At 71.8% G+C, this 114,373-nt stretch carries 100 protein-coding genes, 3 tRNA genes and 1 pseudogene (2 of these 104 cut by a window edge); 60 read left to right on the top strand and 44 right to left on the bottom strand.

Annotated features, from left to right (window positions below):
- The 3 genes from Q2K20_RS14785 to Q2K20_RS14775 form a co-directional block, all read left to right on the top strand.
- Window positions 1–74, top strand: partial view of an RNA-binding S4 domain-containing protein gene (locus Q2K20_RS14785; RefSeq protein ID WP_235027950.1) — the 3' end only. Its footprint begins 226 nt before the window's first position; the window shows 74 of its 300 coding nt (coding positions 227–300); its start codon lies off the left edge, out of view; its stop codon occupies window positions 72–74.
- On the top strand, window positions 74–628 hold the full coding sequence (locus Q2K20_RS14780; protein ID WP_067714925.1) for a hypothetical protein: 555 nt from the start codon (window positions 74–76) through the stop codon (window positions 626–628). Before Q2K20_RS14785 ends, Q2K20_RS14780 begins: the two co-directional genes overlap by 1 nt.
- A 111-nt stretch (window positions 629–739) precedes the next feature.
- Window positions 740–1,102: a hypothetical protein gene (locus tag Q2K20_RS14775; protein ID WP_317176894.1), complete on the top strand. Its 363-nt coding sequence runs from the start codon at window positions 740–742 to the stop codon at window positions 1,100–1,102.
- A 64-nt stretch (window positions 1,103–1,166) separates the two neighbouring features.
- Here the strand turns inward: Q2K20_RS14775 and rraA are convergent, their stop codons facing one another.
- On the bottom strand, window positions 1,167–1,649 hold the full coding sequence (gene rraA / locus Q2K20_RS14770) for a ribonuclease E activity regulator RraA (RefSeq protein ID WP_067714919.1): 483 nt from the start codon (window positions 1,647–1,649) through the stop codon (window positions 1,167–1,169).
- Between the two features lie 133 nt (window positions 1,650–1,782).
- Between rraA and Q2K20_RS14765 the strand changes: the two genes are divergently transcribed.
- The 3 genes from Q2K20_RS14765 (at window position 1,783) to Q2K20_RS14755 (ending at window position 5,650) form a co-directional block, all read left to right on the top strand.
- Window positions 1,783–2,949, top strand: a complete 1,167-nt coding sequence (locus Q2K20_RS14765; protein ID WP_067714917.1) for an amidohydrolase family protein — start codon at window positions 1,783–1,785, stop codon at window positions 2,947–2,949.
- Window positions 2,946–4,463, top strand: coding sequence for a phospholipase D-like domain-containing protein (locus Q2K20_RS14760; protein ID WP_317176893.1), 1,518 nt, complete (start codon window positions 2,946–2,948; stop codon window positions 4,461–4,463). The genes Q2K20_RS14765 and Q2K20_RS14760 overlap by 4 nt, the downstream gene beginning before the upstream one ends.
- Before the next feature lie 122 nt (window positions 4,464–4,585).
- Window positions 4,586–5,650 (top strand): hypothetical protein, encoded by a 1,065-nt coding sequence (locus Q2K20_RS14755; RefSeq protein ID WP_317176892.1) that lies wholly within the window; start codon window positions 4,586–4,588, stop codon window positions 5,648–5,650.
- 133 nt (window positions 5,651–5,783) lie between these two features.
- Here the strand turns inward: Q2K20_RS14755 and Q2K20_RS14750 are convergent, their stop codons facing one another.
- Together Q2K20_RS14750 and Q2K20_RS14745 are read right to left on the bottom strand one after the other, a co-directional pair.
- A complete protein-coding gene (locus Q2K20_RS14750) occupies window positions 5,784–6,671 on the bottom strand; it encodes an oxidoreductase (protein WP_317176891.1) in 888 nt (295 codons plus the stop codon).
- Between the two features lie 55 nt (window positions 6,672–6,726).
- Window positions 6,727–7,521 carry a MerR family transcriptional regulator gene (locus Q2K20_RS14745; RefSeq protein ID WP_069389402.1) on the bottom strand — a complete coding sequence of 265 codons (795 nt, stop codon included), beginning with the start codon at window positions 7,519–7,521 and terminating at the stop codon, window positions 6,727–6,729.
- A gap of 136 nt (window positions 7,522–7,657) precedes the next feature.
- Here Q2K20_RS14745 and Q2K20_RS14740 point away from each other — a divergent pair, with 136 nt between their 5' ends.
- Window positions 7,658–9,223 (top strand): succinic semialdehyde dehydrogenase, encoded by a 1,566-nt coding sequence (locus tag Q2K20_RS14740; RefSeq protein ID WP_069389401.1) that lies wholly within the window; start codon window positions 7,658–7,660, stop codon window positions 9,221–9,223.
- A gap of 268 nt (window positions 9,224–9,491) precedes the next feature.
- On the opposite strand, the gene Q2K20_RS14735 is transcribed toward Q2K20_RS14740, so the two are convergent.
- Complete coding sequence (locus tag Q2K20_RS14735; RefSeq protein ID WP_317176890.1) at window positions 9,492–10,136, bottom strand: copper resistance protein CopC; 645 nt, start codon at window positions 10,134–10,136, stop codon at window positions 9,492–9,494.
- A complete protein-coding gene (locus Q2K20_RS14730) occupies window positions 10,133–10,978 on the bottom strand; it encodes a DUF6474 family protein (protein WP_067714904.1) in 846 nt (281 codons plus the stop codon). Before Q2K20_RS14730 ends, Q2K20_RS14735 begins: the two co-directional genes overlap by 4 nt.
- A 111-nt stretch (window positions 10,979–11,089) precedes the next feature.
- On the opposite strand from Q2K20_RS14730, the gene Q2K20_RS14725 reads away from it, so the two are divergent.
- The 3 genes from Q2K20_RS14725 to Q2K20_RS14715 all read left to right on the top strand — a co-directional run bounded on the left by Q2K20_RS14725 (window position 11,090) and on the right by Q2K20_RS14715 (window position 14,484).
- Window positions 11,090–12,787 (top strand): TM0106 family RecB-like putative nuclease, encoded by a 1,698-nt coding sequence (locus Q2K20_RS14725; RefSeq protein ID WP_269502955.1) that lies wholly within the window; start codon window positions 11,090–11,092, stop codon window positions 12,785–12,787.
- Between the two features lie 138 nt (window positions 12,788–12,925).
- Window positions 12,926–13,477 carry a hypothetical protein gene (locus Q2K20_RS14720; RefSeq protein WP_067714898.1) on the top strand — a complete coding sequence of 184 codons (552 nt, stop codon included), beginning with the start codon at window positions 12,926–12,928 and terminating at the stop codon, window positions 13,475–13,477.
- A 287-nt stretch (window positions 13,478–13,764) separates the two neighbouring features.
- Complete coding sequence (locus Q2K20_RS14715; protein WP_269502952.1) at window positions 13,765–14,484, top strand: hypothetical protein; 720 nt, start codon at window positions 13,765–13,767, stop codon at window positions 14,482–14,484.
- A gap of 120 nt (window positions 14,485–14,604) precedes the next feature.
- Here the strand turns inward: Q2K20_RS14715 and Q2K20_RS14710 are convergent, their stop codons facing one another.
- The 3 genes from Q2K20_RS14710 to Q2K20_RS14700 form a co-directional block, all read right to left on the bottom strand.
- Complete coding sequence (locus tag Q2K20_RS14710; protein WP_067714893.1) at window positions 14,605–15,372, bottom strand: SDR family NAD(P)-dependent oxidoreductase; 768 nt, start codon at window positions 15,370–15,372, stop codon at window positions 14,605–14,607.
- A 77-nt stretch (window positions 15,373–15,449) separates the two neighbouring features.
- Complete coding sequence (locus Q2K20_RS14705) at window positions 15,450–17,513, bottom strand: neutral/alkaline non-lysosomal ceramidase N-terminal domain-containing protein (protein WP_067714890.1); 2,064 nt, start codon at window positions 17,511–17,513, stop codon at window positions 15,450–15,452.
- Between the two features lie 202 nt (window positions 17,514–17,715).
- Complete coding sequence (locus Q2K20_RS14700; protein ID WP_067714888.1) at window positions 17,716–18,318, bottom strand: superoxide dismutase; 603 nt, start codon at window positions 18,316–18,318, stop codon at window positions 17,716–17,718.
- Between the two features lie 158 nt (window positions 18,319–18,476).
- Here Q2K20_RS14700 and Q2K20_RS14695 point away from each other — a divergent pair, with 158 nt between their 5' ends.
- Window positions 18,477–18,920, top strand: coding sequence for an NUDIX hydrolase (locus tag Q2K20_RS14695; RefSeq protein WP_227022110.1), 444 nt, complete (start codon window positions 18,477–18,479; stop codon window positions 18,918–18,920).
- A 13-nt stretch (window positions 18,921–18,933) separates the two neighbouring features.
- On the opposite strand, the gene Q2K20_RS14690 is transcribed toward Q2K20_RS14695, so the two are convergent.
- A complete protein-coding gene (locus Q2K20_RS14690) occupies window positions 18,934–19,107 on the bottom strand; it encodes a hypothetical protein (RefSeq protein ID WP_268099086.1) in 174 nt (57 codons plus the stop codon).
- Window positions 19,108–19,211: 104 nt separating this feature from the next.
- On the opposite strand from Q2K20_RS14690, the gene msrA reads away from it, so the two are divergent.
- A complete protein-coding gene (gene msrA / locus Q2K20_RS14685; protein ID WP_069389754.1) occupies window positions 19,212–19,889 on the top strand; it encodes a peptide-methionine (S)-S-oxide reductase MsrA in 678 nt (225 codons plus the stop codon).
- 159 nt (window positions 19,890–20,048) lie between these two features.
- Here msrA and Q2K20_RS14680 read toward each other — a convergent pair whose 3' ends face one another.
- Window positions 20,049–20,252 carry a cold-shock protein gene (locus Q2K20_RS14680; protein WP_007629661.1) on the bottom strand — a complete coding sequence of 68 codons (204 nt, stop codon included), beginning with the start codon at window positions 20,250–20,252 and terminating at the stop codon, window positions 20,049–20,051.
- A 271-nt stretch (window positions 20,253–20,523) separates the two neighbouring features.
- On the opposite strand from Q2K20_RS14680, the gene Q2K20_RS14675 reads away from it, so the two are divergent.
- The 5 genes from Q2K20_RS14675 (at window position 20,524) to Q2K20_RS14655 (ending at window position 26,197) form a co-directional block, all read left to right on the top strand.
- On the top strand, window positions 20,524–22,368 hold the full coding sequence (locus Q2K20_RS14675; protein WP_007629657.1) for a pyruvate kinase: 1,845 nt from the start codon (window positions 20,524–20,526) through the stop codon (window positions 22,366–22,368).
- A gap of 93 nt (window positions 22,369–22,461) precedes the next feature.
- Window positions 22,462–23,304: a DUF4328 domain-containing protein gene (locus tag Q2K20_RS14670; protein WP_268099087.1), complete on the top strand. Its 843-nt coding sequence runs from the start codon at window positions 22,462–22,464 to the stop codon at window positions 23,302–23,304.
- Between the two features lie 3 nt (window positions 23,305–23,307).
- Window positions 23,308–24,138, top strand: coding sequence for a glycerophosphodiester phosphodiesterase family protein (locus Q2K20_RS14665; RefSeq protein WP_069389506.1), 831 nt, complete (start codon window positions 23,308–23,310; stop codon window positions 24,136–24,138).
- 88 nt (window positions 24,139–24,226) lie between these two features.
- Entirely contained in the window at window positions 24,227–25,138 is a 912-nt protein-coding gene (locus Q2K20_RS14660; protein ID WP_410494226.1) for a DUF5926 family protein, read from the top strand.
- A 165-nt stretch (window positions 25,139–25,303) separates the two neighbouring features.
- On the top strand, window positions 25,304–26,197 hold the full coding sequence (locus Q2K20_RS14655; protein WP_317176888.1) for a hypothetical protein: 894 nt from the start codon (window positions 25,304–25,306) through the stop codon (window positions 26,195–26,197).
- Between the two features lie 10 nt (window positions 26,198–26,207).
- Here the strand turns inward: Q2K20_RS14655 and Q2K20_RS14650 are convergent, their stop codons facing one another.
- From Q2K20_RS14650 to Q2K20_RS14640, 3 genes and pseudogenes are all read right to left on the bottom strand, one after another.
- On the bottom strand, window positions 26,208–27,692 hold the full coding sequence (locus Q2K20_RS14650) for an LCP family protein (RefSeq protein ID WP_317176887.1): 1,485 nt from the start codon (window positions 27,690–27,692) through the stop codon (window positions 26,208–26,210).
- Window positions 27,693–27,915: 223 nt separating this feature from the next.
- The gene (locus Q2K20_RS14645; RefSeq protein WP_069389643.1) at window positions 27,916–28,755 is read right to left on the bottom strand and encodes a CPBP family intramembrane glutamic endopeptidase; all 840 of its coding nucleotides are present in this window, start codon (window positions 28,753–28,755) and stop codon (window positions 27,916–27,918) included.
- Window positions 28,756–28,777: 22 nt separating this feature from the next.
- A pseudogene (locus tag Q2K20_RS14640) lies at window positions 28,778–29,482 on the bottom strand (APA family fibronectin-binding glycoprotein); the annotation flags it as partial.
- Window positions 29,483–29,537: 55 nt separating this feature from the next.
- On the opposite strand from Q2K20_RS14640, the gene Q2K20_RS14635 reads away from it, so the two are divergent.
- The 3 genes from Q2K20_RS14635 to Q2K20_RS14625 are packed head-to-tail and all read left to right on the top strand — an operon-like array spanning window position 29,538 to window position 31,659.
- Window positions 29,538–30,077, top strand: a complete 540-nt coding sequence (locus Q2K20_RS14635; RefSeq protein ID WP_096906249.1) for a hypothetical protein — start codon at window positions 29,538–29,540, stop codon at window positions 30,075–30,077.
- Window positions 30,078–30,097: 20 nt separating this feature from the next.
- Entirely contained in the window at window positions 30,098–31,030 is a 933-nt protein-coding gene (gene pheA, locus Q2K20_RS14630; protein WP_132062207.1) for a prephenate dehydratase, read from the top strand.
- Complete coding sequence (locus Q2K20_RS14625; RefSeq protein ID WP_317176886.1) at window positions 31,027–31,659, top strand: histidine phosphatase family protein; 633 nt, start codon at window positions 31,027–31,029, stop codon at window positions 31,657–31,659. Before pheA ends, Q2K20_RS14625 begins: the two co-directional genes overlap by 4 nt.
- A 43-nt stretch (window positions 31,660–31,702) precedes the next feature.
- On the opposite strand, the gene Q2K20_RS14620 is transcribed toward Q2K20_RS14625, so the two are convergent.
- Together Q2K20_RS14620 and Q2K20_RS14615 are read right to left on the bottom strand one after the other, a co-directional pair.
- A complete protein-coding gene (locus Q2K20_RS14620; protein ID WP_069388729.1) occupies window positions 31,703–32,053 on the bottom strand; it encodes a metallopeptidase family protein in 351 nt (116 codons plus the stop codon).
- Window positions 32,050–33,168, bottom strand: a complete 1,119-nt coding sequence (locus tag Q2K20_RS14615) for a septum formation family protein (protein ID WP_227022107.1) — start codon at window positions 33,166–33,168, stop codon at window positions 32,050–32,052. The genes Q2K20_RS14620 and Q2K20_RS14615 overlap by 4 nt, the downstream gene beginning before the upstream one ends.
- A 47-nt stretch (window positions 33,169–33,215) precedes the next feature.
- Here Q2K20_RS14615 and Q2K20_RS14610 point away from each other — a divergent pair, with 47 nt between their 5' ends.
- Window positions 33,216–33,659 carry an ankyrin repeat domain-containing protein gene (locus tag Q2K20_RS14610; RefSeq protein WP_067714851.1) on the top strand — a complete coding sequence of 148 codons (444 nt, stop codon included), beginning with the start codon at window positions 33,216–33,218 and terminating at the stop codon, window positions 33,657–33,659.
- Window positions 33,660–33,719: 60 nt separating this feature from the next.
- Window positions 33,720–34,982 (top strand): serine--tRNA ligase, encoded by a 1,263-nt coding sequence (gene serS, locus Q2K20_RS14605; protein WP_069388727.1) that lies wholly within the window; start codon window positions 33,720–33,722, stop codon window positions 34,980–34,982.
- 78 nt (window positions 34,983–35,060) lie between these two features.
- Here the strand turns inward: serS and Q2K20_RS14600 are convergent, their stop codons facing one another.
- Window positions 35,061–35,576: a PaaI family thioesterase gene (locus Q2K20_RS14600; RefSeq protein ID WP_069388726.1), complete on the bottom strand. Its 516-nt coding sequence runs from the start codon at window positions 35,574–35,576 to the stop codon at window positions 35,061–35,063.
- Between the two features lie 62 nt (window positions 35,577–35,638).
- Between Q2K20_RS14600 and Q2K20_RS14595 the strand changes: the two genes are divergently transcribed.
- The gene (locus tag Q2K20_RS14595; protein ID WP_069388731.1) at window positions 35,639–36,460 is read left to right on the top strand and encodes a lysophospholipid acyltransferase family protein; all 822 of its coding nucleotides are present in this window, start codon (window positions 35,639–35,641) and stop codon (window positions 36,458–36,460) included.
- Window positions 36,457–37,290 carry an HAD family hydrolase gene (locus Q2K20_RS14590; RefSeq protein ID WP_069388725.1) on the top strand — a complete coding sequence of 278 codons (834 nt, stop codon included), beginning with the start codon at window positions 36,457–36,459 and terminating at the stop codon, window positions 37,288–37,290. The genes Q2K20_RS14595 and Q2K20_RS14590 overlap by 4 nt, the downstream gene beginning before the upstream one ends.
- A gap of 180 nt (window positions 37,291–37,470) precedes the next feature.
- Here the strand turns inward: Q2K20_RS14590 and Q2K20_RS14585 are convergent, their stop codons facing one another.
- Entirely contained in the window at window positions 37,471–39,675 is a 2,205-nt protein-coding gene (locus tag Q2K20_RS14585; protein WP_268093031.1) for an N-acetylmuramoyl-L-alanine amidase, read from the bottom strand.
- A gap of 409 nt (window positions 39,676–40,084) precedes the next feature.
- Here Q2K20_RS14585 and glf point away from each other — a divergent pair, with 409 nt between their 5' ends.
- A complete protein-coding gene (gene glf, locus Q2K20_RS14580) occupies window positions 40,085–41,284 on the top strand; it encodes a UDP-galactopyranose mutase (protein ID WP_069389387.1) in 1,200 nt (399 codons plus the stop codon).
- 79 nt (window positions 41,285–41,363) lie between these two features.
- Here glf and Q2K20_RS14575 read toward each other — a convergent pair whose 3' ends face one another.
- On the bottom strand, window positions 41,364–42,767 hold the full coding sequence (locus Q2K20_RS14575; RefSeq protein WP_096907384.1) for a hypothetical protein: 1,404 nt from the start codon (window positions 42,765–42,767) through the stop codon (window positions 41,364–41,366).
- A gap of 64 nt (window positions 42,768–42,831) precedes the next feature.
- Here Q2K20_RS14575 and Q2K20_RS14570 point away from each other — a divergent pair, with 64 nt between their 5' ends.
- Window positions 42,832–44,268, top strand: coding sequence for a DUF5129 domain-containing protein (locus Q2K20_RS14570; protein ID WP_132062199.1), 1,437 nt, complete (start codon window positions 42,832–42,834; stop codon window positions 44,266–44,268).
- A gap of 34 nt (window positions 44,269–44,302) precedes the next feature.
- Here Q2K20_RS14570 and Q2K20_RS14565 read toward each other — a convergent pair whose 3' ends face one another.
- On the bottom strand, window positions 44,303–45,040 hold the full coding sequence (locus Q2K20_RS14565) for a peptidylprolyl isomerase (protein ID WP_096906244.1): 738 nt from the start codon (window positions 45,038–45,040) through the stop codon (window positions 44,303–44,305).
- Window positions 45,041–45,214: 174 nt separating this feature from the next.
- Here Q2K20_RS14565 and Q2K20_RS14560 point away from each other — a divergent pair, with 174 nt between their 5' ends.
- The 11 genes from Q2K20_RS14560 to Q2K20_RS14510 all read left to right on the top strand — a co-directional run bounded on the left by Q2K20_RS14560 (window position 45,215) and on the right by Q2K20_RS14510 (window position 64,958).
- Window positions 45,215–47,215 (top strand): glycosyltransferase, encoded by a 2,001-nt coding sequence (locus Q2K20_RS14560; RefSeq protein WP_069388759.1) that lies wholly within the window; start codon window positions 45,215–45,217, stop codon window positions 47,213–47,215.
- A complete protein-coding gene (locus Q2K20_RS14555; protein WP_069388758.1) occupies window positions 47,199–47,834 on the top strand; it encodes a phosphatase PAP2 family protein in 636 nt (211 codons plus the stop codon). Before Q2K20_RS14560 ends, Q2K20_RS14555 begins: the two co-directional genes overlap by 17 nt.
- Complete coding sequence (locus Q2K20_RS14550) at window positions 47,831–48,868, top strand: decaprenyl-phosphate phosphoribosyltransferase (protein WP_096906243.1); 1,038 nt, start codon at window positions 47,831–47,833, stop codon at window positions 48,866–48,868. Before Q2K20_RS14555 ends, Q2K20_RS14550 begins: the two co-directional genes overlap by 4 nt.
- A 16-nt stretch (window positions 48,869–48,884) precedes the next feature.
- Window positions 48,885–50,975 carry an arabinosyltransferase gene (locus tag Q2K20_RS14545; protein WP_317176885.1) on the top strand — a complete coding sequence of 697 codons (2,091 nt, stop codon included), beginning with the start codon at window positions 48,885–48,887 and terminating at the stop codon, window positions 50,973–50,975.
- A 196-nt stretch (window positions 50,976–51,171) separates the two neighbouring features.
- Entirely contained in the window at window positions 51,172–52,296 is a 1,125-nt protein-coding gene (locus tag Q2K20_RS14540; RefSeq protein WP_096906241.1) for an alpha/beta hydrolase, read from the top strand.
- A gap of 240 nt (window positions 52,297–52,536) precedes the next feature.
- Window positions 52,537–54,495, top strand: coding sequence for an alpha/beta hydrolase-fold protein (locus Q2K20_RS14535; protein ID WP_163375319.1), 1,959 nt, complete (start codon window positions 52,537–52,539; stop codon window positions 54,493–54,495).
- On the top strand, window positions 54,492–54,986 hold the full coding sequence (locus Q2K20_RS14530; protein ID WP_067714813.1) for a DUF732 domain-containing protein: 495 nt from the start codon (window positions 54,492–54,494) through the stop codon (window positions 54,984–54,986). Before Q2K20_RS14535 ends, Q2K20_RS14530 begins: the two co-directional genes overlap by 4 nt.
- Before the next feature lie 177 nt (window positions 54,987–55,163).
- Window positions 55,164–56,129 carry a cutinase family protein gene (locus tag Q2K20_RS14525; protein WP_082923820.1) on the top strand — a complete coding sequence of 322 codons (966 nt, stop codon included), beginning with the start codon at window positions 55,164–55,166 and terminating at the stop codon, window positions 56,127–56,129.
- A gap of 174 nt (window positions 56,130–56,303) precedes the next feature.
- Window positions 56,304–58,250 (top strand): long-chain-fatty-acid--AMP ligase FadD32, encoded by a 1,947-nt coding sequence (fadD32, locus tag Q2K20_RS14520; protein WP_163375321.1) that lies wholly within the window; start codon window positions 56,304–56,306, stop codon window positions 58,248–58,250.
- Window positions 58,251–58,341: 91 nt separating this feature from the next.
- A complete protein-coding gene (pks13, locus tag Q2K20_RS14515) occupies window positions 58,342–63,408 on the top strand; it encodes a polyketide synthase Pks13 (protein ID WP_317176884.1) in 5,067 nt (1,688 codons plus the stop codon).
- Entirely contained in the window at window positions 63,405–64,958 is a 1,554-nt protein-coding gene (locus Q2K20_RS14510; protein WP_069389356.1) for an acyl-CoA carboxylase subunit beta, read from the top strand. Before pks13 ends, Q2K20_RS14510 begins: the two co-directional genes overlap by 4 nt.
- Before the next feature lie 27 nt (window positions 64,959–64,985).
- Here the strand turns inward: Q2K20_RS14510 and Q2K20_RS14505 are convergent, their stop codons facing one another.
- From Q2K20_RS14505 to Q2K20_RS14475, 7 genes are all read right to left on the bottom strand, one after another.
- Complete coding sequence (locus Q2K20_RS14505) at window positions 64,986–65,513, bottom strand: hypothetical protein (protein ID WP_132062190.1); 528 nt, start codon at window positions 65,511–65,513, stop codon at window positions 64,986–64,988.
- Between the two features lie 64 nt (window positions 65,514–65,577).
- A complete protein-coding gene (locus tag Q2K20_RS14500) occupies window positions 65,578–68,943 on the bottom strand; it encodes an arabinosyltransferase domain-containing protein (RefSeq protein ID WP_240341218.1) in 3,366 nt (1,121 codons plus the stop codon).
- A 22-nt stretch (window positions 68,944–68,965) separates the two neighbouring features.
- Window positions 68,966–72,403, bottom strand: a complete 3,438-nt coding sequence (locus Q2K20_RS14495) for an arabinosyltransferase domain-containing protein (protein WP_227022104.1) — start codon at window positions 72,401–72,403, stop codon at window positions 68,966–68,968.
- Between the two features lie 7 nt (window positions 72,404–72,410).
- Window positions 72,411–74,405, bottom strand: coding sequence for a galactan 5-O-arabinofuranosyltransferase (locus tag Q2K20_RS14490; RefSeq protein WP_317176883.1), 1,995 nt, complete (start codon window positions 74,403–74,405; stop codon window positions 72,411–72,413).
- A 2-nt stretch (window positions 74,406–74,407) separates the two neighbouring features.
- Window positions 74,408–75,169 carry a decaprenylphospho-beta-D-erythro-pentofuranosid-2-ulose 2-reductase gene (locus tag Q2K20_RS14485; protein WP_067714791.1) on the bottom strand — a complete coding sequence of 254 codons (762 nt, stop codon included), beginning with the start codon at window positions 75,167–75,169 and terminating at the stop codon, window positions 74,408–74,410.
- Between the two features lie 464 nt (window positions 75,170–75,633).
- Window positions 75,634–77,097, bottom strand: coding sequence for an FAD-binding protein (locus tag Q2K20_RS14480; protein WP_410494211.1), 1,464 nt, complete (start codon window positions 77,095–77,097; stop codon window positions 75,634–75,636).
- A 96-nt stretch (window positions 77,098–77,193) separates the two neighbouring features.
- Window positions 77,194–78,588 (bottom strand): lipase family protein, encoded by a 1,395-nt coding sequence (locus Q2K20_RS14475; RefSeq protein WP_317176882.1) that lies wholly within the window; start codon window positions 78,586–78,588, stop codon window positions 77,194–77,196.
- Window positions 78,589–78,691: 103 nt separating this feature from the next.
- Between Q2K20_RS14475 and Q2K20_RS14470 the strand changes: the two genes are divergently transcribed.
- Window positions 78,692–79,462, top strand: coding sequence for an ABC transporter permease (locus Q2K20_RS14470; RefSeq protein WP_317176881.1), 771 nt, complete (start codon window positions 78,692–78,694; stop codon window positions 79,460–79,462).
- Window positions 79,463–79,553: 91 nt separating this feature from the next.
- On the opposite strand, the gene Q2K20_RS14465 is transcribed toward Q2K20_RS14470, so the two are convergent.
- Window positions 79,554–79,736 (bottom strand): hypothetical protein, encoded by a 183-nt coding sequence (locus Q2K20_RS14465; RefSeq protein ID WP_317176880.1) that lies wholly within the window; start codon window positions 79,734–79,736, stop codon window positions 79,554–79,556.
- A 404-nt stretch (window positions 79,737–80,140) separates the two neighbouring features.
- On the opposite strand from Q2K20_RS14465, the gene Q2K20_RS14460 reads away from it, so the two are divergent.
- Entirely contained in the window at window positions 80,141–80,911 is a 771-nt protein-coding gene (locus tag Q2K20_RS14460) for a DUF2202 domain-containing protein (protein ID WP_317176879.1), read from the top strand.
- Here Q2K20_RS14460 and Q2K20_RS14455 read toward each other — a convergent pair.
- Entirely contained in the window at window positions 80,865–81,977 is a 1,113-nt protein-coding gene (locus tag Q2K20_RS14455; protein ID WP_067714774.1) for a sensor histidine kinase, read from the bottom strand. The genes Q2K20_RS14460 and Q2K20_RS14455 overlap by 47 nt on opposite strands.
- Entirely contained in the window at window positions 81,974–82,702 is a 729-nt protein-coding gene (locus Q2K20_RS14450; RefSeq protein WP_067714771.1) for a response regulator transcription factor, read from the bottom strand. Before Q2K20_RS14450 ends, Q2K20_RS14455 begins: the two co-directional genes overlap by 4 nt.
- A gap of 65 nt (window positions 82,703–82,767) precedes the next feature.
- On the opposite strand from Q2K20_RS14450, the gene Q2K20_RS14445 reads away from it, so the two are divergent.
- From Q2K20_RS14445 to Q2K20_RS14430, 4 genes are read left to right on the top strand one after another with little or no spacing between them, the layout of a single operon-like run.
- Complete coding sequence (locus tag Q2K20_RS14445; protein WP_082923818.1) at window positions 82,768–83,292, top strand: GtrA family protein; 525 nt, start codon at window positions 82,768–82,770, stop codon at window positions 83,290–83,292.
- A 5-nt stretch (window positions 83,293–83,297) separates the two neighbouring features.
- Complete coding sequence (locus Q2K20_RS14440) at window positions 83,298–85,358, top strand: DUF6541 family protein (RefSeq protein WP_283464813.1); 2,061 nt, start codon at window positions 83,298–83,300, stop codon at window positions 85,356–85,358.
- A 25-nt stretch (window positions 85,359–85,383) separates the two neighbouring features.
- Complete coding sequence (locus Q2K20_RS14435) at window positions 85,384–87,255, top strand: glycosyltransferase (protein WP_182635873.1); 1,872 nt, start codon at window positions 85,384–85,386, stop codon at window positions 87,253–87,255.
- A gap of 32 nt (window positions 87,256–87,287) precedes the next feature.
- Window positions 87,288–88,154 carry a potassium channel family protein gene (locus tag Q2K20_RS14430; RefSeq protein ID WP_159148146.1) on the top strand — a complete coding sequence of 289 codons (867 nt, stop codon included), beginning with the start codon at window positions 87,288–87,290 and terminating at the stop codon, window positions 88,152–88,154.
- 15 nt (window positions 88,155–88,169) lie between these two features.
- Here Q2K20_RS14430 and Q2K20_RS14425 read toward each other — a convergent pair whose 3' ends face one another.
- Entirely contained in the window at window positions 88,170–88,538 is a 369-nt protein-coding gene (locus Q2K20_RS14425; protein WP_067714759.1) for a RidA family protein, read from the bottom strand.
- Between the two features lie 227 nt (window positions 88,539–88,765).
- Between Q2K20_RS14425 and Q2K20_RS14420 the strand changes: the two genes are divergently transcribed.
- Both Q2K20_RS14420 and Q2K20_RS14415 read left to right on the top strand, forming a co-directional pair.
- Window positions 88,766–88,906: a hypothetical protein gene (locus tag Q2K20_RS14420; RefSeq protein WP_163375187.1), complete on the top strand. Its 141-nt coding sequence runs from the start codon at window positions 88,766–88,768 to the stop codon at window positions 88,904–88,906.
- Window positions 88,907–89,013: 107 nt separating this feature from the next.
- Window positions 89,014–89,862 (top strand): hypothetical protein, encoded by an 849-nt coding sequence (locus Q2K20_RS14415; RefSeq protein ID WP_227022101.1) that lies wholly within the window; start codon window positions 89,014–89,016, stop codon window positions 89,860–89,862.
- Between the two features lie 61 nt (window positions 89,863–89,923).
- Here Q2K20_RS14415 and Q2K20_RS14410 read toward each other — a convergent pair whose 3' ends face one another.
- Complete coding sequence (locus Q2K20_RS14410) at window positions 89,924–91,123, bottom strand: TerC/Alx family metal homeostasis membrane protein (protein ID WP_069390375.1); 1,200 nt, start codon at window positions 91,121–91,123, stop codon at window positions 89,924–89,926.
- 93 nt (window positions 91,124–91,216) lie between these two features.
- On the bottom strand, window positions 91,217–91,690 hold the full coding sequence (locus tag Q2K20_RS14405; protein WP_067714753.1) for a DUF4442 domain-containing protein: 474 nt from the start codon (window positions 91,688–91,690) through the stop codon (window positions 91,217–91,219).
- 149 nt (window positions 91,691–91,839) lie between these two features.
- On the opposite strand from Q2K20_RS14405, the gene Q2K20_RS14400 reads away from it, so the two are divergent.
- Complete coding sequence (locus Q2K20_RS14400) at window positions 91,840–92,031, top strand: ferredoxin (protein ID WP_007633389.1); 192 nt, start codon at window positions 91,840–91,842, stop codon at window positions 92,029–92,031.
- On the opposite strand, the gene Q2K20_RS14395 is transcribed toward Q2K20_RS14400, so the two are convergent.
- The 4 genes from Q2K20_RS14395 to Q2K20_RS14380 form a co-directional block, all read right to left on the bottom strand.
- On the bottom strand, window positions 92,018–92,623 hold the full coding sequence (locus Q2K20_RS14395; protein WP_067714750.1) for a maleylpyruvate isomerase family mycothiol-dependent enzyme: 606 nt from the start codon (window positions 92,621–92,623) through the stop codon (window positions 92,018–92,020). The two genes, Q2K20_RS14400 and Q2K20_RS14395, sit on opposite strands and share 14 nt — an antisense overlap.
- 93 nt (window positions 92,624–92,716) lie before the next feature.
- Window positions 92,717–93,838 carry a glycosyltransferase gene (locus Q2K20_RS14390; RefSeq protein WP_240341220.1) on the bottom strand — a complete coding sequence of 374 codons (1,122 nt, stop codon included), beginning with the start codon at window positions 93,836–93,838 and terminating at the stop codon, window positions 92,717–92,719.
- On the bottom strand, window positions 93,828–94,646 hold the full coding sequence (locus tag Q2K20_RS14385; protein ID WP_067714748.1) for an ABC transporter ATP-binding protein: 819 nt from the start codon (window positions 94,644–94,646) through the stop codon (window positions 93,828–93,830). Before Q2K20_RS14385 ends, Q2K20_RS14390 begins: the two co-directional genes overlap by 11 nt.
- Before the next feature lie 12 nt (window positions 94,647–94,658).
- Window positions 94,659–95,546 (bottom strand): ABC transporter permease, encoded by an 888-nt coding sequence (locus Q2K20_RS14380; protein WP_067714745.1) that lies wholly within the window; start codon window positions 95,544–95,546, stop codon window positions 94,659–94,661.
- A gap of 66 nt (window positions 95,547–95,612) precedes the next feature.
- Here Q2K20_RS14380 and Q2K20_RS14375 point away from each other — a divergent pair, with 66 nt between their 5' ends.
- From Q2K20_RS14375 to Q2K20_RS14350, 6 genes are all read left to right on the top strand, one after another.
- Window positions 95,613–96,629, top strand: coding sequence for an NADP-dependent oxidoreductase (locus Q2K20_RS14375; protein ID WP_067714742.1), 1,017 nt, complete (start codon window positions 95,613–95,615; stop codon window positions 96,627–96,629).
- A 92-nt stretch (window positions 96,630–96,721) separates the two neighbouring features.
- Complete coding sequence (locus Q2K20_RS14370) at window positions 96,722–98,092, top strand: polysaccharide pyruvyl transferase family protein (protein WP_317176878.1); 1,371 nt, start codon at window positions 96,722–96,724, stop codon at window positions 98,090–98,092.
- Window positions 98,093–98,195: 103 nt separating this feature from the next.
- Window positions 98,196–99,554, top strand: a complete 1,359-nt coding sequence (locus tag Q2K20_RS14365; protein ID WP_256820881.1) for a TrkH family potassium uptake protein — start codon at window positions 98,196–98,198, stop codon at window positions 99,552–99,554.
- A gap of 19 nt (window positions 99,555–99,573) precedes the next feature.
- Window positions 99,574–100,212 (top strand): potassium channel family protein, encoded by a 639-nt coding sequence (locus Q2K20_RS14360; protein WP_256820828.1) that lies wholly within the window; start codon window positions 99,574–99,576, stop codon window positions 100,210–100,212.
- A 141-nt stretch (window positions 100,213–100,353) separates the two neighbouring features.
- Window positions 100,354–101,334: an NAD(P)H-dependent flavin oxidoreductase gene (locus Q2K20_RS14355; RefSeq protein WP_070720092.1), complete on the top strand. Its 981-nt coding sequence runs from the start codon at window positions 100,354–100,356 to the stop codon at window positions 101,332–101,334.
- A gap of 4 nt (window positions 101,335–101,338) precedes the next feature.
- Window positions 101,339–101,890, top strand: coding sequence for a PadR family transcriptional regulator (locus Q2K20_RS14350; protein ID WP_317176877.1), 552 nt, complete (start codon window positions 101,339–101,341; stop codon window positions 101,888–101,890).
- On the opposite strand, the gene Q2K20_RS14345 is transcribed toward Q2K20_RS14350, so the two are convergent.
- A complete protein-coding gene (locus Q2K20_RS14345) occupies window positions 101,877–102,917 on the bottom strand; it encodes an NAD(P)H-quinone oxidoreductase (RefSeq protein ID WP_317176876.1) in 1,041 nt (346 codons plus the stop codon). The genes Q2K20_RS14350 and Q2K20_RS14345 overlap by 14 nt on opposite strands.
- Window positions 102,918–103,056: 139 nt before the next feature.
- Here Q2K20_RS14345 and Q2K20_RS14340 point away from each other — a divergent pair.
- Window positions 103,057–103,142: transfer RNA gene (locus Q2K20_RS14340), tRNA-Ser, on the top strand.
- 43 nt (window positions 103,143–103,185) lie between these two features.
- Here the strand turns inward: Q2K20_RS14340 and Q2K20_RS14335 are convergent.
- The 3 genes from Q2K20_RS14335 to Q2K20_RS14325 form a co-directional block, all read right to left on the bottom strand.
- Entirely contained in the window at window positions 103,186–104,154 is a 969-nt protein-coding gene (locus Q2K20_RS14335; RefSeq protein ID WP_410494210.1) for an alpha/beta hydrolase family protein, read from the bottom strand.
- 214 nt (window positions 104,155–104,368) lie between these two features.
- A complete protein-coding gene (locus Q2K20_RS14330) occupies window positions 104,369–106,105 on the bottom strand; it encodes a bifunctional metallophosphatase/5'-nucleotidase (RefSeq protein WP_317176875.1) in 1,737 nt (578 codons plus the stop codon).
- Window positions 106,106–106,227: 122 nt separating this feature from the next.
- A complete protein-coding gene (locus Q2K20_RS14325; protein ID WP_096906230.1) occupies window positions 106,228–107,286 on the bottom strand; it encodes a pyridoxal phosphate-dependent aminotransferase in 1,059 nt (352 codons plus the stop codon).
- Window positions 107,287–107,391: 105 nt separating this feature from the next.
- Here Q2K20_RS14325 and Q2K20_RS14320 point away from each other — a divergent pair.
- A tRNA-Ser gene (locus Q2K20_RS14320) sits at window positions 107,392–107,483 on the top strand.
- Between the two features lie 47 nt (window positions 107,484–107,530).
- Window positions 107,531–107,603, top strand: a tRNA-Arg gene (locus tag Q2K20_RS14315).
- Window positions 107,604–107,662: 59 nt separating this feature from the next.
- On the opposite strand, the gene Q2K20_RS14310 is transcribed toward Q2K20_RS14315, so the two are convergent.
- The 3 genes from Q2K20_RS14310 to Q2K20_RS14300 all read right to left on the bottom strand — a co-directional run bounded on the left by Q2K20_RS14310 (window position 107,663) and on the right by Q2K20_RS14300 (window position 110,038).
- The gene (locus Q2K20_RS14310; RefSeq protein ID WP_317176874.1) at window positions 107,663–108,667 is read right to left on the bottom strand and encodes an HAAS signaling domain-containing protein; all 1,005 of its coding nucleotides are present in this window, start codon (window positions 108,665–108,667) and stop codon (window positions 107,663–107,665) included.
- Window positions 108,667–109,011, bottom strand: a complete 345-nt coding sequence (locus Q2K20_RS14305) for a PadR family transcriptional regulator (protein ID WP_317176873.1) — start codon at window positions 109,009–109,011, stop codon at window positions 108,667–108,669. Before Q2K20_RS14305 ends, Q2K20_RS14310 begins: the two co-directional genes overlap by 1 nt.
- Before the next feature lie 223 nt (window positions 109,012–109,234).
- Complete coding sequence (locus Q2K20_RS14300; RefSeq protein ID WP_317176872.1) at window positions 109,235–110,038, bottom strand: oxygenase MpaB family protein; 804 nt, start codon at window positions 110,036–110,038, stop codon at window positions 109,235–109,237.
- Window positions 110,039–110,528: 490 nt separating this feature from the next.
- On the opposite strand from Q2K20_RS14300, the gene Q2K20_RS14295 reads away from it, so the two are divergent.
- On the top strand, window positions 110,529–111,473 hold the full coding sequence (locus tag Q2K20_RS14295) for a DMT family transporter (protein ID WP_067714715.1): 945 nt from the start codon (window positions 110,529–110,531) through the stop codon (window positions 111,471–111,473).
- Here the strand turns inward: Q2K20_RS14295 and Q2K20_RS14290 are convergent.
- Window positions 111,432–112,124 (bottom strand): NrtR DNA-binding winged helix domain-containing protein, encoded by a 693-nt coding sequence (locus tag Q2K20_RS14290; protein ID WP_096906225.1) that lies wholly within the window; start codon window positions 112,122–112,124, stop codon window positions 111,432–111,434. The genes Q2K20_RS14295 and Q2K20_RS14290 overlap by 42 nt on opposite strands.
- 70 nt (window positions 112,125–112,194) lie before the next feature.
- Here Q2K20_RS14290 and Q2K20_RS14285 point away from each other — a divergent pair, with 70 nt between their 5' ends.
- The 4 genes in view from Q2K20_RS14285 to Q2K20_RS14270 are tightly spaced (at most 40 nt apart) and all read left to right on the top strand, a layout consistent with a single transcriptional unit that may run on beyond the window.
- A complete protein-coding gene (locus Q2K20_RS14285) occupies window positions 112,195–112,359 on the top strand; it encodes a hypothetical protein (protein WP_269501745.1) in 165 nt (54 codons plus the stop codon).
- 33 nt (window positions 112,360–112,392) lie between these two features.
- Window positions 112,393–113,010 carry a T3SS (YopN, CesT) and YbjN peptide-binding chaperone 1 gene (locus tag Q2K20_RS14280; RefSeq protein WP_317176871.1) on the top strand — a complete coding sequence of 206 codons (618 nt, stop codon included), beginning with the start codon at window positions 112,393–112,395 and terminating at the stop codon, window positions 113,008–113,010.
- Window positions 113,011–113,043: 33 nt separating this feature from the next.
- Window positions 113,044–114,048, top strand: coding sequence for an ADP-ribosylglycohydrolase family protein (locus Q2K20_RS14275; RefSeq protein ID WP_317176870.1), 1,005 nt, complete (start codon window positions 113,044–113,046; stop codon window positions 114,046–114,048).
- 40 nt (window positions 114,049–114,088) lie between these two features.
- Window positions 114,089–114,373 carry the 5' end (the start) of a DUF2339 domain-containing protein gene (locus Q2K20_RS14270; protein WP_317176869.1) on the top strand. Its footprint extends 1,776 nt past the window's final position, so 285 of the gene's 2,061 nt are visible here — the first part of the coding sequence; the start codon lies at window positions 114,089–114,091; the stop codon falls past the right edge of the window.

Here is a 114,373-nt window from a genome sequence, read left to right as displayed (position 1 = left end):
TCGACGGCGACGTGGTGGAGATCGGGGGCCGCGCAGCCCGGGTGGTCGCGCGCGACGGACGGGGAGAGGCCTGATGGCGGACGAGACGCGGCGGACGATCCAGGCTCCGGTGGTGCTGCACGACGATGACCCCGGCGCCAGGCGCTACGCCACCTGGCTCGCCGAGGAATTCGACACCGGGGCCACCCATCACGACGCCGTGGACCCGGCCGAACTCGTCGTCGCCGGGACGGTCGTCCTCGTCACCGGGATGCGGGCGGCCGGCGGGCTGGGTGGTTCGGCGTTCATCCGCGACAACTGGGAGGCGCTCGTCGAGGCCGGGCGCCGGGTCGCCGTCGTCATGGTGGGCCCGACTCCGGTCACCGATGACGCCCGGATCGAGCTCATGTCGAGTGAGTTCTCGGGCGATCAGCTCCGCGATCTCAAGCTCTTCCAGTTGCGGGGCGTGGTCACCCCGGACCAGCTGGGATTCCGGCAGCGGCTGGGCGTGAAGACCGCTCTCGCGGCGCTGCGTCGCAAATCCGAGCGCACCCCGGAGGAGGAGTCCATGCTCGAGTTGGGTGGGCTGGACCTCACCGACCGGGTCTCACTCGGGCCCCTGCTGCGCTGGATCCGCCGCGAGGCCTGATCGGCGGAGCGGGCCGGAAAGCCGCGTCGCGCGCCACACTGGTGTGACCCCCGATACCATCTCCTGGGTGAGACCCCGCCGTGGGGCGGGGCGACGACCCGGAGGATCCCGATGCGCACGACCACCCTCGCCGCGACCGTCTCGGCACTCGCCGCCGCCGCCCTGCTGACCGGAGCCGGAACGGCGGCGGCAGACGAGCCGGACGAGTCCGCGGATATGGGAACGATTCGCAGCGTGCTCCTCGCTCCCAACGTGGGGGAGGCGCTCGGCAGCCTCGGCTACGGGTCGCTCGGGACCGGCTCGTTGACGGACCTGCTCACCGGGCTCATCAACGCCGGTTCGGTCATCCTGTCGGTGGAGCTGCCCAACGCGACGGGCTCCTATGCGCCTGGGTCCCTGGGCAGCTACGGTCCCGAGGCCTCGATCGGCGACGTGCTCACCATCCCGGTCGCGAGCCTCGGGGGAGCCTCCTGAGCGACCCCGCCCGCGGGCACACCCCGCAGGCGCTCGGGCGGGTGCGACGAACGACCCGGTCGGGTCAGCGCACCACGATCCCGTCGGAGTCGGCGTAGAGCGTGTCACCGGGGACGAAGTCGACCCCGCCGAAGCTCACGGTCACGTCGCGTTCGCCGTCGCCGGTCTTGCTGGACTTGCGCGGGTTCGTGCCCAGGGCCTTGCATCCGAAGTCCATGCCGCCCACGACCGCCGAGTCTCGGATGGCGCCGTTGACCACGACCCCGGCCCAGCCGTTGGAACGGCCGAGCTCGGCGATGAGGTCTCCCACCAGCGCGGTGTGGAGGCTGCCACCGCCGTCGATCACCAGGACCCGGCCCTCGCCGGGCTCGCCGAGCACACTCTTGAGCAGCGCGTTGTCCTGGAAGCACCGGACGGTCGAGACGGGGCCGAAGAACTCCGTCCGGCCACCGAGGTCGCGGAACTGGGTGTCACAGCTGCGGACGTCCTCGCCGATCTCGTCGACGAGGTCTGCGGTGTGGACGAATCCGGCGGGGGTGTCGGTCATGCGGGGCCTCCTGGGGCGTGGTCTGGTCATGGCAACGCTATCCGGCCGCGCTCCCGCGGGGGAGCCCGCCGTGGGGGACAATGTCGGGTGAAGGGTGCCCCGCCATCGTCCGAGAACCCGGAAGGAGCCACCCGTGGCCCAGTACGAACTCCTGATCCACGCCCGGCGCGCGGTCATCGACGATCGCATCCAACAGGCGGCGGTCACGGTGGACGGGGGAGTGATCTCGTCGGTGCGGACGGGGTCGGAGGCGCGGGACATCGGTCTGGCGGGCGACCACACGATCGCGCTCGGTGATGACGTGGTCCTCATGCCGGGACTCGTCGACCCGCACGTCAGTACCGAGGACGTCGCGGTGGGCACGCGTTCGGCGGCTCAGGGCGGGATCACCTCGGTGATCGACTACGGAACCGACGGCGACCCGGTCGCGATCACCCCCGAGGACGTGGACCGCTGGAGACAGGACGTGACCGGCGAGTCCACGGTGGACGTCGGCCTGTGGGGCGCGGCGGTTCCGGGGAATCTCGGCGGGCTCGGGACGTTGCTGGATCGTGGCGTGTTCGGGGTGTCGGCGGTGGCCGCCGGCAAGGGCGTCGCCGGCGCGCCGACCCTGGGCTCCGTACAGGTGGTGGCGGCCGCCGAGGAGGTCGCGGAGGCCGGCGGGCTGTTCGCGGTGGACGCCGGGGTGGACGATCTGCCCGGGCTTCTCGAGGTCTGCCGGCGCACGGGTGGCCGGTTGCACGTCCGGGCGGTGTCCGACCACGAGGAACTGCCCCTGCTGCGCGAGGCCAGGGCGGACGGGCTGGCCGTGACCGCCTCCACCAGCCCGCACATGCTGGCGCTGGTCTCCGAGGTCACCCACGGCGGCGCTGCGGTCGCGCGGCTCGACCCGCCGATCCGGGACGCCGCCAACCGCGAGTTGCTGTGGGAGGCGTTGCGCGACGGCACGATCGACGCCGTGGCCTCGGCCCGCCTCGGGCTGTCGGTCGTGTGGACCGAGGCCCGTCGCCGGGGATTCGATCTCGCTGATGTCGCCGGGTGGATGGCCACGCGCACCGCCGGGGTCGTGGGCCTGCGGGACCGCGGTGAGATCCGGGTCGGCCTGCGCGCGGACCTCGCCGCGGTCGCCGACGACGACGCGTTCGTCGTCCTGCCCGGGACCCGTGAGCTGGGCTCTGCGGACTCGGTGTACGCCCAGCGTGCCCTGGCGGGCGTGGTGCGGTGGACGATGCGGGGCGGAACGGTGATCGACCCCCGTGCCCTCGCCCTCGGGACTGTCCTGACCCGACAGACGAAGTGAACCCCACAGTGGTAGGTCTCGACCTGTCCTTCCCGGCAGGGGTCACCTCGGGCCTGCTCATCACCGAGTACGTCATCAAGATCCTCGCGCTGGGGATGGTCCCCGAGAACCGGCAGCCGTCGTCGTCGCAGGCGTGGCTGCTCGCCATCCTCTTCATCCCGGTGGTGGGGGTGCCGTTGTTCCTCCTGCTGGGCAATCCCTACATCACCGGGCGACGGCACCTCATCCAGGCCGAGGCGAACCATCTCTATGCCAGGGCGCTCGAGAAGCGGCCCACCGTTCCCGACGGAGTGCGCGTGGGGCCCGGGGTGCGGACCATCCTGGAGATGAACCGGACCCTCACCGCGATCCCCGCCATGTCCGGGGACTTCATCGGCCTGCATTCGGACTACACGCGGTCGTTGGCGGCGATGACCGAGGCGGTCCGTGCCGCCCGGGACCACGTGCACATCGAGTTCTACGCGCAGTCGTGGGACTCCGAGACCGACGAGTTCTTCACCGCCGCGGTCGAGGCCGCCGATCGGGGGGTCGTGGTCCGGGTGCTGGTCGACCACCTCGGGTCACTGCGCTACCGGGGGTTCACGAAGCTCCGGAAGCGGCTGCGGCGGACCCCGGTGGAGTTCCACCTGATGCTGCCGGTGAACCCGTTCCGTGGCCGGTTCAGGCGGCCGGACCTGCGCAATCACCGCAAGATGCTCATCGTGGACGGGGTGCACGGGTTCATCGGGTCGCAGAACCTCATCGAGCGCCACTACGGCAGTTCACGCAACGCCCGGCTCGGCCGTGAGTGGGTCGATCTGATGATGGAGGTCCGCGGGGAGATCGTCCAGGCGATGGACAGCGTGTTCGCGGTGGACTGGTATTCCGAGTCCGGCGAGGTGATCGGCACGCTGGAGGACGTGGCGCAGGGCGCACCACTGGCGCCCGGACGCAAGGGCGGGGATCCCACGGCGGGCGACCCGGTGAGCGCGTTCCAGCTGGTCCCGTCCGGCCCGGGGTACAGGACGCAGCCCGGGCTTCGGATGTTCACCCAGCTGATCGGCCAGGCACGTGAGCGGGTGCGGATCGTCAGCCCGTACTTCGTGCCGGACGACGCTCTACTGCACGCCATCACGTCGGCGTCGTTCCGCGGGGTGGGGGTGGAGTTGTTCGTCCCCGAGCACGCCGACCAGTTCCTCGTCCACCACGCCCAGCGGTCCTACTACCGCGCGCTGCTCGAGGCCGGGGTGGTGATCCACCGCTTCCGCTCCCCGGCGGTCCTGCACACCAAGACGGTGCTGATCGACGACTACGCCGGGATCGTGGGCTCGAGCAACATGGACCAGCGTTCGTTCAATCTCAACTTCGAGATCAGTCTGCTGGTCCTGGGCGGGGAGGCGGTCGCGGAACTCAACGACGTGGTGGACTCCTACCTCGAGGACTGCACCACGTTGGGGATCGAGACGTGGATGAGCCGGCCGTGGCCGGGGCGGTACGTCGACAACGTCGCGCGTCTCACCTCGGCCCTGCAGTAGGCCGGGTCCGGCGGCGGATCGGGTCCGGTCCGGCAGCGGGCTCTACAGGCGGGCGGCATCGCAGTAGTACGCTCAGCGTGCGCGGGTCGCACAGGCCCGCCTGCGACGAGAGGCTGTTCCCGATGCCCCAGACCCGTGGTTCCGGAGTCCGGACCAGGCGCCTCGGCGCCGCCGTCACGACCGCCGTGGTGGCGGCCGTCGCGGTTCCCGCCGTGGCGTACGCGCAGGGGGACTCGGGCTCGGGTTCAGCGCTGCCAGCGGAGACGAGCAACAGCAGTGTGGACCAACTGATCGGCCAGCTGCCCGAGGAGATCGTCATCGGCGGTGGGGCGCTCGGGTCCGAGGGTCTGCGCGAGACGGGTAGCGCGCCGGTGGCGGACGCCGGACTGTCTCTGGGGCAGACCCTCGGTTCGGTGGCGCCGCTCGAGGCACTGGGGTCGGCCGGCGGGTCCGCGGCGGCGTCCGTGGCGTCCTCGGGGAGCCTGCCGGGCTCCGTCTACGCCAATCCGACCGGGTCGATCGGGTCGGGCACCATCGGGCTGGGATCGATCGCGATCCCCGAGTACATCTTCCCCGTGTTGAGCCTGCAGTTCGCGGGTGGTTTCTTCACGGCGTTGGGGGAGCGGCAGGAGGCCGGCGCGCTCTACCCGCACGAGCTGGACTTCTGGCACGGGCTGGTCGAGGGCTCGGCCGAGGGCGGCGCGCTGCTCACCGACGCCGCGGACGCCGCCGGCACCGAGCTGCCCGGCGCGCTGGCGGGAAGCATCGAGGCGGTCCAGATCGCCGCGCTGCAGGATCCGTTCGAGGACAACGAGCGCCGTCGTGCCGAGGCCGAGGCGGCGGCCGCCGACGGTGGGCAGGACGCGACGAGCGAGGTCGACGACGGTGAGGTCGACGACGACGAGGCCGACATCTCCCCGGTCGGCGCGAACGGTCCCGCCGGGGACACGCAGGGCGGAACCGGCGGTGTGGACGCGACCCTCGGCGCCGCGGCCGCGCCTGCCGCCATCGCCACGACCGCGGGGAACGCCGCCGCAGGACCCGGCGAGCTGTCGGCCCCCGCGGAGCTGTCTGCCCCCGCGGAGCTGGCCGTGACCGGCGTGGCGACCACCGCGCTGGTCGGCGTCGCCGCCGGGACGATTCTGCTGGGCGGGCTGCTGCTGGCCTTCGCCCGCCGGCGCGCGTAGGGGCCCGGCCTCGTCGTCGGCCCCTCCCGCGGGCCCGGGCAGATCGTTGCGGGGCCACTCGGAAGGCCAAGCGGAAGGCCCCTCGGAAGGCCGCGCTGCCCGCGGTTACCCGCGGGCGGTCACCCCTGCCCACTCACCCCTGCGCGCTCATCTCCCGGCAGCGGTCCCACAGCGCGGCCGCGACCTCGCGGTCGTGCGAGGCCTTGGTGGAGTTCACGGTCGTCGGGTACCCGGTGAGCTCGCCGGGGCCGTCGGGGCCGATGTATGCGCCGCCCGCGACGGACTCCACGGTCGCGGCGTAGAGCTGCGGCAGGGCCCCACGCTCGGCCGGCTGCACGAGGAACGGGATCTTCTCCACGCCCTTCATCAGCAGGTCCTGCACGCGACTGCCGCTGCGGTACTGCAGATTGGTCGCCGAGTACCCGGGATGCGCGGCCACCGCCCTCAGCGGTGACCCCGCGGCCTCGAGGCGACGCTGCTGCTCGTAGGCGAGCATGACGCAGGCCAGCTTGGAGGCGGCGTACACCGGCATCGGGGCGTAGCGGCGACGGGTCCAGTCCAGGTCGTCGGGGTCCACCGTGCCGAAGCGGTGCATCATCGAGCCCAGCCACACCACCCGGTCGGTGAGCGCCGGCGCGACGTGCTCGGTGAGCGCGAAGTGGCCGAGGACGTTGACGCCGAACTGCATCTCGTGGCCCTGCGCGGTGCGCGACCGCGGGATGTTCATCAGCCCCGCGTTGTTGAGGAGCACGTCGGGCGAGCGGCCCGCGAGCAGCTCACCCGCCGCGTGCACGGATTCGAGGTCGGCCAGATCCAACTCCACGACCTCGGCGCGCTCCGGGTACGCGAGCCCCGCGCGGGCCGTCTCGGCGCGGCCCGTGTCGCGGCAGGCCATGATCACGCGGGCGCCCGCGTCGGTCAGCGCGCGGGTGGACTGCAGGCCCAGCCCGGAGTTCGCCCCGGTGACCACGAAGGTCCGGCCGGTCTGGTCAGGGATGTCGGCGGTGGTCCATCGGCTCATGCGGGCCAGGGTACGTCCGCCGTCCGACATCGCCCACCGGCTCATGCGGGGCAGTTCACTCCCAGGTGGCGGTGTCCGGGTCGACGCCGTGCGCCCGGGCGTTGGCCTCGACGGCGGCGACCAGCCACTGAGTCAGGCCCGGCTCGTGCACGTCGTACGTCTCGGCGAAGCGTGGGTCCTCGACGTACATCCGCGCCAGGCAGACCTGCATCGCATGCGTGCAGTCGTAGAACCGCCCGATCGATGCGCGGTGGCGCTCGGCCAGCTCCGCGGCCTCCGGCGCCCCCGGGTCCATGCCGGCACGCTTGGCGGCGGCGAGGTCGACGTTGAGCGCGTCGCCCTCGGCCTTGACCTGCTTCCAGTCCTCCCTGGACATGCGCGCCGTGCGTTCCTGCGACTGCGCCCACTGCGGGGTGTCGCCCCAGCGGTGCTCGGCCTCCTCCTGGTACTCCTCCTTCCAGTCCGTGCCGAAGATCTCGGCCCTGTCCTGAGGGGTCAGTGGTGCGTTCATATCGATCGCCTCCTTCATGCGGTCGACTGCGGAGACCATCTCCTGCAGGTGCGAGATGCGTCCGACCAGCAGCTCCCGCTGGCGGGTCAGGTGAGCCAGGGCGTCGGCCTCCGGGTCATCGAGCAGGTCCCCGATCTCCGCGAGCGGGAAGCCCAGCTCGCGGTAGACCAGGATCCGGTGGAGGCGGGCGACGTCGTCGTCGTCATACACCCGGTAGTCCGACCACGTCCTGCCGCTCGCCGGCGCCAACCCGATCCGGTCCCAGTGGTGCAGGGTCCGGACGCTCACCCCGACCAGCGCGGCGACCGCTCCCACGGTGAGCCCGTCTCTCGTCGTCATGTCTCCAGCATCTCTCACATCCACGAGCGTGGGGCCTGACGCGATGTCAGGGTCAAGCCCGGGTTTCCGCGACCGGCGGGCGAAGAACGGTGGCAGGCGGTACCGCTCTTCCTTACCCGCCGGTAGCCTCGGTGCCATGAGCCGACCCGCGCCCCATGTGTACGACCGTCTCCGCGACCTCGTCGCGATCCCCGAATTCCGGGCCGATCCCTCAAGCCGCCCGTCGGCGATGATCACCGAGGTCTTCACCGGTGACCCGCTCGCGGAGATCCCCGCCGGCACCGCCGACGATGTCACCGCCGCCGTCGAGCGGGCCCGGGCCGCGCAGGTCGCGTGGGCCGAACGAGACGTCGCCGACCGGGTCGCCGTCATCACCCGCTTCGCCAAGCAGATCATGCGCAACCGCGGCGAACTCATGGACATCGTGCAGGCAGAGACAGGCAAGAGCCGCGCCTCCGCACAGGAGGAGGTGCTGGACTGCCTCATCACCGCGCGTCACTACGCCCGGACCGCGCCCGGGCTGCTCGCCCCCAAGCGCGTCCAGGGCATGCTGCCGGGACTGACCAAGGCCGTGGTGCGCCGCCAGCCCAAGGGCGTCGTGGGCGTGATCGCGCCGTGGAACTACCCGCTCAACCTCGCCGCCACCGACGCGCTCGCCGCCCTGCTCGCGGGCAACGCCGTGGTGATCAAGCCCGCCTCCATCACGCCGTTCTGTGCCCTCGCCGCCGCCGACATGCTCTACCGGGCGGGCCTGCCGCGCGACCTGTTCCAGGTGGTGCCCGGTTCGGGCGGGACCGTCGGCGGCGCGATCGTGGAGAACGTCGACTACCTCATGTTCACCGGCTCCACCGCGACCGGCCGCACGCTGGGCCGCCAGTGCGGCGAGCGCCTGATCGGGTTCTCGGCCGAACTCGGCGGGAAGAACGCCATGATCGTGACCGAGGGTGCCGACCTCGACGAGGTGGCCGAGGTCGCCACGCGCGCGTTCTTCTCCAACTCGGGTCAGCTGTGCATCTCGGTCGAGCGGGTCTACGTGGAGCGCTCCGTCGCGCCGCAGCTCATCGAGAAGCTCACCGCGCGTGTGCAGTCCATGAGCGTGGGGCCCGGCTACGACTTCGAGGCCGAGATGGGCAGCCTCATCTCCCGTGACCAGCTGGACACCGTCTCCGCACACGTCGACGACGCGGTGGCCAAGGGCGCGCGCGTCCTGGCCGGCGGACGCGCCCGGCCGGACCTGGGCCCGCTGTTCTACGAGCCGACCCTGCTCACCGACGTGCCCTCCGGCGCGACCTGCTACGGCGAGGAGACCTTCGGCCCGGTCGTGTCGATCTACCCGGTCGACTCGGTCGAGGAGGCGATCGCCGAGGCCAACGACACCGAGTACGGGCTCAACTCGTCGGTGTTCGCGGGGTCCGACTCCGAGGGCGAGCAGATCGCGGCGCGCCTGCGGACCGGCACCGTCAACGTCGGCGAGGGCTACGTCGCGGGCTGGGGCTCCGTCGCGGGCCCGATGGGCGGCATGGGCGCCTCCGGTGTGGGCCGACGCCACGGCGACGAGGGACTGCTCAAGTACACCGAGGCGCAGACGATCGCCACTCAGCGCGTCGTGCACATGGGCGGGCCGTCGTTCCTGCCCCGCACGCGGTGGCAGCAGTTGCTCGCGCCCGCCACCGACGCCATGCGCTTCCTGCCGGGGCGGTAGGCGGGAGCTCGCGCGGGTGGCCGGGCCCGCGCGAGTGGCGGGAGCCCGCGGCCGCCCCGGCCCGCCTCGTGCTGCCGCCGCGGCCCGACTCGTGATACGGCCGCTCGATCTCGTGATACAGCCGCGTCCGGGCATGGCGTCTCGCGCGCCCCGAGGGGCAGGCCAGACGCCACGCGCGGACGCGGGTGTGGCTGACGTGTACAGGCGCGGGAGCGAGACGCCGGGCAGGGGAGCGGCTGCACCGCTCGCCGCTCGGCGTGCCCGCCCGTCAGTTACCGCGGCGCAGCAGCACGAACGCGCCACCGATGAGCAGGATCGCCAGTCCGCCGACGACCCAGATCGCGGGGCTGACGCCGGTGTCCTCGCCCGAGGTCTCATCGGCGACGCCCGCCTCGTCGCCGGCCCCGGTGTCGGACCCGCCCGCCGGGGAGGCGTCTCCACCGGCCGCGGGCTGCGAGCCGGGCTCCCCGCCGGCCGCGGGCTGCGAGCCGGACTCTGCGCCGGCCTCCGCGCCGCCGGCCCCGCCCGTCACGGTGAAGACCGACGACCCGCTCACCACGTGCCCGTCGGACGAGGTCACCCGGTAGCCGACGGTGTAGGGGCCGGGCTCGAGTTCATCGACGTCGACAGTGACGGTCTCGCCCGCCACCGAGGGGTCGCCCACGACCCGGTTGGCCCGGTTCTCCCCGGCGGTCACGGCGACGGAGGCGAAGCTCTGGTTGATCTCCTCGTTGAAGGTCAACACGATCTCGTCGGGCGGGGTGTCCAGCTCGGACCCGTCCTCCGGATCGATGGAGACCAATACGGAGTGGGCGACGGCGACCGGGGCGAGCACCACCGCGGGCGCGGCCGCGCCGCCGACCAGGGCGGCAGCGACCGCCACGGACGCCACGCACCCCCGCAGTGCCGTCACGCCTTGACGCCCAGGCGGGCGAAGATGTCCTTGTTGATGCGGTCGAGCTCGCCCGAGATCGACGAGTGGATCTCGCGCCGCTGCGCGGTGGGCGTGGTCTCGGCGGTCTCGACCGCTGTCCGCAGGTCCGTGAGCCTGGCCCGGGTGGAGGAGATGAAGTCCTTGACCTCACGCTCGCTCCCGCGGCTCACGTCGAGCTGGTCGAGGGTCTGCTCGAGGCGGACGATGCGTACACCGAGGGCGGCGCCGGGGCCGGTGGCGTTGATGCCGGCGGCCTCGAGGTCCACGCCTCCGGGGCCGGAGGGCTTGCCGGCCGATCCCTGCACGTTGGAGACGGCCTTGTAGACCATCGGCAGCAGCACCGGGGTGGCGACCTTGGCCATGCTCAGCCACCGCTGCAGGTCATCCTTGTTGAGCTTGGTGCCCTCGAGCTTCTTGAGTTCCATCTCGGCGAGCTGGTACTCGTGCTTGCGGCCGGCGGAGTCGATCTTCTCGGCGAGCTTGCGGTCCTTGGCCAGCAGCTTGGCCTCGCGCTTGATGGTGGCGCGCTCCTGCTTGGCGTGGACCTTCTCGTTCTTGCGGTTCCGCTTGGCGGATCTGCGGTCGAGCTTGTCACGCTTCTCGGCCCGCTTCTCGGCGCGCCTCGCCTTGCGTTCGGCGTTCTTGCGCTCGAGCTTGGCGCGTTCCTTGGCCTCGGCCAGTTCCACGCGGTGCGCCTCCTTGGCCTTCTTCCGCGTCTCCTTGGCCGCGAGCTTGGCCTCCTTCATGGCCGTGGACTTGAGCGCCGAAGCATGGGCGCGGAGTTCGGCACGCTTGTCGCGGTAGGTCGTCAGCTTGCCCATGGGCGTCGATCCTTCTCTCGTCGCGGACATCAGGTCTCCAGCCTAGGCGAATCGGCCCGCACTGAGGACCGGACCGTCGTGTGGGCCGCGGCTGGGCCATGATGGACGGCGATGGAGGACGCCGGCAGCACCACGTACCGCGCCCCCGATGCGGCGGTGGTGGGGCCGGCCTCGGGGGCCAGATGTCTGCACCGCGTGGCCCGGGAACGTGATGCGCGACCGGGGTGGTGGCGGACGGCGCCGCTCGACGAGGGCGTGCGTCTGCGGGCGATGGCGGCGGCCGATCGACGCGCGGGCCTGCGGGAGCGCGCGTTGCGGGACGCGCGCCCCGACACCGTGGTGGTGGACGTGGTGGGGGATCACTGGACCGATCTGCCGGGGGACGTACCGGGCGACGACGACGAGAGCGCGACACTCCGGGCCCTGGCCGACGGGGCGACGCTGGTGTGGGGCGCGGCTCTTCCCGCCGATCCGCACGAGGGCCGGGCGGGCCTCCGGTGCACCCTGGCGGCCGTGCCCGGCGGCGGGTACACGCCGGTGCTGGTGGTCAATCACAAGGTGGTCGATCCGCGGCGGGGGAGGACCGCGTCGACGGCGACGGTGACCCGCTTGCTCGACTGGTCCCCTGCGCCCGACCCCGCTCTCCGGGTGCGGCGTCACCCCGCGGATCTGGACCGGCTCGTCCACGCGTGGCGGCTGCTCGCCGCCGTGGGGCACGCGGCGGAGTCCCCGGTGGGCGCGGTGCTGGGGCTGGGCTCGGCGCGCGCGGTGGTGCACGACCTGGGGCCGGTGCTCGACGCCGCAGACCGCACCCACGCCACGCGGCTGGCGGTGGTGCGCGGTGAGCTCGACACCGAACCCAGCCGGATCGGCGAATGCCGCACCTGCCCCTGGTGGGAGGGCTGGGACGATCGGGACGGGCCCGTCGAGGGCTGCCGTGACCGGCTCGTCGTGGCCGATGACGTCAGTCTCGTCGTCGGCGGCGGACAGGTCGGGTCGCTGAGGGCCCGGGGGATCCGGACGGTCGCGGAGTTGGCGGTGGCCGGACCGGACCGGCCCACGGACTGGAACGGCGAGCCGTTCTCGGACGCGGTCCTGCGGGCGAGGGCACACCGCGACGGTGAGGTGGTGGTTCCCAAGGTGGCGCGGCCGAGCATTCCGCGTGCGGATATCGAGGTGGACGTCGACCTGGAGAGTCACCTCGACGACGGCGCCTATCTGTGGGGGACCCTGCTCACGCTGAGGGACGGGCGGCCCCTGGAGGCCGAGGGCTACAGGCCGTTCGCCACCTGGGCCCGGTTGCCGGATCCGGACGAGGGGCGGTCGTTCGCGGAGTTCTGGCGTTGGCTCACCGGCATCCGCGACAGGGCGGCAGGTCAGGGCCGGTCGTTCCGGGCCTACTGCTATTCACGGTCCGCGGAGAACGGGTGGATGCTCTCGTCGGCCGGCAGGTTCGGGCCGGAGGGCACCCTCGCCGTCGTCAAGGGGGTTCCCTCCGTCGCCGAGGTCCGGCGCTTCATCTCCTCCCCGCTCTGGGTGGACGTCCACGAGGCGGTCACCACCCAGTTCGTCTCCACCTCGGGCCTCGGGCTGAAGGTGGTCGCCCCGGCCGCCGGGTTCGCGTGGCGAGATCCCGAGGCCTGCGGCGAGGCCTCGCTCGGGTGGTACCGCGACGCGCAGGCGGCGAGGGGCGTCGAGCGGGATGCCGGCCGGAACCGCATCCTCACCTACAACGAGGACGACGTCCGGGCCACTCGCGCTGTGCGGGAGTGGATCTCCCGCTCGAGCTGGGGCGGCCACCAGCTCTGAACGTATGTCTACTTCGGCGTTGGACCCCTCATGCGCGGGCATTCTCCCGGTGGTCGCGCGGGGTGTTCACGGCGAAATGATAAGAATTGTTAAGTATCGCCGAAGTGTCGGCGTTTCTCCCGAAAGGAATACTGACTTATGACGAGGCACATCCGCGCCGCCGCGGCCCTTGGCGTCTCCGCGCTCGCCCTGTCCGGTGGAGTGGGGCTGGCGCACGCTCAGTCCTCCGCCCTCGGCTCGGCCGAGGAGGAAACGGGGGTCGTCGACCCCGGACTGATCGACACCTCGGGCTCCGCGCTGCTCGACGAGCCGACTTTCGGCAGCCTCGCCCCGGTCGTGTCGCAGGGCGTGGGCTCGGTCAACGAGGCAACGGGTTCCGACGCAGTGAGTCCCGCGCCGGGTACCGGGTCGGTGGACACCACCGGTTCCGTCTTCGGTGAGCCCACCTCGGGGTCGCTGACGCCGGCCGTGGCGTCGGTGGGCGGCGCACTGGGCTCCGGTGAGGGTCCGGCGATCGTCATCGGCTCCGATGGCGGTACGGATTCGCTCGGAGTATCCGGTTCGCTCGGGCCGGTGCTGCTGATCGGCGGTTCCGCCGCCGTCATCGGGGCGGGCATCTACTTCGCGCCGCAGATCGAGCAGGCGCTGGCGGACGCCGGCATCGTCCTCCCGCCATTGCCGGTTATCTGATCGCAGTCGGCGAGGTCCAGCGGGGGCTCCCCGCGCGGGTGCCCCGGGGCGACGCTGGGGCATGGGTGGCCACACGGCAAGGGGTCGAGCGCCTTTCAGAACCCCTTACTAACTCAGATTTAACTGAGTTCTCACCGTTCATCGCCTGAATTCGTGGCTAGGGTGGGGAACGGACGGATGAACCTCGGTCTCGTAACGCTGTTCTCACGTCTCACAGACCCCAACCCCGGGGTGGGTCGGCCACGAGCCTCTGCGCCTGGGAGCCCCTTTCCACACGAGGAGACGCAATGACGTTCACCACCCGCAAGGCCGCTGCGGTCGCGGCCGCCGCTGCCCTGGCCATCTCGGGCGCCACCGGCGTCGCCAACGCGCAGGGCTCCGAGGAACTCGGAACTCTGTCCTCGGACGTGATCGGCTCCGCCGGATCGTCGGAGCTGAGCTCGGGCGGCGGTTCCGTCCCCGAGAACCTGGGTTCGCTCATCCTGGATGCCAACGCCACCGACGAGGGATCCCTCGACACCTCGGGTTCGGCGCTGCTCGGTGAGCCCTCCACCGGTTCGCTCGCGCCGCTAGCCGGTTCCGTCTCCGAGGCCACCGGTTCGGTCGACATCCTCACCCCGGCCGAGGGCACCGGCTCGGTCGACACCTCGGGCTCGGCGCTGCTAGGTGAGCCGACCACCGGCTCGCTCGCCCCGCTCTACGCCCCCATCGCCGGCTCGCTGGGGATCGGCGAGGGTGCGACCGTCGTCCTCGGCTCCGATGCCGGGTCCCTGCCCGGCACGGGCTCGCTCGTCCCCGCGACCCTGGGTCTCGGCTCGGTCGCCGCCGTCGGTGCGGGCATCTACTTCCTCCCGGAGATCCACGCATCGCTCACCGCCGCCGGTATCGCCCTGCCGCCGCTGCCGCCGCTGCCGTGGGCGCCGGCCGGTGCCGCTCCGGCCCCCGCAGCTCCGGCGCCCGCCCCCGCGCCGGCCCCCGGCCCCGCGATCGACAACGGTCGCGGCTGACCCTGTGCGCACCGCCTGACCCAGGCACAGCACCGAGGCCCGCCCCCTTCGCAGGGGGCGGGCCTCAGTCGTCGTACCGGCGCACGGGACCGGACGCTTTGTCCGGTCCCGGGCGGGCAGTTAGCGCGGCGCCATGCGCAGGGCGCCGTCCATGCGGAAGCTCTCGCCGTTGAGGTAGTCCTGCTCGACGATCGCGTTCGCCAGCTGCGCGTAGTCCGACGGGCGGCCGAGGCGCGACGGGAACGGGATCGCGGCCTCGAGGGACTTCTGGAACTCCTCGGTCAGGCCCTTGAGCATCGGGGTCTCGATGGTGCCCGGGGCGATGGTGTTGACGCGGATACCGAACTGCGCGAGGTCGCGTGCAGCGCAGATGCCCATCGAGTACACGCCACCCTTCGAGGCGGCGTAGGCGATCTGGCCGACCTGGCCCTCGTAGGCGGCGACGGACGCGGTGTTGATGATGACGCCGCGCTGGCCGTCCTCGTCGACCGTGTCCTGGGTGGACATGGCCTCGGCGGCGAGCCGCAGCACGTTGAACGTGCCCACGAGGTTCACCGAGATGGCGGTCTCGAACAGGTCGAGGGCGTGGACGCCCTTCTTGGAGACGATGCGGGCGGCCGGGGCGATGCCGGCGCAGTTGACGACGACGCGCAGTGGCGCGGCCTCGGTGGCCTTGGCGATCGCGGCCTTGACGTCGTCCTCGCTGGTGACGTCAGCGGCGAGGAGGGTGATGCCCTCATCGATGCCCTGCTCGACGGCCTTGTCGATGGACTGCTGGAGGTCGAGGCCGAACACGACCGCGCCCTTCTCGGCGAACGAACGCGCGGTGGCGTTTCCCAGGCCGGAGGCGGCACCGGTGACGATGACGGAAGCACCCTTGATGTCCACGGGCGATGTCCTTTCTGTTGACGACGCAAGCACTAGGAAGTGCAAGCATTAACGCCTCCAGTGTCCCAGACCGGTCGTCAGCGCACGTCGAAGGCCGGGCTCTCCCCCCTAACGGGGAACAGACGCCCGTCGATCCCGCGGCCCGACGCCGTGTACACCACGCGGTAGGCGCCGGCCGGGGTGCCGGGCGGGATGTCCCAGGTGATGAGCGCGTTCGTCACGGTGAGCAGGCCCTCGAACACGATCATCGTGGACCAGTCGCCGTCGTCGTGGACCCGTACCCACCGGTCGCCCTCCCGGCGCTCGATAGCGAGGTAGGTGTCTCCCCGGCGCAGGTCGGAGTTGGGGTGGGTGCCACAGAACCGCACCACGACCCGCTGTCCGATGCGGTACTCCGTGAGCGGCGGGTCCAGGACGTCGCCGAAGTTCCGCAGCGGTGCCGGGGTGTCGACGAGCGGGTTGCCCAGCGGGGATACGGGGATCTGTCCGGTGAGGTCCCGTTCCGAGGTGCCCGGGTCGAGCGGGGTGCCCGCGCGCATCGAGCGGGCGAGCTCCGCGGCCGTCTGCTGGATCGCGGGGAGCGTCCACGGCCCGAAGATCGTCGCGCCGCCCTCGTAGTTCTGGGCCGAGTACTCCTCGGGCGTCGTCACGTAGTGCCCGTAGGCGTTTGAATACCCCTGGACGGTGACGTGGTCCTCGGCCACGCCGAGTTCGGCCGCGAGCGTGCGCCGCAGCCGTAGACCAGCCACCACGGTGGGTTCGAAGCCGAGGGTGAACAGATAGTGCCCGCCCAGGCGTACGAGGTGGAACGGGTACACGCGCTGGACGGCCTGCGGTACGAGGCCCACCGGGAGCAGGACGTCCTTGGCGCCGTGCGCCTCGCGGAGCCAGGCGGGGATCACCACGTCGGTGATCGCGGCGACGACGGGGTTGCCGCCGCGGTCGCCCTCGGCGAACGGCAGCTCGTCCCCGCCGCCGCCGTCCTCCTGGCTGCCCGACGCGAATGACGCGCCGAGGGCCGCCACCGTCGTCCGGTGGGGGCGCCCGTCGCCGGTGAACTCGGGCCGCACCTCGACGGCCGACATGTCCACCCAGCGGTGCCGGACGTCGATCCCGTTGCCGAGCGGCCGGACCCCCTTGTCCACCTGGTCGCGCGCGGCCGCGAACTGTCGCTCGCCGATGATCCGGGTGTTGAGCCACTCGTCGGGCGTCGGTCCCCGGCCGGGGGCCAGGTCGAGGTTGGGGCTCACGTCGCCCGGGTTGGTCTGCGCGAACGCGGTGACCAACTCCGGCGTGCGGCCGTCGAGGTAGTCCTGCCCGGCCACCTCCCGCTCCCAGTGCCATGCGGCGAAGCCCTTGTTGTCGGAGGACGCGATCGTGTTGTGGGAGGTCATCGAGGTGGCGTGGACGCCGAACCAGTTGAGCACGCCCACGAGCCGGCCGTCGCGGGTGATCTGCAACGACTGCGACCGCGGGTCGATCCCCGCCGGGAACTGCGCCCGCTCCTCGGGGGTGTCGCGGTCGAACGACCCGAGGGAACGCTGGACGCCGGCGTCGTGCAGCGCGCCGGTGGTGACCCCGACGCTCGACGGCGCGAGGTCCTGGAGCGCCATCCGTGCGGCGTCGACGATCCCCGCCACGTTGGCCTCGAACGTCACCGGCCGGAAGCCCAGCATCGACAGGTCGACCATCGGATGGCCGGATGTCCCGCCGGGTGCCACGTGGGTGTGCGTGGCGGTGATGACCACGTTGCCCTCGTGGTAGGTGTCGCCGAACTCGGCGGCCAACCGGCGCAGCACCTCCTGCTGGATCGACTGGAAGACGAGACCGATCTCGGCGGTGACGTGGAGGAACCGGGGTGACGACGGCGAGTCGGCAAAGACGAAGGCGCGGGCCCGCTGCCGCAGATGCAGCCCGACGGACTGCTGCTCGGTGTCCGCGTACCCGTTCATGCCCGCGCCCAGCGGCTCTCCGGTCATGTCCCCGATGCCGCGGCCGACGTACATGGCCGTGGACTGGCCCTGTGCCACGGCTGGCAGGAGTGACTGCAGCGCGGCGACCCCGCCGAGTGCGGCGGCCCCGCCCAGGACGGTGCGGCGGTTGACGGCCATTCGGTTGGCGGACGTTCGGTTGGCGGACATCGACTCTCCCCGGGTGCGCGTACCGCGGTGATTCGCATCATCGCATCGCGGCTGACGCTACCCAAGTGGACGCTCGTCCGGGGGGTGTCTCGTGGAGGCGGGCGGGCGATCTGCGCCGACCGACGGGCAGCGGCCCGGGCGGGGAGATCCCCGCCCGGGCCGCTGCGAGCTCTGCTGAGCCGTGTGGCGCGTGACCTGTCGGTCAGCCCTTGGCGGCGGCGTAGCGCTCGGCCACGTCCGCCCAGTTGATGACGTTCCACCAGGCCTTGACGTAGTCCGGCTTGACGTTCTTGTACTGCAGGTAGAAGGCGTGCTCCCACATGTCCAGCATGAGCAGCGGGGTGATGTTGATCGAGATGTTGCCCTGCTGGTCGGTGAGCTGCTGGATGATCAGGCGCTGCCCGATGTGGTCCCAGCCCAGGACGGACCAGCCCGACCCCTGCAGGGTCGTGGCGGCGGCGTTGAAGTGGGCCTGGAACTTGTCGAACGATCCGAACTCGGCGTCGATCGCGGCGGCCAGCTCGCCCTCGGGCTTGTCGCCACCGTTCGGCGACATGTTCTTCCAGAACACGGAGTGGTTGGTGTGGCCACCGAGGTGGAAGGCCAGGTTCTTGCTCAGCAGCGGGGCCTTGGCGGCGATGCTGCCGTCCTCGCGGGCCTCGGCGAGCTGCTCGATGGCGTCGTTCGCGCCCTTGACGTAGGTCGCGTGGTGCTTGGAGTGGTGCAGCTCCATGATCTCGCCGGAGATGTGCGGCTCGAGAGCGCCGTAGTCGTAGTCGAGATCGGGAAGAACGTACTCGGCCATAGTGGAGTGTCCTTTCAGTTGGGTGGCGGGCTGCGCACGGGAGTCCCCGTGGCGCCCGTCACGACGTCCACCTCCACCATAGTGATCCGTCCACCGGTGCGTCGTGCTGCGCGACCGCGGGCTGCCAGCCGAGCCGATGGCCTGCCATGATCGGGGTCGTGGATCACTCTGATACGGCCCCGGCCGGCGGCATCATCTCCGTGTCGGCCGTCGTGCTCACCCGACCCGACGGTGCGGTGGCGACCGTCCGCAAGGCGGGCACCGACCGGTTCATGTTGCCCGGCGGGAAGTGGGAGGCCGGGGAGTCGCCCCGGGCGTGCGCCGCCCGGGAGATCGACGAGGAGCTGGGGGTGGCCATCGCCCCCGATCGGCTCACCCCCCTGGGGCGGTTCGACACCGCGACCGCCAACGAGCCCGGCTTCTCCCTGGTCTCCGAGGTCTTCGCCGCCGAGGTGGACGGCGGGCAGCAGCACCGGGCCGAGATAGCGGAGTTGCGCTGGGTGGCGGCCGCGGAAATGGCCCACATCGCGACGCTGCCGGAGGACGCCTGTGCGCCGTGGGCCCCGCTGCTGGTGCGCGTCGCCCGAGACTGTCTGACGTGATGACCGTCCCTGGTCAGATCACCAGGAGGACGACGAGCACGAGCAGGAGCGCCAGGGCGACGGCGACACTCACGTGGAGGTTGCGGCGACGGACGTGATCGCTGCAGCCGGACCCCTCGAAGGGCTGCGGCGGCTCGCCGTCGAGGATGGCGCGCAGGCGCTGCGCGGCGGGCTGTGTAGCGGTCACGTCGAGCTCCCCCTCGGTCGAACTGGTCACCACCCTAGCGCCGACTATGGCATTGGTCACATCACGTCCGGATCACGAACGGGCCGGAGGGTTACCCTGGCGGCATGGGCTGGCTACAAGACGCGATCAGACACTCCGCCATGCGTACCGCGACCACGGTCGTCGACGCCGAGGCGGCGCTCCCGGGCCGCGCCGACCCGGTGCCGGTGGCGCCGGCGAACATCGTCACCGGAAACCCGATGGTCCCGCCGTTCCCGGAGGGGCACGAGACGATCGTGCTCGGCATGGGTTGTTTCTGGGGTGCGGAGAAGGTGCTCTGGCAGCTCGACGGCGTCTGGACCACCGCCGCCGGGTACGCCGGCGGGTGGACGCCGAACCCCACCTACGAGGAGACCTGCACCGGGGCGAGCGGCCACACCGAGGCCGTGCTGGTGGTCTTCGACCCCGAGGTACTGCCGGTGGAGAAGCTGCTGGCCACGTTCTTCGAGTGGCACGACCCCACGCAGGGGATGCGCCAGGGCAACGACAGGGGAACCCAGTACCGCTCGGCCATCTTCACCACCACGCCGCAGCAGCTGGAGGCGGCCCGCCGCATCGCCGAGGGCTACCAGAAGGAGCTCGACGCCGCCGGTTATGGCCCGCTGACCACCGAGATCGGCGAACTGGGGGAGGTCCGGTCCGGCACTTTCTACTACGCCGAGGACTACCACCAGCAGTACCTGGTCAAGAACCCGGGGGGCTACGACTGCCACGTGCGCAGCGGCGTCGCCTGCCCCATCTGACCCCCATCTGACCGGGGGCTCCCGCGCCTGACCGGGCGCGGGAGCGGAGGGTCGCGCCGAGGGGTCAGGCGCATCGGACATGCGAGAGGGCCCGGCAGGATCTCTCCTGCCGGGCCCTCTCGTTAATTCCGAAGGACGTCAGATCGCTCTGACGTCAGATCACATCGGGGTGATGTTCTCCGCCTGCAGGCCCTTGGCGCCCTGCGCGACGTCGAAGGAGACCTGCTGGTTCTCCTCGAGCGAGCGGTAGCCCGAGCCCTGGATGGCAGAGAAGTGGGCGAAGACGTCGGCCGAGCCGTCGTCGGGGGCGATGAAGCCGAAGCCCTTGTCAGCGTTGAACCACTTAACGGTGCCGGTAGCCATATTGGCGTCCTTTCGAGAGTCGGTGCCCCGCTTGTCGGGGTCCCGGGTGCTGCAGCAGAGAGCGTGCTGTGTGTTTCCCTGCGGTGCCGCACTGCCCTCTCTCGAGGACGGTGGATCTACAGAAATACAACGAACGATTTCAACTACTGAGAAAGACCATACAGGGTCAGGGCCCGTGCGTCACCCCCACCGGGTGACCGCCGGGTGAACACGTGGTGCCGAGTCCGGCCACGGGGTCGATCTCCCGCCGGGTCGCGGTGAGACTGGGCGGGTGTACTCCGACCTCGCCCGTGAACTGGACGCGCTCCTCGACGACATCAGACGCGGCCGCGCCGCGTGCGCGTCCGAGATGGGCTCGGTCTCACCCACCCATCGTGGTGGCGCACTGAACCTCGTCGACTACGCGAGACTGCGCCGCCACGACCTGCGGGACCTGCAGGACCGCCTCCTCGACGTGGGGGTGTCGCCGCTTGTGGGCTGTGAGGACGACGTCGAGAAGTCGCTGGGCGCGGCCCGCGCGGCCATCGCCGCGCTCCGGGGAGAGGATCCGACCGCTTTTGCGGATCGAGAGAGGACGGCCGCCGCCCGGGACACCGGGGACGCGGTGCTGGCGGCCCACGCCGACGAGCTCCTTGGCCGGGCCCGCCACGGGCGGTCGGGGCGCGTGATGGTGACCTTGCCGTCGGGGGCCGCTGACGACCCCGCGTTCGTCCTGGATCTGGCCGAACGCGGGATGGGGCTGGCTCGCATCAACTGCGCGCACGACGGGCCCGAGAAGTGGGAGAAGATGATCGCACACGTCCGCGCCGCGGAACGTGTGGTGGGTCGGCCGATCCCGGTCTCCATGGATCTGGCCGGCCCCAAGCTCCGGACCGGGCCGATCGCCCTCGGTGAGCCCGTCGGAAGGGCTCGGGTCACCAGGCAGAGCGACGGCAGGGTGGTCGAACCCGCCCGGATCTGGTTCACCGGTGAAGCCCCCGGCCCCGCGGTCGCGCCGACGCCCCCGTTGACCCATGGCCACCCGGCTCTGTGCGTGCGCGTTGAACCGGGATGGCTGGCGGGCCGTTCGCCGGGCGACGTGATCGAGGTCCCCGATGCGCGTGGTCGCAGGCGGAGGTTCACCGTCGTCTCGGCGGGGCCGGACGGCGTACTGGCGGAAGGGGACCGCAACGCCTGGGTGCGCGACGGCACGATGATCGACTGCGGCTCCGACCGCACCAGGGTCAGCGGCATCCCCGCGGTGCCGCGTCGTATCCGGGTCCGGACGGGGGACACGATAGTGCTCACCGCGGACACGGACCCGGTGGAACCGCCGGAGCCCGGCGGTGAGATCCGCCTGGGTTGTGCGTTGGCAGAGGTCGTCGAGGCGCTGTCGGTGGGGGATCACGTGCTGTTCGACGACGGTGTGATCGCCGCCGATGTCACCGCCACATCACCGGAAGGGGACCCGGAGGGCCCGTGGACCCGCCTCGAGGTGGTGCGTTGCCGCGAGGGCGGTCGCTGGCTCGGGTCGGAGAAGGGCATCAACGTCCCCGGGGTCGAGGTCCGCACCCCCGCCCTGACGGCGGAGGACCGGGAGTGTCTGCGGTTCGCGGCCCGGAACGCCGACGTGGTGGCACTGTCCTTCGTCCGGGCCCGCGAGGACGTCGCCGAGACGCTGGAAGCCCTGCGTGTGGCCACCGCCGAATCGGGGCGTCCGCTGGGGCTACTGCTCAAGATCGAGACGAGGCAGGCCTACCGCGGACTGCCGGCCCTTCTGCTCGAGGCGATGCGACACGACAGGGTTGGCGTGATGATCGCCCGCGGCGACCTGGCCGTGGAGATGGGCTTCGAGTCGTTATCGGAGATCCCACGCAACATCACACTGATGTGCCAGGCGGCCCGCGTGCCGGTGGTCCTTGCCACCCAGGTGTTGGAATCCCTGGCCAAGACCGGGATGCCGTCGAGGGCCGAGATCTCTGACGCCGGCTCAGCACAACGGTCCGAGTGCGTGATGCTCAACAAGGGCCCATATGTGGCCGAAGCGATCGAGACGCTCGACGCCATCCACTCCCGCATGGGCAGGATCCAGCGCAAGGCGCTGCCGCTGATGCGTCACGTCGACAGCTGGGACTGACGGCCCGGTACGGACACCGGAGATCCACCCACGCGACGCCGCGATTACCCGCGCACCGGCTCGGATCGATGGGGCTGTGCCAGCATGGTCGCCATGACCACACCGCGGCGGCAGGGGCAGTGGCGCTGGGTCGCCCACCCGCCGTGGCGCCCCCCGACACCCGTGCCACGGCCACCCGTGCCGCGGCACCGCACCGGCCCGGCGTGGCGCGACCGCACCCCGGCCTACCCCGGCACCCCGCGGTGGGGACTGCCGCCGGTCGCGATCCCCCGCCACCTCGCGCAGCCGGCCGGACCGGCACCCGCCCGGTTGGCCACCGCCGCCCCGGGGATCATGCGCGCGGCCGGCGCCTGGTTCGTCGCCACCGCGGTGGCGCACGGACTGCGGTACGCCGCCCTGGCCTGGTACGCCGACAGGCTCGCGCCGTGGTGGCTCGAGGCCGTCACCACCGCACTGGTCTGGGTGACGGGGATCGTCGCGATCGCCGTGGGCATCGCCGCAGCCGTCACGGCGACGGCCTGGCTGGTCGAGATGCGGCGACGGGCGTACGCACCGGTTCGGGACCCCCGGTCACGGGCGGGCCTGTGGGTGGGTGCCCTCCTCGTCGTCGTCAACTTCTTCCGCCTGCCCGTCTACCTCGAGGAACTGCGCCGGGCGTCGACCCGCGCCCCGTCTCGATCGGACCTCCGGCGGTGGTGGGTGGCCTGGGCCGTCAACGCCCTGGCGGTCGCGGTCGCCCTGTGGCGCGGCAGCGGGGAGGGCCCCCAGGCCGCCGCGGACACCGTGCTGCTCACCGCCCTCGCCGCACTCGCCGCGGTGTGGGCGGTCCGCGAGACCCTGGGCGTCATGAGGAGTTTCAGTGACCCTCCCCCGCGGTTCACCCGCAGGTTCATCGCGGCGGGGATCCTGGAAGCGTCAGCAACCCGGAAGGATTGAGACGTGACGGTCCCCGCGACCACCCACCTGCCCTCGCCCGTCTCCACCCGCAGCGGGGTCGTCGCACACCGCGGCGCCTCCGCGGAATTCCCCGAACTCACCCGGGTCGCCTATCAGCAGGCCCTCGAGCAGGGCGCCGAGGCGCTCGAGGTGGACGTCCGCCTCACCTCCGACGGCGTGCCCGTCCTGCTCCACGACCCCCGCACCACCCGCGTCGCCGACAGGGATCTCTGGGTCCACGCCAGCACCCTCGAGCAGATCTCCGCGCTCGACGTGGGGTCGTGGCACCCCGTGCACCGCGCCCCCGAAACGGTGCTCACGCTGCGCAGCTTCCTCGTCATGGCCGAGGCGTACCCGGACGTCCGGTTGTTCCTCGAGACCAAGCACCCGGTGCCGTCCGGCGGCCGGGTCGAGACGGCGTTGCGCGACGAGCTGACGTACTTCGGCCTCGACCGGGCCGCGTCGTTCGCGGACTCCCGCGCGGTGATGATGAGCTTCTCGGTCGCGGCCGTGCGGCGGTTCCGGCGGCTCGCCCCGGACGTGCCGACGGTGCAGCTGCGCGAGCGTCGGAACATCGTCAAGTCGTGGCCGGCCGAGGGGCTCGGTGCCCAGCTGATGGGACCGAGCATCGGGACGCTGCGGGCGCGGCCGTGGCTGGTCGAGTACTGGCGGTCGCGGGGGATGGGTACCTACTGCTGGACCGTCGACGACCCCGCCGACCTGCTGCTGTGCCGCGACCTCGGCGTGGACTGGGTCGGCACCAACGTCCCCTCGCGCGCGCTGACCGTCCTCGACGGCGGCGCGCCCCGGACCGAGGGGCCCGCGGGCGCCTGACGGGCGGGTCGGCCGAGCCCGGGCCCGAGTCCGGGTTCGAGTCCGACGCCTACGCGGGCGGTCGGCGGGGGCGCACCGTATCGTGGTGATCGTGGGTAGACGCAATCGGAACAACGAGCCCAAGGCCGGCGGCAACCGCCAGGCCAAGATCGCCGCGCGCGCGGCCGAGCGTGAGGAACTGAGCGTCGAGCCGCGGCCGTTCGCCGGGTTCGCCGGGGAATGCGACATGGTGGCGATGCGCGAGTTCGTGCCGTCGGCCACCGCGCGCCTCACCACGGTCGACGGTGGGCGGGAGGTCACGCTGGCGACCGTCCTGCCCGGCGCCATCGCGGGCCTGGTCCGCGACGAGGAGCTCGGCGGCCAGGCCATGGTTGGCCTGCAGGTGCAGGTCCACGGGCCGGACCCCGCCGTCGATCTGGCCTACGCGGTGGACTGGGCAGCCCGCGCCGGTGGCGGGGAGACCCTCACCTCGTCGCACCCGACCGACTCCACCCCGGCACTGGCCGAGGTCGTGGTCGCCGATGCGCCGCTGGAGATCGTCGTCCACGACGACTTCTCGTGGTGGGTCGCCGACGGTGTGGACGTGGGGCCCGAGATCGAGCAGGCGATCCGCAACGCCAACGAGGTCATGATGCCGTCGGCGCGCGTCTCCGCGGACGGCATCGAGGCCGCCTGGTGGGTCGACGCCGGCGAGAAGGCACACATCCGCTGGGTGCGGCCGGAGAACGAGGACGACCTGTTCGAGGCCCTCGCCCGCGTGCACGCCGCCGGCGCGCTCCATCTGGGTGAGGGGTCCCGCTTCGCCGGGTCGTTCCGCACGCACGGGGTGCTGGTGCCGGTGTTCGACCTGGACCGCGAGATGCACCACCAGGAATGGGCGCCGGGTCTGCAGGCACTCGACGCCGCGCTGCGTGAGGCGCTGGCCGACGACACGCCCCTCACCTCGGACGAGCGGTCCTCCCGCGACGGTCTGCGCGCCCGTCAGGTGACCCTGCGCTAGACGGCGGCTCCCCGCTAGCACCACGCGCCCGGCCCCCACGGTATGAACCCCCGGCCGGGCGCGGCGGCCTCTAGGATCCACTCCGATGGCGACCGCGGTCGCCCGTGACGCGATGACCCGTCACGCGATGAGTCGACGCGGAGTGGAGTGAGGGGGTGGGGCGGCGTGGCCGACCGGCCGAGGACGGGCGACGACGACGAGGCCCCCCGGCTCCCGGAGGTGACGGTTCCGCCGTGGTTGCGGACCGGGCCGACCCCCGATCACGCGATGCCCGGCGTCCCCGCCGCGGGCCGGTCGGCCGGCGGGGCCGGTGGCTCGGATGCCGCGCGGGCCGGGTCGGGTGAGCGCGAACCGTCCGCCGATGCGCCGCCCCCCACCCGCATCACCCTCGGCGCCGTCGGCGACGCACACGCCCCGGCGACGAGCGAACTGCGCTCCCCTGCGGGACCGGCCGGCAGCGGCAGCACCAGGCGCGAGACGGACGACCTGTCCACCCTCTCGCTCGGGGCCCCGCCCGCGGACCGGGGCCGACCCGATGACGAACCGCCGCCGGCCCCCGCGGTGCTCGATCGCCGCCCGGCACGGATCGCCCTGCTGGCGGCCGCCGGGGTCGCGGTGCTGGGTGGGTCCGCGGTCCTCGGGTTCGTCGTCACCCGCGGGGCCGTCAGCCCTGCGGACGAGAGGGACACCGGGTGCGTGGAGGTGGCCGAACCCGGCCGGGTGGTGGGGTCCGGGCCGGGCTCGCTCGAGACGCCGGCCGGGGCGGTGCTGGCCTTCGATCACGCCTACTACGTGGAGCGTTCGGCCGAGAAGGCCTTCGAGGCGGTCGCCCCCTCCAGCCGGATGACCGAGGAGCAGCTGCGCGTCGAGGGGGTCGAGCGGGTCCCCGAGGGCACCACTCACTGCGTGGACTTACGCGAACTGTCACCGACCCTGCTGGAGGTGGACCTCACCGAGTACCCGCCGGGGGCCGACCCGGTGCTGATCCGGCAGCGCGTCCGCGTGGCCGAGAACCCCGGCGGCACGTGGGGGATCGTCTCCATCACCCCGGCCGGCTGAGCTCCGCCGCTCACGGCCCGGTGTCGAGGAACTCCGGTCCCGGGGTCCGCCCGGAGGCCACCGCGTCGAAGAACCCGGTCGTCGTGGGGCCCCACACGAGGTAGGAGCCCACGGACCCGGAGGCCATCCCGTCGTGGGGCGCGGTCACGGTGAGCGGGTCACCACTGAGTCGACGCATCACCATGGCGAGGTTCCAGATGTGGTCGCCGGTGTCCACGGTGACCGCCTCCGACGCTGAGTTCACCCGCGGCACGGCCGTGAACGGATTGAGCAGGTTCCCGGGCGAGAGCGTCTTGCGCATGAGCGCACCGAGGAACTGTCGCTGGTTGCGGACGCGCTGCAGGTCCTGCTCGGCGAAGCCGTAGCGGGTGCGCACGAAGCCCAGCGCCTGCGGGCCGGCGAGCGTCTGACACCCGGCGGCGAGGTCGAGTCCGGCGAGCGGGTCGTTGATCGGCTCGTCGAGGCAGATGTCCACGCCGCCGACCGCGTCGACGATCCCGGCGAAGCCACCGAATCCGATCTCCGCGTAGTGGTCGATCCGCACCCCGGACTGCTGTTCCAGGGTCTGCGCCAACAGGGGTGGACCGCCGAAGGTGTAGGCCGCGTTGAGCTTGTTCTCGCCGTAACCGGGGATGTCGACCAGCAGGTCACGGGGTAGGGAGATGAGCATCGTCCGGTCCCCGCCGCGGGGGGTGTAGACGAGCATCATCGTGTCGGTGCGCTTGCCGCCGGCGTCCGATTCGGACCCGGTCGACAACTGGGCCTGCTGCTCGGCGGTCAACCCCTCGCGGGAGTCGGTGCCCACCAACAGGGTGACGGTGCCGGGCGTGTTGCCGCCTCGCCCCGGGTAGTCGGTCAGCGCGTCGATCCGCTGCAGTTTCGAATCCGCCCACAGCACGCTCACCACCCCGAGCGTGAGCACGACGACCAGCACCAGTCCGAGGATCCGCAGGGGCCCGATCCGGCGCCGCGGGGTGCGGCGGCTGCGGGGGCCGCGCGGCGTCCCCGCCGCTCCGCGCGGGGGGCGACGGTCGGGTCGCCGGCCGCGGCGGTCGACGGCCCCCCGGTAGGGGTCTCGCGAGCCGGCCCGGGAGCCGGCGGGCTGCCGCGGGTCGCGGGGGTCGCGTCCGGCACGTGGGTCGCGGGAGTCGCGGAGATCGCGTCCGGCACGCGGGTCGCGGGGGTCGCGTCCGGCTCGTGGGTCGCGGGGGTCGCGGCGGTCCCGGGCGGCGTAGCGGGCCCGCTCCTCCGGGGACAGCGGCTCCGGTTGCTGGCGTGGCTGATAGCCGGTGCGACCCACCGGACGCTCGCGGCCCGCGTCTCGAGGGCCCGCGTCGCGAGGGTCCCGCCGGGCGGCCCGGTCGCCCCGGTCGGGCCTGGCCGACGGGTCCCGCGGCGCGCCGGGGTCGGCGTAGCCACGGCGTTCGCGCGCGCGTCGCCGGAGCTCGGCGGCCTCCTCCGGGGTGAGGTGCCGGCGCCTGGAGTCGTCGGTCATGGGATCGGACTCTACTTGGCCGGTGCCGCGGTCGGCGGGTCCCACGGCCCCGGCGGGACACGCGTCACAACCGCGTGGGCCGCCCCGCTGTGCCGGGGTGCGCTGCCCCTATGTCCGCAATTCGGCCAGGTGCGCTGCCCGAATGGACCAATCGGGACGCGCAACCTGAAGCGGTACGGGGCGCGGAGCGGTGGCCGGGCGGTCACAGCGACGAGTCGGGCGGTCACAGCCACGACAGGTGCGGGGCGAGCAGCGCGTAGCCGAGGAACGCGACCACGTCGAGCAGCGTGTGCGCCAGCACGAGCGGCCACAGCCGGCGGGTCCGCATCCACCACAACGCGAACACCACACCCATCGCCAGGTTCCCGAGCCCGCCGCCGAACCCCTGGTAGAGGTGGTACGACCCGCGCAGCAGGGCGCTGGCCGCCAGGGCCAGTGCGGGCGGCACCCCCAGCTGGCGCAGCCGGATGAGCAGGTACCCCACCACGAGGATCTCCTCGGCGGCGCCGTTGCCGGCAGCGGACAGCACCAGCACGACGGGCCGCCACCACGTCTCGCCCAGACCCGATGCCGACACCTGCAGATTGACGCCCGCGGCGACCGCGCCGAGGTACAACGCCAGCCCGGGGACGCCGATGACAGCGGTCAGCGCGAGCCCCCACGCGATCTGACGGCCCGGACGGTCGCGCACGAGCCCGACGGCCCGCGCGCCGAGCCCGGAATGGGCGAGCAACACCAGCGGCAGCAGCGCCCACGCCAGCAGTCGCAGGACCCCGAGCGCCTGGTAGGCCAGGTCGAGCCACGAGTGCTCCGAGCGTGAGACGTTGAGGGCGGCGGTCTGCTCCCCGAGGTCCGCGGGTGCGAGAAGCGCGGAGACCAGGTCGAGGACGGCGTAGGCGCCGGACAGGCCGAAGGTGACGGCCAGGACGACGACGAGCTCGGCCACCAGTAGCCGGCGGACACGGGGGTCGGTCACCGGGTCGAACCGAGCCGCGTACCGGGCGAACGCCTCGCGGGGCGAGAGGGCTGCGCGGACCCGTCCCGCGCCGGAGGCCGGTGGCATCGACCCGCTCACCTCCCCCCGGTCACTCGGGGAGCCGGACGTGGTCGACGATCCGGTCCATCCACCGGACGCCGGGAGCGGACTGCTGCGCGGTGGTCACGTACGCCACCCACCACCGGCTGTCCTCGGAACCGAATACGGCGGTGTACACCAACCCGCCGGAGTCCTGGTCGGGGATGCCGTCCGGGACCACCACGTAGGAGATCGCGGCGCCCGTGCCCGCCTCGTTGTCCACGGGGACCACCCGTTGTTCGTCACGGGTCCCGGACACGCCCAGGACGTACAACTGGATGGTCTCCGCGAGCGCGGTCGCGGCCCCCTGGTCATCGGTGATCGCGGCGGCGGCGATCCCGGCGTCCAGCGGACCGGCGAGGATGCGGGTGTCCAGGGCCCGGCCGGTGCCGACCGGCCTCAGCTGCACACTGCCGAACTCCGGGTCGTCGATCACACGCCAGCCGACCGGCACCTGCAGCTCGAGCCCGGAGCCCTCGTCGACGTAGTAGGTGCCGGACAGGGTCGAGTCCCGGGGCAACACCGACGCGGGGTTCGTGGCCACGGCGGCGACGAGCAACGCGGCCAGCAGGCCCAGTGCCACGTGGACGGTGCGCGGCCCGCGCTTCTCCTCAGGCGTGAGGTGAGAGGCGTCCGGGGCGTCGTCCGGCGCGGGGGTGTAGTCGGCCGCGTACCCGGGCACGGGGGAGTCGTCGGTACCCATCGGGGAGAGCGTAGCAACGTGCGGGGTGTGGCCCTGGGGTCATCGCGGGGGGTGTAGACCTGAGGCCATGACGGTGTCGCTCGAACTGCTCGGTCGCGGGCCCTCCCGGCCGGATCTGCTGGACGACCTCGTGGTGGACGAGGCGTCGATTGTGTCGGCCCTGGCGCGCTGGTCGGCGCCCGCCCCGGTCGAGGTGGAACCCGCGGCCGCCGCCGGCCTGCCCGCGCTCGACGCGGTGGCCGGGGTGCTCGCCGCGGGAACGCCCGCGGTCGTCGACGTGGCACCCGGGCTGGCCGGCCCCGGGCCCGCCGCCGACCACCTCGCGGACCTGCTGGCCGTGGCCGCGCACTCCGGGGTCGGGTTCGGATCCGGGCTGGTGCCCCGCTGCGCCGACGCCGATCAGGTGTGGGCGATCCTGGCCGGAGCCGTGGCCGCCATGACCGGGGCGGACGTCCGCGCGGCGATCGCCGGACCGGACCCGGCCCGGATCCTGGGCCTGTCGAGGTCGGCCCGGGAGGCGATCCGCGACGTGGTCACGTGCGCCCTCGTGCCCGGCGGGCGGGTCGATGCCGTCTCGGCGGACCTCGCGTCGGTCGACGGTCCCTGACGCTGGCTAGGCTTGTCGTCGTGGTCACCGTCGCCTACCTGGGCCCGCCCGGCACCTTCACCGATGCCGCCCTGCACCGACTCCGCTCGGACGCGTGCACCTCGGTGCTGCTCGCCGATGCCGAGGCGGTCCCCGCCGGCACCCCCGACGAGGCGCTGGCCATGGTCCGCGCCGGCACCGCGGACTACGCGTGCGTGCCGTTCGAGAACTCCGTCGACGGCACCGTCAACCCCACCAGCGACGCGCTCGCGGTGGGGGACCGGCTGCAGATCTTCGCCGAGACCGAACTCGACGTGGTGTTCTCCATCCTGGTCCGGCCCGGCACCGCCGCCGACGACGTCCGCGTCCTGCGGACCCACCCCGTCGCCGCCGCGCAGGTCCGCCGCTGGGTGGGGATGAACCTGCCCCGGGCCCACATCGAGACCACCTCCTCCACTGCGGCCGGCGCCGAGGAGGTCGCCGCCGGCACCGCCGACGCCACCGCCGCGCCCGGCCGGGCCGGCGAGATCAACGGACTGGTCCCGCTCGCCGAGAACGTCGCCGACATCGGCGGGGCGCGCACCCGGTTCGTGCTGGTCGGACGGCCCGCCGCGCCGCCGCCGCGCACCGGCAGCGACCGCACCTGCGTGATCTTCGGGCTGCCCCACGAGCCCAACTCCCTCGTCCAGGCGCTCACCGAACTGTCGATCCGCGACATCGACCTCACGCGCATCGGTTCCCGGCCCACCCGCGTCGAGCGGTTCACCTACCTGTTCCACGTGGACCTCGTCGGGCACATCGACGACCCCGCGGTGGCGGAGGCGCTCGTCGCGCTGCGTCACCGGACCGCCGACCTGCGCTACCTCGGGTCGTGGCCCGTCGCCGGCGGCGGTGAGGCCGGTGCGCCCCCACCGGACCGCGCCGAGGAGATCGACTGGCTCGACCGCCTGCGACGCGGGGAGGACGCGGGGTGAGCGCCCGCCTCCACCTGGTCCGCCACGGGCAGACCCCGTCCAACGTCGCCGGCGCCCTCGACACCGCCCTGCCCGGCGCACCGCTCACCGACCTCGGCCGCGATCAGGCACGGCTGGTGGGCGGGGAGCTGGCCGGGTCGGGGATCAGGCCGTCCGTCGTGCTCAGTTCCGAGGCCGCGCGCGCCCGCGAGACCGCCGGGCTCATTGCCGGGGAGATGGGCCTGCCCACCCAGGCCGTGCCCGGCGTCCACGAGGTGCAGGCCGGCCGCTACGAGATGCAGACCGGTGCCGAGGCGCTCCTGGCCTACAACCGGGTGGTGCGTGACTGGTTGGAGCTCGGCGACCTCGCCTCCCGGCTCCCCGACGGCGAGAGCGCCCTGGACGTGCGGGACCGGGCGATGCCGCTGATCGCCGAGCTGCGTGAGTCCCATCTCGACAACGCCGTGGACGTGGTGTTGGTGGTGCACGGCACGCTCATGCGGATGCTCGCCGTGTTCGCCGGCGCCGTCCCCTCGCAGTGGGCGCTGGACAACCGGATCTCCAACTGCGGGGTCATCGAGCTCGCTCCGGACGGCGGCGGCTGGTCGTGCGAACGGTGGGGCGACCACCTGGGGCGACCGGGGTACTGACGGCGGCGGGCTCAGCCCCGATCGAGCTCGGCCCAGATCGAGCTCAGCCCCAGCCGAGCGCGTGGAGCGTCTCCTCGTCGATCCCGAAGTGGTGCGCGATCTCGTGGATCACCGTCACCGCCACCTCGTGGACCAGCTCCTCCTCGGTGGAGCAGAACGCGCACAGTGCGCCCCGGTAGATCGTGATGGTGTCCGGGAGGAACCCCGAGTAGGTGGTGTCGCGCTCGGTCAGCGCCACCCCCTCGTACAGGCCCAGCAGGTCGGGCTCGTCCGGGTGGCGGTCGGCGATGAGCACCACGACGTTGTCCATCGCCTCGAACAGCGCGTCCGGGACCGAGTCCAACGCGTCGTCCACCAGCTCCTCGAAGCGTGTCTCGTCGACCCTCAGGCTCACGGCGTCCCGCCGGGCACCGGTACCGACACCGTGCCCTGGCCCGCGTCGGTCGGCGCTCCGGGGACGCCTCCCGGCGGCTGACCCGGCGGCGGGATCTGCGTGGTGGTGGGAGCGACCGGGGTGGCTCCGTCGACGAGCACGCCCTGGCGCGCCGACCCCCGCAGTACCGCGAACGGGCCGGGTTCCGCGGCCTTCATCAACCCGCAGTTGACGGTCCGGCTACCCGTCTGCCACGACACCTCCGAGATCGGGTTGACCAGCGTCGAGATGAGGGTCGTCCGCCGCAGCGCCTCGGCGTCACCGAGGTAGGCGACACCGGCCTCCCGGCAGGCGTCGGCCGTGAGCTCGGACTGCTGGCGGGGGTCCGGCGGGACCGGCCCCTCCGGGAACACACCGGAGACGTCCACGTCGGCGACGATCTCGATCGAGTGGTCCTCCGAACAGGGCGTGGTCGCGCCGGGAAGGCCCTCGTCGGTGAAGCCCAGACAGGTACCCGGGTCCCACCGACGGTGCTGGTCGGCCTCGGCGAACGTGCCCGTCGACAGGGCGGAGCGCCCGTCGAGTTCGGCGGCGGCGACACCGCACAGCACGCTGCGGTCGCCCTTGTCCCAGCCCTCCTCGGACGGCGGCACGACGAGCCCGGTGAAGCGGCCGTCGGGGTCGACCTCGCGCCCGTCGGCGTGCCGGGAGATCAGCGGGAGGCAGCGCTCGGTCCCCACCGGCGCCAACTCGGCGCTGACCGGCAGCGGCGCACCCTCCCCGAAACCGGGGACCTCCGACAGGTCGATCCGGGCCGCCACCTCGAACCGGTGCGGCTCGGCGCAATCCACCGTGTCGAACGAGGTGACGCGGTCCGCGGCGTCGAGCGACCAGGTCAGGCAGGTACCCGGAGCGGCCTCGGCGTACGCGGGCCCCGACAGGGTGCGCGGGTCGACCTGCGGGACGACCGCCGCGATGCGCTCGGCGCGGGAGGAATTGGGATCGTTGATCGCCGACGCCATGAGCGCACCGGTGACCGCCCCGCCGGACAGGATGGCGAGGAGGGAGGCCATGACCGCGCCCCGTGTGCGGAGCAGCGATCGACCACGGCGCGACGATCGGGTGGAAGTGGTCATCGCCTTCCATGATGCCGCAACCGCGCGGTCCCGATAGGATCCACTGCATGAGCGGACAGAACCACGACGAGCCGGCCGGTGCGGACGGCGACGTGCGCTCGCCGCGGGACGGGGTGGACCCGGAGGTCCTCGAGTTCGCACAGATGCTGTTCCAGTTGGCCCGCGACGGCGAGACCGAGCGGCTCGCGGCGTATGTCGACGCCGGGGTGAGCCCGGACCTCACCAACGAGCGGGGCGACGCCCTGCTGATGCTCGCCGCCTACAACGGGCACCCGGACACCGTCCGCGCCCTGCTCCAACGCGGCGCCGAGGTGGACCGCGCCAACGACCGGGGCCAGACGCCGCTGGCGGGAGCGGTGTTCAAGGGGTACGGCGAGGTCGTCCGCGCGCTCTTCGAGGCCGGTGCGGACCCCTACGGCGGGACACCCACCGCGGTCGACACCGCGCGCATGTTCGAGAAGGACGCCTTCCTCGAGCTGTTCGGCGTCTGATCCACCCGCGGCCACGGTCGCGGCTCGGGCCGGCCGGGTGGGGCCGCTAGGCTGAGGTGCGTGATCGATCTCAAGCTGCTCCGCGAGAACCCCGACGTCGTCCGCGACTCCCAGCGCACCCGTGGTGAGGACCCGTCGCTGGTCGACCAGCTGCTCACCGCCGACGAGGCCCGCAGGTCCTCGATCGCGGCCGCGGACGGGGCCCGCGCCGAACAGAAGGCCCACGGCAAGAAGGTCGGACAGGCCTCGCCCGACGAGCGTCCCGCGCTGCTCGAGGCCGCGGGTGCGTTGAAGCAGGCGGTCAAGGACGCCGAGGAGGCCGAGAAGACCGCCGCGGCGGAAGTCGAGCGACTCCAGCGGCTGCTGTCCAACGTCGTCGAGGAGGGCACGCCCGCCGGCGGCGAGGACGACTTCGTGGAGATCGAGCGCGTCGGCGAGATCCCGACCTTCGACTTCGAGCCGAAGGACCACCTCGAGCTCGGCGAGAGCCTGGGGCTGCTCGACATGGAGCGCGGAGCGAAGGTCTCCGGCGCGCGTTTCTACTTCCTCACCGGCTACGGCGCCCTGCTGCAGCTGGGCATGCTGCAGCTGGCGGCGCAGAAGGCGACCGCCAACGGCTTCACGATGATGATCCCGCCCGTCCTGGTGCGACCGGAGATCATGCAGGGCACCGGGTTCCTCGGCGCGCACGCCGACGAGGTCTACAAGCTCGACGCCGACGACCTCTACCTGGTCGGCACCTCCGAGGTGGCGCTCGCCGGCTACCACCAGGGCGAGATCCTCGACCTGTCGGACGGCCCGAAGCGGTACTGCGGTTGGTCCTCCTGCTTCCGCCGCGAGGCCGGGAGCCACGGCAAGGACACCCGCGGAATCATTCGCGTCCACCAGTTCGACAAGGTGGAGATGTTCTCGTGGTGCAGGCCCGAGGAGGCGCACGCCGAGCACAAGCGTCTGCTGGGGTTCGAGAAGGAGATGCTCGAGGCGATGGGCCTGCCGTACCGCGTCATCGACATCGCGGGTGGCGATCTCGGTTCCTCGGCGGCCCGGAAGTACGACTGCGAGGCGTGGGTCCCCACCCAGGGCACCTATCGCGAGCTCACCTCGACCTCCAACTGCACGACGTTCCAGGCCCGCCGCCTGGGTGTGCGGTACCGCGATGACGAGGGTCGGACGCAGACCGCCGCCACCCTCAACGGCACCCTCGCCACGACGCGGTGGCTGGTGGCGATCCTCGAGAACCACCAGCAGGCCGACGGCTCCGTCGTGGTGCCGGAGGCGCTGCGGCCGTTCGTCGGCAAGGACGTGCTCGAGCCGATCCGCTGACCACGAACCGCGGGTGGTCGCCGGGGTGTCCGGGGACGACGACGAGGTCGTCGGACGCCTCGCGGGCCGCCGCCCGGGTCACGGGCGGAACAGCATCATCACGCCGCTCGCGCTGGCGCACGTCCGGCCGTCGGTGTCGGTGACCCGGACCTGCACCACGCACGTCGACCGGCCCGCGTGCTCGACCTCCGCGCGGATCGTGGCGGGCGTGCGCTCCAACCGGAGCGCCCGGATGTACCGCACGGTGAGGTCGAGGGTGCTGTAGCCGACGCCCTCCTCCACGACCGTCGCCGTCGCGTAGCCGAGCGCCGTGTCCACCCACCCGGAGACGATCCCGCCGTGGACCGTCCCGCCGTTGTTCAGCGCCCACTCCGCGGGCTCGGCCGTCATGGTCACCGCGCCCACCTCGGCCGCGGACAAGCGGACGCCGAGCGTGTGCGCGCCGGGGGAGAGGTGTCGCTCGCCGTCGATGATGAGGCGCAGCGCCTCCAGACCCGCGTGCACGCTGCGCTCGGCCGCATCCGGCAGGGCAGGCCAGGAGTAGTGGCGGCCGCGTGCCACCGGGTCGACCGAATCGAAGGGGGCGTCATCCACCCCGCCGAACCTACCGGCAGGGGCGGGCACCAGTGTCGGTGCGGGCGGCTACGCTGGTGGCCGTGGAGTTGCTCTATACGGGGATCATCGGGTTCGCCCGCACAATGTTCAAGGTCCAGGGCCTGGACCTCACGATTCGCGGGGAGCGCAACTTCCCCGAGGTCGGTGGGGCGGTGGTGGTGATGAACCACACCGGGTACCTCGACTTCGTCTACGGCGGCATTCCGGCGCGCGTGCACAAGCGGTTCATCCGCTACATGGCCAAGGTCGAGGTGTTCGACCACAAGGTGTCCGGGCCGATCATGCGCGAGCTCAAGCACATCCCCGTCGACCGGACGGCGGGCAAGGCGTCCTTCGACGAGGCTGTCGCCCGTCTCCGGGCCGGCGAGCTGGTCGGCGTGTTCCCCGAGGCCACCATCAGCCGCAGCTTCGAGGTCAAGGGCTTCAAGTCGGGCGCGGTGCGGATGGCACTGGCGGCCGATGTCCCCATCATCACCGTGACCCTGTGGGGATCGCAGCGGGTGTGGACCAAGGGCCTGCCCAAGAAGCTCCTGCGCCCCAAGGTGCCGATCATGATGGAGGTCGGCGAGCCGATGCGGGCCTACGAGCCCGTCGCAGAGTGCACCGAGGAGCTGCGCTCCCGCATCCAGGCCACCCTGGAGCGCCTCCAACAGGAGTACGCGGAGCGCTACGGCGCCTACCCGGCCGGCGCCAACTGGGTGCCCGCCCGCCTCGGCGGTTCCGCCCCCACGTTGGAGGAGGCCACCGCCCTGGACGAGGCCGAGCACGCCGAGCGCATGCGACGCCGTGCCCAGAAGGCAGTCGACCCGGATGCCGATGCCGGTGACGAGCCGGAGGGACCGGCGGGCCCGGACGCTCCGTGACCCGTTCCCGACCGCTGCTCGTCGCCTCCGACGTCGACGGGACCCTGATCGACAACGATCACCTCGTCCCGGCCGCGAACCGGGCCGTCGTGGCGGACCTCGTCTCGGACGGGGCCACGTTCGTCCTGGCCACCGGACGCCCGCCACGCTGGCTGCCCCAGGTGGTCGACCAGTTGCCCGTCGCGCCCCTGGCGGTCTGCGCCAACGGAGCCGTCATCATGGACACCGACAGTGGCGAGTTCCTGGCCACCAGTCTCCTCGATCCCGAAACGCTCGCCGCGATCGACGAGGTGCTGCGCAGGCTGCTGCCCGGCAGCGGGATCGCGGCCGAGCGCCTGGGCGCCGACGCCGCGGATGCCGATTTCGTGGCCAGCCCAGACTACGAACACGCCTGGATCCATCCCGCGCACCTCGAGGTGGGTCACGACGAGGTCCTCTCCGAGCCGGTGCTCAAACTGCTCGCCCGGGTCCCCGGTATGCCGAGCGCCGACATGGCGGCGGCACTGCGCGGGGAGGTGGACCACCTGGCGGATCTCACCTACTCGACCACCGACGGGCTGATCGAGTTCGCGGCCCGCGGTGTGACCAAGGCGAGTGGGCTGTCCCGGATCGCGGCGGGGACGGCGGCCGGCGCGGCCGTCCCGTCCGACGCGGTTCCGGTCACCGTCGCGTTCGGCGACATGCCCAACGATCTGGAGATGCTGCGCTGGGCAGATCACGGGGTCGCGATGGGCAACGCGATCCCCTCCGTGCACGCGGCCGCCGACGAGGTCACGCTCACCAACGACGAAGCCGGGATCGCGCACGTCCTACGGCGTTGGTGGGGCTGAGCGGCGGACCCGACCGAGGCCCTGTCGAAATGGGTCGAAATGGGATGCGGACCGGTCCCCACCACTTCCCCGGTGTGCACGCCGCCCCGGGTGGGGGAGGGGTGCACACCTGGTGGGACCCGGTCCGCACGATGTGGTCGGCCGGCGCGCGCCCGGTGATCGGGCGGCGCCGGCCGAGGATCAGGGGTTCGGCTCGACGGTGAGTTCCCGGGTCGCCGGGTCGTAGACCAGCGTGCCGCCGACGAACCGCTGGGCGACCGTCCCGTCGGCGCGCTCGGCCTCCGCGGAGACCGGCAGTCCGAGCGGGCCGTGCTCGAAGCCCTGGGCGGCCCACGCGTCGCCGATCACGCCCCACACGGGGTGCGTGCCCGTCTCGGGTGAGGAGTACAGCGCGCCGTTCTCGTGCTTGACCAGGGAGACGTCGCCGAAGCGCTGGACTCCGGACAGTGCCTTGCCGAGCGGGCCGGCCAGCTTCTGGGCGAGCCCGGAGAAGTCGCGGCTGAGCACGTTCTGTGCCGAGCCCGCGTCGAGGCCGATCGCGTCCTGCACCGAGCCCGCGTCGATCGGGATGTCGGCCAGCGACCTGCCGCCGGTGAGGATCCGGGTCAGGGTCGCGGGATCGAGCTTGCCGCCGGTGAGGACGGTTCGCAGCGCGGAGGTCACGGCCTCCTGGACGCTGCCCTGCGTGATGACCGACGGGAGATCCGCGCTACCGGTGCCGCCACCGCCGCCACCGCCGCCACCGCCGCCACCGGTGCCACCGCCCGTGCCCGGGCTGGGGCTCGGCTGGGTCGGGGCCGGGGCGCCGCCCCCGCCGCTCTTGGCGTAGGAGGCCGCGATGTCGCGGATCTGGCCCATCTTGGCGTAACCGGAGTTGCCCGGGCAGGACGTGAGGCCGACGTCGCGGTGGGCGAAGATGTTGGGCAGCCGGACGGCGGTCCCGTACGAGTACTTGGTGTACGAGGTGCCCTCGGAGTAGTGGGTGTCGGTGCCCTTGGGGTCGACGCCGGCGACCGACAGTCGCCAGCCGATGATCTCGCCGACCTTGCGGACGGTGGCGTCCGACGGGGAGACGGTCGAGTAGTCGCCCATCATCGAGATGCCCCAGGTGTTGCCGTTGAAGCCGCCGGCGTGGGCGCCCTGGACGTTGCGGCTGAGCCCCCCGTGGCGGCCCTCGAACGCCTGGCCGTACTTGTCGACCAGCACGTTGTACCCGACGTCGCACCAGCCGAGCGTGCGTGCGTGGTAGGTGTAGATGCCGCGCATGACGCTGGCCGACCCCTCGCGGGAGTAGTCGTTGCTGCCCGCCGTGTGGTGCACGACCGCCGCGGCGAGGGTGGGGTCGTAGCTCGCGCTGCGGCAGCGGATCGACTCGTCGGCGCCCCAGCCGGAGCGGGAGATGATCGACGGCTGCCTGGCCGCGATGTCCCCGTGCGTGCCGCTGCCGCCGGAGGCGGTGATGTCGGCGAACGCCTCGGGATCGGGCGTCGGGGTGTCGTCGGGGGAGAGCAGGACGGCCTTGACCGAGGCGGGTTCGATCGAATCGGTGCTGCCCAGGTCGGTGCTGCCTGAATCGGCGCTGCCCGAGCCGGCGTCGAGGCCCGAGGTCTCGGCGACGGGCTTGATGTCCGCGTACCGGGTCGGAACCGGCGGGGCGCTGTCGGCGGCCGGCCGGGCCGGCTCGGACGTGGGGCCGGCGGGCGCGGCGGGAGCAGAGGTCCGGGGGGCGGCGGGTTCGGCCGCGCGGGTGGCCGCGACGTCCGCGTCAGCGGGGGCGGAATCAGCGGCGCCGGTATCAGCGGCGGCGGGAGCGGCGTCTTCGGTGGGCTTCGCGGGGGCCGGGGCGGCCTCGTCGTCGGGGACGGTGACCTCGGGCGCGTCGGCCAGCGAGGAGTCGGCGAGGTCGATCCCGGAGAGCGTGATCTGGACGGCGGTGGTGTCGGTCCCCAGATAGACGGGCTCGGTGCCACCGGTGCCGGTGACGCTCTCGCCCTTGCCGTCGGTGGACTCGGCCTCGTACCAGGGGCCCCACGAGCCGTCGGGGTTCTGGGCGCGCAGGGTGGCGACGGCGGCCGGGTTGTGCCCCTTCCAGGTGACGCCGGCCATCGAGAACGGTGTGTCGGAGGTGACCTGGCGGACCGTGGTGCCGCCGGAGGCGATGTCGGTCTCCACGCCGACGGCCGGAGGCGCCTCGGCCAGCGGGACCTCGGTCTCGGCGGTGGGCAGGGCGCTGCCCGCGGTGGTGGCGATGTCGTCGCCGGACTGGACGACCTGGTCCGCCCCGTACACGGCGAGGGGCGTGACGACGGACGCCGCGACCGCCACCGCCAGGGCGAGGGTCCGGCGTCGACCACTGATGTACAGGGGGCGGCGTCGTGTTCTCAAGGGCTTCTCCAGATCAGATGTCTGTGTCCCGAAGCTGCTCACCAGCGGGGCACAACTGCCCGGAGGCCGCACCGGAGCGCGACCACCGGGACGAATGTGACGAACGAGGTCAATGTTATCCAAGAAACTCGTGAAACCAAGTGATAAAGACGTGAATATTGGGACTACAGGGATGTAGTTTCGAACCGGCGTACGACGGCGCCGACGCCCCACCTGCACCGTGGGCCACCGCGGTCGTCTCGAGAAGTCGTCCACCTCGTCGTCGTCGGCGTGCCCTGAACCCACCCCCGACCCGCCGGATACCCTGGGACCCGCACCCGCGCCGACCGGCGCGCGGTCAGGCGAGCGGCCGGCGGACGCACTACCCGGCGGACACCGCGGCGACGTACTACGGAAAGGCCCGACGGTTATGGCAGGCGAACGGCAGTGGGACACCTACGACCTCATCGTGGTGGGGTCGGGCTTCTACGGCCTGACCGTCGCCGAGCGGGCGGCGACCGAGCTCGGCAAGCGCGTCCTGGTGCTCGATCGGCGCCACCACATCGGCGGTAACGCCTACTCCGAGCCCGAGCCGGAGACCGGCATCGAGATCCACAAGTACGGCGCGCACCTGTTCCACACCTCCAACGAGCGGGTGTGGGAGTACGTCAACCGCTTCACCGACTTCACCGGGTACCAGCACCGCGTGTTCGCCATGCACAAGGGCACGGCGTACCAGTTCCCCATGGGCCTGGGCCTGATCAACCAGTTCTTCGGCCGCTACTACTCGCCCGACGAGGCCCGCGCGCTCATCGCCGAGCAGGCCGCCGAGTTCTCCGCCGAGGACGCGGCCAACTTCGAAGAGAAGGCCATCTCCCTGATCGGCCGCCCGCTGTACGAGGCGTTCATCAAGGACTACACGGCCAAGCAGTGGCAGACCGACCCCAAGAACCTGCCGGCTGGCAACATCACCCGCCTGCCCGTCCGGTACACGTTCGACAACCGCTACTTCAACGACACCCACGAGGGCCTGCCCGTCGACGGTTACACCGCGTGGCTGGAGAACATGGCGGCGGACGACAAGATCGACGTGGTGCTCGACACCGACTGGTTCGACGTCCGCGAGGCCGTCCGTGCCGCGAGCCCCGACGCGCCGGTGGTCTACACCGGCCCGCTGGACCGGTACTTCGACTACGCCGACGGCGAGCTGGGCTGGCGCACCCTGGACTTCGAGACCGAGGTGCTGCCCACCGGCGACTTCCAGGGCACCCCGGTGATGAACTACAACGACGCGGAATACGACTACACCCGCATCCACGAGTTCCGCCACTTCCACCCGGAGCGCAAGAACTACCCCACCGACAAGACGGTGATCATGCGCGAGTACAGCCGCTTCGCCGAGCGCGACGACGAGCCGTACTACCCGATCAACGAGTCCACCGACCGTGAGCGGCTGGCCGCCTACCGCGAGCGGGCCAAGGCCGAGACCGCCGCCAACAAGGTGCTCTTCGGCGGCCGGCTGGGCACCTACCAGTACCTCGATATGCACATGGCGATCGCCTCGGCGCTGACGATGTTCGACAACACCCTGGCGCCGCACCTGCGCGACGGGGCGCCGCTCGAGGGCTGAGCCTGCTCGCCGCGGCGCCGGGCCCGTACCGCGTGCCTGACCCCCAGGATCCGCTACTCGGAATCGGGATCCGCTACTCCTATCGGGATAGCGGATCCCCAGTCGGGGTAGCGGATTCGGCGGTTGTGCTGCCGGCCGGGGCGACGAGCCCGCGCACGACCGCATCGCGCTGGGCCGCGTGCACGAGCGTGGGCTTGGCCTCGCCGAGGTGTTCGAGCACCGGGGTGACCGAGGTCCAGAAGCGGCTCAGCGAGCTCAGCCCCTCGTTCTCCGCCCGGGCCTGGGCGCGCTCGGCGCGGGTGTCGTCGGCCCGGGTCGGGTGGAGGGCCGCGCGCTTGCCCTCGATCCGGTCGTCCTTGCGCTGGGAGATCACGTAGCCCAGCGCGAACGCCACACTCCGCGGCATCCGACCGGACAGCAGGACCTGCGCCTCCGGGTAGTCGTCGAGGACCTGTTCGACCGCGCCGGACAGTTCCTCGACGAGCCGAGCGAAGGCCCGCCGGTCTATCTGTCGCCCGCTCGCGCCCGGGTACCACCGTCCGGCGGGGAGAGTCCAGGGGCGGAGGGTCGCGGTGGTGTCCGATCCGGCGCCGCGCGCGCCGCCGGAGCCGTTGGAGCCGTCCGAGCCGTCGGTGGGGCCGCCCGCGCCGCCGGTGGGGGCGACGACGACGACGAGGTCCGCCGCCTCCCGCAGTGGATGCCCCGCGTCCACCTCGGACACCGGACCGCCCCCGTCCAGCTGGAGGGAGAGCCAGACCCTCTGCACGGAGGTCCGGTCGGCCCGCGCCGCGGTCGCCGACCCGGCGGGGAGGGTGATCATCGACAGTTCGGCTCCCGGTTGGCTGCGGCGGGAGCGCCACCGGCGCTCGGCCCACATGTCGTCGCCGTCGTCGAAGTACACCGTCCGCACGCCCGTGTCGCCGCCGGGCAGGCGGCGCCTGCGGGCCTCGATCGGCAGTTCGGCGAGGTGGGTGCGCTCGCGCAGGAGGACGTCGTATCCCACCGCCAGCGCCGCCGGGAACGCGAGGTTGGGGGCCAGGACGAAGCCGGTCGCGTCGTCGTCGTCGTTCATCGCCCGCTCGAGTTCGTCGGAGACGTGGTCGACCTCGCGGCGCAGGTCCACCACCTCGTTCGCGGTGCCGAACCACCCGGTGGCAGAACGGAAGCCCAGGCTGCGCGCGTTGGCCACGTCCACCGCGGCGCGCATCCGGTCCGCGCTCTCGGCCGGCAGCAGGCGCAGGTAGTACAGGGTGCCGTTGTGGGCGAGGAGCCACGCCCGCACGGCCATCGCCACGACGAGCACGACGAGGGTGCCGACGAACCAGCCCAGCCGGGACGGGGACGTGCAGGCCTCGGACCACAGGTCCGGCACGGAGGAGATCGTGCACGAGGCGTCTCGGGTGATGAGGTCCTCCGCGACGAGGCCGCCGAACGCGGTCGTCAGGGCGACGGTGAGGGCGATGAGCGTTTCCAGGACGAACACCCGGTCGAGACTATCGCCGACCGGTGTCGCCGCCACCGCCCACCTGCGGCACTAGGCTCGGGTCATGACACGGACGACGACCGCCCCGGCCCTGCGCCTGCTCGTGGTGCTCGCCGGCGTCGCGGGACTGCTGCTCCTGCTGTTCCCGCTCGCGCCGGCCCGCGCGCAGGCGCCGGCCCCCGCCCCCGCGCCGGCCCCGGCGCAGACGGTCGAGGTCGGCATCACCGACCGCGCGGGCGTGCTCTCACCCGGGGACCAGGACCTGCTCCGCACCGAGACCGGGCGCATCGCGTTCCCGCCGCAGGTGGCGCGCGTCGAGTACCTGGTCTTCGACGACGACGGCGACAACCTCAACGACACCACCGAGCGCTTCGCCCAGGCCGAGCGACCGGATCTCGTGGCGGAGGACAGGGAGAAGTGGGCGCCGGGGACCCTGATCGTGGCCAACGACACGGAGGCGCGTGACGTCGGCATCTACTGCGGGGACGACGTGTGCGCCGCGCTCGACCTCTTCGAGGGCGGCCACCTCGACGGTTCGCTCGAGGCGATGAAGGACCCGATGCGGCGCGAGAACCACGCGGTCGGGCTGTTGGCGGGTGCGCAGGCGGCGGCCGATCCCACCGTGCAGGCGCCGGAGCCCGAGCCCGCGCCGGCGTGGCTGCCGTGGGCGTTCGCCGGGGCCGGGGTGGTCGTCGCGGGCGCGGTCGGCGCCGGGGTCGCGGCGAGCCGCAAGAAGAAGGCGACGACGGCGAGGGAGCGGTACGACCGGGTCTCCCGCGAATACGGACGGGTCGCGGGGGAGCTCAGCGGGCTGGACATCCGCGCCAACTCGCTCACCTCCCCGTTGGCCGACGACGAGCTGCGCTCCCAGTGGGAGGACGTGCGCGGCCGGTTCCTCGCGCTGGACACCGTCATGGGCCGGATCGGTGACCTGCGGCCCGACTCGACGGACGCCGAGTTCCGCGCCAAGGCCGGTGACATCGACACCGCCCACACCACGGTCGACCAGATGACCACGGCGGAGCAGAACATCGACCAGCTCTTCCGCATGGAGCAGGGCGACGCCGAGGTGCGGCGTCGCCAGCTCGGCGAGCTGCACGAGGACATGCTCGCCGCGGCGCTGGGGACGAAGGACGAGCGACTGGCCGCCGAGGCCCGGGCACTGGACACCCGCGCCGACGAGCTGGCCCGGGATACGCAGGCGCCCGACTTCATGGACCGCTACGCCCGGCTCGTCGTCGACTACCGGATCGTCGTGGAGGCGATCCGGGCGCGCGAGATGGCGGACGTCGAGACGGCGGACGACGCGGGCGACCGCCACGCGCCCCGGCTGTACGACCGGGACTGGCGGGCCGGGTACGGCTACAACGGCTTCGTTCCGTTCTATGTGGTCTCCAGCTGGCACGCGCACGACGTGCAGGCGGCGCAGGCGGCCAGCTCCACCACCACCGGCTACTCGAACGCGTCGTTCTCCGGCGGCGGAGGGTCGAGCGGGTACTAGAGCCGCCCGGCCCGGGCGTCCGGCCCGGGCGGGCTCAGCCCTCGACGATCTCCACGGACTCGATCGTGTGCAGCGTCTGCGGCCGGCCCTGCGGGCTGCCGTCGTCCTCGATAGCGGTGACGGCGTCCATTCCGTCGGTGACGGTGCCGAAGAGGCTGTAGTCCGGCGGCAGGGAGACGCCGGAGTCGCCGGTGACGATGAAGAACTGGGAGCCGTTGGTGTCCGGTCCGGCGTTGGCCATGGCCATCGACCCGATCTCGTACTCGCCGGACTCGGGCAGCTCGTCGGCGAACTCGTATCCCGGGCCGCCGCTGCCGGTGCCCTGGGGGTCGCCGCCCTGGATCATGAAGCCGGGGATGACGCGGTGGAACGTGATGCCCTCGTAGTACTTGTTGCGGGCCAGGAACACGAAGTTGTTCACCGTCTCCGGGGCCTTCTCCTCGAGCAGGTCCACGGTGACGGGGCCGGCGTCGGTGGTGATGACGGCGGAGTAGTCGACGCCGTCGGTCAGGCACATCGGCGGGGCCGAGTCGAACGAGGTGGTGCGCTCCGCTGCGCCCTCGGCGGGCGGGCACTCGACCGCGCCCCCGGTGGACCCGCCGGACTCGCGGCCCTCGGACTGGGACGCCGCGGTCGCCCCGGTGGTCGCCGCGTCGTCGGACGGGGCGTCATCGGAGCCGCACCCGGCGAGCGCGAGGGGCGTGGCGAGGGCGAGCACCCCCAGGGCGGTGCGGACGGTCGGGCGGCGGCGGGCGGATCCGGTGAGGTGCATGGGACGAACCTACTTCTTCCGCCGGCCCGGGTGGGCCGCGGCGCGTGCTGGACTGGGCATCACGCCCCCGACGGGTACGATCGACCCGGCTTTCCTGCCCGCCGTGCGGGCAGGGCGAGGCGCAGCAAGGCTGATGAGGGCGGCCCCCGGCCGTCGGGACGGGGACTGGCACACATGGAACACCACGGCCACCACGAACTGATCGACGAGATCGAGCGGTCGGTCGTCGCGCTCTCCGCTCCACGTGGCCGGGAATGCCTCCAACGCATCATCCTGCCGCGGGCCGGTGAACCGCTCGACGTGCGCTCGCTCTACCTCGCCGAGGCGCCCACCAACGTCCGGCGCGCGCACTCCTCCGCCCGGACCTCCCTGCGGATCGGGGCCGACTCCGAGGTCTCGTTCGCCACCTACTTCAACGCGTTCGCCGCGGCGTACTGGCGGCGCTGGTCCGTCCTCGGCGAGGTCGTCCTCCGGTTGACGGTGCGCGGTTCCGGTCGCGTGGACCTGTACCGCTCCAAGATCGACGGCTCGCGGATCGCGGTCACCGGTGACGTCGTCGGCGAACCGGGCCGCGCCGACCAGGTGACGACGGTCGAGTTCGTCTGCGACCTGGGCCCGTTCGAGGACGGCGGCTGGATCTGGTTCGACCTCACCTCCGACACGGACGTGGAGTTGCTCGCCGGCGGGTGGTACTCCTCGGTCGACGCACCGCCCACGCGTCCCGACGCCCGCCCGGACGGCACGCCCGACCCGGCCGTACAGGTGCCCAACGACCGGCGGGTCACCGTCGGCATCCCCACGTTCAACCGGCCCGGCGACGCGGTGGCCGCGCTGCGGGCACTGACCTCCGATCCCGAGGTCGACGCCGTGATCGACGCCGTCCTCATGCCCGACCAGGGCGACCGCAAGGTCCGCGACGAGCCCGGCTTCGCGGAGGCGGCGGAGTTCCTCGGGGACCGACTCCACATCTTCGACCAGCCCAACCTCGGCGGCTCGGGCGGCTACAGCCGCATCATGTACGAGGCGCGCAGGCTGACCGATTCCCCGTACATCCTGTACATGGACGACGACATCGAGATCGAGCCCGACTCGATCCTGCGGGCCCTGGCGTTCGGACGCTTCTCCACGGTCCCGATGCTGGTCGGCGGGCAGATGCTCAACCTGCAGGAACGCAGCCACCTGCACACCATGGGCGAGGTGGTGGGCGCCCACGACTTCATGTGGACCGCCGCCCCGCACGCGGACTACGACTACGACTTCTCGCGCTACCAGCTGACGGACCGCGAGAACCCCAAGCCGCTGCACCGCCGCATCGACGTGGACTACAACGGCTGGTGGATGTGCCTCATCCCGCGCGTGGTCGCCGAGAAGATCGGGCAGCCGCTCCCGCTGTTCATCAAGTGGGACGACGCCGAATACGGGCTGCGCGCGCGGCAGGCCGGCCATCCCACCGTCACCATGCCGGGCGTGGCGATCTGGCACATGGCGTGGTCGGACAAGGACGACGCGATCGACTGGCAGGCCTACTTCCACCTGCGCAACCGCCTGGTGGTGGCGTCGATGTACCACGACGGCGACCACAGGGGCATCATGCAGTCCAGCCTCAAGGCGCTGGTCAAGCACCTGGTGTGCCTCGAGTACTCGACGGTCGCCATCCAGATCGAGGCCATCCGGGACTTCCTGAGGGGGCCGGAGGCCCTGTACGAACTGCTGCCCACCGCGCTGCCCAAGGTGCGCGCGATGCGGGCGGAGTTCCCCGACGCGGTGGTCATCCCGTCGGCCGTCGACCTGCCCGCACCGTCGGGTGGCCCGGCGGGCATCCACTCCGAGCCGAGGGGCCCGGTCCGCAAGGCGGTGGCGCTGGCGCGGGGCCTTGCCCACACCCTGAGCAGGGACGACAAGACGCACCACGAGGTGCCGCAGGCGAACTTCCCGCCGATCGAGGCCCGCTGGTACTCGCTCAGCAGGGTCGACGGCGCGACCGTCACCACCGCCGACGGTCGCGGGGTCGTCTACCGCAAGCGCGACCGCGACCTCGCCGCCGCCCTGTTCAAGGAGTCGGCCGCCGTGCACCGTGAGCTGTTCCGCCGGTTCCCGGAGATGCGCCGCCGCTACCGCGACGCCCACGCCGATCTCGTGACCAAGGAGGCCTGGGGCCGTGTCTTCGAATCCTGATCCGGTGGTGTCCGATCCCGCCGTGGAGATCCCCGTACCGACCGGCGAGGTCCGGTTGCTGGCGGCGATCCAGCGTCAGCTGTTGGCCGTGCCCGGTTCCCGGGAGGCGGCCGTGACGCTATCGCATGTCGGCGAGCACGCGCTGGGTTGGATGGCGGTCGCGGCAACGGGAATGGCCGTCGATCCGGCCCGCCGCGGTCGGTGGGCGATGGTCGGCCTCGGCAGCGTCGGCGCCCATGCCACCTCCGTCGTCGTCAAGCGCGTCATCCGTCGGCGGCGCCCGGACCACCCCGCGGTGACCGTCGGCGTCGGTACCCCCTCCAAGCTCAGTTTCCCGTCGTCCCACGCCACGTCGACCACCGCGTTCGCGCTGCTCGCGGGGTCGGTGGTCGGGGTCCCGGTGGCGCCGGCGCTCGTGCCGGTCATGCTGGCGTCGAGGTTGGTGCTGGGAGTCCACTACCCTTCGGATGTGTTCGCCGGAGCCGCGGTCGGCGCGGGCTGCGCTGCGCTCACCCGCGCCGTGTGGCCCTCGGCCGCCGTCCAGAGCGTGCTGCCCGAGACACTGCGCGACGGCGCGGCGGGCCCAGGCGTCACCCAGAACCGCGAGGAGAAGCGATGACCGATCAGTCCGGAGCGCCGGTGACCCGGGGCGGGGCAGACCACCACCTCCTCGGCGCCGAACCGCACACCGCCAACGAGATCGACGACATCGCCGAGGCGGAGGAGGATGCCAAGGGCGCGCCGCCCAAGAACCTCCTCGACGGCATGGTCAAGGCGCTCCGGCCGCGTCAGTGGGTCAAGAACGTCCTCGTCATCGCCGCGCCCGCGGCGGCCGGGTCCCAGACCCTCACCGACGGCAGCGTCCTGTTCTCGGTGTTCATCGCGTTCGTGGCGTTCTGCATGGCCGCCTCGAGCGTGTACCTCATCAACGACGCGTTGGACGTCGAGGCCGACCGCGCCCACCCGACCAAGCGGTTCCGCCCCATCGCGGCGGGCGTCCTGCCCGTGGGGTTGGCGTACGGCATGGCGGTGGTACTCATCATCGCGTCGATCGCGATCTCGGTGCTGCTGGCGCACCCGGCCCTGGCGATCGTCGTGGCCGTGTACATCGTCCTGCAGCTCATGTACTGCTTCGGGCTCAAGCACCAGCCGGTGCTCGACATCGCGTTCGTCTCCTCCGGCTTCCTGCTGCGCGCGGTCGCCGGTGGCGCGGCCGCCGAGGTCGACATCTCGCAGTGGTTCCTGCTGGTCATGGCGTTCGGTTCGCTGTTCATGGCCGCCGGCAAGCGCTACGCCGAGCTGAGCCTGCACCTGAAGACCGGCGCCAAGATCCGCAAGGCGTTGGAGAGTTACACCCCCACCTACCTGCGGTTCGTCTGGACGCTCTCGGCGACGGTGCTCGTGCTCTGCTACGCCCTGTGGGCGTACGACCGCGGCTCCGACCCGACGCAGCCGAACGGGGCGGCGATCTGGCTGCAGATCTCGATCGTGCCGTTCACCATCGCCGTCCTGCGCTACGCGGTCGACGTCGACGCCGCGCAGGCCGGCGAGCCCGAGGACATCGCCCTCGGCGACCGCGTCCTGCAGGTCCTCGCGGCGCTGTGGGTCCTCACCGTCGTGATCGGCGTCTACATCGTCCCGTCGATCGCCTGAGTCCGGCGGACGGACGATGTCGCAGGTGGCGGCGGCGCGCCGGTTCGGGCGCACCGGGGCGGTCTTCTGGACCGGGGTCGTGGTGGTGGTGGCGGTCTTCTTCGCCGGCGCCTGGCAGCGCCGGTGGATCGCCGACGACGGCCTCATCGTCCTGCGCACCGTCCGCAACCTCATCGCCGGCAACGGCCCGGTGTTCAACGCGGGGGAGCGGGTCGAGTCCAACACCTCCACGCTGTGGACGTACCTCATCTACGGCGTCCACGAGATCGTCGGGTACCGGCTCGAACTGGTCGTCCTGGGTGTGGCGCTCACGCTGAGCATGCTCGCGGTGGTGTTCGCGATGCTGGGCACCCGCGTGATGTACCGCGGCACCCGCCGCGCACCGGCCGGTGGGCCGATGGTGCTGCTGCCGTTCGGCGTGCTGGTCTACGTGATGCTGCCCCCGGCCCGCGACTTCGCCACCTCGGGTCTCGAGACGGGCCTGGTCATCTGCTGGATCGGCGCCATGTGGCTGGGGTTGCAACTGTGGGCCCGGGCGCCCCATCGTGAGGGCCGGTTGGGCTGCCTACCCACCCCGGGCACGGCCGCGATCGCCTTCCTCGCCGGGCTCGGCCCCCTGGTGCGCCCCGAGATGGCACTGGCCGCAGCGGCGTTCCTGGCGCTGATGGCCGTCGCCCACCAGTCGTGGCGTCACCTCGGGTGGCTGGTGGTGCTCGCCGGCACGGTCCCGGTGGTCTACCAGGTCTGGCGGATGTCGTTCTACGCGCTGCCGTACCCGCTCACGGCCGTGGCCAAGGACGCCGGCGGGTCGAAGTGGGACAAGGGCGCCGAGTACCTGTGGAACCTGCTGTCGCCGTACGTCCTGCTGGTGCCGCTGGCCGCCGTGCTCGTCGCGGGAATGGTCGCCCTCCGGGCCCGCCTCGCCCCCCGCCCCGGAAATCCGCTATTCCCGCTCCGGATCCGCTACCCGGATTGGAGTAGCAGATCCGGAGGGACGATAGCGGATCCGCGGGGCGCCGATGGTGGCGCCGCCGATGGTGGCGGCGATGGCGGGGGCGCCGACGACCACGACGCCGACGACCACGACGACGACGAGGGCGGTCGCCTGCCGCGGCTGCGCCGCCGGGCCCGCTCCACCCCGGTCGTCACGATCGTGTTCCTCGTGGTGGCACTGGTGATGCTGCTCTACGTCATCCGCGTCGGCGGCGACTTCATGCACGGCCGCGTGCTGCTGCCGTCTCTGTTCCTCCTGCTCCTGCCGGTCTCGGTGGTGCCCCTCCCCGTCGGTCCCGCCAGCGGGTCCACGGAGGCCTCGGTGCGCCGGGTGGCGGTCCCGGCGATCGCGGCCGCGTGGCTCGTCGTCGTCGGCTGGGCGGTGACCGTCCAGGTCACCGAGAACCCGTTCCGGGAGGAACCGGAGTCGATCACGTCGGCGGGGATCGTCGACGAGCGCCAGTTCTACATCCAGCGGACCGGGCACAGGCACCCGTTGCTCGCCGAGGACTATCTGGACTTCCCCCGGATGCGGGCCCTGGTGAACGACGTCACCCGGAACCGGACCGGCGCGGTATTCCTCCCGGTGCCGGGGTTCCAGGACCGGTGGGACGTGGTGTCCTACGACCGACCGATGCCCGGGTTGGCACCGTTCGAGCTGCCGGAGGAGCCCCTCAAGACGGTGGTGTTCCTCAACCTCGGCATGACCAGCATGAACCTGCCGCTCGACGTGGACGTCTACGACACCGTCGGGCTCGCCTCGCCGCTGGCCGCGCACACGGACCGTATGGAGGACGGCCGGATCGGGCATGACAAGTTCCTGCCGTACGACTGGGTGCTCGCGCGCACCGGAGTCGTGGAGGACCCGGTCAACTTCCCGCGGTGGATCGACGTCAACTGGGTGAACCAGGCCGAGGTCGCGCTCCAGTGTCCCGCCACGCAGGCACTCATCGAGTCCTACACGGCCCCGTTGACCCTCGAGAGGCGCTGGTCCAACGTGGTGAATGCATTCTCATACGCCGAGTACAGGATCAACAGAATCCCTGCGTACGAGGTCCAGAGGTGCGGGCTGCCGATGCCGGAGGAAGTGGAGAAGTATCAGGGCACTCGGTAGTGTTGCGCACGCTGTTGTCTCGAAACGGTAACAGTCGGGGGTCGAAATGGTCCCCGACCTGTAACACCTACCCCAAAGTGCGCGACAGTATCGATGAACTCGATGTCGCAGTTCCGGTCCTCCCCCTGGTGGGGCCGGTCCGATGAACGTCACCGATGCCCTCCCGGGCACCAGGAACGAACAAAGGAACACACGAATGTCCCACTCCACCCTCCGGCGCAGGTTCGCCGCCGGGCTCACCGCACTGGCGACGGCCGCAGGGCTCGTCGTCGGCGCCCCGGCCCTGGCCGGTGCCCAGGCGACCGAGCAGGGCTCGTCGGCCAGCCTCGGGTCCGCGGGCTCGGCTGCCGCGCCGCCCGCCGCCCCCGCGTTCCGGCCGGCCGGTGGTGACGAGAACCCGGTGGGCTTCCGTAACTGGCTGCGTCCCGGCTGCCAGTGGGACCCGGTCGCCTCCTGGGTCCAGCTGTGCAACGTCTACTCGCCGGCCATGAAGCGGGACATCAAGGTCCAGGTCCAGCCGGCCCGCTTCGGCGGCAACGCCGGTCTGTACCTGCTCGACGGGCTGCGCGCCCGTGACGACTGGAACGCGTGGACCCACGACGCCCAGGCCCAGCGCATCTTCCTGCAGGACAACATCACCCTGGTCATGCCCGTCGGCGGCCAGGTGTCCTTCTACTCCGACTGGGAGCGGCCCATCAACCTGGGCGGCAACCTGCTCGAGTACAAGTACGAGACGTTCCTGACCGAGGAGCTCCCCGGCTACCTGCAGGCCCACTTCGGCGTGGCCCCGAACAACAACGCCGTCGCCGGCCTGTCGATGGGCGGCTCCGCGGCCGCGACGCTCGCCGCCAAGCATCCCGACCAGTTCAAGCAGGTCTCGGTGTTCTCCGGCTACATGAACCCCACGGCCCCGGGCATGTACACCATGATCCCGCTGGCGATGTTCGACCAGTGCAAGTGCGACCCGTTCGCCATGTGGGGTCTGCCGGGCTCGCCGAAGTGGGGCGAGCACGACCCGCTGCTCAACGCCGCCAAGCTGCGCGACATCCCGATGTACGTGACCGCCGGGTCCGCCATCCCGGGCCGGTACGACCAGCCCTCCAGCCTGCAGTCCGTGTTCAACACGTTCAACGGCATCATCCTCGAGGGCCTGTCCCGCGGCTCGACGCTGGCGTTCCAGAACACCATGAACGCCGCGCCGAACAAGGCCACGTTCGAGTACCGCACCACCGGCATCCACGGCTGGGGTTACTGGAACGACGACCTCATCGCGGCCCGCTCGGCGCAGATCCTCGACGTGATGGACGCCCACGCGTGGTGATCGCGCAGAGTTAGCCGACGAATCGGACTCCCGTCAGCGAGTCCTCACCCGTCACACCGGGGCCCCGCGCGTAGATTCTCGTGCGGGGCCCCGGTCGCATCTGACCACCGGGTTCGGCCGCGGGAGGGGAACCCGCGGGCGCACCACGGACCCGGGCTCCGGATACATGTGGCGCGGGTCGTTCTGACGCGCGCCCACTAACTATTCGGCGAGACGACGCGGCAAGGAAGAGAACAACACATGGCGACCCCCAGCTCAGACGCGAGCCCCCGGCACCGGTGGGCGTCCCTCCTCGCGGCTCCCCTCGTGGCGTCCGTGGTGGGTTCCGGTCTCGTCCTCCCGCCCGTCGCGGCGGCACAGGAGACGCCGTCCCGGCCGACCCCGGGGCAGACGAGCCCGGCGGAGAGCCCGGCGCGGTCGACCCCCGCGGAGAGTCCCGCCACTGCGCCCGAGGCGCCGACCCTGCGCGTGCCGTCGACGCCGCCGTCCGGTGTCCGGCTCGACAAGGTCGAGTGGAAGTCCGCCAACCGGGTGGCACTCTGGGTCCGGTCACCAGCCATGGAGCAGGCGATCCAGGTGCAGCTCATGCTCCCGGCCCAGTGGAACGCCGACCCCGAGCGCACCTACCCGTCCCTGCTCCTGCTCGACGGGCTGCGGGCCCGCGACGACGCCAGCGGCTGGACGCTCGAGACCAAGATCTCGCAGTTCTTCGACGCCAAGAACGCCGTCATCGTCCTGCCGATCGGTGGAGAGTCGAGCTTCTACACGGACTGGGTCTCCGACGCCAAGGGCTCGGCGTACCAGTGGGAGACGTTCCTCATGCAGGAACTGCCGCCGCTACTGGCCCGCGACTGGCGGGTGGGTGACAAGCACGGCGTCGCCGGACTGTCCATGGGCGGAACGGCCGCGATGATGCTGGCCCAGCGTTACCCGGATCACTTCGACTTCGCCGCCAGCTACTCGGGCTTCCTCGACACCACCAGCTTCGGGATGCCCGAGGCGGTCAAGGTGGCCATGCAGGACGCCGGCGGCTACCCGGCCGAGAGCATGTGGGGCCCGCTCGGGTCCCGGCGCTGGCAGGAACAGGACCCGAAGCTCCACACCGAGAAGATGCGCGGGCAGAGCGTCTACGTCTCCGCCGGCAGCGGCAACACCGGGCCCTGGGACCAGCCGTCCGGCCTGCCGGACATCCCGACCAACTTCCCCGGCTACGGCCTCGAGCTGCTCTCGCGGATGACCACGCAGACCTTCGTCAACCGGGCCCGCGCCGCCGGGGTCGAGGTCACCGCCAATTTCCGCCCGTCCGGCACGCACACTTGGCCGTACTGGCAGTTCGAGATGACCCAGGCATGGCCGCAGTTCGCGACGGCGGTGGGGATCGAGAACGTCGAGAAGCCGTGCGCGGCGAGTGGCGACATCGCACGCCTCGCCGAGCGGCAGCCCGGCCTGGGGCCGTGTCTGACCGGCGAGTACGACGTCCGCGGCGGCAAGGCCACCGACTTCCGCTTCGGCCGCGCCTTCTGGTCGCAGGGGACCGGGGCCCACTCGGTCCTCGGCGCGATCGGCGCGGCCTACCAGGCCGAGGGCGGCCCCGACGGGGTGCTCGGGCTGCCGACCTCGGGCGAGACCACCACCCCGGACGGCCGCGGCCGGTTCTCCACCTTCCAGAACGGCGTCATCTACTGGTCGCCCACCACCGGGTCGCACGCCGTCCGCGGTGGCATCCGGGCGATGTGGCAGGAGCGCGGCGCCGAGCGCGGCGAGCTCGGCTACCCGACCACAGACGAGATCACCAACCCCAACAAGCCGGGTGTCGTCCAGGGCTTCCAGGGCGGGACCGTCTACTGGTCCGAGGAGACGGGCCCGAAGGTCGTCGAGGGCAAGATCCTCGAGACCTATCGCGAGGCCGGCGCCGAGAACTCCGAGCTGGGTTACCCGACCACCGACGAGATCGCCCTGAGCACCCGGGACGGCGCGTTCAGCCGGTTCCAGGGCGGGTACATCTACTGGTCCCCGCGGACCGGGGCCCACGTGATCCCCCGTGGGCCGGTGTTCGACGCCTGGGGCACGGTCGACTACGAACGCGGACGGCTCGGCTACCCGACCGGCCCGCTGCGCACCACGCGGGACGGTCAGGAGATGGAGTTCGAGGGCGGCCGCATCACCGTGAGCGGTGGCCGGGCGGAGATCTCGTCGTGAGAACCCGGTTGGCGACGCTGACCGCCGCGCTGCTCGTCGGCGGTGGGATGCTCACCGCCTGCGGCGGAGGGGACTCGACGGTCTCCGGCGTGCCCGACTCCGAGACGCTGGCCCCGCCCCCGGGCGGCAGCGGATCACCCGGGGTGTCGCGCGTTCCCGCGACGGAGGATTCCGGCCGCTACACGGAGGCGCCCGCACCCGTCGATCCGGACGCCTCCGGGTACACCGCCCCGGCCGTCGGCGCGCGGGAGCGCGGGTATCTCGCGGCGTTGGAGAGCGAGGGCATCGACACCGCGGACCTCTCCGATTCGCTCGTCGCCGCCGGCAACACCATCTGCCGCATCCGGACGACCGGGGGCGCCGCCGACGAGACGACGACGATCGCCGACGCGGTCGCCGGTCAGATCTCGGCGGGCGGGTACTCGGATCGCGAGGTCGACGAGCTCTCCCGCGTCGTGGTGGACGCCTCGGCGGGCCAGCTCTGTCCGTAGTCCGACGAATGCACACAGCGCCGCGGCGCCCGGTCCGGCAGGACCCGGCACGTGTCGCCCCGGGGTGAGACGGGACACCCTCCCGGTGCTCCCGGAACCCGCAGCGCCACCGGGGCGTTGACCGGTCGTCGGCCACCCGCCCCAGTCGAGCGGGGAGGCCGGGAAGGAGTTCGTATCGTGGCTCGCGGAATGCGTCGTGGGAGAGGCCGTCGTCTCGGGTGCTCGTTGGGGGCACTCGTGCTGGTGGTCCTGCTGGTGCTGGGCATCGGATGGTGGATCGGGAATCGTGGGCTGCCCACGGGTCCCGACGGGCCCCTGCCCGGCCCGGGGGAGCCGGAGCTGACCCAGCCCGCGGACTGTCCGGACGTGGAGATGGTCGCCGTGCCGGGGACCTGGGAGAGCAGCCCCACCGACGACCCGTACAACCCGGGTTTCCTGCCCAACGCCCTGCTGAGGACGATTACCGACCCGCTGAGCGAGCAGTACCCGGACGACCGGCTCGAGGTGTTCACCGTCCCCTACGTGGCCCAGTTCAGGAACCCGCAGGCGCCCAACGAGATCCCCTACGACCAGAGCCGGGCGGAGGGCACCGAGAGGGCCCGCGCCGAGCTCGCCGCCACGCACGAGCGGTGCCCGTACACGTCGTTCGTGCTCCTGGGCTTCTCCCAGGGTGCGGTGATCGCGGGTGACCTCACCAGCGAGATCGGTACCGGCAACGGGCCGGTGCCCGCCGACCTGGTCCGGGGATCGGTCCTCATCGCCGACGGCCGCCGCGTGCCGGGCCAGGGTCAGTCGCCGGGGTTGTCGCCCGGAAACGGGCAGGGGATGGAGATTTCCCTACAGCCGGCCACCGGGCTCACCCAGCTCATCGCCGGCGCCACCATGACCGGGCCCCGCCCGGGTGGCTTCGGCGAACTCGGCGACAGGACCGCCCAGATCTGCGACTCCCGAGACCTGATCTGCAACGCCCCGCTCAACGTCGTGGACGGCGCCGCCCGGTTCCAGGAGTTCGTCGCCAACAACGCGATCCACGCCATGTACGCGACCAACCCGGACGTGATCGAGGGGACGACGGTCCCGGAGTGGACGATCGGGCACGTGCGTGAGCTCGTCGACGCCGCCCCGGAGATCGCCCACGGGTGACCCGTCCACGCCTCCCGAGGGCTCGGCCTGCGACACGCCTGACGAGCCGGATGATTCGGAGTTCGGATGCGCTCTGGGGCACGCTGTAGGATCGACCAAGCTTGTCGTCAGTGCACCCGGCATTTCCGTGGTCGACGACGTCGACCAACGTAAGACGGATCGGAACGGAGCAACGTGGAGTTCGAGCAGTACCACGACGCCGGTGGGGCGATCGTCATCCCTGATCGCACCACCCTTGTCGACTTCGTCGAAGCCAATGTCTCCGCCGCCCGCGAGGATCCTGCCGAGGACGGGCTGATCTACCGCTACATCGACTACTCGTCCTCCCGTGACGGCGAGGTGCACGAACTCTCATGGTCGCAGTTCGGTGACCGGCTCTACGCCATCGCCGCCCGCCTCCAGCAGGTCGCGAAGCCGGGGGACCGGGTCGCGATCCTCGCGCCGCAGGGACTCGACTACATCGTGTCGTTCTTCGCGGCCATCCACGCCGGGCTCATCGCGGTGCCCCTGTTCGACCCCGATGAGCCCGGTCACCACGACCGCCTCCACGCGGTCCTGGCGGACTGCACGCCCGCGGTCATCCTCACCTCGACCGACTCCGCGGCCGGGGTCCGGACGTTGTTCCGCTCCCTGCCTGCGCGAGAGCGTCCGCGCACCGTCGCCGTCGACGCCATCCCCGCGGAGCTCGGCTCGGGGTGGACCAGACCGGATCTCGGCGCCGACGACATCGCCTACCTGCAGTACACCTCCGGCTCGACCCGCGTACCGGCCGGTGTGGAGATCACCCACCGCAACGTGGTCACCAACGTCATGCAGCTGTTCGACGGGCTCGGGCTGACCCGCGCGTCCCGCGGGGTCACTTGGCTGCCGCTGTTCCACGACATGGGCCTGCTGACGGTGATCCTGCCCGCGATGGGCGGGGCCACCATCACGGTGATGAGCCCCCGCGCGTTCGTGCAGCGCCCGGGTCGCTGGGTCTCGCAGCTGGGCGCGATGTCGGACGGCGACGGGGTGTTCGCCGCCGCCCCCAACTTCGCGTTCGAGCACGCCGCACGCCGAGGGCTGCCGAGGGACGGCGAGACCCTCGACCTGTCGGGCGTGACCAGCATCATCAACGGTTCGGAGCCGGTCACCCCCGCCTCCATGCGTGCCTTCAACGAGGCCTTCGCGCCCTACGGGCTCGCACCGACCGTCATCAAACCGTCCTACGGGATGGCCGAGGCGACCCTGTTCGTCTCCTCGCCGCGCCGCGACGACGAGGCGATCGTCATCCACGTGGACCGGTCGGACCTCAACAAGGGCGTCATGACCGTCCTCGACCCGGCGCAGGTGGAAGGCAACGAGGACGCGATCCCGCAGGTCGCCTGCGGGTACGTCGCACCGAGCCAGTGGGCCACCATCGTCGAGGCGAACATCGACGAGGCCACGGGTGAGCACGACGGCACCGGGCGGGAGCTGCCCGAAGGGCGCGTCGGCGAGATCTGGCTGTACGGGACCAACGTCGGTCGCGCCTACTGGGGGCGCCCCGAGGAGTCGGACGCCACCTTCGGCAACCGGCTCGTCGAGTGCCTCGAGGAGGGGTCCCGCACGGTCCGGGAGTTCGGGACCGTGCCCTCCGACGCTCGATGGCTGCGCACCGGCGACTACGGCGCCTATGTGGACGGTCAGCTGTACATCACCGGCCGCGTCAAGGACCTGGTGATCGTCGCCGGCCGCAACCACTACCCGCAGGATCTCGAGAACACGGCGCAGGGCGCCTCCGATGCGCTGCGCCCCGGATTCGTCGCCGCGTTCTCGGTGCCGGCCAACCAGCTGCCGATGGAGGCGCGTAACGGCGCGGAGATCGCCGCCGATGACTCCTCGGAGACGCTCGTCGTGGTCGGCGAGCGCGCACCCGGCGCCGGCAAGGCCGACCCGGGCCCCATCGCGGACGCGGTCCGCACGACGATCTCGGCACGTCACGGCGTCACCGCCCAGGACGTGCTGCTGGTCCCCGCCGGATCCATCCCCCGCACGTCCAGCGGCAAGATCGCGCGGCGCGCGTGCAAGGCGGCCTACGTGGACGGCACCCTGCGCGGGGGTCACCAGCAGACCGCCTTCCCGGACCTGCCGGCGCAGTAGCGTCCGCCCGGCCGGGCCGGTTCAAGCACCACGGGTGCCCCGCCGCGACGGGACACACCGGACGACACCCGAGGAAAGGCGAGCCAGGACGATGGCACAGAGCGAGATGACGGTAGTAGAGCTCCGCGAATGGATGCGGGGCTGGGTCTGCCGGGCCACCGGGCTCGACATCTCCAAGGTCACCGACGACCGCTCGCTGGAGGAATACGGCCTGTCGTCCCGCGACGCGGTGTCCCTGTCCGCCGATCTCGAGGACCTCATCGGTCGACCACTCGACGCGACCGTCGCCTACCAGCACCCCACCATCGCCTCGCTGGCCGAGTACGTCGTCAACGGACCGGTCGAATCCGAGGCGCCCACCGATTTCCACACGTTCCGTGACCGCGGCGCGGGCATGGAGTTCGACGTGGCCGTGATCGGGTTCGCCACCCGCTTCCCCGGCGGCGCCGACACCCCGGAGGCGACCTGGGAGCTACTCGCCTCCGGTCGGGACGCCACCACCCCCCGCCCGGCGACCCGCTGGTCCGAGTGGTCCGGCGACGCCTACGTCCAGCAGGTGCTGTCCGAGGCGCCCGATCGTGGCGGCTGGCTCGACGACGCCGAGGTCCGGGACTTCGACGCCGAGTTCTTCGGCATGAGCCCCCGCGAGGCCGAGATGGTCGACCCGCAGCAGCGGCTCGCACTCGAGCTCACCTGGGAGGCCCTGGAGAACGCCCACCTGCCCGCCAGCGACCTCAAGGGCCACGAGGTCGGCGTCTTCATGGGATCGTCCTCCAGCGACTACCAGGTGTTCCTCACCTCGGACTCCGCTGCGGCCTCGCCGTACGCGGTCACCGGCGCCTCCAACTCGATCATCTCGAACCGGGTCTCGTACACGTTCGACTTCCGCGGCCCGTCCATGACGCTGGACACCGCCTGCTCGACGTCCCTGGTGGCGATCCACGAGGCCGTCAACTCGCTGCGACTGCACGAATCGGACCTGGTCGTCGCCGGCGGTGTCAACATGATGCTCGCGCCCGCCGCGACCATGGGCTTCGCCAAGACCGGTGCCGCGCTCAGCCCCGACGGGCGGATCAAGGCGTTCTCGTCCGATGCCAACGGCATCTGCCGGTCGGAGGGCGGGGGAGTGTTCATCCTGAAGCGCCTGTCGGAGGCCGAACGGGACGGCAACGACATCCTCGCCGTCATCAAGGGGTCCGCCGTGAACTCGGACGGTCGCTCCAACGGTATGACCGCACCCAACCCCGACGCTCAGGTCGCCGTCCTGCGCCAGGCCTACGCCGACGCCGGCGTCGACCCGCGCGAGGTCGACTACATCGAGGCGCACGGCACCGGCACCATCCTCGGGGACCCCATCGAGGCCACCGCCCTGGGCCAGGTGCTCGGCCGCGGCCGCGAGGCCGACCGCCCCACGCTGCTCGGCTCGGCCAAGACCAACTTCGGCCACATGGAGTCCGCCGCCGGGGCCGCCGGCCTCGCCAAGATCATCCTCGGGATGACCAACGACGCCCTGCCGCCGACGATCAACTTCGCGGGCCCCAACCCGTACATCGACTTCGACGCCGCGCGACTGAGCGTGGTCACGGAGACCACCGGGTGGCCGCGCTACAGCGGGCGCGCCCTGGCCGGCATCTCCGGGTTCGGGTTCGGTGGCACCAACGCGCACGTCGTGGTGGCCGAGTACCAGCCGGCGCCGGTGCGCGCGTCGGAGGAGACCACGGTCGACGAGGACTCCGTCTCCGACGTCCGGGCCGGCGAGGTCGCCACCCCTGACGCCCTTGCCGCCGAAGCCCCGGCCCCCGAGGCCCCGGCCGCCGCGACCCCGGCCGCCGCGGACGACATCGCACGCTGCGTGGCCGAGGCCGTGGAGCGCAACGCCGACGAGCTGGCCACCACCGGTACCTCCGTGCCCGGCGCCCCCGCGACCGTGCTCGTCGTCTCCGGTTCCCTGCCGTCGCGCCGCAAGTCCACGGCCGGTCAGATCGCGGACTGGCTCGAGGCGCTGGACGACTCGGTCGACCTGGGCGCCGTCGCCCGCACCCTCGCCACCCGCAACCACGGTCGCTCGCGCGGAGCCGTCGTGGGCCACACCCGCGATGAGCTCGTGGCGGGCCTGCGCGCGCTGGCCGCCGGCGACCCCGGTCCCGGCGTGTTCAGCGCCGACGCCCCCGCCGGCACCGGCGACGTGTGGGTGTTCTCCGGCTTCGGGTCCCAGCACCGGAAGATGGCCAAGGAGCTCTACCTGTCCAACCCGCTGTTCGCCTCGTGCCTGGACGCGGTGGACGAGCTCATCGACTTCGAGGCCGGCTACCGGATCGCGGAGTTGATCCTCGATGACTCACAGACGTACGAGCTGGAGAACTCCCAGGTCGGGATCTTCGCCATCCAGGTGGCGCTGGTCGACACCCTGCGCGCGCTCGGGGCCAAGCCCGAGGCCGTGATCGGGCATTCGATGGGTGAGGTGGCCGCGGCCTACGCGACCGGTGGCCTCGGCCTCGAGGACGCCGTCCGCGTGATCTGCGTGCGCTCGCGTCTCATGGGCGACGCCGAGGGGCAGGTCTCGGAGGATGAGGCCGGCGCGATGGCGCTGGTCGAGTACTCGGCCGAGGAGATCGCGCAGATCATCGCCGACAACCCGCAGTTCGCCTCCATCGAGCCCGCCGTCTACGCCGCGCCCACCCACACCACGGTCGGCGGCCGTGCCAAGCCCGTCGCCGACTTCGTCGCGTGGGTCGAGGAGCAGGGCAAGTTCGCCCGCCAGCTGCAGGTCCGCGGCGCCGGCCACACCTCGGACGTGGACATGCTCCTCGGTGAGCTGGCCGCGGAGATCGCGGGTCTCGAGCCGCGCGAGCTCACCTCCGGCCTGTTCTCCTCCGTCGACCGCGAGACCTTCTACCGCGCCGGTCACGAGCCGGTCCACGCGGAGGAGTACTGGGTCAAGGGCATGCGGCACTCCGTGTGGTTCACCCACGCCGTACGCAAGGCCGTCGACGCCGGGTACGTGACGTTCCTCGAGCTGGCCCCCAACCCGGTGGCCGCGATGTCGGTGGCCGCGACGTGCTTCGACGCCGGCCTCATGGAGCCCAACCTGCTCCATGCGCTCAAGCGCAAGGAGTCCGAGGCCGACACGCTCCTGCACGCCGTCGCGCAGCTGTACGTGCACGGTCACACCATCGACGTGCCCAGCGTCGTGGAGATGATCCACGGCTACGTCACGGGCCCCGGCCGGTACGCGCCGGTGCCGGGGACTGCGTGGAAGCGCCGCACCCTGTGGCCCAAGGTCACCGCCGGGGGCGGGTCGGGCGAGGGCCGGATGCCGGGCTCGCACGTCGCGCTGCCCGACGGTCGCCACGCGTGGCAGGTCCGTGCCGAGGTGGTGCCCAGCGTCGACGCGCTGATGACCGCCGCCGCGGCGTCGGTGCTCGAGGGTGCGACCCTCACCGCCGTGAACCGGCCCGGCATGCTGCCGGCCGCCGGTTCCGTGACCACCACCATGACCCCGCACCCGGGTGGCGCGTCGGTGCAGGTCCACGCCCGCGCCGGCGACGCCACCGCGGCGTTCGTGTTGGTCGCCGAGTGCGCCGTGACCGGCGGCGCCCCCATCGCCCCGGACTCCGCGCCCGAGCAGCACTACGTGTCGAGTGAGTCCGACGCGCCGGTGGTCGACGACGAGGACGACGACGAGGTCGACACCCGCTGGAACCCCGACTCCGGCGAAGCGATCGGTGACCGCCTGGCCCGGATCATCGGCTCTTCGATGGGATACAGCCCCGACGACCTGCCGAGGGAGCTCCCGCTGCTCGATCTCGGCCTGGATTCGCTCATGGCGGTGCGGATCAAGAACCGTGTCGAGCACGAGTTCGCCATCCCGCCGCTCGAGTTGCAGGCGATGCGCGACGCGTCGCTCGACGATGTCGCGGACATGGTGCGGTTCGCCGTCGAGAACCCGGATCAGGTCGGCGACCTGGCGGCCCAGCAGGCCCGCGGTGAGGGCGCCGTCGACGTGGCCGCGCTGCGCGGTGACGCGCCGGCGTCCGAGGAGGGCTCCGGCGGCGATGACGCCTCGGTCGCCATCGCGCCGCGCGATGACACCGAGCGCATGGCGTTCGGTGCGTGGGCCGTGGTCACCGGCGCCGCGGCACCCGGCGTCACGGGCGCGCTGCCCCCGGTCGACGAGCCGACCCGGGTCGCTCTCGCCGAGCGGCTCTCGGCCCGCTCGGGCGGCGACATCACCGCCGCGCAGGTCGCCGGTGCCACAACGATCGCCGAGTTGGCGGACCTGCTCCGTCCGTTCACCGAGGTCGCGGTGGAGGGCAACATCCGCGTGCTGGCCGAGGGGTCGACCGAGGCCACCCCGCTGTTCCTGTTCCACGCCGCCGGCGGGTCGTCGTTCGTCTACGAGCCGCTGGTCGACCGACTCGGCGTGGACACCCCGGTGTACGGCGTCGAGCGCGTCGAGGGGCCGCTGGAGGAGCGGGCCGCGAGCTACCTGGACCGCATCCGCGAGATCGCGGCCGGCCGTCCGCTCGCCGTGGGGGGCTGGTCCTTCGGCGGCGCGCTGGCCGTGGAGGTGACCCGGCAACTGCGGGCCGCTGGCGACGAGGTCGCGCTGGTGGTCCTGCTGGACACCGTGCAGCCGTCGGAGCCGATCCCCGACACCCTCGACGAGGCCGAGGCCCGGTGGCGTCGGTACTCGGAGTTCGCCAAGCGCACCTACGGGTTGGACGTGGAGGTCCCGCGGGACTTCCTGGCCGAGCACGGTGAGGACGGCGTGTTGGATATGCTGCTCGGGGCACTGGGTGCCGAGGCCAACGCCATGGGCGGCGGTGTCATCGAACACCAGCGGGCCAGCTTCGTCGACAACCGGATCCTGCAGAGCGCGGACCTGTCCACCTGGGCCGGTGTCGGCGCCGAGGTGCCGTTCGTGCTGTACCGCGCGGAGCGGATGCACGACGGGGCGATCGAGCTCGAGCCCCGCTACGCACACATCGACCCGGACGGCGGCTGGGCCCGCATCGTCGGCGACCTGGAGGTCGTCCAGCTCGACGGGGACCACCTCGCGATGGTCGACGAACCGGTGGTCGGTACCGTCGGTAAGCATCTGGCGCGTCGGCTCACCGAGCTCGACGCGGGTGTACGGAAGGGGACAGACGCGTGACGGCGAAGACCACCGCGGAGAAGCTCGCGGAACTGCGGGTCAAGACCGAGCAGGCCAAGGACCCGGGCAGCGAGCGGGCGAAGGCCCGCCGCGACGCCGCGGGGCACACCCCGCCGCGGGAGCGGATCGCACTGCTGCTCGACGCCGGCAGTTTCGTGGAGATGGGCCAGCTCGCCAAGGCGCCCGGTAGCCCGGACAACCCGTTCGGTGACGGCGTGGTCACCGGCCGCGGCACCATCGACGGCCGCCCGGTGGCCGTGTACGCGCACGACAACACGGTGTTCGGCGGGTCGGTCGGCGAGGGCTTCGGCAAGAAGGTCTGCGCCATCATGGACTTCGCGATCAAGGTCGGGTGCCCCATCATCGGCATCAACGATTCCGGTGGCGCGCGAGTCCAGGACGCCGTGACCTCGCTGGCCTACTACTCCGAGATCTCCCGGCGGCAGTATCCGGCCTCCGGGTACGTGCCCCAGATCTCGATCATGCTGGGCAAGTGCGCGGGCGGCGCCGTCTACGCCCCCGCGACCACCGACTTCGTGATCGCGGTCCAGGACCAGGCGTACATGTTCGTCACCGGGCCCGACGTGATCCGGCAGGTCACCGGCGAGGACGTCACCATGGACGAGCTCGGCTCGGCCCTGCAGCAGGCCAAGAACGGCAACGTCAACCACGTCGCCGTGAGCGAGCAAGACGCCTTCATGTACGTGCGTAACCTGCTGAGCTACCTGCCGTCCTCGGCCGCGGAGAAGGCGCCGCGGATCAACCCGGGTCTCGAGGCGGAGACCACGGAGTCGGACCGACAGCTGGACTCGATCATCCCGGACTCGGACAACGCCGCGTACGACATGCACGACGTGCTCCTGCGGATGTTCGACGACGGCGAGTTCGTGGAGACCTCCGGGCAGTTCGCGTCCAACATCATCACGGGTTTCGCCCGGGTCGACGGTGAGTCCGTCGGCGTCGTCGCCAACCAGCCCCTGCACCTGTCGGGCGCGTTGGACATCGACGCCTCGGAGAAGGCCACGCGGCACATGATGCTGTGCGACGCCTACTCGATCCCGCTGGTCTACGTGGTGGACACCCCCGGCTACCTCCCGGGCGTGCAGCAGGAGAAGCTCGGCATCATCCACCGCGGGGCCAAGATGGGTTTCGCCGTGGTGGCGGCCTCGGTCCCCAAGGTCACGTTCGTCGTCCGCAAGGCCTACGGCGGCGCGTACGCCGTGATGGGGTCCAAGAACCTGGGTGGCGACCTCAACTTCGCCTGGCCCACCGCGCGCATCGCGGTGATGGGTGCCGAGGGCGCGGTCGACCTGCTGCAGCGTCGGCAGATCGAGGAGGCGGGCCCCGAGGAGGGTCCCAAGCTCCGCAAGCAGCTCATCGACATGTACAACGAGTTCATCGCGACCCCGTACACCGCCGCCGAGCGCGGGTACATCGACGCCGTGATCGAGCCGTCGCAGACCCGCCTGGTGCTGCGCGGTGCGCTGAACCAGCTGCGGGACAAGATCAGCAACGAGCCGCCGCGTAAGCACCCCATCGCGCCCATGTGACCGCCGCGGGCGGGGTCGACTGGGCGGCTACTCGGACTGGTTCGGACAGGCGTCGACGGCCGCCTGGAGGGTGATGTCCCCCGCCCGCTCGAAGGTGAAGGTGACCGGGATCGACTTCCCCGGCTCGGCGCTGTCGTCGAGACCGAACATGAAGGACCTGAACGGCCGGTCGGGTGCGTCGGCGTCCTCGACGTTCTCCACCGGTTGACCGGCGGCGATCGACGACTCGGGGGCGATCTCGAGGGCACCCGCGGGGGCGTCGATCTCGACCCGCTCCGCGGCGGGGCTGGTGATCTCCGAGAGAGTCTCCGCCTCGGTGGAGCTGTCGTTGACCGCGGTGAAGCTCAGCTGAGCGGGTGCGTCCACCTGCAGCGAACAGTCGATCGCGTAGGCGGGTGCGATGAAGACGTTCTCGACCGAGGTCTGACCGTCCGTCTCTCCTCCGCCGCGGTTGGTCGAATCCGGTTCCGGGTCGTCGGACGAGCATGCGGTCGACACCCCGAGGGCGAGGACCATCGCGGCCGAAGCGGCGTACCGGGTCATTGAGATGCTCATAGCCGACACGGTACCCACGGTGGGCGTGTCGGCACACCACATTCTCCCGGTACCGCGGTGCGGCCTACTCCGGGTCGGTCACCAGGATCGGCCCCTCGGGCTGCCACCAGCCCCAACGGGTCTCGTTCCCGGTGGTCACCTCCGCGGGCGCCGGCGGGTCCTCCTGATAGGTGCCCAGCGGCGTGTACGCCTCGATCGAACCCCAGTCACGGTTCCAGTCGTGGCGCAGGTACGACGGGATCGTCCGGGCACGCTGGGCGGTCTCGATCCACCCGAGCGGCCCACCGGCCTCGTAGGACATCCACGTACTGGTGGCGCTCACGGCGAGCGGACGGTCGGGCAGGATCCGGAACTCCGGCAACTCCGCCACACCCGCGTAGTGCTCGAACGGCCGCTGGCACGGGAACTGCAGGCTCACCGCCCAGTCGAGCAGGACGGGCGACTCCGACCCGACCATCTCCTGGACCGTCACGAGCTCGGGTGCGCGCGGCGGGGTGATGGCGGTCCACTGTTCGGGGGTGAGGTCGTTGTCGTCGACCCGGACCCGCATGACATCGGCGTCGGCGGGGGCGTCCTGCATGTCCACCCGCAGGTTGCGCCACGTCGGCGCGGGACCGATGTCGAACGGCACCACCGGCTCGCCCACCGTGTCGACCCCGGCGTCGCCGGACCGGCCGAACTCGACCACGACCTCCTGGCCGTACTCGTAGAGCCCGTCGGCGTCGTAGCGGCCGATCCGGCCGGCCGCCGAGATCACCAGGAGCGGGTGGGACTCGCGGTTCTCGGGCAGGCGGTACCAGCCGGTCTCCAGGCTCGCCTCCCGCTGCGGGCCCACGAAGAACGACCCGAGCACCGGGGTCGTGGCGGGGTCGAGCCCGAACGGCAGGGCCACCGTGGACTCGTTCACGCCCTCCGCCCCGCGGCCGCCGGCCGTGCCGGCGCTCTCCCCGGTGCTGACCGACGGGCCGCCGCCGGGCTCGGAGGTGGTGTTGGCGGCGCCGGGGTCGGCCACCACCGCGTCGGCCGACAGGTCCGGGGCGACACCGTCCGGGGTGAACGCGGTGTTCTCCCCGGCCTCGATGGCGGCGGCCCGGTCCCGCGGGTCGATCGACCCGTCGGGCAGGGGGGTGGCGTCGAGCGGGTCCAGCATGCCGGCGTTCGCGTCGGGCTCGACCAGGACGCGGTCGGCGAGCATGCAGGGGTTGCCGGCGAGCGCGGACACGTTCCCGGCGGCGATGGTGTAGGCCGGGTACTGCTTGTGGATCCCCTTGGCGAACGAGGCGAACGAGAAGACCACCAGCAGTCCCGCGACCACCGCGATGGGGGCGGCGGCGAAGGTCCGCACCCGGCGACGACCCGCCGAGGTGCGGGGCGCGTGCTCACCGATGTAGTCACGACGGAGGTGCTGCCAGCCGGCGTAGGCGAACGTGAGCACGGCCAGGGCGAGCAGCACAGTGGCGGCGTCGATGCCGCGGACGCTGGGTGCCTTGTCCCACCACGGGATGCCGTAACTGGAGACGTACCACCAACCGTTGGGGCCCGCGAAGGCGAGCGCGACCACCACGAGGATGACGCCCAGGAACAACGTGCGGTTGCGGGCCGTCCGGACGGCGGACGCGGAGATCGCGAGGGCGCCCAACGCGGCGATCGCCCCGCCGATGCCGGCGTACACACCGAAGTGGTGGGTCCACTTGGTGGGCGAGAACATCATGAAGAAGGCGGTGCCCACGACCACGCCGACCAGGCGCCAGACCGGTCCCGAGGCTGCGCCGGGCACCTTGCCGCGGCGCAGCATGGTGCCGATCACCAGCGCCAGGCACAGCAGCACGAGCAGGACCGGCAGGCGGCGGGCGAGGGACCCGTCCACCGTGGGGATCATCAGGTAGTAGTAGCGGACGAATTCCTCGAACCAGTTGAGGTTGGGGCCGATCTCGCCGCGGACGCGGATGGCCTCGAGGACGGCGGCGAGGTTCTGGACGCCGAAGACGACGATGAGCACCATGGTGCCGGAGGCCAGCACCGGGGCGATCAGGGCGAGGTACGAGCCGATCCGGCGGCCGCGCACGACCACGGTGCGGACGACCGCCCGCAGCCCCATGATGAGGGCGGCGACGGCCATGAGGCCGGTGGGGCCGGTGGCCAGTGAGAACGAGGCGATGATCACCGCGATCGCGAACGGGAGCATCCGGCGCGTGGCGATCGCCCGTTCGACGGAGACCCAGGTGAGCAGGGCCCCCAGCGCGATGACGGGCTCGGGCCGCAGGCCGTTGTTGAACGCCATCCAGAACGCGAGGAACACGGCGGCGGCGCTCCAGAGCACCACCGGGGTGGTGCGGGCGGCCCGGCCGAGGCGTGGCAGGACCTCGCGGCTGATGACCAGCCAGCAGAGGATGGCCGCGACGAGCGCGGGCAGGCGCATCCACGGGCTGGCGGTGGAGACCTGTGCGAACAGCGTGAGCAGGTCGTAGTAGGGGGAGCCGAAGGGCGACTCGGGGACCCCGTACCAGCGGTAGTAGTTGGCCATGTACCCGGCCGGGTCGGCGGCGCGGGCCATCGTGAGGATGTAGCCGTCGTCGGAGGTGTTGCCGCCGATGAAGTGCCAGATGCCGAGTGTGCCGATCACGACGACGTCGGGCGGCCGGATCTTGAACCAGCCGCGCGGCAGGAAGCGGCGGGCGCGCCGGCCGTCGGTCTGGTCGAGTGCGTGCAGGGCCCACAGGGCGACCGCGGTGGCCAGCAGGCCGATCACGATGGCGGCCCACTTGAGGGCGGTGGGGTCGGTAGTGAACCGGGAGTCGACCTCCACGGTGGCGCCGAGACCGTCGGGCACGGCTGTGTCCGAGGGCAGGTCGGTGTAGACGCCCACCACCATCGGGCGCAGGTCCTCGGCGTCCACCCTGCGGGTGGCCGCGGGATCGTCCATCCCCTCGAACGCCGCCTCCACGTAAGTGGGGGCCGCGACGACGCTGAGCCGTGTGCAGTCGCCGGCCTCCACGCGGTCTCGCGGTGCGGAGACGATCACCCGGTTGCGCGAGATCACGTCGACCGTCTCGGCGGAGGCGCGCACGAACAGTGCGCGGTCGCCGGCCTCCTCGCCGCCGGCGGGCGCGGTGGCCAGCAGGATGCCCCCGTCCTCCGGGAGATCCGCGACCAGGGTGCACGGTGCGGAGGCGGTGAACCGCTGCGGCGAGTGCGCCATGAGCGGGGCGGTGACCGAGTCGACGGACCCGTTCTGCGGCCACTGCACGGTCGAGGTCGTCTGCTCGACCGGCAGGAACGGCAGGGAGAGGAAGCACAGGGTCCCCAGGAGCCCGCTGACTATCGAGATGAGACGGAGTCGCTTGACGCGGGAGTCGGCGGCGACCGAGCCGGCCACCGGGCCGGTGGCCGGGGCGGTTTCCGGGGACGGGGCCGGCGAGGAGTCTGACACGACGACCGATTCTAGGCGACGATCACTTCATCGGACCCGGCGTGGTCCAGCCCCACCGCAACTCGCTGCCGCGGACCAGTTCGGCCGGACTCGCCTGCGGGTCCAGAGGTTCGAACCGCTGGAGCGAACCCCAGTCCCTCGACCAGTCGTGGTCGAGGTAGGTGGGGACCGTGATCGCCTCGACCGTCTGGGTGGTCCACAGCAGGGGTCCGCCGCCGCCGGCGCTCTGCCACCAGTTCGCGGCGGAGGAGGATTCCCGGTCGGCGAGGATGCGGTATCGGGGGATCTCCGCCACGCCACCGTTGTGCACGAACGGCCGCTGGCACGGGAACGCCAGTGCCACCACCCAGTCGACGAGCACCGGGTCGGTGTGGCCGACGACCTCGTCGAGGGTGCGCAGGCGCGGGTTCCGTGGTGGGGTCACAGCGAGCCACTGGTCGGGATCGAGGTTGCCGTCGGCGGCGACCACGCGGACGACCTCGGCCTCGGCGGGGATCGACTCGAGCGGGATGCGCAGGTTGCGCCAGGCGGGGGCCGGCCCGATGTCGATGGGGGACATGGACCCCATGACCTCGAAATCGGTGGGTCCGGCGGGGCCGACCCGGCCGGGGCGTCCGTACTCGATCCGCAGGTCGCCGCTCCCGATCCGGCCGGCGGCGGCCATGACGAGTAGCGGCCGGTTGGGGCTGCGGGCGGGCAATTGGTACCAGGCGCTGGTGAGTTCGGCGGCGACCTGCGGCCCGCGCCGGTACGAACCGAGGACGGGAGTGGTGTCCGGGTCGAGGCCGAAGGGCAGGGCCACGGTGGAGCCGTTGACGGTCACGGCGCCGCGGCCACCGGTGGTGCCGGCGTCCACGCCGTCGCCGGGGTCGCGCTCACCGGTCTCGGACGTCGCCAGGGAGCCGGAGGCCTCGGTGCTGTCGACGGTGATGGAGTCCGGCAGACCGTTGGGGGCGAAGCCGTTGACCACGCCGGCCCCGAGGGAGATCTCCGGCCCGGCCCCGATGGCGCCGAGCAGGCCGTCGTTGGAGTCCTCCTCGACCAGCACCGAGTCGGCCAGTGCGCAGGGTTCGCCGGCCAGGGCGCGCATGTTGCCGCGCCCGACCGTGTAGGCCGGGGTCTGGGCGAACACGGCGATGACCGCGGAGGACAGTTCGAAGATCACCACGGAGAACGCGACGACCGTCAGCGGGGCGCCGCCGATCCCGGCGCGCCGGCGCGGGCGGGCCGTGTCCCCGGAGCCGCCGTCCCGCCGTCGCGACGCGGGGGTGTCGGCGTGCGTGCGCAGGAAGGGCACCGCCTGTCTGATGCGGACGCGGAGGGCGGCGCCGGGGTCGTCGGGCAGGATCCCGGAGTGGATGAGCCCGGCGATGAGCAGGCACACGAAGCCGCCGACGAACGCGACGTACTGGATCTGCACCCCGCCGATGGCGGGGAAGGAGTCCGAGAAGGGGATGCCGTAGTCGGAGACGTACCACCAGGTGTTGTCGGTGGCGGTGGAGAGTCCGACGACGAGGCACAGCGCCGCCCACACCAGCCAGCGGTTCCGGCTCAGCGACACCGTCGAGGAGCGCAGCGCGATCACGGCCAGCACCGCCAGGGCTCCGGCCAGTCCGGCGAACACCCCGAAGTGGTGGGTCCATTTGGTGGGCGTGAACACGAGGAACAGCAACGATCCCGCGATCACGCCGATCAGCCGGCGGGACGGCCCCGCGGCGGCGCCGGGGATCCGCCCACGCCGCAGCATCACGGCCGAGACGAGCACGAGGCACATGAGCATGAGCAGGACGGGGAAGCGCCGGGCGACCCCGCCGTCGGCGGAGACCCCGAACAGTGCCTCCCAGCGTTCCTTCTCCCCGTACCAGGGCAGACTCGGACCGAGCTCGGTGCGGATGCGGGTGGCCTCGAGGACCGCGGCCAGGGTCTGGTCGGCGAACACGGTGTAGAGCAGTGCGAGGCCCACCGCCAGCACGGGTCCGAGGATCGCCGCCCATCCGACCACCTGCGCGCGGCGGCGCACCATGCGGACGAACTCGCGTGCGCCGGCGGCCAGCGCCGCCACGCACATCAGCCCGGTCGGGCCGGCACCGAGGGAGAACGCGGCCACACCGATCGCCGCGACGCCCGGCACGAGGCGGCGGGTGGCGATGGACCGCTCCACCAGCGACCAGGTGAGCAGGGCGCCCAGCGCGATCACGGGCTCGGGCCGCAGCCCGTTGTTGAACGCCATCCAGAACGCGAGGAACAGGGCGGCCCCCGTCCAGCGCGGTCCGCGCCAGGTGCGGGCGAGTCTGCCCAACCGTGGGACGACCTCCCGGCTGATGATGAGCCACGACAGGATTCCGCACACCAGGGTTGGCAGGCGCATCCACGGACTGGCCGTGGACACCTCGGCGAACACCCGCAGGATCTCGTAGTACCACCCCACCGGGGACTCGGGGGAGCCGAGCCAGCGGTAGTAGTTGGCCATGTATCCGCTGGGCCCGGCGGAGCGGGCCATGGTCAGCAGGTAGCCGTCGTCGGAGGTGTTGGCGCCCACGAGGTGCCAGAAACCCAGGACGCCGATCACCACGCCGTCGACCCCGGACAGTCGCGACCAGGACCGGGGCACGAACCGTCGACCCGAGCGGCCGTCGATGCCGTCGAGGCGGTGCAGGAACACCACGGACGCGAGGGTGGCAAGGACGCCGATCACCATCAGCACCAGCTTGAGCAGCGTGGGGCTGGACGAGTAGCGGGAGTCGACGGTCACCTCCACCGTCGACTCACCGAGCCCGTCGGGTGCGGTCGCGGCCGTGAGGTCGGTGAAGACGCCGGTGACCTGCGGCCGCATGCTTCCGGGCACGGCGGCGCGCACGGCGTCGTCGGCGTCGTCGGGGTCCCGTTCGAGGCCGGTGAACTCGGCGGTGAGGATCCCGGTCTCGGCGCGCACGTGCAGCGTCTCGCACGCGGGGTCGCGCAGGGTCGACAACGGCACGGACAGCAGCGTGATGTTGCGGACCGCGACCTCGATGACGGGATCGCCCGCGGCGTCCCGGACGCGTTGGACGACCAGCCCGTCGGAGATCCGCCCGGGGGCGTCCTGCGGGAGGGTGGAGAACACGATCGTGTTCTCCGGCACCTGTGCCAGCGGCGCGCAGGGGGCGGTGATCGTCAGGTCGAGCGGCCGCCCGGAGACCAGGGGCGCGGTGACCGGGGCGTAGTCGGGCCCGGCCGTCCACTGCACACGGGTGGTGTCCTGGTCGACGGGCAGTATCCCGGCGAGGACGGCGAGGAACGCACCGAGGAACCCGGTGATGATCGCCCACCGGCGGTGGCGGTCCATTCCGGGGTAGGGGTGCAGTCCGAGGGGACGCTCACGGTCGGTGTCGCGCACCTCGTCGTCGTCACCCCCTGGAACGGTCCCTGCGTCCGGGCCGTCACCGGACCGGCGACCGCCACCCGCTCCCCGCGTCGTCACCACGTGATCACCGCACCACGATCACGGCGAACGGGCCCACGTCGTGGACCTCGAAGTGGGGGCCCTCGACGGCCTCGGCGGGGATGGTGACGCCGAACCGTCGCACGTTGGGGTCGTTGGGGTAGGTGTCCTCGGCCAGGCGCAGTGCGTATCCGTCGCCCGACCGGCGGGTGACGATCGCGTCGGGGCCGCGCCACGGGGTCTGGTCCATCATGGCGTGCAGCTCGGCGCCGCTGGTGGCGTCCTCCCACCGGAGCATGGCCTCGTTGCGGTCGGCGTACCGCCCCAGGGGGTTGGCGTAGTGGGAGGTTACGGCCTGGTAGGCCAGGTACGGGTGGTAGGCGAGGAAGGCATCGGCGGTGCTGACGACGACGAGGTCGGTCCGCCTCCGGCCGGGGAACGCCTCCCGGATGGTCTCGTCGACCTCGGCGTAGTGGGACTCGGGCCCGGGCGGGTAGCGGTCCGCCCGCTCTCCGTGACCGTCGGTGTCGGTGTAGGCCAGCCGGATCTCCTCGTGCAGGTGATCGGGGATGCCCTGAGCGTGGGCGAGTGCGGCCAGTGAGGCCAGGACCCCCACCACCGCGGTGGCCCGGCGACGCCGGTCGGCCGCCTCCGCAGCGGGCCGGTCGGTGCCGTTCTGGCGCCCGGCGAGGCGCACGGCGAGGCCGGCGACATCGGTGATCGCGAAGACGCCCGCCACCACGAGCAGACCGATGAGCACCGGTTCGAGGCGGAAACCGAGCATGGTGGTGCCCAGGACGGTGATCGCCATCGAGGCCAGGCACCACAGGTAGACGGCCACCACGCCCAGGCCCAGCGCCTGAGCGCGGCGCGAGGTCCACGCTCGGGCGACGATCCAGACCAGACCGGCCAGACACACCCAGCCCGTGAGGCCGCCGGCGGTCATGGGCAGCGGCAGGCGGGCGCCGGCGTCGGGCAGGTAGTGCATCGCCGTCCCGGAGTCGGCCGGGGTTCCGCGCAGGGCGGCGAGCAGATAGGGCGCCCACACGATGAGCGCGATCGCGATGGAGCCGAACCCGATCGCCGCGAGCCGGACCGCGGGCAGCCAGAGCGGGAGGGGTTCACGGGCGGGATGTGCCCCGTCGGCGCGGTCGGTCCCACGGTCCTCCGCACGGTCGGCGCGGCGGCCGGCGAACACGGCGGTGACGGTCGCGACCAGCGCCATGAGTACGACGGTGCCCGCCGCCAGACCCGTGTAGAGCGTGTACATGCTGGCCGAGACGCCCAGGAACAGGGTGGTGGTCAGGGCCGCACCGCGACCGGCGTGCCGCGCCGTGGGGTTGACGGCGTGCCACGCGAGGATGAGCACAGGCGGGAGGAACAGCGCCACGATCGCGCCGTAGGGCTCGGGGCTGCCGTAGGCGAGCATGATCGAGGTCGACGCCAGTCCCACCGCCGCCCCGAGGTCGGTGCGCAACAGGCGGGTCCACAGCACGGTGACCAGCGCGGCGGCGATCGCGAGCGAGAGGATGGACCACGGCTTGTACGCCGCCCAGCCCTCGAGGCCGGCGAGGTTGGCGAACCGCCCGCCCAGCCAGAACCAGCCGGACGGATAGAACGAGGGCAGGTCGGTGTACGCCATGTCGGGCAGTCCGAGCGAGGTCGCCGAGCGACCGAGGAACTGGGTGCGGAACTCCTGGTCCACGCTCACGCCGTGCAGGTACAACCGCGATGCGGCGAGCGGGATCCCCAGTGTGGCGGCGACCAGCAACGCGGAGCCGGTGGGGGCCGCGAGCTTACCCAGACGGACCAGCGCGGACCGACCGCCCGGCTGCTCGCCGGCGCGTACGGACAGTATCCCCAGCACCACCAGCGCGATGGCGGCGACCTGACCGACGACCGTCAGCGCCCGCAGGACGTTGGAGTTGCCGTAGGCGGGGAAGGAGACGAGGGAGAACCCGGCGAGGACGACCGCGGTGACGACGGCGGCCAGCAGCGTCGCCGCGCCGGCCAGGCCGAGCCCCCGGAGCGCCACCGGCATCCCTAGAAGGGGAGCTTGCGGAAGATGGGGCGGGGGACGTGCGTGAGCACGGCCATGACCCCGCCGAACGCGGCAGGTGCGAAGACCGCGCCCTTACCGGCTCCGGCGTTCTTCACCGCGATGCGGGCGACCTCGTCCTTGTTGATGGTCAGCGGCGCCTCCTTGACGTGCGCCGACATGCGCGTGCGGACCTGGCCGGGCCGGATGACCAGGACGTCCACCCCGTGCTCGGCCAGCGCGTACCCGAGGCCGGTGTAGAAGGAGTCCAGCCCCGCCTTGGTGGAGCCGTAGACGAAGTTGGAGCGGCGGGCACGGAGACCCGCGGCCGAACTCATGGCGATGATCCGGCCGTAACCCTGCGACTTCATCCGTTCGGCGAGCAACACGCCCACCGAGACCGCGCCGGTGTAGTTGATCTGGGCGATCTGGACGGCCTTGCGCTGGTCGGACCAGAGTTCCTCGTTCTCACCCAGCAGGCCGAACGCGACGATCGCCACGTCCACGTCCCCGCCGGCGAAGATCTGCTCGAACGCGGCCGGGTGGGACTCGGTCGCGGCGGCGTCGAAGTCGACCACCTCCACCGCGCTCGCACCGGCGGCGGTCATCTCCGCGCGCGCGTCGTCGACCCCCGGGTCTCCGGGCAGGCAGGCGAGGATCACGCGCATCGGGCCCTGCTGGAGGTACTCGGCGCAGATGGCCAGGCCGATCTCGGAGGTACCACCGAGGAGGAGCAGGGTCTGGGGGACGCCGACGGCATTGATCATGGGCAGGAGTCTACCGAGGGGGTCCGACGCTGCTGCGCCCCTCACGGGTGGCGGGTGGATCGGGACGGGCGCGAGGCGGTGTGCGCCGCTGCGCGGTGGCCCGGTCCGGCCGGCCCCCGGCCGCCCGGATCAGATGAATCGAGGTCGTCCGGGCCCGGCTCGGCGCGGTGCGCGTGGCCGTGGGCGTACCGAGGTGGGTGACGGGGCCGGTCTGCTCGGGGACCGTTCCCACACCGCCGAGGGCGGGGTGGTCACGATCAGGGCGACTGCGGCGACAGCGGCGCGGAGGATCATGGCGGGCTCCATTTCGGACGCGTCGGTAGACGCTCGTGGTCCGAGGACATCCTCCAGTGTGACGCCGGGCCGGGGTCGTGTGTAGCCCCCGCCGGCGGTCCCCCGGCGGAGGCGCGTCGCGGCCGTGGAGCCGGGCGGCGGCGGCGGGGAGGCCCCGCCCCGGTCGACCGTCAGATCAGCTCGAGGCGACGCCCCATGTCGGAGACGAACACGCCGTTCGGGTCGATCCCCCGGCGGGTGGCGATCCACGAATCGATCCGAGGGTACATCGCGTGGAAGCGCTCGGCCGGGACGCGGGAGTCCTTGGCCGTGTACAGGCGGCCGCCCATCGACATGACCTTGGCGTCGAGTTCGTTGACGAACGTGTTGAGCCGGCTGTTGATCGGGAAGTCCACGCAGACGTTCCATCCCTCCATGGGGAAGGACAGCGGCGCCTGGTTTCCCGGGCCGAAGAGCTTGAAGACGTTGAGAAACGAGTAGTGCCCCGAGCGCTGGATGTCGCCGATGATCTCCTTGAAACCCTCGACCTCGCCGGGCGGGACGATGAACTGGTACTGCAGGAATCCCTTGGACCCGTAGGCCCGGTTCCACTCGGAGAACAGGTCGAGCATGTGGTAGAACGCCGGCAGCGTCTTGATCTGGTTCCGGGACGTGACCCCGAGCCGGTAGTACACCTCGCCGATGGGGCCGAAGGTGTACTTGTTCGCGAGCCCGTTGGGGAAGACGTCCGGGAAGGTGATGAGCGGCTTGGCGTCCATCGCCAGGGGGTTCTTCGCCAGCTTGGGCGCGTATTCCTCGAGCTCGGCGAGGGTGGCCAGCGACCCGCGGGACACGGCGGCCCGGCCGAGCTTCGGCGGCGCGCTGATGGCGTCGAACCAGGCCGAGGAGTAGGTGTACTTCGACTCGGAACCGTCGGTGTGCAGGGCGATCGTCTCGTTGAGCGACCCGGTCTGATCGGTATCGGCCAGGAAGAAGGCGGTCTCGGTGCGGGTCATGGCGATCCACACCTTGAGGATCACGCCGGTCAGGCCGTTGCCGCCGACCGTGGCCCAGAACAGGGTGCCCTCCGGGTCGTCGGCGGTACCGCTCGGCTCCAGGGTCAGCACCCGGCCGTCGGCGACGAGCAGTTCCATGCGGGTGACGTGGTTGCCGAACGAGCCGGCCGAATGGTGGTTCTTACCGTGGATGTCGTGCCCGATCGCTCCGCCGACGGTGACCTGCCGGGTGCCCGGCAGCACCGGAACCCACAGGCCGAACGGTAGGGCCGCGCGCATGAGCTGGTCGAGGTTCACGCCCGCGTCCACCACGGCCAGCGCCTTCTCGGCGTTGAGCTCGTGGATGCGGTTGAAGTGGCTCATGTCCAGCACGAGACCACCGGAGTTCTGGGCGCTGTCGCCGTAGGAGCGACCGAGCCCGCGGGCCACCACACCGCGTCGCAGGTGGGCGGGGCTCGACGCGTTGGCGTCGTTGACCGCCGCCACGGCCGCCGATATCTCCTCCACGGACCGTGGGGTGAGCACGTGGCTCATCGCGGGGGAGGTGCGCCCCCAGCCGGTGAGGCGCTTGAGTTCGGTGTCCAGGGAGACGGTGGTGGTGGAGGGCTGGCCGGGGAGGCTGTTCTGGGCGGTGCTCACAGGGTCGAGGGTACCGCTCAGCGGCTCCCGACCCACCCCGCGACGGCCCCGGCGTGACGTCCGCAACGCCCCCGGCGCGCCCGACCGCTGGTGACGCTATCGGCAGCCGGTGGTGAACGGGACCCCGCGGGCGCGGTCGTCGACCCAGTCGAGCGCCGGGCCCACCGCGGTGTAGGCGGCCAGGATGTGCTCGCCCGGAACGGGCGTGTACTCGACGTCGGCACCGGCCGCGCACCACTCGTCGGCCAGCTGCCGGGCCGTCCATTCGGGGACGAACGGGTCTCCGGGACCCCGCGACGAGCCCGGGCCGGGCCCGATCGGCGCGGCGGCGTCCCCGTGCCACACCTGCACCGGGCCGGTCGGCACCTCGCGCGGGTCCGCGCCGTGGGCCGGGTCGGCGGTGCCCAGCCGGTTGCGGGCGAGCACCTCTGACACGGTCGGGTCAGTCCGCGGGTCGGTGGTAATCAGCGTCGCCAGCGGGACGGGGAACAGCCCCGACGCGGTGTTGGCGGCGGCACACGAGTCGCGGAGCCCGTGGGCGGCGACGTCCCCGGCGTCGCTGAGCAGTGTGTACAGCTCGGGGTACTCGCGCGCGATCCCCAGTACCGCTGCTCGGTAGAGCCCGGAGGCGAGGTTGCCGTCCATCGTGTCGAACAGTTCCGAGTAGTCGGCGGGGACACCGCCCACGGACGACCCCACGAGCACACCGGTCAACTCGGGCGCGTAGACGGGCTGCAGCTGGGCGGCCCAGCCGGTGGCGATACCGCCGCCGGAGTAACCGACCTGGACGACCCGCGAGTCGACGAACATCGGGCCGCTCTCACCGGGTGGGACGAAGGCGCGGGCCGCTCGGATCCCGTCGAGGACCGCCCGGCCGTTGGCCCGTCCGGCCGCGTACGCGGCCTTGGGTCCCTGGAAGTCGGTCACGACCAGCCCGTACCCGCGGTCGGCGAGGATCTGCAGGAACGGTGGCATCTCGAGGTTCAGCTCGTGCGGCAGCGTGTGCGACGGCATGCACGTCAGGCCGAGGGAATCGATGGTGACGTTGAACGACACGAGCGGTCGCGGACCCGGCCCGGCCCAGGGGGTGGCCGGCTCGATGATGGTGGAGACGATCTGCTGCGGTCGGTCGTGCGAGTCGAGACTCTGGACCAGCACCTGCCAGCCCCGGCCGAAGTTGCGGACGTTGTGCGGCGGGATCGTCACCGGCCTCGTGTCGAGGATCGTCCCGGGGGCGGTGGCGGGATCGACCTCGGGCGGTGCGGAGTACCAGGGATCCGGTGACGGGCTGGGCAGATACCGCTCTGGCGTGCGCTCGTGCGGGGGCGCCGGTCGGAACGCCGCCAGCGGATCGGGCAGCGCCGCGGGCGAGGACCCGGGCGCCGGCGCCGGCATCGCGGCGGTGGACGGGACCCCGACCACCACGCAGGCCAGGGACACGATTGCCGCGGCGACTGCGCGGGCGGGACGGAGGGGACGCCGCGACCTCATGCGCGTACGGTATCGCGCGCCTCGGACATGGCCACCGGGCGGTCGGCACATCGACCTCGCCGGACCCTCCCGGTCGGGGCGGGTCGGTCGTAGGCTCTCCCACGTGGGGTCGACGATGATCGAGATCGGGCCGGCGTTGGCGGTGGCCGTCGTCCTGTTCGTGGTTATCGGCGCGACGGCGGCGTGGCTGGGCGGCACGGGGCAGGAGTGGGAGATCCCGTGGACGTCGATCCGCGCGGCCGTCCAGCTCGTGGCGCTCTCGCTGATCATCGGGTACGTGGCCGACCGGCCGTGGCTGGTGGCGGCATTCGCGGTGGTGATGGCGTCCGTCGCCTCGTGGGCCGCGGCCCGGAGGCTGGCGCAGCGCAGCGCGCCTCAGGCTGGTGCGGCGCGGGTGACCGTGCGTGATGCGCTGTGGTGCGCGGTGGCGGTGGCTCTGCCGGCGGCGGTGATCGTCCTGGGGTTGCTCGCGGCCGGGGTGGTCCGCCCCAACGGATTGTCGGTCATCCCGGTGGTGGGGATCTTCCTGGGCAACGCCATGGCGGTGGCGGGCCTGTCCGGCCGCCGCGCGCACGACGAACTCGCCACCCGTCACGGTGAGGTGGAGGCCGCGCTGTCGCTCGGCTTCACGGACATCCCCGCGCGGATGATGGTGTGCCGCGAGGCGGCGGCGACTTCCCTGCAGCCCGCGCTGGACCAGACGCGCACCATCGGGTTGGTCACGATCCCCGGGGCGTTCGTCGGGATGGTGCTCGGCGGTGCCCGTCCGTGGGAGGCCGGGGTGATGCAACTGTTCGTCTCGACCGGGATCCTCGCGTGTGGCGCGATAGCCCTGGTGGTGACCACCCGTCTCGTGGCCGCCGACCGGTTGTAGCCGGGAGACGCCTCGCGCACGACGCCCGACCGTCGGCCGGTGGGCCGGACGGTGGGCGCCGCGCGCGAGTAGCGGTGCGGTGGGCTCGCGCTCAGGCGAAGCCGCGGGTGGCCGGCGTCGACAGGACGACGCGGCCGGTGGGCGTGTACGACGGCGAGACCGGGCGACGGTTCGGAGTCCGCAGCGGCGACGACGGCGGGATGGCCCGGCCGGTCGGCGTGTACGAGAACGCGGTCGGCGCGTTGTTCATGGCGGGATTTCGGTACTGCGACATGGGGATTCCTCCTGGTCGGGAAGCGAGCTGCACAGCCGCCACGTCCACTGGTGACGAGACGACGAGCCGTGCTCGGATGCGTTGGGTGGAGGCGACGACGGCTACCCGGGAATGGCGCGGACCTGGTGGTGAGGGCGCCGGGTGAGATGGGGTGGCCGGAACGGATCGCTCCCGCGGAATCGAACGCAGTCGGCGGATGTGCCGTTTCCGGTTCGACCAGAAGCGGGCTGGTGTGCCCGCGGTGGACAAAGAATGGCACGTCGCAGACCTGCACGCAAGTGGGTGACGATCTTCACCGGATCCTCACGGAGACCTCTCGGGTGCCTCATGCGGAGGCGGTGGAATCGAGGTGTCGGACGAACCGGCAGACGAGGCCCCCCGCGGGGCAGGACGAGGTGAGGATCATGATGGCGAACTCGAACAGGACGATCCGTCGCTCGATGGGCGCGGTCGCGGCCGTCGGTGCGTTGGCGGTGGCGGGGGTCGGCGGATATGCGCTGGCCGGGTCCGACGGGCCCACGGAGGGCACCCGGGTCGCGACGGTGGCGACACAGGAACAGACCGGAGGGCCCCAGGGAGTCGGCGTGCCCGGGCAGGGCCGCCAGGGAGAGGGCCCGGGTAGGCAGGAGCACGGCCAGCACGGCCAGCACGGCCAGCACGGCCAGCACGGCCAGCACGGCCAGCGAGACCAGCGAGACCAGCCAGGCCAGCAGGGCCACGGGCTCGAGATCCCCGCGCCCGCCGGTACGTTGTCGGCCGAGGAGGCCGAGACCCTGTCGATGATGCGCGAGGAGGAGCGGCTCGCCCACGACCTGTACGTGGCGTTGGGCGAGGCGTGGCCGGACCGCCGGTTCGACACCATTTCGGCCGTGGAGGCCCGACACGGTGAGGCCACGGCGACCCTGCTCGCGAACCACGACCTGCCCGACCCGTCGGTCGGCTCCACCCCGGGAGTGTACGACTACCCGGAGCTCCAGGAGCTGTACGACGACTGGCTGGAGCGGGGCCTGACCTCGAAGTCCGAGGCGCTGGCGGTGGGCGCCGAGCTCGAGCGACGCGACATCGCCGATCTCGAGGCCGCGATGGCGGCCACCGAGCAACCCGATCTGGACGCGGTGTACGAGCACCTCAGGGACGGATCGGAGAAGCACCTGGCGGCGTTCGAGCGAGGCTGAACACGAAGGTGGACCCCTGGCCCGGGCCCCGGGAGGCGACTGTGAGGTCGCCCCCGTGGGCCCGGGCCAGTTGGCGTCCGATGGTCAGACCGAGGCCGGATCCGCCGGCGTGTCCGCCGGGCCCGCGATGGAACCGCTCGAAGACGCGCTCGGCCGAGTCGTCGTCCAGGCCGATGCCGGTGTCGGCGACCGTGATCTCCGCCCCGCCGGAGGTGCCGCTCACCGAGACCGTCACCCGGCCGCGCTCGGTGGCGGCCAGTGCGTTGACCACCAGGTTCTCGACGACCTGCGCCACGCGGTCCGGGTCGACCGTCAGGCGCACCTCGTCGTCGGGCAACTCCACCCGCAGGTCGACCTCCGTCGAGGCGAACCGGGGCCGGAGCCGCTCGACCGTGAGGCGCACCAGTTCGGCCAGGTCGGTGACCGTCGGCGCGAGGTCGAGGCGGCCCTCGGTGCCCCTGGACAGCGTCGACAGGTCCTCGGAGAGGCGCCGGAGCCGGGCGCTCTCGGCACGCACGTGACGCAACTCCTCCACGCCGAACACGCCGTCGGCGATGCCCTCCACGTACCCGTCGATCACGGTGAGCGGCGTGCGCATCTCGTGTGCGACTTCCGAGATGAGACGCATCCGGCGCGCCTCGGTCTGGTCGATCGTCCGGGCGAGCGTCGTCACGTCGTCGGCCAGGGCCGCGATCTCCCGCTCGGGGGGACGGGTGATGCGGCGGGTGTAGTCCCCGGCGGCTATCGCGGTGGTGGCGGCCCCCACCTCCGCCAGCGACCGGAGCATGCGGCTCCCCACGATCCCGGCGGCGAGGAGCGCGACCGCGACGCCGGCGACCGCCCCCCACACCGTGGCCGTGGTGACCGCGTCGGCGACGGTCGAGCGCAGACCCGGGCCGGCGCCGCGGTTTCCGACCCCACCGACCCCACCGGGACCGCCGGGCCGGAGCGAGTCGTCGAAGAGCATCGGAGCCGTCAGCCGGACCACCACCAGCACCACGATCACACCGACCACGGCCACCGAGAGGTGGGAGAGGAACAATCGCCCGCGCAGGGTCCGGATCATCGCGCACCCCCGTGACCCGCCGGCCGGAGGACCTTGTAGCCCGCGCCCCGGACGGTGGCGACGAAGCGGGGTGCCGCCGGATCGTCCCCGAGGGCCCGCCGTAACCCGCGCACGTGGACGTCGACCACCCGCTCGTCCCCGAAGTACCCGTCCTGCCACACCGCGTCGAGGAGCTGTCGGCGGCTGAACACCTGCCCCGGGGCGGCCGTCATGGTGGCCAGCAGATCGAACTCGATCGGGGTGAGCGGGACCGCCGATCCGTCGACGGCGACCTCGCGCGCCCCGACGTCCACGGTCAGCGCACCGACGGTGAGCGGCGGCGTGGCGACCACCACCGGACCCGTCTCGCGTGCCCGGCGCAGGACGGCGCGGACGCGGGCCGTGACCTCGCGGGGGCTGAAGGGTTTGACCACGTAGTCGTCGGCCCCGGCCTCGAGGCCGATCAGCCGGTCGACCTCCTCGGCGCGGGCGGTCACGAGGATCACGTACACCGGTGACACCGCCCGCAGGTCGCGCAGCAGGTCGAGGCCGTTCCCGTCGGGCAGTCCGATGTCGAGCAGGACGAGGTCTGCGGCGCCCACCAGCTCCCGGGCCTGGGCCGCGGTACCGGCCTCGTCGACGGCGAAACCGTCCGCCTCCAGATACCCGCGCAGGACACGGCGGATGTGGGGTTCGTCGTCCACCACCAGGACGCGGCGGCGGGCGGCGGGGTCGGGGGAGTTCACGCCTCCAGTGTCCCCCTCGGCAGTGCGTGACGCCGTGCCCTCGGCCGGCGATCTACCCTGGTCGCGTGACGACATCCAGCGGCGGACCCATCCACGGCAGCCCGGCGGACCCGCCGGAGGACTCCGTCCTCGACTCCCTGCGGGGCGCCGTGGACCCCCTCGAGGCCCGCCACGAGTCCGACCCGGCCCGCCCGACCGACCTGAAGACGCAGGCCGTCCGGTTCTTCCTGACCGGCGTGCTGTCGGCGATCGTCGACTACGGGCTCCTCCAGCTGCTCAGGGTCCTCGGCCTGGACTACGGCACGGCCAAGGCGCTGTCCTTCGTCGCCGGCACGCTCACCGCCTACTCCTTCAACCGCCGGTGGACGTTCCAGGCCGAGCCGTCGCGCGCCCGGTTCATCGCCACGATGGGCCTCTACGCGCTGATGTTCGGCGTGCAGTGGGGCCTGTTCATGGTGCTGACACCGTGGTTCCTCGGTATGGACTGGAGCCCGTTCTGGGCCACGACCGTGGCCTACGTCATCGCCCAGGGCGTCGCCACGGTCACCAACTTCATCGTCCAACGGACCGTGATCTTCCGGGTGCGCTGAGCACCGTGACGGTCGCGCTCGTCCTGCTCGCCGCGGTGGCGCTGGTGGTGTTGCCGGGGGCGGTGGTCTGCCTGGCCGCCGGCACCCGGTGGCGGGACGCGGTGGCGGCCGGGCCGGCGCTGACGCTCGCGGTGGTGGCGGTCGGCAGCGCGGTCACCGCCGCGGTGGACCTGCGCTGGGGCGTCGTCTCGGCCGGGGTGACTGCGCTCGCCGCGCTGGTCTGCGCCGTCGTCGTGGGTATCGCGTCCCGGGTCACCGACCGGGAGACGTGGCGGCGTGGCGAGGGGGAGGACGACGACGACCCCCGCCGCGGCGGGCCGGGCCCGGGGGTGGCGGACCTCGTCGTCGTCGTCCTCGCGGTGATCCCGGTCGCCCACATCCTCGTCGCCACCCGCGGTCTCACCGCCATTCCCCAGGGCTGGGACGCCATCTTCCACGGCGGCGCCACCCGGTTCATCGCCGAGACCGGGCGGGCCGGCCTGACCGACCTCGCGCCGGTGAGCCAGCCCGCCAACCCGCACTTCTTCTACCCGGACACCTATCACGCGTTCGCGTCGCTGCTGGTCGGGCTGCCCGGAGGCGGCCTGCCGGAGGCCCTGGGCGCCGTCTCCGCGGCGACCGGGGTGGTGTTCGTGCTGGGGGTCGCGGTCCTGGCGGCCCGCCTCTGCGGGGGGTCCCGACTCGCGGCGGTGGCGGCCGCGGCGGTCGCCGCGTCGGCGTGGACGTTCCCGTACCTCGCCCTGGTGCGCGGACCCGTACTGCCGTTCGCGCTGGGCGTCGCGGTGATCCCCGGACTGCTCCTGCTGGGTGAGCACCTCGCCGCCCGTCGGTCCCGGATGCCCGCGCACGCGCTGCTCCTGGGCGCCGGGATGGCCGGGGCGTGGTCGGTGCACCCGTCGGTGGCACTGGCCGCGGCGATCCCGCTCGCCGCGCAGGCCCTCGCCGGGCTGGCCGCCGCTCCCGGCCTGCGCCCGCGGCTGACGGTGCTGGGCGCGTTCGTCCTGGCCGCCGTGCCCGCGGGGGCGTACGTCGGGTGGTCGGTGAGCATGGTGTCGTCCGGGACCACCCAGTCGCTCGCCGGGTTCTCGTGGCCACGGGAGGCGGGTGTGGCGCGGGCGGTCGCCGCGGTGCTCGACCTCGGTCCCACGGCGGTGGCCTCGGTGGGCATGGCCGTGGCGGTGATCGTGGGACTGGCGACGGCGGTCGCCGACCCGCGGCGGCGTCGCCCGCTCGCCGCCCCCGTCGCCGCGCTCCTCGTCTACGGGACCCTGTACGTCCTGGCCGCGGCCGTCCGGGGCGACTGGGTGCGGACGTTCACCGGCTTCTGGTGGGACGACTTCTACCGGTTCGCGTCGCTGCTCGTCCTGCCCTCGGCGGTGCTGGCCGGGGCCGGCGTGCGGGCGCTGGTTCCGCGCGGGTCGCTGCGCCGGCCGGCGGCCCGGGTCGGCGTGGCCGTGGCGGCGGCGCTGGCCCTGCTCACCGCCTCCGGGCACGCGGTGATGGCGCGGGACCTGACCGCCTGGGGGTACGCCGACGGGCCCGCGGTCACCGCCGACGAGCGGCTCGTGCTGGACGCGCTGGGGGAGAGGTACGACGGCGGGGTGGCCCTGAACGACCCGTTCGACGGCACCGCCTGGGTCTACGCGCTCCACGGGGTGCCGGTGGTGTTCGGGGCGCCGCTCGCCGACGACCCGGTCGCGCAGGTCGGCGCCGACCGCATGACGCTGTACACCTCGGTCAACCGCTACGGTTTCGACCCGACCGTCACCCGCGAGATGCAACTCCGGGACGTGCGCTGGGTGATCGTCGGGACGGAGTCCGTGGGCGGGCCGGGCCGGCCGGGTGGGTTCATCGGGCTGCACCTCAACCCGAACCTGCGGCTGGTGGAGGCCACTCCGGGCGCCCGTCTGTACGAGGTCCTGCCGGTGCCCGCGGACCACCAGCCGCTGCCCCCGCCACCCGGCATCCCCCCGGTGACGCCGCCGGGGCAGCCCCCGAACACCGACTCACCGGTCGTCGAGGCGGCGCCCCCCGGCCCGGGGGCTAGCCTGGACGGCACCGCCTAACCGACTCCCAGGAGCGCATCGCCCCATGGACGCCACCACCGTGACAACCGCAGACGCCGACACCGGGACCGACCGGCCCGAGCGCGATCTGCTGCTCCAGCGCACCCTGTTCTCCGGCCCGCGCCGGTGGGTCAACGACGACCTGTACTCGCGGATCACGCGGGGCGTGGTGCGCCGCACACGCACCGAGCTGCACCTGGAGCCCGGCGCGATCGTCGACACCAACACCTACTTCGGCCGGTTCGAGGCGTCCTACTGGCAGCGCTGGACCTCCGTCACCGACCTGACCGTACGGGTGTCGGTGGAGACCGTCGGGCAGGTCGACGTGCTGGTGCGCGCCTCGGACATCGGCTCCCACGTGCGGACGGTGGAGGTGGTCCACCACCACGGCGACGGTATGGCGGTGTTGGACGTGCCGGTGGACACGTTCACCGACGGTGGCGCGATGTGGCTGGAGGTGCACGCCGTCGACGCGCCGGCGACGGTGTCGGAGGTGGAGTGGAGTACGACGACGACGAGGCCCGCCCGCCGCGCCGCCGTGGCCATCTGCACGTTCAACCGGGCGGATGACTGTGCGGCCACGGTCGACTCGCTGGCCTCGGATCCCCTCGTCGCGGACCTGATCGACGACCTCTATGTCACGGACCAGGGCACCGACCTCGTGGAGACCCGCGATCCGTTCCGGCACGCGGCGGAGGAGTTCGGCGACCGGCTGCACTACCTGCGTCAGCCCAACCTCGGCGGTGCCGGCGGCTTCAGCCGCGGGCTGTACGAGGCCACGGCCCCGGACGGCCCGGGGCCGGTGGACGTGCTGCTCATGGACGACGACGTCCGGGTGGAGCCCGAGACGGTGCTGCGCCTGTTCGCCTTCGCCGCCGTCACCCGCGAACCGATGCTCGTGGGTGCCCAGATGCTGTACCTGTTCAACCCGGACTACCTGCTGGTCTCGGCCGAACGGACGCAGCTCGACGAGCTCCGGGGCGGGTTGGACGCCGACGAGTTCGCGCTGCGTGACGAGTCGGTGGTCGCGGGCCGGCAGGAGCGGCGGATCGACGCCGAGTACAACGCGTGGTGGTCCTGCCTCGTCCCCGGCGAGGCCGTGGAGCGCGTCGGACTCCCCATGCCGTACTTCTTCCAGTGGGACGACATCGAGTACGGCCTGCGCTGCCGCCAGGCGGGGATGCCCACGTGCACCCTGCAGGGCGCGGCGGTGTGGCACGCGGACTTCTACTGGAAGGACGGCGACGACTTCGGCCAGTTCTTCTCCCTGCGCAACTCGTTGACCACAGCGGCGGTCCGGCAGGGGATCGACCCGAAGGACATGGCCAAGAACCTCGCCCGGAGCGTCCTGCGCGCGGTGGCGGGCATGCAGTACGGGCTCGCCGCCACCCGCCTGCGCGGGATCGAGGCGTTCCTCGACGGGCCCGACGGCACCCACGGCGTCGGTGACGGCGGTCAGGCCGCGCTGGCCGCGATCCGCGCCGAGCGCGCGCGGTACCCGGAGACCGCCAAGCTCGGGGTGGAGGCCCTGCCCGCCGGGATCGGTGTCCGGCGCAAGGTGGGGATCCCGAGGGAGGACCGCGAGGACCAGGTGCTCGCCAAGCGGCTGCTCTTACAGAAGTTGGGCCGGCAGCGCCGCGGTGTGGTGGCGATCCCCTACGAGGACGCGGCCTGGTGGCACGTCTCCCTGTTCGACGAGGTGTACGTGACCGACGCCTCGCAGACCGGGGTGCACCACCGCAAGGTGGACCCGGCGCGGGCCACCGAGCTGCAGAAGCGGCTGGTCTCGCTGCTCGCCCGGTTCGTCCGGGAGGCCCCGGCCGCCCAGGAGCGGTGGCGTGCCGCGCAGGCCGGGCTCACCACGCGGGAGAACTGGGCGCGGCTGTACGGACTCTGACCCGCCGTCCGCTCGCCGCTTAGGGTGGGGTGATGGTCGAGATCGTGCTGACGGCGGTGGGCGTGGCGCTCATCGCGGTGGTGTTGATGGACGTGTTCCACACGCTGATGCACCCCGGGGGCACCGGGTACCTGAGTCCCTGGGTGTTCGCGGGGATGTGGCGGGTGTCCCGGGCGACGGGCCACCGGGTGGGCAGCGCGGTGGGTCCGGCGGCCCTGGTGACGGTCATCCTGCTGTGGGTGGTGCTCCAGGGTCTGGGCTGGGGAGTGATCTACTACCCGCACGTGCCCGCGGACTTCACCTACTCCGACGGGATCGATCCGGACAGTCTCCCGGCGTTCGTCGAGGCCCTGTACTTCTCGTTCGTCACGCTGGCCACCCTGGGGTTCGGCGACATGGTCCCCTCCGATTCGTGGATCCGGTGGATCACACCGTTCCAGGCGTTGACGGGATTCGCCCTGCTCACCGGGGCACTGACCTGGTTCAACCAGGTGTATCCGCCCTTGTTGCGGCGGCGGGCGTTGGCGCAGGAACTGTCGCGTCTGGACGAGGTCGACTTCGCGGGGCGGATCCCGGACCTGCCGGCGGAGCCGGTGTGTGCCCAGTTGACGGCGGTGGCAGACAGGGTCGAGGAGGTCCGGATCGACTTCTTCCAGCACTCCGAGGGCTTCTACTTCCGCGAGCGGTCCGCGGACCTGTCCCTGCCACGACAGCTGGCCGGCGCGGTGCGACTGTCCGAACCCGGCCCGGCGGGGTCGCCGGCCGCCGTGGAGCTGGGTCGCTGCCAGCTCTCGGTGGCACTGGAGCGGCTCGCGGCGACGCTGGACCAGCAGTTCCTGCACCGCGGTGGCCCCCCGGAGCAGGTGTTCTCCGCCTATCTCCGCGAGCACCACCCCTAGGGGGCCGGCGGTCGATCACGGCACCAGGGCCACCGCCTTCAACTCGACGAGCTGGCCGGGGAACGTCAGCTCGCTGACGCCGATCGCACTCCACGCCGTGGGGACGTCCGTCCGGGGGATGTAGCGGCTGCGGACGTCGAGGAACAGGGGCAGGTGGTCCTGGAGACCGACGTGGTACGTGGTCATCTCCACGATGTGCTCGAAATCCGACCCGCCGGCCCGGAGTACCGTGCCCAGGTTCTCCCAGGCCGCCACGAAGTGATCCTCGAGGCTGCTGTCGATGACGTTCATCTCCGAGTCCCGCCCGGCCTGGCCCGAGCAGTAGATCAGGCTGCCGACCTTCACTGCCGGTGAGTAGTTGAACCGCTCCACCAAGTGGGCCATGTCCTCGGGAACGACGATTTCCTTCTGAATCTTTTCCTCCGTCTGTGAGTCGGTGTGACAGGTTGATCCTCGGCGGACGATGAGTCGAGTTAGCTAGCTGCGTGTAACAGCGGTGGGTCGTGAGATTCCACAGGTGTGGCGTTCTCCACAGACGCCGCCCGGAAGGCGGCTTCCCGGCCCTAGAGCAACGGCTCCGTGCGCCACAGTGACGGGTATGGAGATCCCAGATGCGTCCCGTGCCCGAGTCCTCGATGCGGGAGGACGCGGTGCGGAGACGGTGGCCGGCGACCCGCCACCACCGGGCAGAATCCGCCGCGGCGCACAGGGAACACGGGGTGCACGGGGCGTTCTGCCACCCGGCCCGCTGACCACGGCCGAACTCGCCGTCGCGGTACCGGATCCCGCTGACCGCGCGCGCTATCGGCGGATCTGGCACGGAATGTACCGGCGGGAGGACCAACGGGACGATCTCCGCATGCGCAGCGTCGCGCTGGCGCGGACCTGGCCCGGAGGGGTGCTGCGCGGGCGCAGCGCCGCCCTGCTGTGGGGCGACGACTCCGCGCCCGCGGACGCGCCACCCGAGATCTGGCTGCCGTCGACGCGCAGGTCGCGTCCGGGCAGGGTGTACCGCTACGGTTCGATGCCCCCGTCCGCTGTCACGGAGATCGACGGGTTGCGTGTGACCACCCCGCTGCGGACCTGCCGGGACCTGGCCGGAGATCTGTCGTTCGAGGACGCGGTCGTCGCGGTGGAGCGGCTGTGCGGGATGCTGCCCGAACTGCCGGGCCAGTTGTCGGGCGCCGCCGGGCATCCCGCCGGGCGTGGTGCGAGGGCCTTCCGTGAGGTCGCCGGGGCGGCGGATCCGCTGTCGGGATCGGTCGCGTCGACCCGGGCCCGGCTCGAGTTGGCGGCGGCGGGGTGCGGGACGTTCGGGCACGGGCACACGGTCCGGCTGGGGCACTTCACGGTGGAGTTGCCGCTCGCCGATCCCTTCGACCGGTGCGTGGTGTTCACGCCCGGCGGGCGGGCCCCGTCGTTCGGGAGACCCGCCGAGCGCTACCGGGAGCACTTGCGTCGGGCCGGATGGACGGTGATCGTCGTCCGAGGACCCGTCTCTCCGGAGGGGGCCGCGGCGCCCGCTCCGTCCGCTGTGCCCGCTCCGTTTGCCGGGCCAGCCGCGCTCACGCCTCCGGGAGGTCGGGGGGAAGGGCACCGCGCGGCGGCGGTGCTGAGGTCGCGCTGGCCATCGACGGAGGTCCGGTCCCCGTTGCGCGAGGACGGCGCGGTGGATCCGCACGGCATGTGGTCAGGCAGCCCCTGGTGAGGAGCCCGGGTCAGGAACCCCGGTGAGGAAGCCCCGGTAAGGCCCGGCCCCGCCGCCGGCGTCAGCGGGTGTAGTCGGTCGCCTTCTCGTAGCGGCCCTGCTCGTCCCAGACCCTCCGCAGGAGCTGCTCAAGCTCCCACACGTCGCCCTCGCTGCCGAAGTACCTGCGCTCGATGTCCTTGAGCTTGTCCTCGTTTTCGACGATCTTCGCCCACAGCTTCGCCCGCTCGACCGGATCGTCGACGAAGTCCTTGTCGAGGTATTCGAGCGAGTGTCGCTTGAGGTTGCCGAGCACCGTGAGCGCCTTGCCGGCCGGGCTGAGCAGGGAGCCGAGGACCGTCACCACGAGCACACCAACGATGATGCCCAGCGAGAGGAACGTGGGGACCTCCACCACGTCCACGTGCTCGCCACCGTTGATGAACGGGAGGTTGTTCTCGTGCAGGGCGTGGAGGATGAGCTTGACGCCGATGAAGCCGAGGATCGCGGCCAGCCCGTACTTGAGGTAGACGAGCCGGTCGAGCAGGCCGTCGAGCAGGAAGTACAGCTGGCGCAGGCCGAGCAGCGAGAACGTGGTGGCGGTGAAGACGATGAAGACGTTCTGGGTGAGACCGAAGATCGCGGGGATCGAATCCAGCGCGAACATGATGTCGGTGCCGCCGATGGCGACCATGACGATCATCATCGGCGTCATGACGCGCTTGCCGTTCTCGATGGTGAACAGCTTGTCGTGGTCGTAGTGGTCGGTGGCCGGGATGAATCGCTTGGCCAGGCGCACCACCACGTTGTCGGCGTCGTCGTCCTCGTCGTCCTCGGCCAGCAGACGTCCGGCGGTGACGATGAGGAACAGGCCGAAGATGTAGAACAGGACGGCGAACTTGTTGAGCAGCGCGGCGCCCACGAAGATGAACGCGGTCCGCGCGATGATCGAGAACACGATGCCGAACAGCAGTGCCTTCTGCTGGCCCGCACGCGGCACCTTGAAACTGGTGAGCAGCAGCAGGAACACGAACAGGTTGTCCACCGAGAGCGCCTTCTCGGTGATGTACCCGGCGAAGTACTCCACGCCCATGTCTGTGCCGCCGAAGATCCACACCACGCCGCCGAAGATCAGGGCGATCCCCACGTAGAGCGCGGACCAGATGGCCGACTCCTTGAGGGTGGGGATGTGCTCCTTGCGCACGTGAAAGAAGTAGTCGAACAGCAACAGGGCGATGATGAGGCCGACTGACAACGACCATGCGAGCGGGGTGGCTCCCAACGGGGGTTCCTTTCCGGGGAGGGCCTGGGACCGGATTATCCTACCCGTGTCCGGCGGCGGGAGACCCCCGGCGGAGGTTTTGACCGCTGCCCGTCAATCCCTGCGGCGGATCGACATCGTGTGCCGGGCCTCCACGACCGTCCCGCCGCGGGCGTCGGTGACCAGGGCCGTGTGGACGATGCTCGTCCGGGGCCGCGCGGTCAGCTGCTCACGGATGGAGTCGGCCTCCACGCGGGGGACCTCCACGACGCACCGCAGACGACCGCGTCCGGGGGTACGGAAGTCGATCGTCGCGGACTTGGTCCACACCTGGTAACCGGTGCCGAGCTGCCCGGACAGCAGCGCCCCGTAGAGCACGTCGGTGGCGGCGAACAGCGCGCCGCCGAACGCGGTGCCGTTGGTGTTGGCCGTCCACGGGGCCACGTGCATGTCGAGCTCCCCGCGGGTCCAGTCCGGCGCGACGTGGCGGATGCGGATCCCCGAGCCCAGCAGGGGTGGATAGAGCGAGGCCAGGACCGGGAACGCCCGGGGGCTCGAGGTGTATCGGTGCAGCAGCGTCTTGGGCACGGGGCGAGCTTAACTTACCGGCGGATCAGTTCGGGGCGGCTGCGATCCGGTGACGAAAACACGAATTCCCTAGACAAAAAGCACCGATTTGTCTAAGTTCAGGGGTCCGACCACGGAACCGATCGTGGCCGACGACGAGGAGGCACGTCATGAGGATCATCGTGGATCCGGACCGGTGCGAGGGCCAGGCGGTGTGCGTCGGGCTCGCCCCCGCAGTGTTCGAGCTGGGGGACGACGACGAGGTGGTGCGCGTCATCGTCGATGAGGTCCCCGAGGAGCACGAGAAGCGGGCACGGAAGGCCGTCGCGAAGTGCCCGATGGCTGCTCTCAGAGAGGCCTGACGGGCCACGCCCCCGGATCGCGTCCGGTCAGCGCCAGCGCCGTGTCCCGGGCGGGGACGTCCGGCCCCTCGTAGCCGGGCACCGGGGGATCGAAGAGTTCCGGGGCCGGGTTGTCGGCGAGATCTGCCCGGACGAACTCCAGCACGGCCCGATCGAGCTCGTCGCCCCACCGCAGGTCGATCCGCTGGGAGACGGCGAGATCCCACGCGTGGACGGCGAGGTCGAACACCTGTTGCGCCAGGTAGTGCTTCGCGGGCGCCAGCCCGTAGGACAGGTGCACCTCGTCGTCGTCCGGGGTCCCTCGCCACGCCGCCGCCACCGGCGGGCGGATCGCGTGCCAGTCGGTGACCAGCTCCGGCCCGGTCGCCTCGTGGAGCCGACGCAGGCGGTCCTCCAGATCGTCGGCCACCTCGTCGACGGTGCCGCCGGCCAGCAACCCCGGCACCCACAATTGCTCGTCGACCACGTGAGCCAGCACCTCGTGCGCCGTCCAGTCGCTGCAGGGGGTGGCGGCGTCCCAGTCGGTGATGGCGGGCAGGACCTCGTCGTAGAGGTCGGCGGCGCGGGACTGCAGGGCGATCCAGTCGGTCATGGACCCATCCTGCCAAAATCCGCTACTCCACCTCCGGATCCGCGAGTCCAATCGGCATAGCGGATCCGGATTCGCGGTAGCGGATTTCGTGGGTCAGCCGCCGGGCTTGTCGAACCGCTCGCCGGCGCCCATCCGCTGCAGTCGCAGCCACTCGCGCAGGCCCGCCGGGTCGCGCCTCGTCACCAGGAAATACCAGCCGAAGCGCAGGATCTCCTGGGGGATGAGTCGCCGATTGCCGGGCTGGGTGAGCACGTACCCGCGGTTGCGGTAGGTGAAGTGGCGTTTGACCGGGTCGTCGGGGAACTGGGTGTGCATCCGGCCGCCGAGGATCGGCTTGAACTCGTCCGAGCCCTGCGGGTGCAGGTAGGCGGTGGTCAGGCAGGTGCCGAAGGGCTGGCCGGAGCGGACCAGGCGGCGGTGCATCTCCACCTCGTCGCCGCGGATGAACAGCCGTAGATCCGGAACGCCCACCCGGTCCAGGCAGTCGGCGGTGAACAGCGCGCCGTTGAACAGCGACGCGATGCCGGGCAGCAGGTCCTCGGCCGGTGCCGCGGGCCCGCCCGTCCCACCGGCCCCGCCCGTCCCACCGGCCCCGCCGACCGTGAACAGCTCGGAGCGGTGTCGTCGCCACACCAGGCCGCGCCGCAGCGGGAACGCCAGACGGTCGGGATCGTCGAGGTCGCACACCACCGGCGACACCTCGGCCAGCCCGTGGCGGTCCATGCAGCCCAGCAGGGTCGCCAGCACCTCGGGCCCCTCGGGGCGGCCATCGTCGTCGGCGCACCACACCAGGCCCGCCCCGGTGGCCAGGGCGTGGAGCATCCCCAGTGCGAACCCGCCCGCGCCACCCAGGTTGTGCTTTGAGCCGATGTACGTGGCCTCGACCGGCTGGGCTTCGACCAGTTCTCGCACGGCCTGCTCGTCGGCATTGTCGATCACCACCAGGTGGTCGATCGGGCGGGTCTGGCCGCACACCACCTCGAGCGAGGCGCGCAGCTGCTCCAGCCGGCGGTGCGTGACCACCACGGCCACGACGCGCCGCCCGTCGCCGCCCCGCTGGGTTGCGCTGGCGGAATGCTCGCTTCCGGCGGGGTTGTGCTGCGTGTCGGGACCATTCTGGGCGCGCAGGTCCGAGCCCATCACCGCAGGGGCGTCCGACCCGGGCGTGTCGCCCGCACCGCCCGGGCGGCCCGCGCCCTGCCGCTCAGTCCTCATGGTGCATCCTGCCGATGTACTCGCCGATCGAGCGCCCGGCCTCGGGGCCCTCATAGGCGGTGACGATCTCCTCGATGCTGCCGCGCTGGCGGATCCGGCCGTGGTCGACCCACATGGCCGAGTCGCACAGCTGCGCGAGGAATTCGTTGGAGTGTGAGGCGAACACGAGGATGCCGGAGCGGGAGACCAGCTCGGCGAGCTTGACCCGCGCCTTCTTCATGAACTCCGCGTCCACGGCACCGATGCCCTCGTCGAGCAGCAGGATCTCGGGGTCGATGGAGGTCACCACCCCCATCGCCAGGCGGACGCGCATGCCGGTGGAGTAGGTGCGCAGTGGCATGTCGAGGTACTCGCCGAGCTCGGTGAAGTCGGCGATCTCCTCGACCTTCGCCTTCATCTGCTTGCGCGTCTGCCCGAGGAACAGCCCGCGGATGATGATGTTCTCGTAGCCCGAGATCTCCGGGTCCATGCCGACGCCCAGGTCGAAGACCGGCGCCACGCGACCGCGGATCCGGGCGGCCCCGCGGGTGGGCTCGTAGATGCCGGAGAGCAGGCGCAGCAGCGTGGACTTGCCGGCCCCGTTGTGGCCGACCAGCCCGATGCGGTCGCCCTCCCGGAGGGAGAGGGTGATGTCCTTGAGGGCCTCGACGACGACGACGTTGGACGCGTTCCGGCCGATCGCGCCGCCGGCGGATCCCAGCACGGCCTTCTTGAGCGATCGCGACTTGGCGTCGAAGATCGGGAAGTCGACGCAGGCGTCCACGCAGTCGATGGACACGCCGCCGGGCGTGGGGACAGCGGAGCTCATGGGATATTTCTCCTACACCCAGTACGGGACTCGGGAGCGGAACTGGCGCAGGGCCACGAACGCGAGGACCAGACCGACGGCGGTGCAGCCCAGGACGATCCACCAGTGATAGGCGGCGGTGGGTTCCCCGAGCATGGGGGCGCGGACGATCTCGAGGTAGTGGTAGAGCGGGTTGAGCTCGGCGATCCGGGCCCGCTCGGCGATCTCCCCGCCCTGCTCGTAGAGCGTCTGCGTGGTCCAGACGATGGGGGTCATGTAGAACAGCAGCTGCACCATCGAGTCCAGCAGCGGCGCGATGTCGCGGAACCGGGTGGCGAGGATGCCGAACAGCATGGCCACCCAGACGCCGTTGATCATGAGCACCGCCAGTCCCAGGACGGACAGCAGCAGGTCCCAGCCCAGGGGGCGCGGGAAGACCAGCATGAGCACCACCCAGATCACCAGGTTGTGACACAGGAACAGGAACTGCCGCCAGACCAGGCGGTAGACGTGGACGCTCAACGCGCTGGGCAACTGCTTGATCAGGCCTTCGTTGGCGATGAAGACCTCGGAGCCCTCCTTGATGCACCCGGAGATGAAGCCCCACATGATGAGGCCCACGGTGACGTGCGGGAGGAACTCGGCGAGCGGGATCTGGAAGAGGATCGAGTACAGCAGGCCGAGCGCGACGGCCATGACACCGGTGGCGATGGTGATCCACAGGGGTCCGAGCGTGGACCGCCGGTAGCGCTGTTTGATGTCCTGCCATCCCAGGGACAACCACAGCTCGCGCTGGCTGAGCCCCTGCCGCAGGTCGGCGATGGCCCGGCGGAAGGTGTGGGAGTCGTTGACGATCTCGCCGCGCACGCGCTCGTCGGGGAGCGTCGCCGGGGTGGGATCGGGAAGGGGCTGGTCCTGCACGATCGGGAAGCCTACTAGAGCGGCCGGCGGTGGCAGCCCCGCAGCGAGTGCGCGTAGACAGTAGAGATGACGACCAGTACGCAGATCCAGCTCGCCAGCCGCCCACGTGGATGGCCGACCCACGACAACTTCCGCACGGTCACCGTCGACCTGCCCGAGCTCGCCGAGGGCGAGGTGCGGGTGGCCAACGAGTACGTCTCCGTGGACCCCTACATGCGCGGCCGCATGAACGAGGGGCGCTCCTACATCCCGCCGTTCGAGCTCGACGAGACCATGACCGGTGCCGCGGTGGGGCGCGTCGTCGAGTCGCGGTCCGACGCCCACCCCGTCGGTGCGGTGGTCCTGCACGACCTGGGGTGGCGCGACGTCGCGCAGGCCGACGGTCGGCAGTTCCGCGTGGTGGAGGAGATCGACGGCGTGCCGGTCTCGGCGTACCTGGGCATCCTCGGCACCACCGGGCTCACGGCGTACGTGGGCCTCATGCACATCGGACGGTTCCGGGCGGGCGAGTCGGTGTTCGTCTCGGGTGCGGCGGGTTCCGTCGGCTCCGCGGTGGGCCAGATCGCCAGGCTCGAGGGCGCGTCCAAGATCATCGGCTCGGCCGGCAGCGCGGAGAAGGTCGCCACGTGCACGGAGCGCTACGGCTTCGACGCCGCGATCAATTACAAGGACGGCTCGGTCCGTGAGCTCCTGCGGGGGCACTTCGGCGCCCGCGACGGTGAGGGTATCGACGTCTACTTCGACAACGTGGGCGGTGACCACCTCGAGGCCGCGCTCGACCTGATGAACGACGGGGGCCGACTGGCCCTGTGCGGCGCGATCAGTTCGTACAACGCCACCGAGCGTGCGCCGGGGCCGGACAACATGTGGCACGCCATCACCCGCGGCCTCACCCTGCAGGGCTTCACGGTGAACAAGTACATGCATCTGTTCAAGGAGTTCGCGGAGAAGGTCGGCCCGTGGGTCGCCTCGGGCGAGATCGTGTTCGACGAGACCGTCGTCGACGGCATCGACAACTCGGTCGACGCGTTCCTCGATCTGATGAAGGGCGCGAACGTGGGCAAGATGCTCGTGCGGATCTGATCCCACCGATCTGACCCCCAGTCCGGTCCGGCGGCCGGCGGCGGTCTGACCCGGGAGGCGGGGCGCCACGGGGGTGCGGCAGGGTTGACGTCATGACGCCGACTCGCCGAGCCGCGCCCGCCGCCCGCCTGAGACGACGGGCCCGTCGCCGGCTCGACGCCGCGCGCGCCACCGCGGACGCCCGGTGGGGCCGGCCGCGGGAGGGCCAGCGGCCCGTGTACCTCGTCGCTCCGGCCGGTCACCCCAACCACGGCGACGAGCAGCTGTTGGCGGGGTGGCTGCGCTACCTGCGGCACGCACTGCCGGGGACGCCCGTCGTGGTGGACTGCCACACGCCCGGCCAGGCGGCGGTCCTGCACCATTCCGAGCACCCGGACGTGCTCTTCACCGACACCCTGTGGCGCCTGGCCTCCGAGCACACCGGCGCCGACGAGGCGATCGGGTTCTGTCGCGCCGCGGTGGGCGACCCCGGGCTGCGTCCGGCGCTGGCCACGGGCATCGACCTGCTGCGCAGCGCGTCTGTGGTCCACCTCATCGGCGGCGGCTTCGTCAACGACCTGTGGCCGCACCACCTGGGCGTGGTCGCGGCGGCGGGGGAGGCCGGCCGGGCGGCGGGCGCGCGCGTGGTGGCCACCGGTCAGGGGTTCGTGCCGTGCGGGGACGCCGGACGGTTGGCGGGGGCGTTGCGTGACTACGACCTGGTCACCGTCCGTGACGCCGACTCGTTCGAGCTCCTCGCGGGCACGGGGGTGCCGGTCCGCCACGTGGCCGACGACGGCTGGCTCGCCCTGTCGGCGGCGGGTGTCGTCGAGGCCGGCGACCACCCCGTCTACTCGCCCGACCCGGACGCGTGCCGCGACCTGGTGCTCTGCGCCCAGTCCGACCTGGTGGAGCCGGAGGTCCTCGCCGCCACCGTCGCGCGGATCCTCGCCGCGTGGGCGGTGCCGGGCGAGCGGATCACCGTCGTCGAGTCGATCCCCGGTGGGGACCGGGTGGTGTGGGACAGGGTGTGTGCGCGCGCGGCGGCCGCGTCCGGCGCCGACGGTGGACAGGGTGGATACGACGGCGACGACGACGAGGTGGGCCGCGCCCTGGCTGACCTGCGGTTGCCCCGCGCGCGTTTCGTGCCGTTCCAGGAACTGTGGGCCACGGGTCTGCCCGCCCGGCCGGGGCAGGTCTGGCTGACCACCCGTTTCCATCCGCATCTCTTCGCGGCGGCCCGCGGGGCCTCCGGGGTGGCACTGCGGTCGGGGTCGGCCTACTACGACGTCAAGCACGGGGCGCTGCTCGCCGCCGGATCGCAGTGGAGTTCCGTGGCGGCCGACGACGGTCCGCGCACCGTCGTCTCCCGGGTGCCCGCCGCGGGTGGAGTCGATCCGGCCGCCGTCGCCGCGCTCGTGGAGGGCGCGGAGCGGTTGGCGCAGGAGATCTACGCGGGGGCTGCGGGCCGCACGCTGCAGTGATACGCAGCCGGTTCACCGGGCGCAAACCCCTACTGTTCATCGGTGCCGCCGAGGTCTACTGTCTGACCTCGTGACTGCGTATGGGCGGGTGTCACCGTCTGTGATGCGGCGGTGGGCGGGCTGGGCGACGTTGAGTCCGGTCCGGGTCGTCGCCCTGAGTTTCGCTGCGGCGATCGCGGTGGGGACCGGGTTGCTGCTGCTGCCCGCGGCGGTGGCGTCCGGCGGCGCCACCAGTGTGACCGCAGCGCTGTTCACGGCGACGTCGGCGATGTGCTTGACCGGGTTGATCGTGGTGGACACCCCTGTGCACTGGTCGGGATTCGGTCAGGCGGTCATTCTGGGGCTGATCCAGGTCGGTGGCCTGGGGATCATGACCATGGCCTCGTTGGTGGGGCTGATGTTGGCGCACCGGATCGGGCTCAAGGCACGGTTGAACACCGCCGCCGAGGCCCGGGCGGCCGAACTCGGCGACGTGCGGGGCGTGGTCGTGGGCGTGGTCCGGATGAGTCTGCTGATCGAGGCGGTCACCGCGGCGGCGCTGGCGATTCGTTTCGCGGTCGGGTACGACGAGCCGGTGCTGCGGTCGCTGTGGCTGGGCGTGTTCCATTCGGTCTCGGCGTTCAACAACGCCGGGTTCGCGCTGTACAGCGACAACGTGATCGGCTTCGCCACCGATCCGTGGATCTGTGTGCCGTTGATGGTGGCGGTGATCCTGGGCGGGTTGGGCTTCCCGGTCCTGTTCGAGGTGGGGCGGCGCATCCGCCGGTCCGGATCCGCGACCCGGGAGCACCCGCGGTGGAGCCTGCACACCCGGCTGACCGTGCACGTCACGGCGATCCTGCTGTTGGCGGGGTTCGCGGCGGTCCTGGCGCTGGAGTGGACCCGCACGCTGCAATCGTTCGGTTTCGCCGACAAGGTCCTGGTGGCCGCGTTCCAGGGGACGATGCCCAGAACCGCCGGCTTCAACAGCGTCGACTACGCGCAGATGGACGAGGCGACCCTGCTCGTGACCGACGTGTTGATGTTCATCGGAGGCGGCAGCGGAGGCACTGCCGGCGGTATCAAGGTGACGACCTTCGCACTTCTGCTGTTCGTCATGGTCGCAGAGGTGCGGGGCGAGAAATCGGTCACGATCTTCGACCGCCGTGTGGACACCCGCGTCCAGCGCCAGGCGTTGGCCGTGGCACTCATCGGTATCGGATTGGTGACGGTCTCGACCATCGTGCTCCTGGCGGGGACGCCGTTCGGGCTTAATGAACTGTTGTTCGAGGTCACTTCCGCGTTCGCCACGGTGGGGCTGTCCACCGGCATCACCGCGCGGCTTCCCGAGTGGGGTCAGTGGATACTGATCGGACTGATGTACCTGGGCCGGATCGGCCCGATCACCATGGTCAGTGCCCTGGCCGCTCGCCAGCGCGGACGACGGTACGACCTTCCCGCAGAAAGGCCACTCATTGGCTAGGAAATCAGCGCCGGACGCCGTGGCAGTGCTCGGTCTGGGTCGGTTCGGCAAGTCGCTCGCCCTGGAGTTGATGTCCCAGGGCGCGGAGGTGTTGGGTGTCGACGCGAGCGATGCGGTCGTGCAGAAGATCGCCAACCGCCTCACGCACGCGGTGGTGGCCGACACCACGGACGAGGAGTCCCTACGTCAGTTGTCGGTGCACGAGTTCGATCGCGCGGTGGTGGGGATCGGCTCCGACCTCGAGGCCAGCCTGCTGACCGCCTCGGCCCTGATCAATATGGGCGTGGCGAACGTGTGGGCCAAGGCGATCAGCAACTCCCACGCCAAGATCCTCACGCAGATCGGTGTGCATCATGTCGTGCGGCCGGAACACGACATGGGCAAGCGGGTGGCCCACCTGGTCCGCGGCCGGATGATCGACTACATCGAGTTCGATGACGGGTTCGCCATGGTCAAGACGACCGCCCCGGCGTTCGCGACGGGTCGCAGTCTCGGTGCGACCTCGATCCGCACGGACCACGGCGTGACCGTGGTGGCGATCAAGCGTCCCGGGGAGGGCTTCACCTACGCCACCGCCGACACGATCCTGCACCCGGGGGACACCATCATCGTCTCCGGCAAGGTGCGCGACACCGAACGCTTCGCGGAGCTGTCCTAGACCGCGATTCCCGTCCGTGAGGTGTGGGTTCTGTCGCCGACGCGAGGCCGTCGACTTTTGTGCAACTAGTTGCATGAAAGTCGGCGCGACCGTACGGTCAGCGGAGAAGTCTGCTCCGCCCCGCTCTCGAAAGGACTGCTCATGGCCCTTCCCTCAGTGCTCGCCGGCCCGCTCACCGTCCCGGTGGTCGCCTCGCCGATGTTCATCTACTCCGGCCCCGAGCTGGTGGCCGCGCAGTGTCAGGCGGGGGTGATCGGGTCGTTCCCGGCGCTCAACGCGCGGCCGCAGTCGGCGCTGGCCGAGTGGATCGAGCAGGTCAGGGAGAGCAATGAGGCGTTCGCCGCCGCGAATCCCGACCGGTACGTCGCCCCGTTCGCGGTCAACCAGATCGTCCATCGCTCCAATGATCGGCTCGAGCAGGACCTGGCCACCGTGGTCGAGCACGAGGTGCCGATCGTCATCACCTCCCTCGGCGCGCGCGAGGAGGTCAACGAGGCCGTCCATTCGTACGGCGGCATCGTCCTGCATGACGTGATCAACGACCGGTTCGCCCGCAAGGCCGTCGAGAAGGGGGCGGACGGGCTCGTCGCGGTCGCCGCGGGCGCCGGGGGACACGCCGGCACCCAGTCTCCGTTCGCGCTGATCAGCGAGATCCGCGAGTGGTTCGACGGCCCGCTGCTGCTGTCCGGGGCCATCGCCCACGGTCGCTCGATCCTCGCCGCGCAGGCGGCCGGTGCCGACCTCGCCTACGTGGGTTCGGCGTTCCTCGCGACCGAGGAGTCCCGCGCCACCGACGCCTACAAGCAGATGATCGTCGACAGCGGCGCCGGCGACATCGTCTACAGCAACCTCTTCACCGGTATCCACGGAAACTACCTGCGGGGCAGTATCGAGGCCGCCGGCCTGAACCCCGACGATCTGCCCGAGTCCGATCCCTCGGCCATGGACTTCGGCTCCGGGGGGACCACCGACTCCAAGGCGTGGCGCGACATCTGGGGCGCCGGTCAGGGCGTGGGCGCGGTGGACTCGGTCGGGCCCGTCCGCGAGCTGGTCGAGCGGCTGCGGTCCGAGTACGACGACGCGGTGGCGGCCCTCACCGCGGGTCTGCCCGCGACCCGCTGACCCGATGTCGCTGAAGTTCGCGATCCTCACCTCCCTCACCGAGCGGGAGGGCAGCGGCATCGAACTCGCCCGCCGGTTCGACAAGTCGATCGGGTACTTCTGGCCCGCGACCCACCAGCAGATCTATCGCGAGCTCGATCGGCTGGCGTCCGCGGGCCTCATCCGCGAGCTGCCGCAGCAGGGACCGCCGCGGCGGGGACAACCCAGGAGGTTCGCCGTCGCCGACACCGGCCGGGCCCTGCTGGTGGAGTGGATCGGGGAGGACGACGAGCCCGAACCGATGCGCTCGAGCCTCGCGGTCCGTGTCCGCGCGGCCGCGGCCACGGGTAGGGTGGACGACCTTCGGCGGGCCCTCGGGTACCACCGCCGCCAGCGGGTGGAGAACCTGCGGCGGTACCGGGAGATCGAGGAGCAGGACTTCGCGGACCGCGACCCCGTTGAGGTCCGGGGTGCGCTCCAACACCAGGTGCTCAAGTTGGGCATCCAGGCGGAGCAGGCGTGGGTGGGCTGGTGCGACGAGACCCTCGACGTGCTGGATCGCCTCAGTCGACCGTGAGCAGGATCTTGCCGTGGCTCTCGCCCGACTCCAGCAGGGCCAGTGCGTCTGCGGCCCGGCCGAGCGGGATCTCGCGGGAGACCCGGGTGGTGACGTCCCCTGCTGCGACCATCGGCCACACCTGGTCGACGACCTCCCGGCAGATGCCGGTCTTGCCGCCGGGGCCGTCCGCGGGTCGGGCCCGGAGGTTGGTCGCGAGGATGCCGGCACGCTTGGGCAGCAACCGGCCCAGGTTGAGCTCACCCTTGACCCCGCCCTGGAGGCCGATGACGATGACGCGACCGTCCGGCGCCAGGGACGCGATGTTCTTCTCCAGGTACTTCGCGCCCATCACGTCCAGGACCAGGTCGACGCCGCGGCCGCGCTCGTCGTCGTCGGTCCAGTCCCTGACCCGTTCGACGAAGTCCTCGTCCCGGTAGTCGATCACCAGGTCCGCGCCCAGTTCGCGGCACATCTGCACCTTCTCCGGCCCGCCCGCGGTGGTGGCCACGCGGGCCCCGAGGGCGCGGCACACCTGGATCGCGTGCGAGCCGATGCCGCCGGCGCCGCCGTGGATCAGCACACGCGGGGCACCGAGGTCCGTGTCGCCCCATCGGGCCTGCGCGGCCAGGACGCCGCGGCCGAGCCCTCCCGTCATGGCCAGGTTCGACCACACGGTGCACGCCACCTCCGGGAGGGACGCGGCCTCGTGGAGCGAGACCCCGGCGGGGACCGGCATGACCTGACCGGCCGGGACGGCGACCTTCTCCGCGTACCCGCCGCCGGCCAGTAGCGCGCACACCTCGTCGCCCACCGCCAGGCCCTCCACGCCCTCGCCGACCGCGGCGATGCGGCCCGAGCACTCGAGGCCGAGGATCTCGGAGGCGCCGGGAGGCGGCGGGTAGTGGCCCCTGGACTGCAGCAGGTCGGCCCGGTTCACCGCGGAGGCCGCGACATCGATGAGGACCTCGCCGGCGGAGGCGACCGGGTCGTCGACCTCGGTCAGGCGCAGGGTGTCGGGGCCGTTGTCATATGCGATTGCCTTCATGTCCTCCGACGGTAGCCGGGATGAGACCCGAGGGCAGGCGGGCTGGGTGCGCACGCCCGCGGTCCACTACGATGAACGGCGTCGTCAACGCGGGTTCCACGTGGAACCACGCGGTCGTGCGTGTCGCGGCAGGCGGCGGGGAAGTGTGGCAGAGCGGCCGAATGCACTCGCCTTGAAAGCGAGCGTGCCTAAACAGCACCGGGGGTTCAAATCCCTCCACTTCCGCCCAGGTCCGATCCGCGCGGGCCCGAGTCGAGGCAGGGCCGGCTCAGGCGGTCGTCTCCTGCAGGTCCGCTGCCGCGACGTAGCGGATGATCTCGAGCACCCGCGGGTACGAGCGGGACTTTCCCGAGACGATCGAGACGTGGTCCTCACCCTCGAGCAGGACCAGTTTGGCGCGTCCTCCCCGGCGGGTGACCTCGTCGACGTAGCGCCGGGAGTTCTCCGCCGAGACGGCCGCGTCCCGGTTGCCGTGGATCGCGACGACCGGTGTGCCGGTGTCGATGTTCTGGATGGGGTCCACCGACGCGTACCGCCACGGGAACTCGGAGGGCGTCCCGCCGATCGCCGTGACGATCCTGTCGTCCCCGTGGTTCGCTGCATAGACCATGTCCAGTGGTCCGGCGATCGAGATCACGCGCGTGGGCCGGAACGCGGGCTCGGAGCCCACCTCGTCGTCCTCGAGCAGGTGGCGGGTGCCGCCCCACACGGCGAGTTGGGCACCCGCGCTGTGGCCCACCACCACTTCGTCATCGGTCGTGATCTGGGGGAAGCGCCGGTCCACCTCGACCACGTGGTCGAGCGCGTCCGCGATGTCCCGGAAGGTGACGGGCCAGCCGCCGCCGGACCCGACCCGGCGGTACTCCACGTTGTAGACCGCCATTCCGCGGCTCGCCAATTCGCGCGCCAGGGGGTCGAAGATGTCCGCACCCAGCTGGTTCTGCCACGCCCCTCCGTGGATGAGGACCGCGAGCGGGATGGTGTCGACCCCCTGGGCCCCGGACGGCAGGTACAGGTCCGCCCAGTTCTGTTCGGGATCGGCGTCGGAATCCCGGGTCGGGTACTCGAAGCGCTGGACCGTGACCTCGTCCAGTCGGACGGTTCCCGCAAAAGTCGGGTCCACCTGCGGAACGGCGGTCGTCGTCATGCAGCCGACCAGGGTGAGTGCGCCGCCCACCAGGGCCGCGCCACGCATGAGGAGGTGCCCCGGTCCCACGACGGGTCTTCGCGACGACATGGCCACCACTTCCTCAGGAGTCGATAAGGCGGAGTACCTTTTTTCTCCTTGGGTGGGCACGGTGCACAGGGGCGGGGGCGTCCGGAATCGCGGAGAGTGAAGCTGATCTTACTCTTTGATAGGCCCGCGGCGCTGAGAGGTGCCCCCCGTGTCGGCCCCCGGCGTGCCGTGCCGAGCACGGCACGCGGCCAGCCGGTGCGACTGTCGGGTCTTGTCAGCCGACGACGCTGATCCGGCCGGTCTCGGGGGCGCTCAGCGGGCCCTCCTCGGCCACATAGCGACGCAGTGCGTCGAGATCGGTCACCCCGGCCTCGCGGCGGTCCCCGCGTTCGGCCAGGACCGAGCCGTGCCACTCGGGGGAGGAGAGGAACTCGTTCACCACGACGGTGTACTCGCGCCCGGGGTCGACGGGCTCGTCGTCGATAATTATCTCCGACACCCTCGCTCCGGGCGGGCGGCGGAGGTCGACGGTGTAGCGCACGTTCGACGAGACCGCCGGGCCGTTGCGGCCGATGTCGTCGGCGAAGTGGTCGAAGGCCGCGCGGAGTTCCTCCCCGGTCACGGTGACCAGGTAGAGGCGATCCCCGTAGGGCTGCACGGTGTGCAGGTCGGCGTAGTCGAGGGGCCCGGCGGGGAGGTCGGTGCGCAGGGAATCCGGGTTGGACAGGGCCAGCTCGGCGCCCCGACCCCGGGCGGCGTGAAGCTGGCCGTCCGCGATGAGATCCGCCAGTGGTGACTCGCCGTTCGCATCCATGGCCCGCTCGATGGTCTCGTCGGCGGTGCCGATGACCTCGCGGGCTTGCGGTGCCGCAGCGGCCTGGGCCTGGCGTACGAGCTCCTCGGTCCCGGCATCGGGTTCTATGTCGAGGTTGACCGTCTGGTTGAACACCGACGTCTGGGGCCGGATCACATCGCCAGTGGAGGGGTCGACCGCCAGGTCGACGACGGTGACGGACCGGCCGTGGGACGCGGGGGCCACGACGACGCGCTCGTCGTTGTCCGAGTCGAAGACACGGCAGGTGGCCGGGCCGCCGGAGGCTCCCACGATCAGGGCGTCCACGGCGGGGTTGAGCTGCTTGACCAGGTCCAACTCGGTGAGCTCGTCGGGGCAGGCCGCCGGATCGAGATTGTCGTGGACGGCGTCGGACTGGACCATGGCGACGATCGCCTCCACGCCCAGGAACCGCAGTGACTCCACGGTCTCGTCGATCGCGCGGAGGGGGTCGGTCAACCGCGTGGTCGTCTCCGGGACGGACGTCGACGGGGAAGTCACCGCCACGACCCCCACCCGGACGTCACCGACTCGGTGGATCGCGAAGGGGAAGGTGGGGGCCGAATCGGGCGACGGGATGGCGTTGGATGCCAGGAACGGGAACGCCGCCCCACGGAACGGCGGGAGCGGGGGATCGACGCGGCAATCCCGCTCGGTCGCGCACCCCGGCGTGACCAGGGATCGGACGTGGTCGGCGCCCTTCTCGAGTTCGCGTCGTCCCACGCCGGCCCCGTCCACACCGAGCCGGTTGAAGTACTCGATGGTCGCTCGGTCACCCAGCAACGCGGCCTCGGGGGCGGTCCCGCCGATCGAGTCGCCGGTGGCGAACAGCAGTGAATCCTCGGCCTGGTCGCGCAACTTTCCGACCGTGGCCGCGAGGTGTGGCCCGCCACCGGCGGGGCGGACGTTGCCCGAGCCGTCACGGAGCTCGCCCTGGAACCCCACGGGCCGGGACAGCGCACCGGAGAACTCCCCGATCCCCAGGATGCGGACCGACCGGGTCTCCGCCGCCGGGCTCCAGGGACTGCTGGTCTGCGCGTCGGCACGCGGAGGGGAGGCGAGGGTTGCGACGAGGACCACGGCCGCGAACAGCGCGAAAGCGACCGGCCCGACGCGGCCCGTTATGGACGTGTGGATAGCTGCGGAGTTCACCTCGTGCCATGAACTCTTCTGCTGCACATCGTCTCCTAGAGGGGCGGGGGCTCGCACGTTCCGCGATCCGGGGATCGCGAGATCGTGACCTGCTCTCCCAAACCCGGCCCATGCTGCCCTCGCGATGTCACGGGACCCCGCCGGAAGCATTACGTTCTGGTCACGAAATGCCGGGCGGCAGTGAGGAATCGGTCGTTTTCCTCGGGATCCCCGATGGACACCCGCACTCCGTCGCCGGCGAAACACCGGGTGACGACCAGGTGCTCGCGGCAGTGGGCGTCGAAATCAGCCGCGGCGTCCCCGAGGGGTAGCCAGACGAAGTTCGCCTGGGTGTCCGGGACCGCGTGCCCCATGTCGAGCAGGGAAGCCCGTACGCGGGAGCGCTCGGCGACGACCGCGTCGGTGCGGGCCCGCAGTTCGTCCCCGGCCTCGAGGCAGGCGATTCCGGCGGCCTGCGCCAGGGAGCTCACCGAGAACGGGACGACCATCTTCGCCACCGGTACCACCAGTTCGGCGGGTCCGACGAGGTAGCCGACACGGAGGCCGGCCAGACCGTAGGCCTTGGAGAAGGTGCGCAGCGAGACCACGTTGGGCCGCGACATCGCCTCGGCGACGCCGTCCACCGGGTCCTCGGATCGCATGTACTCGTAGTAGGCCTCGTCCAGCGCCACGGTGACCCGTTCGGGGACGCGGTCGAGAAAAGCGAGGAGTTCGGCGCGGGTCACCGCCGGGCCGGTCGGGTTGTTGGGCGTGCAGACGAAGATCAGCCGGGTCCGGTCGGTGACGGTGGCGACGATCGCGTCGAGGTCCAGCGACCCGTCGTCCCGGTTGGGGACCGCGATCGGGACCGCGTGGGCGATGCGGGCGATGATCGGGTACGCCTCGAAGGAGCGCCAGCCGAAGACCACCTCGTCGCCCGGTGCACACACCGCCTGGACCAGTTGCTGGCACAGGGCGACCGAGCCGCAGCCGGCGGTGACGTTCCCGGTGGGCACGTCGAGGAAGTCCGCGAGCCGGTCGACGAGCGCGCCGGCGGTGATGTCCGGGTAGCGATTGGCGCCCGCCGCGGCCTCGGCGATGGCCGCCGCCACGCTCGGCAGCGGGCCCGCGGTGGTCTCGTTGGACGCGAGTTTGACCGCGCCCGGCACGGAGGCGCCCGGAATGTAGGCGGGGATGGCGTCGAGGTCGCTGCGCACGTCGGGGGACATGACTACAGGGTAGGACCACCCCCTGCGGGCCCGGTGTCCGGCCGTTTTGCGCACCGGCCCGGCCTGTGTGTACTGTAATTCCTCGTTGGCTCAGCAGAGCCTCCAGGAGGCGTGCCAGAGCGGCCGAATGGGACTCACTGCTAATGAGTTGTCCTCCTCAAAGGGGACCGGAGGTTCAAATCCTCTCGCCTCCGCCATGCCGGGGATCCGGGTGACCGGATAGCTGGCACGACAGAAGAATATTGCGCCCGTAGCTCAATGGATAGAGCACTTGACTACGGATCAAGAGGTTAGGGGTTCGAGTCCCTTCGGGCGCACAGAAGGAACGCCCCCGTCCACGCGGACGGGGGCGTTCGCTATTGCCGGCCGGCGGGGTTCACGCTGTGCTCGCGGTACCCCGCCGATACGCCCGCAGGGTCTCGATCTGATCCCAGACCACGATCACCCAGATCGTGGCGATGATGCTCCAGCGGATCGCGGTGGTCGCCGTGCCGCCGTCGTCCGCCGCGACGAGGTCGGGGTGGATCACCGAGTCGTGGCTCAGCACCAGGGCCGTGAGGAAGACGCCGAAGACAACGTCGACCACCACGTCGATGCCGAGCCGCGCCGGTGACCTGCCCGGCCTCACCAGGCGCCACACCTGGACGAGCGCCAGCGCTCCGATCAGCAGCACGTACCCCGTGAACCACCTGGTGGGGATGGCGGGGTTCACGAGCGGTTCGCCGCCGTTGAGATGGCCGATGTACAGGAACGTCGACGGGACGAACGGCACCGCGACCAGGATGGCCAGCATCACCAGCGACACGACCGCGTCGACGCGGGTGTCCGCCCCGGCACGGGGCCCGTCGAGGTGCGCCGGGTCCCAGGTGGGGGTCAGGGTCAACGGACTGCGTTCGCCCTCCGGGGTCGTCCGCTCGATGATCACCACCACGAGCGTCCAGGCCGCGAAGGCCCACAGCAGGGCGGCGGCGACGGAGCTGACGAGTTGGCCGATGAGGCCGCCGAGCTCCGGCTCCGCGGTGGTGGAGACGTAGAGGATGCCGCCGGCCAGGGCGGCGATGACGCCCACGACGGGCAGGAGCCACCGCAGCACCCGGGCCCAGACCGGGTAGACGTCCGGGCCCACGAGGTACTGGCGGGTGCCGGCATAGCGGCGTGCGAGTTCGGCCGGGTCGCCCAGTCGCGCCAGGACGGCGCGTTCGGCGGAATCGCGGTCGGCGGTCCCGGCCGGTTCGGTCCCGCTGGCATCGTTCCCGGCGTCGGGTTCGGCGGCGACCATGTCGGCGATGGTCGCGGCGATCTCCGAGGAGATGTCGCCGCGCTGGTCCTCGGGGAGGTGGCGGACCACCTCGCAGATGTAGCGATCGGTCAGTGTGGACATCACTCGTCCGCCTTCCGCAGATCGGTGTAGCCGGCACCCAATGCCAGCCACTCGGCGTGCAGGCGCTCGGCGGTCTCGGTGCCGAGCGCGGTGGTCTCGTAGTACTTGCGGGGCCTGGGCTCCTCGGTCCGCCACGTCGAGGTGAGCAAGCCCTGTCCCTCGAGGCGGCGCAGCAACGGGTAGAGGGTGTTGGCCTCGGTGGCGATTCCCGCCTCGGCCAGCGTGGTGAGCAGGGCGTACCCGTACCTGGGCGTCCGGCAGGCCAGCAGACTCGCCAGGACGACCGACCCGCGCCGGAGTTCCTGCAGGTGGGTGCCCAGTGCCGCGTCCGCGTCGTCGCCCATGCGGCACACGTTAGTGTGTGGCACACACTATGTAAATGGCGCACAGTCTCGGCGCGGGCCCTCTCGCTCCACCCGCCGCACCGCGACACTCCGCCATCGACCGGCCCTGACCGGCCCTGACCTGCGGTGCCCTGAAGACGGTGTGCAGGGCACCGCAGGTCGGGAGGCCGCGGCCCGGTGCGCTGTCGGGGCCGGGCCTGTGTGGGATCTCGCGGTCGACGCGTCAGGAAGCCGGCGAGGCCTTGGTCTTCTTGACCCGCACCCGTTGGTAGGGCGCCGCGACGGACTCGCCGATCGCCTGCGCGATGAGGTCCTCGGCGGTCCGGTTCTTCCGCGCGAGTGTGGCGACGAGCTTGGTGAACCTGGCCCCGCGGGCGAACTCCTTGGCGCTGCGGTCCTCCACGGCGAAGAACAGCTTGGCCTGGTCGGGGAGTAGCGACAGCACGCCGTTGAGGATCTGGCGGGTGACCCACCTGGCCACCGGGCCCTTCACGTCCGGGTGCCGGAGCGAGTGGCCGGCCATCGCGGCGAAGATGGTCAACGCCTTGGTGTCGAGGCCCTCGGTGACGTACTGGTCGACCGCTGCGAAGGTCTCGAGGTGCGGGCCGGGGACGTGCAGTTTGTCCGCGCCGATGTGGGACTCCACCACCAGGCGGTCCGCGTCCGCTGTGCTCAGGCCCGGGCCGAACTCCTGGTAGCCCCGGACGGCCGACCAGATGTACGTCCACCACGTCCACCGCATCCATTCCGGCTGCTTGGCCTCTTCCACCTCTCCGGTCTCCGGGTTGGTCCAGGTCGCCATCTCGTGGAGGTGGTCGACGCGCTTGGCCGCCGCGTCCGCGTGGGCGGTGTCGGCGAAGACCGAGTCCCGCAGGTAGGCGGCCGTGCGGTCGAACCGGGCGGCCATCTCGTCGGCGCCCTCGCTGGTCAGCGAGACCCGATCGAAGTGGGTCATCATGCCCGGTTCGAGCATCTGGAGGAAGAGCGCGTTCTTGGCGCCGAGCCCCGAGGCCGGGTCCGAGAACACCCGCCAGGAGATGCTGTCGGGGCGTCCATCGGGTCGAACTGTCGGCCCTCGGCGCGCGCGATGGCGATCCACGCCGCCCAGACGAGGAGATGTGCGGTGTACGCGGTCAGGGGCATCGCGCCCAGCACCCGCTCCGGCCGGAACAGCCACCGCAGCCGCGTCCCGCCGATAAGGATGCACACCCCGATGACCGCGAGTGCGAATCCCATGGACCCGACCGCCTCCCCCACGTCCGACGAGTGGGGCCCGTCCCGGAGCCGCGACAGAAACCACAGTCCGACCTCTGACCGCGCGCCGTCGTCGCTCGAGGAGGCGGTGGCGGCCCCACGGGCACCCGGCTCGAGGCCGGGACGGTGATCGTCGACGCGAAGGAATGAGCACAGAGGAGTGAGCGCAGAGGAGTGAGCGCGGAGGGGTGAACGGCCACGGGCCGGGGGTGGGACGCGAGAGTACGACGACGACGAGGTCGGCCGCTTCGTAGGCTGTGCCGATGGCTCAGCCCGCGCGAGAGGCGCTCCGCCGCAACGCCGGCCATCTGGCGTCGGTGGCCCTGGTGCTCATGTGGAGCTCGGGCTATGTCGGCGCGGAACTCGGGATCCGGGCCGACGGGACCCCGCTGCAGCTGCTGGGCTGGCGGTTCTCGATCCTCGGCGTGCTGTTGGTGACCGTCTGCCTCGTGCTGGGGGTGCGGTTGAACGATCGCGCGGCGTGGACGCGGCAGGCGGTGTTGGGCCTGTTCAGTCAGGCGTTCTTCCTGTTCATGATCTTCGAGGGGGTCTCCCGGGGCGTCGACGGCGGCACCGCGGCGCTCATCGCCGCGCTCCAGCCACTGCTGGTGGCGACGGTGGCGGGCAGGGTCCTCGGCGAGCGCACGACGGCCGGCATGTGGGTCGGCATGGTGCTGGGGATGGCGGGCGTCGTGGTGGTGGTCTCCGGCGGTCTCGACGCGGGCGCCGCCCCGTGGTGGGCGTACCTGTTCCCGGCGGCGGGCATGCTCAGTCTGGCCACGGGCACGGTTCTCACGCAGCGGCTGCGGCCCTCCGAGACGCTGCTGCAGTCGATCACCATGCAGTCCGTCGTCGCGGGGGTCACCCTGATGTCCGCGGCTCTGGTGACCGGCCAGGCGGCGCCCGTGGCCGAACCCGACTTCTGGGCGGCGGTGGCCTGGCTGGTGTTCCTGTCCACCCTGTGTGGGTACGTCCTCTTCGTCTTTGTCACCCGCACCCGTGGCGCCACCGTCGCGAGCGTGCTGCTCTACCTCACCCCGCCCACGACCATGGTCTGGGTGTGGCTCATGTTCGGTGTCCCGATCACCCTCCCGGCCGTGGTCGGCATGGCGATCAGTGCGGTCGGCGTGACCCTGGTGCTGCGGTCGCGGGCGGCGCGGGACGCCTCAGCGCGCGCGCCGGAAGAGCGCGGCCGGGCGACCGCGTAGGGCCGTGGACAGCGCCACCTCGCCGTCGTCGTCCAGGACGGGTTCCAGGTGCGGTCGCATCCGGCGCGCGAAGTTGTCCTTGTGCAGTTCCTCGCCGATCACGGCCTCGTGCACGCGACGTAGTTGGAGCAGCGTGAACGGTTCGGCCAGGAAGCCGTCGGGGTCGGGGCCCACGTCGACGTAGCGCTGGCGGATCTCGTAGAGCTCGCGGACGTCGCGGATCGCGGCGTCGACGATCGCGTCGTGGTCGAACAGTAGCGACTCGATGCCGTCGAGTCGGCCGTCCGCGGTGACGCGGGTGAGTTCGCCGTTCGCTCCGGCCAGCGCGGACTCGGGCAGGGGGAGCGCGTGGGCGGCGGAGACGGCCCACGTCCGCTCGTCCCGCCCCGGGTCGTCGAAGAGCCGCAGCAGGCGCGGACGGATGGTCTCGTGTGGCGCGATCCGGACCTTCTCGCGGAGTACGTGGTCCGCGGTCTCGGCGACGGTCGTCCGCTCGCGCAGGAACGCGCCCGGGAGCGCGCGACCGTCCGGATTCCGGCGTGATTGCGTGAATACCCGCAGCTCGGGGTCGGTGCCGCCGGCCCCTGTCACGGTGAGGATCGCCAGGTCCACGGCCACGGCGGGCCGGGGGAACTTATCGAGATCGGACATGGCCTTCACTTTAGCGCGATTGGCGTGCTAATGTTTAGCGCGCCTGGAGTGCTAAAGGAGTGGAGGGGTCATGGGAAGTCGACGAGACGACGGCATGGACGGGGTCGGCGGCGAGGCCACCGAGTGCGCATGGGGCGTGTTCCTGGACACGCTGATCCTGCGGATCGGTGCTGTCGGGGACGGCGGCGCGCTGGCGCTGGTGGCCCCGCCCGGGCCGGAGGGGTGGAGCCAGTAGCTCGTCGTCCGGTCGGACCGTGGTCGGGGATTCATGTGGGTCGCCCGCGGGATCTCCGGCAGCACGGCGGCCGAGGAGGTCGTGGCCAGCGCCGGCGCCGACGGGGCGTTCGCACTGGCGGACGCGATCGTCCGCGTGGCGCGCGAGGACCTGCGGTTGCCGCACCCCCAGCTGTTCACGGCCCGCGCCAGCGGACGAGGAGCAGCCGAGTTGGCGGAGTCCCTGAGGCTCGCGGACGCGGACGCGCCGGGTGGGCCGGACGGCCGTACGGACGGTGGGGTCCGCGGTGGTCCGGACGCGCTGCGTCCGGTGGTCGTGGAGGCGGTGGGGAGGGTGTTCGGGCAGGAGCCGGGCGTCGACGACGACTGCGACGTGTATTTCACCGTCGCCGGCACCACGGTGTTCGTCATCTTCAGCCCCGACGGCGGGCTGGTCCAGGCCTGGGCCCTCGTGGTCCGCGGCGTGTACAGCCGTCGCAACACCGCGGTCGAGGTGGATCTGCTCGGGCAGCAAGGGGATGTGGAGCACCTGGTACCTCAGCGGGCGCGACGTGTTCCAGCGGATCACCCTCCCCGCGCGCCCGCTCTCGGTGGACAACATCGAGGGCATGCTCCGCGCGTTCGCGAAGGACCTCGAACAGAACCGGGATGAGCTGGCGTACCGGCTCGGAGGGAAGGTGGCGTGATGACGGGCAGTGGAGACCGGGGGTGGGACGACCGGGTCGCCGGGGTGATGCTCGGTACCGCCGTGGGGGACGCTCTCGGCGCCGGATACGAGTACGGCTCCGCGCCGCTCGGTCCCGAGGGGCCGCAGATGATCGGCGGCGGACTGGGCGGGTTCGCGCCCGGACAGTGGACCGACGACACGTCCATGGCGTGGTGCGTGCTCGACGTGGCCGCCCGGGGTGGGGGCCTGCTCACGGACGAGGCGCTCTCGGAGGTCATCCGCAACTTCAGGTGGTGGTACGACTCCGGCCCGCCGGACATCGGCAACCAGACCGCCGCGGTCCTGCGGGCCGCGGGGCCCGCGCCGACGGCCGCCGCCGCGCGGGAGGCGGCCGAGGAGCACTTCAGACGGAGTCACCACTCCGCGGGCAACGGTTCCCTCATGCGCACCGCACCCGTCGCCCTGGCCCACCTCGGCGACACCGGGGCGATCGTCAGGGCAGCCACGGCCGTGAGCGACCTGACCCACTCCGACCCACGCACCGCCCAGGCGTGCGTCCTGTGGTCGCTGGCCATCAACCGCGCCGTGCGGGAGCAGGTCCTGGATCTCCGCGGCGGACTGGCGCACCTCGACGGGCCGGTCCGGGACTACTGGGAGGCCTGCATCGACGAGGCCGAGCAGGGGCCGCCCGAACGGTTCCGCCGCAACGGCTGGGTGGTGACCGCCCTGCAGTCGGCGTGGTCGGCGATCCACCACACGCCGATCCCCGCCGCAGATCCCGGGCGGCACCTCGCCGACACACTGGTCACGGCGATCGGGATCGGAGGCGACACCGATACGGTCGCCGCCATCGCCGGGGGCCTGCTGGGCGCGCGCTGGGGTGCGTCGGCCGTGCCGGCGCAGTGGCGGGACATCTGCCACGGCTACCCGGGGTTGACGGGGGAGGACCTGGTCGAGCTCGCGCACGCCGCCGCCGCTGTCGGTGACGTCGGCACCGTCGCGGGGCGGGACACGCGCCGATGAGTCCGTGGACGCCGGGGCCCGTGCGGTAGATGATTCAGGGGTGAACCCCCAGCAGTCCGACCTGCAGCGCGCCCTCGCCGACCTCGACGCCCGTCTCGGACGCATCACCGCAGAGGTCGGGGAAGTGCGGGCCGGGTTGTCGGCACTCGCCCGGCAGTCCGGTCCGGCGGTGGCCGGAGAGTCGCCGGTGGAGTCGCCGTGGCGTGCGGGCGCGCCGGCTCAGGGGACGCCGCATCTGGTGACGCCGGCCCCGGCTGGCGCCCCCTCGCAGTCGGCGCCCGCCCCGGCACGTCCGGGCGGGCCCTGGCGGCCACCCGGACAGGAC

This window comes from Dietzia sp. IN118 (assembly GCF_032905965.1).
GTDB classification, from domain to species: domain Bacteria; phylum Actinomycetota; class Actinomycetes; order Mycobacteriales; family Mycobacteriaceae; genus Dietzia; species Dietzia kunjamensis.
Note: the sequence above shows the minus strand (reverse complement) of the source record. Positions and strands in the feature narration are given on the sequence as shown.

What these genes read in the sequence shown, in the direction of transcription:
- Q2K20_RS14565 (WP_096906244.1), bottom strand. Translation starts at nt 45,040, where the DNA reads ATGCACCTCACCGGATCCGCCCGCCGCCGCCCGACCGTCCGCACCGCC.
- Q2K20_RS14570 (WP_132062199.1), top strand. Translation starts at nt 42,832, where the DNA reads ATGACACGGACGACGACCGCCCCGGCCCTGCGCCTGCTCGTGGTGCTC.
- Q2K20_RS14290 (WP_096906225.1), bottom strand. Translation starts at nt 112,124, where the DNA reads ATGTCCGATCTCGATAAGTTCCCCCGGCCCGCCGTGGCCGTGGACCTG.
- pks13 (WP_317176884.1), top strand. Translation starts at nt 58,342, where the DNA reads ATGGCACAGAGCGAGATGACGGTAGTAGAGCTCCGCGAATGGATGCGG.
- Q2K20_RS14280 (WP_317176871.1), top strand. Translation starts at nt 112,393, where the DNA reads ATGTGGGTCGCCCGCGGGATCTCCGGCAGCACGGCGGCCGAGGAGGTC.
- Q2K20_RS14680 (WP_007629661.1), bottom strand. Translation starts at nt 20,252, where the DNA reads ATGGCTACCGGCACCGTTAAGTGGTTCAACGCTGACAAGGGCTTCGGC.
- Q2K20_RS14455 (WP_067714774.1), bottom strand. Translation starts at nt 81,977, where the DNA reads ATGATCCGGACCCTGCGCGGGCGATTGTTCCTCTCCCACCTCTCGGTG.
- Q2K20_RS14465 (WP_317176880.1), bottom strand. Translation starts at nt 79,736, where the DNA reads ATGTCGCAGTACCGAAATCCCGCCATGAACAACGCGCCGACCGCGTTC.
- Q2K20_RS14435 (WP_182635873.1), top strand. Translation starts at nt 85,384, where the DNA reads ATGGACGCCACCACCGTGACAACCGCAGACGCCGACACCGGGACCGAC.
- Q2K20_RS14755 (WP_317176892.1), top strand. Translation starts at nt 4,586, where the DNA reads ATGCCCCAGACCCGTGGTTCCGGAGTCCGGACCAGGCGCCTCGGCGCC.
- Q2K20_RS14325 (WP_096906230.1), bottom strand. Translation starts at nt 107,286, where the DNA reads ATGTCCCCCGACGTGCGCAGCGACCTCGACGCCATCCCCGCCTACATT.
- Q2K20_RS14610 (WP_067714851.1), top strand. Translation starts at nt 33,216, where the DNA reads ATGAGCGGACAGAACCACGACGAGCCGGCCGGTGCGGACGGCGACGTG.
- Q2K20_RS14505 (WP_132062190.1), bottom strand. Translation starts at nt 65,513, where the DNA reads ATGAGCATCTCAATGACCCGGTACGCCGCTTCGGCCGCGATGGTCCTC.
- msrA (WP_069389754.1), top strand. Translation starts at nt 19,212, where the DNA reads ATGGGCTGGCTACAAGACGCGATCAGACACTCCGCCATGCGTACCGCG.
- Q2K20_RS14375 (WP_067714742.1), top strand. Translation starts at nt 95,613, where the DNA reads ATGACGACCAGTACGCAGATCCAGCTCGCCAGCCGCCCACGTGGATGG.
- Q2K20_RS14335 (WP_410494210.1), bottom strand. Translation starts at nt 104,154, where the DNA reads ATGTCGTCGCGAAGACCCGTCGTGGGACCGGGGCACCTCCTCATGCGT.
- Q2K20_RS14390 (WP_240341220.1), bottom strand. Translation starts at nt 93,838, where the DNA reads ATGAGGACTGAGCGGCAGGGCGCGGGCCGCCCGGGCGGTGCGGGCGAC.
- Q2K20_RS14740 (WP_069389401.1), top strand. Translation starts at nt 7,658, where the DNA reads ATGAGCCGACCCGCGCCCCATGTGTACGACCGTCTCCGCGACCTCGTC.
- Q2K20_RS14650 (WP_317176887.1), bottom strand. Translation starts at nt 27,692, where the DNA reads ATGACCGACGACTCCAGGCGCCGGCACCTCACCCCGGAGGAGGCCGCC.
- rraA (WP_067714919.1), bottom strand. Translation starts at nt 1,649, where the DNA reads ATGACCGACACCCCCGCCGGATTCGTCCACACCGCAGACCTCGTCGAC.
- Q2K20_RS14535 (WP_163375319.1), top strand. Translation starts at nt 52,537, where the DNA reads ATGGCGACCCCCAGCTCAGACGCGAGCCCCCGGCACCGGTGGGCGTCC.
- Q2K20_RS14615 (WP_227022107.1), bottom strand. Translation starts at nt 33,168, where the DNA reads ATGACCACTTCCACCCGATCGTCGCGCCGTGGTCGATCGCTGCTCCGC.
- glf (WP_069389387.1), top strand. Translation starts at nt 40,085, where the DNA reads ATGGCAGGCGAACGGCAGTGGGACACCTACGACCTCATCGTGGTGGGG.
- Q2K20_RS14560 (WP_069388759.1), top strand. Translation starts at nt 45,215, where the DNA reads ATGGAACACCACGGCCACCACGAACTGATCGACGAGATCGAGCGGTCG.
- Q2K20_RS14345 (WP_317176876.1), bottom strand. Translation starts at nt 102,917, where the DNA reads ATGAAGGCAATCGCATATGACAACGGCCCCGACACCCTGCGCCTGACC.
- Q2K20_RS14645 (WP_069389643.1), bottom strand. Translation starts at nt 28,755, where the DNA reads ATGCCACCGGCCTCCGGCGCGGGACGGGTCCGCGCAGCCCTCTCGCCC.
- Q2K20_RS14285 (WP_269501745.1), top strand. Translation starts at nt 112,195, where the DNA reads ATGGGAAGTCGACGAGACGACGGCATGGACGGGGTCGGCGGCGAGGCC.
- Q2K20_RS14355 (WP_070720092.1), top strand. Translation starts at nt 100,354, where the DNA reads ATGGCCCTTCCCTCAGTGCTCGCCGGCCCGCTCACCGTCCCGGTGGTC.
- Q2K20_RS14635 (WP_096906249.1), top strand. Translation starts at nt 29,538, where the DNA reads ATGACGGTGTCGCTCGAACTGCTCGGTCGCGGGCCCTCCCGGCCGGAT.
- Q2K20_RS14310 (WP_317176874.1), bottom strand. Translation starts at nt 108,667, where the DNA reads ATGTCCACACTGACCGATCGCTACATCTGCGAGGTGGTCCGCCACCTC.
- Q2K20_RS14490 (WP_317176883.1), bottom strand. Translation starts at nt 74,405, where the DNA reads ATGCCGGTGGCGCTCCGGGGGCTCGGCCTGGCCGGCGCGGCGACGCTG.
- Q2K20_RS14365 (WP_256820881.1), top strand. Translation starts at nt 98,196, where the DNA reads ATGCGGCGGTGGGCGGGCTGGGCGACGTTGAGTCCGGTCCGGGTCGTC.
- Q2K20_RS14415 (WP_227022101.1), top strand. Translation starts at nt 89,014, where the DNA reads ATGCGCAGCGTCGCGCTGGCGCGGACCTGGCCCGGAGGGGTGCTGCGC.
- Q2K20_RS14430 (WP_159148146.1), top strand. Translation starts at nt 87,288, where the DNA reads ATGGTCGAGATCGTGCTGACGGCGGTGGGCGTGGCGCTCATCGCGGTG.
- Q2K20_RS14720 (WP_067714898.1), top strand. Translation starts at nt 12,926, where the DNA reads ATGACGAGGCACATCCGCGCCGCCGCGGCCCTTGGCGTCTCCGCGCTC.
- Q2K20_RS14305 (WP_317176873.1), bottom strand. Translation starts at nt 109,011, where the DNA reads ATGGGCGACGACGCGGACGCGGCACTGGGCACCCACCTGCAGGAACTC.
- Q2K20_RS14370 (WP_317176878.1), top strand. Translation starts at nt 96,722, where the DNA reads ATGACGCCGACTCGCCGAGCCGCGCCCGCCGCCCGCCTGAGACGACGG.
- Q2K20_RS14350 (WP_317176877.1), top strand. Translation starts at nt 101,339, where the DNA reads ATGTCGCTGAAGTTCGCGATCCTCACCTCCCTCACCGAGCGGGAGGGC.
- Q2K20_RS14780 (WP_067714925.1), top strand. Translation starts at nt 74, where the DNA reads ATGGCGGACGAGACGCGGCGGACGATCCAGGCTCCGGTGGTGCTGCAC.
- Q2K20_RS14745 (WP_069389402.1), bottom strand. Translation starts at nt 7,521, where the DNA reads ATGACGACGAGAGACGGGCTCACCGTGGGAGCGGTCGCCGCGCTGGTC.
- Q2K20_RS14705 (WP_067714890.1), bottom strand. Translation starts at nt 17,513, where the DNA reads ATGTCCGCCAACCGAACGTCCGCCAACCGAATGGCCGTCAACCGCCGC.
- Q2K20_RS14395 (WP_067714750.1), bottom strand. Translation starts at nt 92,623, where the DNA reads ATGACCGACTGGATCGCCCTGCAGTCCCGCGCCGCCGACCTCTACGAC.
- Q2K20_RS14540 (WP_096906241.1), top strand. Translation starts at nt 51,172, where the DNA reads ATGTCCCACTCCACCCTCCGGCGCAGGTTCGCCGCCGGGCTCACCGCA.
- Q2K20_RS14475 (WP_317176882.1), bottom strand. Translation starts at nt 78,588, where the DNA reads ATGAGGTCGCGGCGTCCCCTCCGTCCCGCCCGCGCAGTCGCCGCGGCA.
- Q2K20_RS14775 (WP_317176894.1), top strand. Translation starts at nt 740, where the DNA reads ATGCGCACGACCACCCTCGCCGCGACCGTCTCGGCACTCGCCGCCGCC.
- Q2K20_RS14295 (WP_067714715.1), top strand. Translation starts at nt 110,529, where the DNA reads ATGGCTCAGCCCGCGCGAGAGGCGCTCCGCCGCAACGCCGGCCATCTG.
- Q2K20_RS14275 (WP_317176870.1), top strand. Translation starts at nt 113,044, where the DNA reads ATGACGGGCAGTGGAGACCGGGGGTGGGACGACCGGGTCGCCGGGGTG.
- Q2K20_RS14460 (WP_317176879.1), top strand. Translation starts at nt 80,141, where the DNA reads ATGATGGCGAACTCGAACAGGACGATCCGTCGCTCGATGGGCGCGGTC.
- Q2K20_RS14670 (WP_268099087.1), top strand. Translation starts at nt 22,462, where the DNA reads ATGACCACACCGCGGCGGCAGGGGCAGTGGCGCTGGGTCGCCCACCCG.
- Q2K20_RS14485 (WP_067714791.1), bottom strand. Translation starts at nt 75,169, where the DNA reads ATGATCAATGCCGTCGGCGTCCCCCAGACCCTGCTCCTCCTCGGTGGT.
- Q2K20_RS14730 (WP_067714904.1), bottom strand. Translation starts at nt 10,978, where the DNA reads ATGGGCAAGCTGACGACCTACCGCGACAAGCGTGCCGAACTCCGCGCC.
- Q2K20_RS14700 (WP_067714888.1), bottom strand. Translation starts at nt 18,318, where the DNA reads ATGGCCGAGTACGTTCTTCCCGATCTCGACTACGACTACGGCGCTCTC.
- Q2K20_RS14550 (WP_096906243.1), top strand. Translation starts at nt 47,831, where the DNA reads ATGACCGATCAGTCCGGAGCGCCGGTGACCCGGGGCGGGGCAGACCAC.
- Q2K20_RS14400 (WP_007633389.1), top strand. Translation starts at nt 91,840, where the DNA reads ATGAGGATCATCGTGGATCCGGACCGGTGCGAGGGCCAGGCGGTGTGC.
- Q2K20_RS14425 (WP_067714759.1), bottom strand. Translation starts at nt 88,538, where the DNA reads ATGGCCCACTTGGTGGAGCGGTTCAACTACTCACCGGCAGTGAAGGTC.
- Q2K20_RS14420 (WP_163375187.1), top strand. Translation starts at nt 88,766, where the DNA reads ATGCGTCCCGTGCCCGAGTCCTCGATGCGGGAGGACGCGGTGCGGAGA.
- Q2K20_RS14715 (WP_269502952.1), top strand. Translation starts at nt 13,765, where the DNA reads ATGACGTTCACCACCCGCAAGGCCGCTGCGGTCGCGGCCGCCGCTGCC.
- Q2K20_RS14750 (WP_317176891.1), bottom strand. Translation starts at nt 6,671, where the DNA reads ATGAGCCGATGGACCACCGCCGACATCCCTGACCAGACCGGCCGGACC.
- Q2K20_RS14725 (WP_269502955.1), top strand. Translation starts at nt 11,090, where the DNA reads ATGGAGGACGCCGGCAGCACCACGTACCGCGCCCCCGATGCGGCGGTG.
- Q2K20_RS14545 (WP_317176885.1), top strand. Translation starts at nt 48,885, where the DNA reads ATGTCGCAGGTGGCGGCGGCGCGCCGGTTCGGGCGCACCGGGGCGGTC.
- Q2K20_RS14385 (WP_067714748.1), bottom strand. Translation starts at nt 94,646, where the DNA reads ATGAGCTCCGCTGTCCCCACGCCCGGCGGCGTGTCCATCGACTGCGTG.